114 protein-coding genes, 1 tRNA gene and 1 pseudogene (1 of these 116 running past the window's edge) are annotated in these 112834 nt (G+C 69.5%); 90 read left to right on the plus strand and 26 right to left on the minus strand.

Annotation, left to right across the window (positions count from 1 at the left end; genetic code table 11):
* Positions 1-133: 133 nt before the first annotated feature.
* Positions 134-766, minus strand: a complete 633-nt coding sequence (locus ACIF83_RS26050) for an NAD(P)-dependent oxidoreductase (RefSeq protein WP_399730414.1) — start codon at positions 764-766, stop codon at positions 134-136.
* 103 nt (positions 767-869) lie between these two features.
* Here ACIF83_RS26050 and ACIF83_RS26055 point away from each other — a divergent pair, with 103 nt between their 5' ends.
* Complete coding sequence (locus tag ACIF83_RS26055) at positions 870-1466, plus strand: TetR/AcrR family transcriptional regulator (RefSeq protein WP_393467544.1); 597 nt, start codon at positions 870-872, stop codon at positions 1464-1466.
* A gap of 57 nt (positions 1467-1523) precedes the next feature.
* Complete coding sequence (locus tag ACIF83_RS26060; RefSeq protein WP_399730417.1) at positions 1524-2234, plus strand: hypothetical protein; 711 nt, start codon at positions 1524-1526, stop codon at positions 2232-2234.
* Here the strand turns inward: ACIF83_RS26060 and ACIF83_RS26065 are convergent.
* The gene (locus ACIF83_RS26065; RefSeq protein WP_399730420.1) at positions 2179-3219 is read right to left on the minus strand and encodes an adenosine deaminase; all 1041 of its coding nucleotides are present in this window, start codon (positions 3217-3219) and stop codon (positions 2179-2181) included. The genes ACIF83_RS26060 and ACIF83_RS26065 overlap by 56 nt on opposite strands.
* Before the next feature lie 124 nt (positions 3220-3343).
* Positions 3344-4570, minus strand: coding sequence for a pyridoxal phosphate-dependent aminotransferase (locus ACIF83_RS26070; protein WP_393467550.1), 1227 nt, complete (start codon positions 4568-4570; stop codon positions 3344-3346).
* A gap of 261 nt (positions 4571-4831) precedes the next feature.
* Here ACIF83_RS26070 and ACIF83_RS26075 point away from each other — a divergent pair.
* The 11 genes from ACIF83_RS26075 to ACIF83_RS26125 all read left to right on the plus strand — a co-directional run bounded on the left by ACIF83_RS26075 (position 4832) and on the right by ACIF83_RS26125 (position 18924).
* Positions 4832-4904: transfer RNA gene (locus tag ACIF83_RS26075), tRNA-Trp, on the plus strand.
* Between the two features lie 105 nt (positions 4905-5009).
* The gene (secE, locus tag ACIF83_RS26080) at positions 5010-5297 is read left to right on the plus strand and encodes a preprotein translocase subunit SecE (RefSeq protein WP_145886700.1); all 288 of its coding nucleotides are present in this window, start codon (positions 5010-5012) and stop codon (positions 5295-5297) included.
* An 80-nt stretch (positions 5298-5377) separates the two neighbouring features.
* On the plus strand, positions 5378-6196 hold the full coding sequence (nusG, locus tag ACIF83_RS26085; RefSeq protein WP_399730423.1) for a transcription termination/antitermination protein NusG: 819 nt from the start codon (positions 5378-5380) through the stop codon (positions 6194-6196).
* A gap of 168 nt (positions 6197-6364) precedes the next feature.
* Positions 6365-6799 (plus strand): 50S ribosomal protein L11, encoded by a 435-nt coding sequence (rplK, locus tag ACIF83_RS26090; RefSeq protein WP_037858373.1) that lies wholly within the window; start codon positions 6365-6367, stop codon positions 6797-6799.
* 81 nt (positions 6800-6880) lie between these two features.
* Positions 6881-7606, plus strand: coding sequence for a 50S ribosomal protein L1 (rplA, locus tag ACIF83_RS26095; protein WP_393467556.1), 726 nt, complete (start codon positions 6881-6883; stop codon positions 7604-7606).
* 164 nt (positions 7607-7770) lie between these two features.
* On the plus strand, positions 7771-8688 hold the full coding sequence (locus ACIF83_RS26100) for a hypothetical protein (protein WP_399730427.1): 918 nt from the start codon (positions 7771-7773) through the stop codon (positions 8686-8688).
* Between the two features lie 315 nt (positions 8689-9003).
* On the plus strand, positions 9004-9534 hold the full coding sequence (gene rplJ / locus ACIF83_RS26105) for a 50S ribosomal protein L10 (protein WP_389187559.1): 531 nt from the start codon (positions 9004-9006) through the stop codon (positions 9532-9534).
* Positions 9535-9650: 116 nt separating this feature from the next.
* Positions 9651-10034, plus strand: a complete 384-nt coding sequence (rplL, locus tag ACIF83_RS26110; protein WP_094215523.1) for a 50S ribosomal protein L7/L12 — start codon at positions 9651-9653, stop codon at positions 10032-10034.
* 569 nt (positions 10035-10603) lie between these two features.
* Positions 10604-14089 (plus strand): DNA-directed RNA polymerase subunit beta, encoded by a 3486-nt coding sequence (gene rpoB, locus ACIF83_RS26115; protein ID WP_393467561.1) that lies wholly within the window; start codon positions 10604-10606, stop codon positions 14087-14089.
* Positions 14090-14186: 97 nt separating this feature from the next.
* A complete protein-coding gene (locus ACIF83_RS26120; protein WP_393467563.1) occupies positions 14187-18086 on the plus strand; it encodes a DNA-directed RNA polymerase subunit beta' in 3900 nt (1299 codons plus the stop codon).
* A 175-nt stretch (positions 18087-18261) separates the two neighbouring features.
* Positions 18262-18924, plus strand: coding sequence for a hypothetical protein (locus tag ACIF83_RS26125; protein WP_399730432.1), 663 nt, complete (start codon positions 18262-18264; stop codon positions 18922-18924).
* Here the strand turns inward: ACIF83_RS26125 and ACIF83_RS26130 are convergent.
* Positions 18869-19864, minus strand: a complete 996-nt coding sequence (locus ACIF83_RS26130; protein WP_399730435.1) for a hypothetical protein — start codon at positions 19862-19864, stop codon at positions 18869-18871. The two genes, ACIF83_RS26125 and ACIF83_RS26130, sit on opposite strands and share 56 nt — an antisense overlap.
* Before the next feature lie 397 nt (positions 19865-20261).
* Here ACIF83_RS26130 and rpsL point away from each other — a divergent pair, with 397 nt between their 5' ends.
* The 10 genes and pseudogenes from rpsL to ACIF83_RS26180 all read left to right on the plus strand — a co-directional run bounded on the left by rpsL (position 20262) and on the right by ACIF83_RS26180 (position 30487).
* Positions 20262-20633, plus strand: a complete 372-nt coding sequence (rpsL, locus tag ACIF83_RS26135) for a 30S ribosomal protein S12 (RefSeq protein WP_003948652.1) — start codon at positions 20262-20264, stop codon at positions 20631-20633.
* A 2-nt stretch (positions 20634-20635) separates the two neighbouring features.
* A complete protein-coding gene (rpsG, locus tag ACIF83_RS26140) occupies positions 20636-21106 on the plus strand; it encodes a 30S ribosomal protein S7 (RefSeq protein WP_003992340.1) in 471 nt (156 codons plus the stop codon).
* 39 nt (positions 21107-21145) lie between these two features.
* Positions 21146-23272: an elongation factor G gene (gene fusA, locus ACIF83_RS26145; RefSeq protein ID WP_145886679.1), complete on the plus strand. Its 2127-nt coding sequence runs from the start codon at positions 21146-21148 to the stop codon at positions 23270-23272.
* Between the two features lie 155 nt (positions 23273-23427).
* Entirely contained in the window at positions 23428-24621 is a 1194-nt protein-coding gene (gene tuf, locus ACIF83_RS26150) for an elongation factor Tu (RefSeq protein ID WP_020941664.1), read from the plus strand.
* A gap of 169 nt (positions 24622-24790) precedes the next feature.
* On the plus strand, positions 24791-25513 hold the full coding sequence (locus ACIF83_RS26155; protein WP_399730440.1) for a hypothetical protein: 723 nt from the start codon (positions 24791-24793) through the stop codon (positions 25511-25513).
* A gap of 416 nt (positions 25514-25929) precedes the next feature.
* Positions 25930-26088 (plus strand): annotated as a pseudogene (locus tag ACIF83_RS26160) (hypothetical protein); the annotation flags it as partial.
* A gap of 42 nt (positions 26089-26130) precedes the next feature.
* Positions 26131-26490 carry a hypothetical protein gene (locus ACIF83_RS26165; protein ID WP_393467572.1) on the plus strand — a complete coding sequence of 120 codons (360 nt, stop codon included), beginning with the start codon at positions 26131-26133 and terminating at the stop codon, positions 26488-26490.
* Between the two features lie 15 nt (positions 26491-26505).
* A complete protein-coding gene (locus ACIF83_RS26170; RefSeq protein WP_399730443.1) occupies positions 26506-28542 on the plus strand; it encodes a hypothetical protein in 2037 nt (678 codons plus the stop codon).
* A 128-nt stretch (positions 28543-28670) separates the two neighbouring features.
* A complete protein-coding gene (locus ACIF83_RS26175; RefSeq protein ID WP_399730446.1) occupies positions 28671-29063 on the plus strand; it encodes a hypothetical protein in 393 nt (130 codons plus the stop codon).
* A gap of 203 nt (positions 29064-29266) precedes the next feature.
* Positions 29267-30487 carry a hypothetical protein gene (locus tag ACIF83_RS26180; RefSeq protein WP_399730449.1) on the plus strand — a complete coding sequence of 407 codons (1221 nt, stop codon included), beginning with the start codon at positions 29267-29269 and terminating at the stop codon, positions 30485-30487.
* Here ACIF83_RS26180 and ACIF83_RS26185 read toward each other — a convergent pair.
* On the minus strand, positions 30454-30849 hold the full coding sequence (locus ACIF83_RS26185) for a hypothetical protein (RefSeq protein ID WP_398136958.1): 396 nt from the start codon (positions 30847-30849) through the stop codon (positions 30454-30456). The genes ACIF83_RS26180 and ACIF83_RS26185 overlap by 34 nt on opposite strands.
* A gap of 510 nt (positions 30850-31359) precedes the next feature.
* On the opposite strand from ACIF83_RS26185, the gene rpsJ reads away from it, so the two are divergent.
* From rpsJ to truA, 31 genes are all read left to right on the plus strand, one after another.
* The gene (gene rpsJ, locus ACIF83_RS26190) at positions 31360-31668 is read left to right on the plus strand and encodes a 30S ribosomal protein S10 (RefSeq protein ID WP_003948644.1); all 309 of its coding nucleotides are present in this window, start codon (positions 31360-31362) and stop codon (positions 31666-31668) included.
* Between the two features lie 17 nt (positions 31669-31685).
* Positions 31686-32330, plus strand: a complete 645-nt coding sequence (rplC, locus tag ACIF83_RS26195) for a 50S ribosomal protein L3 (protein ID WP_020135811.1) — start codon at positions 31686-31688, stop codon at positions 32328-32330.
* Between the two features lie 8 nt (positions 32331-32338).
* Positions 32339-32992, plus strand: a complete 654-nt coding sequence (gene rplD / locus ACIF83_RS26200; RefSeq protein ID WP_190018759.1) for a 50S ribosomal protein L4 — start codon at positions 32339-32341, stop codon at positions 32990-32992.
* On the plus strand, positions 32992-33411 hold the full coding sequence (gene rplW, locus ACIF83_RS26205; protein ID WP_145886671.1) for a 50S ribosomal protein L23: 420 nt from the start codon (positions 32992-32994) through the stop codon (positions 33409-33411). Before rplD ends, rplW begins: the two co-directional genes overlap by 1 nt.
* Positions 33412-33451: 40 nt before the next feature.
* Positions 33452-34288, plus strand: a complete 837-nt coding sequence (gene rplB, locus ACIF83_RS26210; RefSeq protein ID WP_353600330.1) for a 50S ribosomal protein L2 — start codon at positions 33452-33454, stop codon at positions 34286-34288.
* 12 nt (positions 34289-34300) lie between these two features.
* The gene (rpsS, locus tag ACIF83_RS26215) at positions 34301-34582 is read left to right on the plus strand and encodes a 30S ribosomal protein S19 (protein WP_023547380.1); all 282 of its coding nucleotides are present in this window, start codon (positions 34301-34303) and stop codon (positions 34580-34582) included.
* Between the two features lie 43 nt (positions 34583-34625).
* On the plus strand, positions 34626-34973 hold the full coding sequence (gene rplV, locus ACIF83_RS26220; protein ID WP_019329637.1) for a 50S ribosomal protein L22: 348 nt from the start codon (positions 34626-34628) through the stop codon (positions 34971-34973).
* Positions 34973-35794 (plus strand): 30S ribosomal protein S3, encoded by an 822-nt coding sequence (gene rpsC / locus ACIF83_RS26225; protein WP_003998826.1) that lies wholly within the window; start codon positions 34973-34975, stop codon positions 35792-35794. The genes rplV and rpsC overlap by 1 nt, the downstream gene beginning before the upstream one ends.
* Before the next feature lie 5 nt (positions 35795-35799).
* Positions 35800-36219 (plus strand): 50S ribosomal protein L16, encoded by a 420-nt coding sequence (rplP, locus tag ACIF83_RS26230; protein ID WP_009190136.1) that lies wholly within the window; start codon positions 35800-35802, stop codon positions 36217-36219.
* Positions 36219-36443 carry a 50S ribosomal protein L29 gene (rpmC, locus tag ACIF83_RS26235; protein ID WP_003974259.1) on the plus strand — a complete coding sequence of 75 codons (225 nt, stop codon included), beginning with the start codon at positions 36219-36221 and terminating at the stop codon, positions 36441-36443. The genes rplP and rpmC overlap by 1 nt, the downstream gene beginning before the upstream one ends.
* Positions 36443-36727, plus strand: coding sequence for a 30S ribosomal protein S17 (gene rpsQ, locus ACIF83_RS26240; RefSeq protein ID WP_014674375.1), 285 nt, complete (start codon positions 36443-36445; stop codon positions 36725-36727). Before rpmC ends, rpsQ begins: the two co-directional genes overlap by 1 nt.
* A 99-nt stretch (positions 36728-36826) precedes the next feature.
* Positions 36827-37195 carry a 50S ribosomal protein L14 gene (rplN, locus tag ACIF83_RS26245; RefSeq protein ID WP_003998823.1) on the plus strand — a complete coding sequence of 123 codons (369 nt, stop codon included), beginning with the start codon at positions 36827-36829 and terminating at the stop codon, positions 37193-37195.
* A 2-nt stretch (positions 37196-37197) separates the two neighbouring features.
* Entirely contained in the window at positions 37198-37521 is a 324-nt protein-coding gene (gene rplX, locus ACIF83_RS26250; RefSeq protein ID WP_003998822.1) for a 50S ribosomal protein L24, read from the plus strand.
* Positions 37521-38078 carry a 50S ribosomal protein L5 gene (gene rplE / locus ACIF83_RS26255; RefSeq protein ID WP_067119440.1) on the plus strand — a complete coding sequence of 186 codons (558 nt, stop codon included), beginning with the start codon at positions 37521-37523 and terminating at the stop codon, positions 38076-38078. Before rplX ends, rplE begins: the two co-directional genes overlap by 1 nt.
* A 5-nt stretch (positions 38079-38083) precedes the next feature.
* A complete protein-coding gene (locus ACIF83_RS26260) occupies positions 38084-38269 on the plus strand; it encodes a type Z 30S ribosomal protein S14 (RefSeq protein ID WP_003948630.1) in 186 nt (61 codons plus the stop codon).
* 213 nt (positions 38270-38482) lie between these two features.
* Complete coding sequence (gene rpsH, locus ACIF83_RS26265) at positions 38483-38881, plus strand: 30S ribosomal protein S8 (protein WP_030046382.1); 399 nt, start codon at positions 38483-38485, stop codon at positions 38879-38881.
* A gap of 24 nt (positions 38882-38905) precedes the next feature.
* On the plus strand, positions 38906-39445 hold the full coding sequence (gene rplF, locus ACIF83_RS26270) for a 50S ribosomal protein L6 (protein ID WP_020941678.1): 540 nt from the start codon (positions 38906-38908) through the stop codon (positions 39443-39445).
* Between the two features lie 3 nt (positions 39446-39448).
* Positions 39449-39832, plus strand: coding sequence for a 50S ribosomal protein L18 (gene rplR, locus ACIF83_RS26275; protein WP_145886665.1), 384 nt, complete (start codon positions 39449-39451; stop codon positions 39830-39832).
* Positions 39833-39871: 39 nt separating this feature from the next.
* Positions 39872-40477: a 30S ribosomal protein S5 gene (rpsE, locus tag ACIF83_RS26280; RefSeq protein WP_015658456.1), complete on the plus strand. Its 606-nt coding sequence runs from the start codon at positions 39872-39874 to the stop codon at positions 40475-40477.
* A complete protein-coding gene (rpmD, locus tag ACIF83_RS26285) occupies positions 40477-40659 on the plus strand; it encodes a 50S ribosomal protein L30 (protein WP_003974250.1) in 183 nt (60 codons plus the stop codon). The genes rpsE and rpmD overlap by 1 nt, the downstream gene beginning before the upstream one ends.
* Before the next feature lie 2 nt (positions 40660-40661).
* On the plus strand, positions 40662-41117 hold the full coding sequence (rplO, locus tag ACIF83_RS26290; protein ID WP_023547373.1) for a 50S ribosomal protein L15: 456 nt from the start codon (positions 40662-40664) through the stop codon (positions 41115-41117).
* A 202-nt stretch (positions 41118-41319) separates the two neighbouring features.
* Entirely contained in the window at positions 41320-42633 is a 1314-nt protein-coding gene (gene secY, locus ACIF83_RS26295; RefSeq protein ID WP_393467594.1) for a preprotein translocase subunit SecY, read from the plus strand.
* Positions 42633-43298, plus strand: a complete 666-nt coding sequence (locus ACIF83_RS26300) for an adenylate kinase (RefSeq protein WP_393467597.1) — start codon at positions 42633-42635, stop codon at positions 43296-43298. The genes secY and ACIF83_RS26300 overlap by 1 nt, the downstream gene beginning before the upstream one ends.
* A 99-nt stretch (positions 43299-43397) precedes the next feature.
* The gene (gene map, locus ACIF83_RS26305) at positions 43398-44234 is read left to right on the plus strand and encodes a type I methionyl aminopeptidase (protein ID WP_393469745.1); all 837 of its coding nucleotides are present in this window, start codon (positions 43398-43400) and stop codon (positions 44232-44234) included.
* A 151-nt stretch (positions 44235-44385) separates the two neighbouring features.
* Positions 44386-44607 (plus strand): translation initiation factor IF-1, encoded by a 222-nt coding sequence (gene infA / locus ACIF83_RS26310; protein WP_003948620.1) that lies wholly within the window; start codon positions 44386-44388, stop codon positions 44605-44607.
* Between the two features lie 59 nt (positions 44608-44666).
* Positions 44667-44780 carry a 50S ribosomal protein L36 gene (gene rpmJ, locus ACIF83_RS26315; protein ID WP_003998809.1) on the plus strand — a complete coding sequence of 38 codons (114 nt, stop codon included), beginning with the start codon at positions 44667-44669 and terminating at the stop codon, positions 44778-44780.
* A 190-nt stretch (positions 44781-44970) separates the two neighbouring features.
* Positions 44971-45351, plus strand: a complete 381-nt coding sequence (gene rpsM, locus ACIF83_RS26320; protein ID WP_031167100.1) for a 30S ribosomal protein S13 — start codon at positions 44971-44973, stop codon at positions 45349-45351.
* Positions 45352-45416: 65 nt separating this feature from the next.
* Complete coding sequence (gene rpsK / locus ACIF83_RS26325; protein WP_003956432.1) at positions 45417-45821, plus strand: 30S ribosomal protein S11; 405 nt, start codon at positions 45417-45419, stop codon at positions 45819-45821.
* A gap of 153 nt (positions 45822-45974) precedes the next feature.
* Positions 45975-46997: a DNA-directed RNA polymerase subunit alpha gene (locus ACIF83_RS26330; protein ID WP_003966937.1), complete on the plus strand. Its 1023-nt coding sequence runs from the start codon at positions 45975-45977 to the stop codon at positions 46995-46997.
* A gap of 115 nt (positions 46998-47112) precedes the next feature.
* On the plus strand, positions 47113-47610 hold the full coding sequence (rplQ, locus tag ACIF83_RS26335) for a 50S ribosomal protein L17 (protein ID WP_393467599.1): 498 nt from the start codon (positions 47113-47115) through the stop codon (positions 47608-47610).
* A gap of 111 nt (positions 47611-47721) precedes the next feature.
* The gene (truA, locus tag ACIF83_RS26340) at positions 47722-48576 is read left to right on the plus strand and encodes a tRNA pseudouridine(38-40) synthase TruA (RefSeq protein WP_393467600.1); all 855 of its coding nucleotides are present in this window, start codon (positions 47722-47724) and stop codon (positions 48574-48576) included.
* A 3-nt stretch (positions 48577-48579) separates the two neighbouring features.
* Here truA and ACIF83_RS26345 read toward each other — a convergent pair whose 3' ends face one another.
* Positions 48580-49458: a hypothetical protein gene (locus ACIF83_RS26345; RefSeq protein ID WP_393467602.1), complete on the minus strand. Its 879-nt coding sequence runs from the start codon at positions 49456-49458 to the stop codon at positions 48580-48582.
* 298 nt (positions 49459-49756) lie between these two features.
* On the opposite strand from ACIF83_RS26345, the gene rplM reads away from it, so the two are divergent.
* The 3 genes from rplM (at position 49757) to glmM (ending at position 52293) form a co-directional block, all read left to right on the plus strand.
* The gene (gene rplM, locus ACIF83_RS26350) at positions 49757-50200 is read left to right on the plus strand and encodes a 50S ribosomal protein L13 (protein WP_030345455.1); all 444 of its coding nucleotides are present in this window, start codon (positions 49757-49759) and stop codon (positions 50198-50200) included.
* A 42-nt stretch (positions 50201-50242) separates the two neighbouring features.
* A complete protein-coding gene (rpsI, locus tag ACIF83_RS26355) occupies positions 50243-50755 on the plus strand; it encodes a 30S ribosomal protein S9 (protein ID WP_003998795.1) in 513 nt (170 codons plus the stop codon).
* Positions 50756-50934: 179 nt separating this feature from the next.
* Positions 50935-52293, plus strand: coding sequence for a phosphoglucosamine mutase (gene glmM / locus ACIF83_RS26360; protein ID WP_393467605.1), 1359 nt, complete (start codon positions 50935-50937; stop codon positions 52291-52293).
* Here the strand turns inward: glmM and ACIF83_RS26365 are convergent.
* From ACIF83_RS26365 to ACIF83_RS26385, 5 genes are all read right to left on the minus strand, one after another.
* Positions 52290-53228: a DUF389 domain-containing protein gene (locus ACIF83_RS26365; RefSeq protein WP_399730468.1), complete on the minus strand. Its 939-nt coding sequence runs from the start codon at positions 53226-53228 to the stop codon at positions 52290-52292. The genes glmM and ACIF83_RS26365 overlap by 4 nt on opposite strands.
* A gap of 31 nt (positions 53229-53259) precedes the next feature.
* The gene (coaA, locus tag ACIF83_RS26370; protein WP_399730728.1) at positions 53260-54228 is read right to left on the minus strand and encodes a type I pantothenate kinase; all 969 of its coding nucleotides are present in this window, start codon (positions 54226-54228) and stop codon (positions 53260-53262) included.
* A gap of 281 nt (positions 54229-54509) precedes the next feature.
* Positions 54510-54749: a hypothetical protein gene (locus tag ACIF83_RS26375; RefSeq protein WP_393467609.1), complete on the minus strand. Its 240-nt coding sequence runs from the start codon at positions 54747-54749 to the stop codon at positions 54510-54512.
* Positions 54750-54793: 44 nt separating this feature from the next.
* Positions 54794-59242, minus strand: coding sequence for a ricin-type beta-trefoil lectin domain protein (locus ACIF83_RS26380; protein WP_399730471.1), 4449 nt, complete (start codon positions 59240-59242; stop codon positions 54794-54796).
* Positions 59243-59643: 401 nt separating this feature from the next.
* Positions 59644-60024 (minus strand): DoxX family protein, encoded by a 381-nt coding sequence (locus tag ACIF83_RS26385; protein WP_399730474.1) that lies wholly within the window; start codon positions 60022-60024, stop codon positions 59644-59646.
* Between the two features lie 149 nt (positions 60025-60173).
* Here ACIF83_RS26385 and sigJ point away from each other — a divergent pair, with 149 nt between their 5' ends.
* Positions 60174-61136 (plus strand): RNA polymerase sigma factor SigJ, encoded by a 963-nt coding sequence (gene sigJ / locus ACIF83_RS26390; protein WP_399730477.1) that lies wholly within the window; start codon positions 60174-60176, stop codon positions 61134-61136.
* Here sigJ and ACIF83_RS26395 read toward each other — a convergent pair.
* Both ACIF83_RS26395 and ACIF83_RS26400 read right to left on the minus strand, forming a co-directional pair.
* Entirely contained in the window at positions 61126-61992 is an 867-nt protein-coding gene (locus ACIF83_RS26395; protein ID WP_398136962.1) for an RNA polymerase sigma-70 factor, read from the minus strand. The genes sigJ and ACIF83_RS26395 overlap by 11 nt on opposite strands.
* Positions 61989-62567 carry a carboxymuconolactone decarboxylase family protein gene (locus ACIF83_RS26400; RefSeq protein ID WP_393467621.1) on the minus strand — a complete coding sequence of 193 codons (579 nt, stop codon included), beginning with the start codon at positions 62565-62567 and terminating at the stop codon, positions 61989-61991. The genes ACIF83_RS26395 and ACIF83_RS26400 overlap by 4 nt, the downstream gene beginning before the upstream one ends.
* Before the next feature lie 200 nt (positions 62568-62767).
* On the opposite strand from ACIF83_RS26400, the gene glmS reads away from it, so the two are divergent.
* From glmS to ACIF83_RS26415, 3 genes are read left to right on the plus strand one after another with little or no spacing between them, the layout of a single operon-like run.
* The gene (gene glmS / locus ACIF83_RS26405; RefSeq protein WP_399730481.1) at positions 62768-64615 is read left to right on the plus strand and encodes a glutamine--fructose-6-phosphate transaminase (isomerizing); all 1848 of its coding nucleotides are present in this window, start codon (positions 62768-62770) and stop codon (positions 64613-64615) included.
* Between the two features lie 39 nt (positions 64616-64654).
* Positions 64655-65026, plus strand: coding sequence for a holo-ACP synthase (locus tag ACIF83_RS26410; protein WP_393467625.1), 372 nt, complete (start codon positions 64655-64657; stop codon positions 65024-65026).
* A 46-nt stretch (positions 65027-65072) separates the two neighbouring features.
* Positions 65073-66506: an NAD(P)H-hydrate dehydratase gene (locus ACIF83_RS26415; RefSeq protein ID WP_393467628.1), complete on the plus strand. Its 1434-nt coding sequence runs from the start codon at positions 65073-65075 to the stop codon at positions 66504-66506.
* A gap of 171 nt (positions 66507-66677) precedes the next feature.
* Here ACIF83_RS26415 and ACIF83_RS26420 read toward each other — a convergent pair whose 3' ends face one another.
* The 3 genes from ACIF83_RS26420 to ACIF83_RS26430 are packed head-to-tail and all read right to left on the minus strand — an operon-like array spanning position 66678 to position 69330.
* On the minus strand, positions 66678-67322 hold the full coding sequence (locus ACIF83_RS26420; RefSeq protein ID WP_393467631.1) for a response regulator: 645 nt from the start codon (positions 67320-67322) through the stop codon (positions 66678-66680).
* Positions 67274-68545, minus strand: a complete 1272-nt coding sequence (locus tag ACIF83_RS26425) for a sensor histidine kinase (protein ID WP_399730485.1) — start codon at positions 68543-68545, stop codon at positions 67274-67276. Before ACIF83_RS26425 ends, ACIF83_RS26420 begins: the two co-directional genes overlap by 49 nt.
* An 11-nt stretch (positions 68546-68556) precedes the next feature.
* Positions 68557-69330, minus strand: coding sequence for a lysostaphin resistance A-like protein (locus tag ACIF83_RS26430; protein WP_399730488.1), 774 nt, complete (start codon positions 69328-69330; stop codon positions 68557-68559).
* Positions 69331-69652: 322 nt separating this feature from the next.
* On the opposite strand from ACIF83_RS26430, the gene ACIF83_RS26435 reads away from it, so the two are divergent.
* The 5 genes from ACIF83_RS26435 (at position 69653) to ACIF83_RS26455 (ending at position 73346) form a co-directional block, all read left to right on the plus strand.
* Complete coding sequence (locus tag ACIF83_RS26435) at positions 69653-69928, plus strand: L,D-transpeptidase (RefSeq protein ID WP_399730491.1); 276 nt, start codon at positions 69653-69655, stop codon at positions 69926-69928.
* A 46-nt stretch (positions 69929-69974) separates the two neighbouring features.
* Positions 69975-71141: an alanine racemase gene (gene alr, locus ACIF83_RS26440; protein ID WP_399730494.1), complete on the plus strand. Its 1167-nt coding sequence runs from the start codon at positions 69975-69977 to the stop codon at positions 71139-71141.
* Between the two features lie 141 nt (positions 71142-71282).
* A complete protein-coding gene (locus ACIF83_RS26445; protein WP_399730497.1) occupies positions 71283-72542 on the plus strand; it encodes an alpha/beta fold hydrolase in 1260 nt (419 codons plus the stop codon).
* Positions 72508-73047 carry a tRNA (adenosine(37)-N6)-threonylcarbamoyltransferase complex ATPase subunit type 1 TsaE gene (gene tsaE / locus ACIF83_RS26450; protein ID WP_398136968.1) on the plus strand — a complete coding sequence of 180 codons (540 nt, stop codon included), beginning with the start codon at positions 72508-72510 and terminating at the stop codon, positions 73045-73047. The genes ACIF83_RS26445 and tsaE overlap by 35 nt, the downstream gene beginning before the upstream one ends.
* A gap of 128 nt (positions 73048-73175) precedes the next feature.
* Positions 73176-73346 (plus strand): hypothetical protein, encoded by a 171-nt coding sequence (locus tag ACIF83_RS26455; protein ID WP_393467648.1) that lies wholly within the window; start codon positions 73176-73178, stop codon positions 73344-73346.
* A 6-nt stretch (positions 73347-73352) separates the two neighbouring features.
* Here ACIF83_RS26455 and ACIF83_RS26460 read toward each other — a convergent pair whose 3' ends face one another.
* The gene (locus ACIF83_RS26460; protein WP_393467650.1) at positions 73353-73910 is read right to left on the minus strand and encodes a hypothetical protein; all 558 of its coding nucleotides are present in this window, start codon (positions 73908-73910) and stop codon (positions 73353-73355) included.
* 112 nt (positions 73911-74022) lie between these two features.
* Between ACIF83_RS26460 and tsaB the strand changes: the two genes are divergently transcribed.
* From tsaB to ACIF83_RS26480, 4 genes are read left to right on the plus strand one after another with little or no spacing between them, the layout of a single operon-like run.
* Positions 74023-74679, plus strand: a complete 657-nt coding sequence (gene tsaB / locus ACIF83_RS26465; protein WP_393467653.1) for a tRNA (adenosine(37)-N6)-threonylcarbamoyltransferase complex dimerization subunit type 1 TsaB — start codon at positions 74023-74025, stop codon at positions 74677-74679.
* A 17-nt stretch (positions 74680-74696) separates the two neighbouring features.
* Positions 74697-75194 (plus strand): ribosomal protein S18-alanine N-acetyltransferase, encoded by a 498-nt coding sequence (gene rimI / locus ACIF83_RS26470; RefSeq protein WP_393469751.1) that lies wholly within the window; start codon positions 74697-74699, stop codon positions 75192-75194.
* Positions 75187-76284 carry a tRNA (adenosine(37)-N6)-threonylcarbamoyltransferase complex transferase subunit TsaD gene (gene tsaD / locus ACIF83_RS26475; protein ID WP_393467656.1) on the plus strand — a complete coding sequence of 366 codons (1098 nt, stop codon included), beginning with the start codon at positions 75187-75189 and terminating at the stop codon, positions 76282-76284. The genes rimI and tsaD overlap by 8 nt, the downstream gene beginning before the upstream one ends.
* A complete protein-coding gene (locus tag ACIF83_RS26480; protein ID WP_399730503.1) occupies positions 76281-76535 on the plus strand; it encodes a hypothetical protein in 255 nt (84 codons plus the stop codon). The genes tsaD and ACIF83_RS26480 overlap by 4 nt, the downstream gene beginning before the upstream one ends.
* Before the next feature lie 199 nt (positions 76536-76734).
* Here the strand turns inward: ACIF83_RS26480 and ACIF83_RS26485 are convergent, their stop codons facing one another.
* Positions 76735-77604, minus strand: a complete 870-nt coding sequence (locus ACIF83_RS26485) for a hypothetical protein (RefSeq protein ID WP_399730506.1) — start codon at positions 77602-77604, stop codon at positions 76735-76737.
* Between the two features lie 153 nt (positions 77605-77757).
* The gene (locus ACIF83_RS26490) at positions 77758-80079 is read right to left on the minus strand and encodes a glycoside hydrolase family 3 N-terminal domain-containing protein (RefSeq protein WP_399730509.1); all 2322 of its coding nucleotides are present in this window, start codon (positions 80077-80079) and stop codon (positions 77758-77760) included.
* A gap of 123 nt (positions 80080-80202) precedes the next feature.
* On the opposite strand from ACIF83_RS26490, the gene ACIF83_RS26495 reads away from it, so the two are divergent.
* The 7 genes from ACIF83_RS26495 to ACIF83_RS26525 all read left to right on the plus strand — a co-directional run bounded on the left by ACIF83_RS26495 (position 80203) and on the right by ACIF83_RS26525 (position 89179).
* Positions 80203-81234, plus strand: a complete 1032-nt coding sequence (locus tag ACIF83_RS26495) for a LacI family DNA-binding transcriptional regulator (protein ID WP_399730512.1) — start codon at positions 80203-80205, stop codon at positions 81232-81234.
* Between the two features lie 102 nt (positions 81235-81336).
* Positions 81337-82692, plus strand: coding sequence for an endo-1,4-beta-xylanase (locus ACIF83_RS26500; RefSeq protein ID WP_399730514.1), 1356 nt, complete (start codon positions 81337-81339; stop codon positions 82690-82692).
* 74 nt (positions 82693-82766) lie between these two features.
* Complete coding sequence (locus tag ACIF83_RS26505) at positions 82767-83822, plus strand: LCP family protein (protein WP_393467672.1); 1056 nt, start codon at positions 82767-82769, stop codon at positions 83820-83822.
* Between the two features lie 97 nt (positions 83823-83919).
* On the plus strand, positions 83920-85281 hold the full coding sequence (locus ACIF83_RS26510) for an FG-GAP-like repeat-containing protein (protein ID WP_399730518.1): 1362 nt from the start codon (positions 83920-83922) through the stop codon (positions 85279-85281).
* 128 nt (positions 85282-85409) lie between these two features.
* Entirely contained in the window at positions 85410-85766 is a 357-nt protein-coding gene (locus ACIF83_RS26515; protein WP_393467677.1) for a YciI family protein, read from the plus strand.
* A gap of 45 nt (positions 85767-85811) precedes the next feature.
* On the plus strand, positions 85812-87062 hold the full coding sequence (locus tag ACIF83_RS26520) for an RNA polymerase sigma factor (protein ID WP_399730521.1): 1251 nt from the start codon (positions 85812-85814) through the stop codon (positions 87060-87062).
* A 92-nt stretch (positions 87063-87154) separates the two neighbouring features.
* Positions 87155-89179: a cell wall-binding repeat-containing protein gene (locus ACIF83_RS26525; RefSeq protein ID WP_399730524.1), complete on the plus strand. Its 2025-nt coding sequence runs from the start codon at positions 87155-87157 to the stop codon at positions 89177-89179.
* Here ACIF83_RS26525 and ACIF83_RS26530 read toward each other — a convergent pair.
* Positions 89157-90350, minus strand: a complete 1194-nt coding sequence (locus ACIF83_RS26530; protein ID WP_393467687.1) for a methyltransferase domain-containing protein — start codon at positions 90348-90350, stop codon at positions 89157-89159. The genes ACIF83_RS26525 and ACIF83_RS26530 overlap by 23 nt on opposite strands.
* Before the next feature lie 90 nt (positions 90351-90440).
* Between ACIF83_RS26530 and ACIF83_RS26535 the strand changes: the two genes are divergently transcribed.
* From ACIF83_RS26535 to groL, 4 genes are all read left to right on the plus strand, one after another.
* Complete coding sequence (locus ACIF83_RS26535) at positions 90441-91376, plus strand: polysaccharide deacetylase family protein (protein WP_399730528.1); 936 nt, start codon at positions 90441-90443, stop codon at positions 91374-91376.
* A complete protein-coding gene (locus ACIF83_RS26540) occupies positions 91373-92218 on the plus strand; it encodes a polysaccharide deacetylase family protein (RefSeq protein WP_393467692.1) in 846 nt (281 codons plus the stop codon). Before ACIF83_RS26535 ends, ACIF83_RS26540 begins: the two co-directional genes overlap by 4 nt.
* A 284-nt stretch (positions 92219-92502) precedes the next feature.
* Positions 92503-92811, plus strand: coding sequence for a co-chaperone GroES (gene groES, locus ACIF83_RS26545; protein ID WP_039652762.1), 309 nt, complete (start codon positions 92503-92505; stop codon positions 92809-92811).
* A 120-nt stretch (positions 92812-92931) separates the two neighbouring features.
* Positions 92932-94560: a chaperonin GroEL gene (groL, locus tag ACIF83_RS26550; protein ID WP_393467696.1), complete on the plus strand. Its 1629-nt coding sequence runs from the start codon at positions 92932-92934 to the stop codon at positions 94558-94560.
* Between the two features lie 73 nt (positions 94561-94633).
* Here groL and ACIF83_RS26555 read toward each other — a convergent pair whose 3' ends face one another.
* The 3 genes from ACIF83_RS26555 to ACIF83_RS26565 form a co-directional block, all read right to left on the minus strand.
* On the minus strand, positions 94634-95341 hold the full coding sequence (locus ACIF83_RS26555) for an ester cyclase (RefSeq protein WP_393467699.1): 708 nt from the start codon (positions 95339-95341) through the stop codon (positions 94634-94636).
* A 74-nt stretch (positions 95342-95415) separates the two neighbouring features.
* Positions 95416-96189, minus strand: a complete 774-nt coding sequence (locus ACIF83_RS26560; protein WP_393467702.1) for an SDR family NAD(P)-dependent oxidoreductase — start codon at positions 96187-96189, stop codon at positions 95416-95418.
* Between the two features lie 52 nt (positions 96190-96241).
* Positions 96242-96910, minus strand: a complete 669-nt coding sequence (locus ACIF83_RS26565) for an MOSC domain-containing protein (RefSeq protein ID WP_399730534.1) — start codon at positions 96908-96910, stop codon at positions 96242-96244.
* Positions 96911-96991: 81 nt separating this feature from the next.
* Between ACIF83_RS26565 and ACIF83_RS26570 the strand changes: the two genes are divergently transcribed.
* Positions 96992-97891: a LysR family transcriptional regulator gene (locus ACIF83_RS26570; RefSeq protein WP_399730537.1), complete on the plus strand. Its 900-nt coding sequence runs from the start codon at positions 96992-96994 to the stop codon at positions 97889-97891.
* Between the two features lie 79 nt (positions 97892-97970).
* Here ACIF83_RS26570 and ACIF83_RS26575 read toward each other — a convergent pair whose 3' ends face one another.
* Positions 97971-98300: a WhiB family transcriptional regulator gene (locus tag ACIF83_RS26575; RefSeq protein ID WP_145879553.1), complete on the minus strand. Its 330-nt coding sequence runs from the start codon at positions 98298-98300 to the stop codon at positions 97971-97973.
* A gap of 381 nt (positions 98301-98681) precedes the next feature.
* On the opposite strand from ACIF83_RS26575, the gene ACIF83_RS26580 reads away from it, so the two are divergent.
* From ACIF83_RS26580 to ACIF83_RS26600, 5 genes are all read left to right on the plus strand, one after another.
* Positions 98682-99293 carry a response regulator transcription factor gene (locus ACIF83_RS26580; protein WP_003948568.1) on the plus strand — a complete coding sequence of 204 codons (612 nt, stop codon included), beginning with the start codon at positions 98682-98684 and terminating at the stop codon, positions 99291-99293.
* Between the two features lie 373 nt (positions 99294-99666).
* The gene (locus tag ACIF83_RS26585; RefSeq protein WP_393467710.1) at positions 99667-100254 is read left to right on the plus strand and encodes a sigma-70 family RNA polymerase sigma factor; all 588 of its coding nucleotides are present in this window, start codon (positions 99667-99669) and stop codon (positions 100252-100254) included.
* 164 nt (positions 100255-100418) lie between these two features.
* Positions 100419-101924, plus strand: coding sequence for an IMP dehydrogenase (gene guaB / locus ACIF83_RS26590; RefSeq protein ID WP_393467712.1), 1506 nt, complete (start codon positions 100419-100421; stop codon positions 101922-101924).
* A gap of 125 nt (positions 101925-102049) precedes the next feature.
* On the plus strand, positions 102050-103174 hold the full coding sequence (locus ACIF83_RS26595) for a GuaB3 family IMP dehydrogenase-related protein (protein WP_386578361.1): 1125 nt from the start codon (positions 102050-102052) through the stop codon (positions 103172-103174).
* A 180-nt stretch (positions 103175-103354) separates the two neighbouring features.
* Positions 103355-103876, plus strand: a complete 522-nt coding sequence (locus tag ACIF83_RS26600) for a hypothetical protein (protein ID WP_393467714.1) — start codon at positions 103355-103357, stop codon at positions 103874-103876.
* Between the two features lie 88 nt (positions 103877-103964).
* Here the strand turns inward: ACIF83_RS26600 and ACIF83_RS26605 are convergent, their stop codons facing one another.
* Positions 103965-105173: a nucleotide sugar dehydrogenase gene (locus tag ACIF83_RS26605; RefSeq protein WP_399730544.1), complete on the minus strand. Its 1209-nt coding sequence runs from the start codon at positions 105171-105173 to the stop codon at positions 103965-103967.
* A 283-nt stretch (positions 105174-105456) separates the two neighbouring features.
* Between ACIF83_RS26605 and ACIF83_RS26610 the strand changes: the two genes are divergently transcribed.
* Complete coding sequence (locus ACIF83_RS26610; RefSeq protein ID WP_399730547.1) at positions 105457-107166, plus strand: glycerol-3-phosphate dehydrogenase/oxidase; 1710 nt, start codon at positions 105457-105459, stop codon at positions 107164-107166.
* Between the two features lie 104 nt (positions 107167-107270).
* Here the strand turns inward: ACIF83_RS26610 and ACIF83_RS26615 are convergent, their stop codons facing one another.
* A complete protein-coding gene (locus ACIF83_RS26615; RefSeq protein ID WP_399730550.1) occupies positions 107271-108311 on the minus strand; it encodes a serine hydrolase domain-containing protein in 1041 nt (346 codons plus the stop codon).
* 170 nt (positions 108312-108481) lie between these two features.
* On the opposite strand from ACIF83_RS26615, the gene ACIF83_RS26620 reads away from it, so the two are divergent.
* Positions 108482-110482 (plus strand): protein kinase, encoded by a 2001-nt coding sequence (locus ACIF83_RS26620; protein ID WP_399730553.1) that lies wholly within the window; start codon positions 108482-108484, stop codon positions 110480-110482.
* A gap of 165 nt (positions 110483-110647) precedes the next feature.
* Positions 110648-112834: the 5' portion of a protein kinase gene (locus ACIF83_RS26625; protein WP_399730556.1), read on the plus strand. 600 nt of this gene lie beyond the right edge of the window; the window shows 2187 of its 2787 coding nt (coding positions 1-2187); its start codon is at positions 110648-110650; its stop codon lies off the right edge, out of view.

Below are 112834 nucleotides of genomic sequence, written 5' to 3' on the forward strand. Positions count from 1 at the left end.
ACAGGCCCGACAGGCCCGACAGGCCCGACAGGCCCGACAGGCCCGACAGGCCCGACAGGCCCGACAGGCCCGACAGGCCCGACAGGCCCGACAGGCCCGACAGGCTCCCCGGGGCCGCACGCACCGTCCAGGTTCAGTACGCGACCCCCACCCCCTGCTTCACCGTCCCCATGTCGTCGATCATCGACAGCATCGCGTGGGCGACGTCCGCGCGCGCGATGAAGCGGCCCTTGGGCGGGAAGCCGCCGACGACCGTGCGGTAGCGGCCGGTGAGCGGCTTGTCCTGCAGGCGCGGCGGCCGTACGGACGTCCAGTCCGTGCCGCTGCGCGCCAGCTCGGCCTCCATCTCGCGCAGATCGGCGTAGACGTCCTTCAGGATCGTCGAGACCAGCCCCCGCATCCCGCGGTCGAGGAAGCCGTCGCTCTCCGGCTCCGGTCCCACCGGGCCGGCGCTGACCACCAGCAGCCGCCGTACCCCCTCGGCCTCCATGGCCCCGAGCACCGTACGGGTGAGCCGGGCGGCCACCCCCGCGTCCTTGCGGCTGCGTGCGCCGAGGCCCGACAGGACCACGTCCCGGCCGGCGACGGCGGCGCGCAGCTCCTGCGGGTCGGCGAGGTCCGCGCGGAACACCTCCAGGGTGTTCCCCGTGACGTCCAGCCGGGCCGGATCGCGGACGACGGCGGTCACCCGGTGACCTGCGCCGAGCGCCTGACGGACGATCTCCCGGCCGATGCCGCCGGTGGCGCCGAAAACGGTGAGTTTCATGGGGACTTCCGCCCTCCCGTGAGGTGGGTGAGTATTCACTCACCCTGGCTTCTTCTAGAGTGGGTAAGCACTCACTCACTCGTCAAGCCCGATTGGACGTCCCATGGAGACGAAGCCGACGCGTGTCCGCATCCTCGACGCCGCTCACGAGCTGATGCTCACCGTCGGACTCGCCCGCGCCACCACCAAGGAGATCGCCAGGGCGGCCGGCTGCTCCGAGGCGGCGCTCTACAAGTACTTCGACAGCAAGGAGGAGCTGTTCGTCCGGGTGCTCGCCGAGCGCCTGCCCCGCCTCACCCCGCTGCTGAGCAGTCTCGCGGCCGAGCCGGGCCGGGGCACCCTGGAGGAGAACCTCACCGAGATCGCCCGCCAGGCGGCCCTCTTCTACGAGCAGAGCTTCCCGATCGCCGCTTCCCTGTACGCCGAGACACAGCTCAAGCGGCGGCACTACGAGGCGCTGCGGAAGATCGGCTCCGGGCCGCACACGCCGATCGAGAGCCTGGACGCCTATCTGCGCGCCGAGCAGGCCGCCGGCCGCGTCCGCGCCGACGCCGACACCTTCGCGGCCGCTTCGCTCCTCCTCGGCGCCTGCGCCCAGCGCGCGTTCGCCTACGACGCCACGGAGAGCGGCGAAGGACCGCCCGTGGACGCGTTCGCCAGCGGGCTCGCCCGGACCCTGCTGGGCGGCGTGGCCGCGTGAAACCCCGTTGCGCGGGACGGCGGCGGGTCGCGACGCTGATGTCATGAGGCATCCCGCATGCGGCTGAGGCTGCGAGAGTTCCGGTTCAGGACAGGGCCGCACGAGCACCGGGTGGTCCAGCCCTGGCAGCCCCTGCGGCACACGTCACTGCGCGACCCGGCGCCGTACGGCGTCCTGACCGGCGACCACGACGGGCTCAACCGGCTGGCAGGCCTGCTCTCCTTCGCCGCCTACTCGCGGCACACCGTCGTCCACGTCCCGCTGCGCGACACCGTCACCGCGCACCACGGAGGCTGCGGCGAGCCCGTCGACCTGGTCCTGGCCCACCACACCTACGGGCTGCGGCCCAGTAAATGGCCCGAGCTGCGCCGCAGGCTGGCCGGGGGCACCCGGCTGACCGTCCGCACCGACGAGGCACGCACCGCGCGCGACGCGGCCGCTTGGGAGCGGCGCAGCCACGACAGCGGCTTCCGGGACGAGCTGCGCCACACCACCCACGCGCGGACGTTCTTCCTCATCGGCAGCCGTGACGTCTTCGCCGGCACGGCCATGGAGTGCGCCTCGGCGGCGGGCTGGGGACCGCGCCACAAGCGGGTCGTGAAAGGCGGCTCAGCCCTCATGGGCTGCATCCGCGGTCTTGAGTCCGCGGCGGACCCGTGGCGCAGCCCCGAGGTGCTGATCTGCTTCCAGTCGTATCCGCCCTACGCCCACTTCAGACGGCCGGGCGAGTCAGCCACTCGTCCACGCCGGCCAGCAGCCGCGCCCTGACGTCCTCAGGCGCCGCCGAACCCCGCACCGACTGCCGGGCCAGCTCCGCCAGCTCGGCGTCCGTGAAGCCGTGGTGCTGCCGGGCGATCTCGTACTGGGCGGCCAGCCGGGAGCCGAAGAGCAGCGGGTCGTCGGCGCCGAGGGCCATCGGGACGCCCGCCTCGAAGAGCGTGCGCAGCGGCACGTCCTCCGGCTTCTCGTAGACACCGAGCGCCACGTTCGACGCCGGGCAGACCTCGCAGGTCACCCCCCGGTCGGCGAGCCGCTTCAGCAGCCGCGGGTCCTCCGCCGCGCGCACGCCGTGCCCGATCCGCGAGGCGTGCAGGTCGTCCAGGCAGTCGCGCACCGACGTCGGGCCGGTCAGCTCGCCGCCGTGCGGGGCCGACAGCAGGCCGCCGTCGCGTGCGATGGCGAAGGCGCGGTCGAAGTCCCGCGCCATGCCCCGCCGTTCGTCGTTCGACAGCCCGAAGCCGACCACGCCCCGGTCGGCGTACCGCACCGCGAGCCGGGCCAGCGTGCGCGCGTCCAGCGGGTGCTTCATGCGGTTCGCCGCCACCAGGACCCGCATCCCGAGCCCGGTCTCCCGCACCGTGGTGTCCACCGCGTCCAGGATGATCTCCAGGGCCGGGATCAGACCGCCCAGCCGGGGTGCGTACGACGTCGGGTCCACCTGGATCTCCAGCCAGCCCGAGCCGTCCCTCAGGTCCTCCTCGGCGGCCTCCCGGACCAGCCGCTGGATGTCCTCCGGCTCCCGGAGGCAGGAGCGCGCCGCGTCGTACAACCGCTGGAAGCGGAACCAGCCGCGCTCGTCCGTCGCGCGCAGCTTAGGGGGCTCGCCGCTGGTCAGTGCCTCGGTCAGTGCCTCGGGCAGGTGCACGCCGTACTTGTCGGCCAGCTCCAGGACGGTCCCCGGCCGCATCGAGCCGGTGAAGTGCAGGTGCAGATGGGCTTTCGGCAGCTCAGAGAGATCACGTAGACGCTCCATCCCAGGATCCTGCCGTACGTCCCGGTCACGCCGGTAGCTCTTTCTCCGAACGTGGTCTTGCTCGCACATGCGAACGGGGGCTGCTCCCGAAAGTCGGGAGCAGCCCCCGTGTGCGGAGCGGACCTCAGTCCCGCGCCTCCGCGAGCAGCTTCTGCATCCGGCTCACGCCCTCGACGAGGTCCTCGTCGCCGAGCGCGTACGACAGCCGCAGGTAGCCCGGCGTGCCGAAGGCCTCACCCGGGACGACCGCGACCTCGGCCTCCTCCAGGATCAGCGCGGCCAGCTCGACGGTGTCCTGCGGGCGCTTGCCGCGGATCTCCTTGCCGAGCAGGCCCTTGACCGACGGGTAGGCGTAGAACGCGCCCTCGGGCTCGGGGCACAGCACGCCGTCGATCTCGTTGAGCATCCGCACGATGGTCTTGCGGCGCCGGTCGAAGGCCTCGCGCATCTTCGCCACGGCCTCCAGGTCGCCGGAGACGGCGGCCAGGGCGGCCACCTGGGCCACGTTGGAGACGTTCGAGGTGGCGTGCGACTGCAGGTTCGTCGCGGCCTTGACGACGTCCTTCGGGCCGATGACCCAGCCCACGCGCCAGCCGGTCATGGCGTACGTCTTGGCCACACCGTTGACCACGATGCACTTGTCGCGCAGCTCGGGCAGGAGCGCCGGCAGCGAGGTGAACTTCGCGTCGCCGTAGACGAGGTGCTCGTAGATCTCGTCCGTGAGGACCCACAGGCCGTGCTCGACGGCCCAGCGGCCGATCGCCTCGGCCTCCTCCTGGCTGTAGACCGCGCCGGTGGGGTTCGACGGGGAGACGAAGAGCACGACCTTCGTCTTCTCCGTGCGGGCGGCCTCCAACTGCTCCACGCTCACCCGGTAGCCGGTGGTCTCGTCGGCGACGACCTCCACCGGGACACCGCCCGCGAGCCGGATCGACTCGGGGTAGGTCGTCCAGTACGGCGCCGGGACGATGACCTCGTCACCCGGGTCGAGGATCGCGGCGAACGCCTCGTAGATGGCCTGCTTGCCGCCGTTGGTCACCAGGATCTGGGACGCGTCGACCTCGTAGTTCGAGTCGCGCAGCGTCTTCGCGGCGATCGCGGCCTTCAGCTCGGGCAGGCCGCCGGCCGGCGTGTAGCGGTGGTACTTCGGGTTCTTGCAGGCCTCGACGGCCGCCTCGACGATGTAGTCCGGCGTCGGGAAGTCGGGCTCACCGGCGCCGAAGCCGATCACCGGACGCCCGGCGGCCTTCAGGGCCTTGGCCTTGGCGTCCACGGCGAGGGTGGCGGACTCGGAGATCGCGCCGACTCGGGCGGAGACCCGGCGCTCGGTGGGAGGGATTGCAGCGCTCATGGGGTCCATCGTTTCAGACCGGAAACGCCCCCGGCACGCGGGTTTCACGGACTGAACAGCAACGGGTCGAGACGTGAACAGGGATCCGAATCCTGCCCCCGGCCAGGACGATCTTCGGTCCGACGACTCCGTACAGGCACTTTCTGTTCGACGCCGGGCCGCGGACCACGTACACTCTCACCTCGTTGGCCTTCAGCAGCCGCTCCACAACCGGTGCACAACGAGCACTCGTCCGGATGCGGTACGTTGGGGGACACGCAAAGGGTCGTAGCTCAATTGGTAGAGCACCGGTCTCCAAAACCGGCGGTTGGGGGTTCAAGTCCCTCCGGCCCTGCTACACACACCGCCAGGATGTGTGCACATGTACGTACAGCGATGCACCGCCGTGCGGCTCAGACCGGGCGCGGCACGGCCACGACCCGGAATCAGGTGAGGACGAATGACGGACGCCGTGGGCTCCATCGACACGCCTGATGCCCAGGACGAGGCGCTGGAGACCAAGAAGAAGGCCCGCAAGGGTGGCAAGCGCGCCAAGAAGGGCCCGCTGAAGCGCCTCGGCATCTTCTACCGACAGGTCATCGCGGAACTCCGCAAGGTCGTCTGGCCGACGCGCAATCAGCTGACGTCGTACACCACCGTGGTGATCTTCTTCGTCGCAATCATGATCGCCCTGGTGACCGTGATTGACTATGGGCTCAACCACGCGGCCAAGTACGTCTTCGGCTGAGCCAAGAGCGAAGGGCGCCGTGGTACCGGCGCCCGTTTTCGCATGTTCTACCCCTATGTATCCAGGAAGAAGCAGCCATCGTGTCTGACCCGAACCTGAACGACGCCATCGAGCCGGACGAGACGGTGGACGACGAGCTCGACATCGTCGAGGGCGCGGACGAGCAGGACGAGTTCGAGGCTGCCGAGGCCGAGGCGGGCGAGCCGGCCGAGGAGGCCGCGCTGCACGTCGAGGACGAGGACGAGGCCGAGGAAGAGGTCGAGGCGGAGGCCGCCGCCCCGGTCGACCCGGTCGAGGCTCTGCGTGAGGAGCTGCGCTCCCTGCCCGGCGAGTGGTACGTCATCCACACGTACGCTGGCTACGAGAACCGCGTGAAGACGAACCTGGAGCAGCGTGCCGTCTCGCTGAACGTCGAGGACTACATCTTCCAGGCCGAGGTGCCGCAGGAAGAGGTCGTCCAGATCAAGAACGGCGACCGCAAGACGATCAAGCAGAACAAGCTGCCGGGTTACGTCCTGGTCCGCATGGACCTGACCAACGAGTCCTGGGGCGTCGTCCGCAACACCCCCGGCGTCACCGGCTTCGTGGGCAACGCCTACGACCCCTACCCGCTGACCCTGGACGAGATCGTCAAGATGCTCGCCCCGGAGGCGGAGGAGAAGGCCGCCCGCGAGGCCGCCGAGGCCGAGGGCAAGCCCGCCCCGCAGCGCAAGGTCGAGGTCCAGGTGCTGGACTTCGAGGTCGGCGACTCGGTCACCGTCACCGACGGCCCGTTCGCCACGCTCCAGGCGACCATCAACGAGATCAACCCCGACTCGAAGAAGGTCAAGGGCCTGGTGGAGATCTTCGGCCGCGAGACGCCGGTCGAGCTCTCCTTCGACCAGATCCAGAAGAACTAGTTCCTTCTGGACCAATTGCTTCCGTGCAGGTCAGGCGGGCTCTCGCAGCCAGTCTGACCTGCACGGTTTTTGGCCGCGCATCCATACCCGTTATCGTTGTGCGGTATGCCTGCGTCCGGGTGGCCCCCGGGTGCCGGCAGGACCCGAATCGAAAGGACCCGGAGAGCTATGCCTCCCAAGAAGAAGAAGGTCACGGGGCTTATCAAGCTCCAGATCAACGCCGGTGCGGCGAACCCGGCCCCGCCGGTCGGCCCCGCGCTCGGCCAGCACGGCGTCAACATCATGGAGTTCTGCAAGGCCTACAACGCCGCGACCGAGTCGCAGCGTGGCTGGGTGATCCCGGTGGAGATCACGGTCTACGAAGACCGCTCCTTCACCTTCGTCACCAAGACCCCGCCGGCCGCGAAGATGATCCTCAAGGCCGCTGGTGTCGAGAAGGGCTCTGGCGAGCCGCACAAGACCAAGGTCGCCAAGATCACCGAGGCGCAGGTCCGCGAGATCGCCCAGACCAAGCTTCCCGACCTGAACGCCAACGACCTGGACGCCGCGTCGAAGATCATCGCCGGCACCGCCCGCTCCATGGGCATCACGGTCGAGGGCTGAAGCCCACCTTCGTAGAACCACCGTGGTAGGGCCTGCTCGGCCCGTACACCACGACTCCTCTCAGAACACACAGGAGCAGTTGTGAGCAAGCGCAGCAAGGCTCTCCGCGCTGCGGACGCCAAGGTCGACCGGGAGAAGCTGTACGCCCCGCTCGAGGCCGTCCGTCTCGCCAAGGAGACCTCCACGACCAAGTTCGACGGCACCGTCGAGGTCGCCTTCCGTCTGGGTGTCGACCCGCGTAAGGCCGACCAGATGGTCCGTGGCACCGTGAACCTTCCGCACGGCACCGGTAAGACCGCCCGGGTCCTGGTCTTCGCGACCGGTGACCGTGCCGAGGCCGCGCGTGCCGCGGGCGCCGACATCGTCGGTGCCGACGAGCTGATCGACGAGGTCTCGAAGGGCCGCCTGGACTTCGACTCCGTCGTCGCCACCCCGGACCTCATGGGCAAGGTCGGCCGCCTCGGCCGCGTGCTCGGTCCGCGTGGTCTGATGCCGAACCCGAAGACCGGCACCGTCACCCCCGACGTGGCCAAGGCCGTCACCGAGATCAAGGGCGGCAAGATCGAGTTCCGCGTCGACAAGCACTCGAACCTGCACTTCATCATCGGCAAGACGTCCTTCGAGGACGCCCAGCTGGTGGAGAACTACGCTGCGGCGCTCGAGGAGATCACGCGTCTCAAGCCGTCCGCCGCCAAGGGTCGCTACATCAAGAAGGCCGCCATCAGCACCACGATGGGCCCCGGCATTCCGGTCGACTCGAACCGCACCCGCAACCTCCTCGTCGAGGAGGACCCGGCCGCCGTCTGAGCCTCGCGCTCACCCCGGTAGCCGCGTCAGGTACGCGTAAGTAGAGGGCGGGCCCTGGAACCTGAATGGTTCCGGGCCCGTCCTTTCTTTGTGCGACTTTTCGTACGACTGTCAGTGGCCTGGGTTACGTTGCAGGCACAGGACTCGCATAGGGGTGGGACTACATGAAGAGCACGACCGTACGCCGGGTGACCCTTTCCGTCGCGGTGGTGACCGCGCTGACCGGTGTGGCCGCCTGCGGCTCGCAATCCGGGAAGGGCGACAAGACGGTCGGCAAGAGCGTCACGCATGTCAGCCCCCTCGCGGCCCTGCTCTCCGCCGAGAAGTCCACGGACAAGGCCGAGTCGGCCAAGGTGCGCTCCAGCACGACGCTCGGCGACACCATGTCGATGACGGCCAACGGCGCCCTCGCCTGGGGCGACGGCCTCAAGGGCAACCTCACCATCACGTACACCGGCGGCAAGATGGCCGAAGCGATGCGCAAGGCCGGCACCACGTCGATGGAGGCCCGCTATCTGCCGGACGCCTACTACGCCAAGATGAGCGAGAAGTTCGCCGCGCAGTTCGGCGGCAAGCACTGGATCAAGTACGCGTACGACGACCTCGCCAAGCTCGGCGGCGGCTCCGGCGCGTACCTCAAGGACCAGATGCAGAACACCACGCCGAACCAGTCGGTGAAGCTGCTGCTGGCCTCCGGCGACGTCAAGAAGGTCGGCCAGGAGAAGGTCTCCGGCGTCGACGCCACGCACTACTCGGGCACGGTCGACGTCGCCGACCTCGCCGGCAAGAACAGCAACCTCACCGCCGACCAGTTGGCCGGCCTGAAGAAGCAGCTCAGCCAGGCGGGCGTCACCACCGAGACCATCGACATCTGGGTCGACGGCCAGGACCTCCTGGTCAAGAAGGTCGAGAAGGCGGACATGGCGACCGGCACCATGACCAGCACGGCCTACTACAGCGACTACGGCGTGAAGGTCGCCGCCGAGGCGCCCCCGGCCGCCGACACCAAGGACTTCACGGAGCTGATGAAGGCCGGCGGGCCCGGGACCGTGTCGGGCAGCAGCACCACCACCGCCTCCTGAGGCCTGCACGCAGACGGACCGGGGCGGCCCCGTAGGGCCCGATTTGCTCGACACCGCCCCGGTCCCGTACTCTCCTAACGAAGCCAAAGACCGCTGGTCGTTGCCGCACGCTTGAACGAGGGTGCGGTGGCCGAAGGATCCGCTGCAAAGTGGGCGACCCGCGCAGGTGACTGTGGAAGAACTCCCGGAACATACGCGCTCACGCGTGTGCGGCCGGTCGAGTCCGCCCCGTGCGCCTGCGCCGGGGCGTTTGTTTTACCCAGTCCTCCTTCGGGTCCGCGCGGTCCGAATCACCCGGAAGGAGGCCGAGGCTCTATGGCGAGGCCCGACAAGGCTGCTGCGGTTGCCGAGCTGACGGACAAGTTCCGCAGCTCCAACGCCGCCGTGCTGACCGAGTACCGCGGTCTCACCGTGGCGCAGCTCAAGACGCTGCGCCGGTCGCTCGGTGAGAACGCCCAGTACGCCGTGGTGAAGAACACGCTGACCAAGATTGCGGCCAACGAGGCCGGGATCACGCTGGACGACCAGCTCTTCGCTGGTCCGACGGCCGTCGCCTTCGTCACCGGTGACCCGGTGGAGTCGGCGAAGGGTCTCCGTGACTTCGCCAAGGACAACCCGAATCTCATCATCAAGGGCGGTGTCCTTGAGGGTAAGGCGCTGTCCGCCGATGAGATCAAGAAGCTTGCGGACCTCGAGTCCCGCGAGGTTCTGCTCTCCAAGCTGGCGGGTGCCTTCAAGGGCAAGCAGTCGCAGGCTGCTCAGCTCTTCCAGGCGCTTCCCTCGAAGCTCGTCCGCACCGTGGACGCTCTTCGTGCCAAGCAGGACGAGCAGGGCGGTGCCGAGTAACTCGGCTCGCTTTCTGACCCTGGCCGTTTAGGCGGCACGGGTCGCAGCGGGCCGACGTACGCCCGCCTCACCCAGTACATCCGGCACCTGCCGAATCAGTGGAAGGATCGCCCATCATGGCGAAGCTCAGCCAGGAAGACCTGCTCGCCCAGTTCGAGGAGATGACCCTCATCGAGCTCTCCGAGTTCGTGAAGGCCTTCGAGGAGAAGTTCGACGTCACCGCCGCCGCCGCGGTCGCCGTCGCGGGCCCGGCCGGTCCGGCCGCCGCCGCCCCGGTCGAGGAGGAGAAGGACGAGTTCGACGTCATCCTCACCGGCGCCGGCGACAAGAAGATCCAGGTCATCAAGGTCGTGCGTGAGCTGACCTCGCTGGGTCTGAAGGAGGCCAAGGACCTCGTCGACGGTGCCCCGAAGCCCGTCCTCGAGAAGGTCGCCAAGGACGCCGCCGAGAAGGCTGCCGAGTCCCTCAAGGGCGCCGGCGCCTCCGTCGAGGTCAAGTAAGACCTCTCGGAGTCTCTGCGACTCTCTCCGCGCGCTGAGTACGGCCTCCTAGGGCTGTAACGCGAACGCACCGAAGAGCGATCATCCATCCGGGTGGTCGCTCTTCGGCGTATCCGGAGGTCCGGCCTCGGTTGCCTTGTACCCCTGGTGGCGAGGGGTATGGTGATCTTCGTCGTGTCTCCGGACGGTCCCGTTTGGGCTGAGGGGCCTTGACGAACCGCACGCAGCGCGCAATTCTCAGGACGCGTCGTCACAAGGATCCGAATCCGAGGCATGGATCGACGACGAAGAGGGCAGTATCAACCTGCGTTGAGGGCAGCAGGCCAAGGGCGTTGACAAGGGTGTTGAGAACAACGAGGGTCTCGAAAAACCCGCACTGGACATCAGTGTGCCAAGTGGCTACACTGACCCTTTGCGCTGCCTGTTAGCTGTCCCCTGCCCGTCACCAGGGGTCTGCCCTCACTCCAGCATCGATGACCGAAGCTCCCTTGACCTGGGATTTCTGTCTCTGTGTACGGAGAGGGACCGGCACGCGCGTAGTGAGTCCGAGCCCTCGGAAGGACCCCCTCTTGGCCGCCTCGCGCAACGCCTCGACCGCGAATACGAACAACGGCGCCAGCACCGCCCCGCTGCGCATCTCCTTTGCAAAGATCAAGGAGCCTCTCGAGGTTCCGAACCTGCTCGCGCTGCAGACCGAGAGCTTCGACTGGCTGCTCGGCAACACCGCTTGGCAGAGTCGGGTCGAGGAGGCTCTTGAGAACGGTCAGGACGTCCCCACCAAGTCCGGTCTGGAGGAGATCTTCGAGGAGATCTCCCCGATCGAGGACTTCTCCGGGTCGATGTCCCTGACGTTCCGGGACCACCGCTTCGAGCCGCCGAAGAACTCCATCGACGAGTGCAAGGAGCGCGACTTCACGTACGCGGCTCCGCTCTTCGTCACCGCCGAGTTCACCAACAACGAGACCGGCGAGATCAAGTCCCAGACCGTCTTCATGGGTGACTTCCCGCTCATGACGAACAAGGGCACCTTCGTCATCAACGGCACCGAGCGTGTCGTGGTGTCTCAGCTGGTCCGTTCCCCCGGTGTCTACTTCGACTCCAGCATCGACAAGACGTCCGACAAGGACATCTTCTCCGCCAAGATCATCCCGTCCCGGGGTGCCTGGCTGGAGATGGAGATCGACAAGCGCGACATGGTCGGTGTCCGTATCGACCGCAAGCGCAAGCAGTCGGTCACCGTGCTGCTCAAGGCGCTCGGCTGGACGACCGAGCAGATCCTCGAGGAGTTCGGCGACTACGAGTCGATGCGCGCCACCCTGGAGAAGGACCACACCCAGGGCCAGGACGACGCGCTGCTCGACATCTACCGCAAGCTGCGTCCGGGTGAGCCCCCCACGCGTGAGGCCGCGCAGACGCTGCTCGAGAACCTCTACTTCAACCCGAAGCGCTACGACCTCGCCAAGGTCGGCCGCTACAAGGTCAACAAGAAGCTGGGTGCGGACGCTCCGCTCGACGCGGGCATCCTGACCGTCGAGGACATCATCTCGACGATCAAGTACCTGGTGCAGCTGCACGCCGGCGAGACCGAGACCACCGGTGACAACGGCGACATGATCGTTGTCGAGACGGACGACATCGACCACTTCGGCAACCGTCGTCTGCGCAGCGTCGGTGAGCTGATCCAGAACCAGGTCCGTACGGGTCTCGCCCGTATGGAGCGTGTCGTGCGCGAGCGCATGACCACCCAGGACGTCGAGGCGATCACGCCGCAGACCCTGATCAACATCCGGCCGGTCGTCGCCTCCATCAAGGAGTTCTTCGGCACCAGCCAGCTGTCCCAGTTCATGGACCAGAACAACCCGCTGTCGGGTCTCACCCACAAGCGCCGTCTGTCGGCTCTTGGTCCGGGTGGTCTCTCCCGTGAGCGGGCCGGCTTCGAGGTCCGTGACGTGCACCCGTCGCACTACGGCCGCATGTGCCCGATCGAGACCCCTGAAGGCCCGAACATCGGTCTGATCGGCTCGCTCGCCTCCTACGGCCGGGTCAACGCGTTCGGTTTCGTCGAGACCCCGTACCGCAAGGTGAACGACGGCCAGGTCACCGACGAGGTCGACTACCTGACCGCCGACGAGGAGGACCGCTTCGTCATCGCGCAGGCCAACGCCACGCTGAACGACGAACTCCGGTTCGCCGAGGCGCGTGTCCTGGTCCGCCGCCGTGGCGGTGAGGTCGACTACGTCAGCCCCGAGGACGTCGACTACATGGACGTCTCGCCGCGCCAGATGGTGTCGGTCGCGACCGCCATGATCCCGTTCCTCGAGCACGACGACGCCAACCGTGCCCTCATGGGCGCGAACATGATGCGTCAGGCCGTGCCGCTGATTAAGTCCGAGTCCCCGCTCGTCGGCACCGGCATGGAGTACCGCTCCGCCGTCGACGCCGGCGACGTGGTCAAGGCCGAGAAGGCGGGTGTGGTCCAGGAGGTCTCCGCGGACTACATCACCACGGCCAACGACGACGGCACGTACATCACGTACCGCCTGCACAAGTTCGCCCGGTCCAACCAGGGCACCTCGGTCAACCAGAAGGTCGTCGTCAACGAGGGCGACCGGATCATCGAGGGCCAGGTCCTCGCCGACGGTCCGGCCACCGAGAACGGTGAGATGGCCCTGGGCAAGAACCTGCTCGTGGCGTTCATGCCGTGGGAGGGTCACAACTACGAGGACGCGATCATCCTGTCGCAGCGCCTCGTGCAGGACGACGTCCTCTCCTCGATCCACATCGAGGAGCACGAGGTCGACGCCCGTGACACCAAGCTCGGCCCCGAGGAGATCACCCGGGACATCCCGAACGTCTCCGAGGAGGTCCTCGCCGACCTCGACGAGCGCGGCATCATCCGCATCGGCGCCGAGGTCATCGCCGGCGACATCCTCGTCGGCAAGGTCACCCCGAAGGGTGAGACCGAGCTGACCCCCGAGGAGCGCCTGCTGCGCGCGATCTTCGGTGAGAAGGCCCGTGAGGTCCGTGACACCTCGCTGAAGGTGCCGCACGGTGAGACCGGCAAGGTCATCGGCGTGCGCGTCTTCGACCGCGAGGAGGGCGACGAGCTGCCGCCGGGCGTGAACCAGCTGGTCCGCGTCTACGTCGCGCAGAAGCGCAAGATCACCGACGGTGACAAGCTCGCCGGCCGTCACGGCAACAAGGGTGTCATCTCGAAGATCCTGCCCATCGAGGACATGCCGTTCCTCGAGGACGGAACTCCGGTCGACATCATCCTCAACCCGCTGGGTGTCCCGTCCCGAATGAACCCGGGACAGGTCCTGGAGATCCACCTCGGCTGGCTCGCCAGCCGCGGCTGGGACGTCTCCGGCCTCGCGGACGAGTGGGCGCAGCGCCTGCAGGCCATCGGCGCCGACCAGGTCGCCCCCGGCACCAACGTCGCCACCCCGGTGTTCGACGGTGCCCGCGAGGACGAGCTGGCGGGTCTGCTGCAGCACACCATCCCGAACCGCGACGGCGAGCGCATGGTGCTCCCGACCGGTAAGGCGCGGCTGTTCGACGGCCGTAGCGGTGAGCCGTTCCCGGACCCGATCTCGGTCGGCTACATGTACATCCTGAAGCTGCACCACCTGGTCGACGACAAGCTGCACGCCCGCTCGACCGGTCCGTACTCGATGATCACCCAGCAGCCGCTGGGTGGTAAGGCGCAGTTCGGTGGCCAGCGCTTCGGTGAGATGGAGGTGTGGGCCCTCGAGGCATACGGCGCCGCGTACGCCCTCCAGGAGCTGCTGACCATCAAGTCCGACGACGTCACCGGCCGCGTGAAGGTCTACGAGGCCATCGTCAAGGGCGAGAACATCCCCGAGCCCGGCATCCCCGAGTCCTTCAAGGTGCTCATCAAGGAGATGCAGTCGCTCTGCCTGAACGTGGAGGTGCTGTCCAGCGACGGTATGTCCATCGAGATGCGCGACACCGACGAGGACGTCTTCCGCGCTGCGGAGGAGCTCGGTATCGACCTGTCCCGGCGCGAGCCGAGCAGCGTCGAAGAGGTCTGACGGGAGTCCGGCGGGGCCCTCACCCACAGGGCCCCGCCGACCCCCAGGCCCCCGTTTCAGACCAAAGACTCACGACCCTGAGAGGGATTGACGCATAGTGCTCGACGTCAACTTCTTCGACGAGCTCCGGATCGGCCTGGCCACCGCGGACGACATCCGTCAGTGGAGCCACGGCGAGGTCAAGAAGCCCGAGACCATCAACTACCGCACCCTCAAGCCCGAGAAGGACGGACTCTTCTGCGAGAAGATCTTCGGTCCGACCCGGGACTGGGAGTGCTACTGCGGCAAGTACAAGCGCGTCCGCTTCAAGGGCATCATCTGCGAGCGCTGTGGCGTCGAGGTCACGCGCGCCAAGGTGCGCCGTGAGCGGATGGGCCACATCGAGCTGGCCGCGCCCGTCACGCACATCTGGTACTTCAAGGGTGTTCCTTCGCGCCTCGGCTACCTGCTGGACCTGGCGCCCAAGGACCTCGAGAAGGTCATCTACTTCGCGGCGTACATGATCACGTACGTCGACGAGGAGCGCCGTACCCGCGACCTGCCCTCCCTGGAGGCGCACGTCTCGGTCGAGCGCCAGCAGATCGAGAACCGCCGGGACGCCGACCTGGAGGCCCGCGCCAAGAAGCTCGAGACCGACCTGGGCGAGCTCGAGGCCGAGGGTGCCAAGGCCGACGTGCGCCGCAAGGTGCGCGAGGGTGCCGAGCGCGAGATGAAGCAGCTGCGCGACCGTGCGCAGCGCGAGATCGACCGCCTCGACGAGGTGTGGAACCGGTTCAAGAACCTCAAGGTCCAGGACCTCGAGGGCGACGAGCTGCTCTACCGCGAGCTGCGTGACCGCTTCGGCACGTACTTCGACGGCTCGATGGGTGCCGCGGCGCTGCAGAAGCGCCTGGAGTCCTTCGACCTCGAGGAGGAGGCCGAGCGTCTCCGCGAGATCATCCGTACCGGCAAGGGCCAGAAGAAGACCCGTGCGCTCAAGCGCCTCAAGGTCGTCTCCGCGTTCCTGCAGACCAGCAACAGCCCCAAGGGCATGGTGCTCGACTGCGTGCCGGTCATCCCGCCGGACCTGCGTCCGATGGTGCAGCTGGACGGTGGCCGCTTCGCGACCTCCGACCTGAACGACCTGTACCGCCGTGTGATCAACCGCAACAACCGCCTGAAGCGCCTTCTCGACCTCGGTGCGCCCGAGATCATCGTGAACAACGAGAAGCGCATGCTCCAGGAGGCCGTCGACGCGCTCTTCGACAACGGCCGTCGTGGTCGCCCGGTCACGGGCCCCGGCAACCGTCCGCTGAAGTCCCTCAGCGACATGCTGAAGGGTAAGCAGGGTCGATTCCGTCAGAACCTGCTCGGCAAGCGAGTCGACTACTCGGCGCGTTCCGTCATCGTCGTCGGCCCGCAGCTGAAGCTGCACCAGTGCGGTCTGCCCAAGGCCATGGCGCTGGAGCTCTTCAAGCCGTTCGTGATGAAGCGCCTGGTCGACCTGAACCACGCGCAGAACATCAAGAGCGCCAAGCGCATGGTGGAGCGCGGCCGCACCGTCGTGTACGACGTCCTCGAAGAGGTCATCGCCGAGCACCCGGTGCTGCTGAACCGTGCTCCCACCCTGCACCGCCTCGGCATCCAGGCCTTCGAGCCGCAGCTGGTCGAGGGCAAGGCCATCCAGATCCACCCGCTCGTCTGCACCGCGTTCAACGCGGACTTCGACGGTGACCAGATGGCCGTGCACCTGCCGCTGTCCGCGGAGGCGCAGGCCGAGGCCCGCATCCTGATGCTGTCCTCGAACAACATCCTCAAGCCGGCCGACGGCCGTCCGGTGACGATGCCGACCCAGGACATGGTCCTCGGTCTGTTCTTCCTCACCACCGACGGCGAGCTGCGTGACACCAAGGGCGAGGGCCGGTCGTTCGGCTCCACGGCCGAGGCGATCATGGCGTTCGACGCCGGCGAGCTCGCGCTGCAGTCGGCCGTGGACATCCGCTTCCCGGTGGGCACCATCCCGCCGCGCGGCTGGACCCCGCCGGCCCGCGAGGAGGGCGAGCCCGAGTGGCAGCAGGGTGACACCTTCCGCCTGCGGACGACCCTGGGCCGTGCGCTCTTCAACGAGCTGCTGCCCGAGGACTACCCGTTCGTCGACTACTCGGTCGGCAAGAAGCAGCTCTCCGAGATCGTCAACGACCTCGCCGAGCGCTACCCCAAGGTCATCGTGGCGGCGACGCTCGACAACCTGAAGGCGGCCGGCTTCTACTGGGCGACCCGTTCCGGTGTCACCGTGGCCATCTCCGACGTCGTCGTTCCCGAGGCGAAGAAGGAGATCGTCCGCGGCTACGAGGCGCAGGACGAGAAGGTCCAGAAGCAGTACGAGCGCGGTCTGATCACCAAGGAAGAGCGCACTCAGGAGCTCATCGCGATCTGGACCAAGGCGACCAACGAGGTCGCCGAGGCGATGAACGAGAACTTCCCCAAGACGAACCCCATCTTCATGATGGTTGACTCGGGTGCCCGAGGAAACATGATGCAGATGCGGCAGATCGCCGGTATGCGTGGTCTGGTGTCGAACGCGAAGAACGAGACCATCCCGCGTCCGATCAAGGCCTCGTTCCGTGAGGGTCTGTCCGTGCTGGAGTACTTCATCTCCACGCACGGTGCCCGTAAGGGTCTGGCGGACACCGCCCTGCGTACCGCCGACTCGGGTTACCTGACCCGTCGTCTGGTGGACGTCTCGCAGGACGTCATCATCCGCGAGGAGGACTGCGGCACCGAGCGCGGTCTGAAGCTGCGGATCGCCAACCGCGGCGCCGACGGTGTGCTGCGCAAGGCGGACGACGTCGAGACCAGCGTCTACGCCCGCATGCTCGCCGAGGACGTCGTCATCGACGGCAAGGTGATCGCGCCGGCCAACGTGGACCTCGGTGACGTGCTCATCGACCAGCTGGTGCACCACGGCATCGAGGAGGTCAAGACCCGCTCGATCCTGACCTGCGAGTCGCACGTCGGCACCTGCGCGATGTGCTACGGCCGTTCGCTGGCCACCGGCAAGCTGGTCGACATCGGTGAGGCTGTCGGCATCATCGCCGCCCAGTCCATCGGTGAGCCCGGTACCCAGCTGACGATGCGTACCTTCCACACCGGTGGTGTGGCCGGTGACGACATCACCCAGGGTCTGCCCCGTGTCGTCGAGCTCTTCGAGGCCCGTACCCCGAAGGGTGTCGCCCCGATCTCCGAGGCCAACGGCCGCGTGCGGATCGAGGAGACCGAGAAGACCAAGAAGATCGTCGTCACCCCGGACGACGGCAGCGACGAGACGGCGTTCCCGATCTCGAAGCGTGCCAAGGTCCTGGTCCGCGAGGGCGACCACGTCGAGGTGGGCCAGCAGCTCACCGTGGGTGCCACCAACCCGCACGACGTGCTGCGCATCCTGGGTCAGCGTGCCGTCCAGGTCCACCTGGTCGGCGAGGTCCAGAAGGTGTACAACTCGCAGGGTGTGTCGATCCACGACAAGCACATCGAGATCATCATCCGGCAGATGCTCCGCCGCGTGACGATCATCGAGTCCGGCGACGCCGAGCTGCTGCCCGGCGAGCTGGTCGAGCGCTCGAAGTTCGAGACCGAGAACCGTCGTGTGGTCCAGGAGGGCGGTCACCCGGCCTCCGGTCGTCCGCAGCTGATGGGTATCACCAAGGCCTCGCTGGCGACGGAGTCCTGGCTGTCGGCCGCCTCCTTCCAGGAGACGACCCGAGTTCTGACGGACGCGGCGATCAACGCCAAGTCCGACAGCCTCATCGGCCTCAAGGAGAACGTCATCATCGGTAAGCTCATCCCGGCCGGTACGGGTCTGTCCCGCTACCGCAACATCCGGGTCGAGCCGACCGAGGAGGCCAAGGCCGCGATGTACTCGGCCGTCGGCTACGACGACATCGACTACTCGCCGTTCGGCACCGGCTCCGGCCAGGCCGTTCCGCTGGAGGACTACGACTACGGTCCGTACAACCAGTAAGCGAGCAGCTTGAACTGAAGGGCGGTCACCCTGTGGGGTGACCGCCCTTCGGTGTTGTTCGGGTCTGTCGTTCGAGTGATCGCCCCGTGTCAGCCACGTCCGTCCACGCTTCCCGGGCAGCCGGTGTGCGAGGTTGTGCCGAACCCGGCCGAGCGGAGGCGGAGGTGTCGACGTCGTGACTTCAGCGACTGCCCGGCGTCTTGTCGTGGCGGCGGTGCTGGCCGTGCTGGCGGCGACGGCGGCCTGCGGGGGCGGGCCGACGCCTCCAGGGCCCACCGAGACCGAGTCCACCGAGACGGAGTCCACCGAGACGGAGTCCTCCGAGACGGAGGAGAACGGAACCGGGACGCCGGCCCCGGACGAGACCGGGACGACCTCGAACCCGGGCGAGTCGGACGCGGACGTCTTCCTGGACGGTGACAACGAGGAGTCCTCCGCGTCGGACATCGAGCTGTCGAGGACTCAGGTGGGTGAGCCGGTCCAAGGGGACGTGGAGATCAAGGCGTCGCAGGAGCGGCCGCCCCCGCCCCTGCAGAACGTCAGGGGCGAGATCGACGGTGAAGAGGTCGAGATCGTCGAGGGGTGTCTGGGCGAGGTGCCGTCGGACGGCTGCACGGTGACCTTCCGGTACACGCCGACGGAACCGGGGCCGTACGACGGGGAGTTGACCCTCACCATGGCCGACGGCTCCACCGTCACCGCACCCATCCACGGCGAGGCGGACGAGACCCCGACCTCGGACACGGGCCCGACCACCCCGGGGACCACGACCCCCGAGCCCGTCACCACCGATCCGGAGACCCCGTCCGAGGACGAGACGCCGGAGCTGCAGACGTAGCGCCGGGCGTTCTCCCGGGCGCGCGGATCTCCAGCCAGGCGGTCCCGTCGTCGGGCAGCACCACCACGCCGTCCCTGTAGTGCGCGGTGCGAGAGATCAGATAGAAGCGGGTCGGCGCCTTCGCGAGGAGGCGGAAGCCCCGGTACTCGTACCGGTACGGCCCGTTCGCGCTGCCGTGGTCCTTGAACTCGATGTCCCTCGCGTTGTGGGTGAGGGGCACCCGGGAATGGATCACCACGGCCGGCAGCCGCTTGTACCCCCGCTCCGCGTCCAGCCTGGCGTTGCTGTGACCGACGACCGCCGCGTACTGCGCCATGTCGAAGAACAGGCTCACCGTCAGCAGCCCGATGAGCAGCGCACCGATGGCCAGCCACACACGGTCGCCGTCAGGGGTCCGCAGCCGGGCCCGGAGGCCGGTCCCCTGGTTGAGACGCAGATGGACCGCGCAGATGGCCAGCGTGGAGCCCACGGCCACCATCACGGCCGGCATGAACACGCGTGGCCAGCCCGCCGGGAAGGGGACCACCGGGTCCGCCACGAGAGCCGGAAGGCCCAGGAACACCATGGCGATGCCGACGGCGAGCAGCAGGATGATCGCCGCACGGCGACGCACGGCATGCTCCGGTCCGGCGAGCGCCTGTTCCAGCCAGCCGAACACCAGGAAGACGATCAGCCCGCCGGCCAGCAGGACGCACAGGGGAAGGAAGATCGCGCTCGTGCTGTTGGCCATGACGTTCTGGATGGACATCCCGAGGTCCTCGGGCACCACGCCTAGGGTGGAGTAGTACTCCCTGATGTAGAGGCTGCCGAAGTAGTACAGCAGGGCGAGTGCGATGGTCCCCGGTGCCGCGACGAGCGCCGCCTTCTCCACGAACGTCGACACGGGGGAGCGCCCGGGCGGGGGCTGGGGGCCGGCCGGCGGCTCCTGCGGCGCGGTCATGGGTCCCAGTCTGTTCGCGCGCTGCCGGGCCCGCACGCGGAGACCCTCCGCCCGGCTGGCCCGCTCCCCGGCGCACCGGTCGTCCTGACATGCGTCGATCGCCGATTCGAAGATCACGTAGGGTACAGCGGCTTGACATCGCCCGCAGCTCGGGGCCGCCGGACTCCATTTGTTTTGACCACAGCGAATGAGGTAGGTACGCTCAGACCTTGTGCCTGGGGTGTGCCCTGGCTCTCGTGCGTGCCTTCAACCGCGTGGCGAGCCGACACCGGCCACCGTAATCTGCGCCCTTTTTCGCCTTGCGGCAAAGGTCCGCGAGATTCGACACACCCGACCGCGTGGGTCGGCGATGTTCCAGGTTAGCTGTACCTATCGGCACACAGAAACCGGAGAAGTAGTGCCTACGATCCAGCAGCTGGTCCGCAAGGGCCGGCAGGACAAGGTCGAGAAGAACAAGACGCCCGCACTTGAGGGTTCTCCTCAGCGTCGTGGCGTCTGCACGCGTGTGTTCACGACCACCCCGAAGAAGCCGAACTCGGCCCTGCGTAAGGTCGCGCGTGTGCGTCTGACCAGCGGGATCGAGGTCACCGCTTACATTCCGGGTGAGGGACACAACCTGCAGGAGCACTCCATCGTGCTCGTGCGCGGCGGCCGTGTGAAGGACCTGCCGGGTGTTCGCTACAAGATCATCCGCGGTTCCCTCGACACCCAGGGTGTCAAGAACCGCAAGCAGGCCCGCAGCCGCTACGGCGCCAAGAAGGAGAAGTAAGAATGCCTCGTAAGGGCCCCGCCCCGAAGCGCCCGGTCATCATCGACCCGGTCTACGGCTCTCCTCTGGTGACCTCCCTCATCAACAAGGTGCTGCTGAACGGCAAGCGCTCCACCGCCGAGCGCATCGTCTACGGCGCCATGGAGGGTCTGCGTGAGAAGACGGGCAACGACCCGATCATCACGCTGAAGCGCGCGCTGGAGAACATCAAGCCGACCCTCGAGGTCAAGTCCCGCCGTGTCGGTGGTGCGACGTACCAGGTTCCGATCGAGGTCAAGCCCGGTCGTGCCAACACGCTCGCGCTGCGCTGGCTCGTCGGTTACTCCCGCGCCCGTCGCGAGAAGACCATGACCGAGCGTCTGCTCAACGAGCTCCTCGACGCCTCCAACGGCCTTGGTGCCGCTGTGAAGAAGCGCGAGGACACGCACAAGATGGCCGAGTCCAACAAGGCCTTCGCGCACTACCGCTGGTAGTCGCTACCCACATCGAGACCGAGAGAAGACTGAAGCCTTATGGCTACCACTTCACTTGACCTGGCCAAGGTCCGCAACATCGGGATCATGGCCCACATCGACGCGGGCAAGACGACCACCACCGAGCGGATCCTGTTCTACACCGGTGTGTCTTACAAGATCGGTGAGGTCCACGACGGCGCTGCCACCATGGACTGGATGGAGCAGGAGCAGGAGCGTGGCATCACGATCACCTCTGCTGCCACCACCTGCCACTGGCCGCTGGAAGACGTCGACCACACCATCAACATCATCGACACGCCGGGCCACGTCGACTTCACCGTCGAGGTGGAGCGTTCCCTGCGCGTGCTCGACGGTGCCGTGACGGTGTTCGACGGCGTCGCCGGTGTTGAGCCGCAGTCCGAGACCGTGTGGCGTCAGGCGGACCGTTACGGCGTTCCGCGTATCTGCTTCGTCAACAAGCTCGACCGGACCGGTGCCGAGTTCCACCGCTGCGTCGACATGATCTCTGACCGCCTGGGCGCTCAGCCGATCGTGATGCAGCTCCCGATCGGTGCCGAGGCCGACTTCAAGGGCGTCGTCGACCTGGTGACGATGAAGGCCCTGGTCTGGTCCGCCGAGGCCACCAAGGGCGAGATGTACGACGTCGTCGACATCCCGGACACGCACACCGAGGCTGCCGAGGAGTACCGCGGCAAGCTGCTCGAGGCCGTGGCCGAGAACGACGAAGAGATCATGGAGCTGTACCTGGAGGGCGCCGAGCCTTCCGTGGAGCAGCTGTACGCCGCGATCCGTCGTATCACCATCGCGTCCGGCAAGTCCAAGGACACCACGGTCACCCCGGTGTTCTGCGGTACCGCGTTCAAGAACAAGGGTGTTCAGCCCCTGCTCGACGCGGTCGTGCGCTACCTCCCCTCCCCCCTGGACGTCGAGGCCATCGAGGGCCACGACGTGAAGGACCCGGAGACGGTCGTCAAGCGCAAGCCGTCCGACGACGAGCCGCTGTCCGCGCTGGCGTTCAAGATCATGAGCGACCCGCACCTCGGCAAGCTCACCTTCGTCCGGGTCTACTCGGGCCGCCTGGAGTCCGGCACCGCCGTGCTGAACTCCGTCAAGGGCAAGAAGGAGCGCATCGGCAAGATCTACCGCATGCACGCGAACAAGCGTGAGGAGATCGAGTCGGTGGGCGCCGGCGACATCATCGCCGTCATGGGTCTGAAGCAGACCACGACCGGTGAGACGCTGTGCGACGACAAGGCCCCGGTCATCCTGGAGTCCATGGACTTCCCGGCGCCGGTCATCCAGGTCGCCATCGAGCCCAAGTCGAAGGGCGACCAGGAGAAGCTCGGCGTCGCGATCCAGCGCCTGGCCGAGGAGGACCCGTCCTTCCAGGTCCACTCGGACGAGGAGACCGGCCAGACCATCATCGGTGGTATGGGCGAGCTGCACCTCGAGGTGCTGGTCGACCGTATGCGCCGTGAGTTCAAGGTCGAGGCCAACGTCGGCAAGCCGCAGGTGGCGTACCGCGAGACGATCCGCAAGGCCGTCGAGCGCGTCGACTACACGCACAAGAAGCAGACTGGTGGTACCGGCCAGTTCGCCAAGGTGCAGATCGCGATCGAGCCGATCGAGGGCGGCGACGCCTCGTACGAGTTCGTGAACAAGGTGACCGGTGGCCGTATCCCGAAGGAGTACATCCCTTCGGTGGACGCCGGTGCTCAGGAGGCCATGCAGTTCGGCATCCTCGCGGGCTACGAGATGACCGGCGTGCGCGTCACGCTGATCGACGGTGGCTACCACGAGGTCGACTCCTCCGAGCTCGCGTTCAAGATCGCCGGTTCGCAGGCCTTCAAGGAGGCCGCGCGCAAGGCCAGCCCCGTGCTGCTCGAGCCGATGATGGCCGTCGAGGTCACCACGCCCGAGGACTACATGGGTGAGGTCATCGGCGACATCAACTCCCGCCGTGGCCAGATCCAGGCCATGGAGGAGCGGGCCGGTGCCCGCGTCGTGAAGGGCCTCGTGCCCCTCTCGGAGATGTTCGGTTACGTCGGCGACCTGCGCAGCAAGACGTCCGGCCGTGCGAGCTACTCCATGCAGTTCGACTCCTACGCCGAGGTTCCGCGGAACGTCGCCGAGGAGATCATCGCGAAGGCCAAGGGCGAGTAACGCACCGCGTTCACACGCTTTAGGCTTGACTCCGGAGCCTCAAGGGGCAAACACCCGCATTCCAGGATGTTTGCCCCGGGTTCCGGGCTTTCCAGCAAAGATCACCTGGCGCCGATGAAGCAAGGCGTTCAGAACCACTCCACAGGAGGACCCCAGTGGCGAAGGCGAAGTTCGAGCGGACTAAGCCGCACGTCAACATCGGCACCATCGGTCACATCGACCACGGTAAGACGACCCTCACGGCCGCCATTACCAAGGTGCTGCACGACGCGTTCCCGGACCTGAACGAGGCCTCGGCGTTCGACCAGATCGACAAGGCTCCTGAGGAGCGCCAGCGCGGTATCACCATCTCCATCGCGCACGTCGAGTACCAGACGGAGACCCGTCACTACGCCCACGTCGACTGCCCCGGTCACGCGGACTACATCAAGAACATGATCACCGGTGCTGCCCAGATGGACGGCGCCATCCTCGTGGTCGCCGCCACCGACGGCCCGATGCCGCAGACCAAGGAGCACGTGCTCCTGGCCCGCCAGGTCGGCGTTCCGTACATCGTCGTCGCCCTGAACAAGGCCGACATGGTGGACGACGAGGAGATCCTGGAGCTCGTCGAGCTCGAGGTCCGTGAGCTCCTCTCCGAGTACGAGTTCCCGGGCGACGACCTGCCGGTCGTCCGCGTCTCGGCGCTCAAGGCCCTCGAGGGCGACAAGGAGTGGGGCCAGTCCGTCCTCAACCTGATGCAGGCTGTGGACGAGAACATCCCCGAGCCCGAGCGTGACGTCGACAAGCCGTTCCTGATGCCGATCGAGGACGTCTTCACGATCACCGGTCGTGGCACCGTCGTCACCGGTCGTATCGAGCGTGGTGTCCTCAAGGTCAACGAGACTGTCGACATCATCGGCATCAAGACCGAGAAGACCACCACCACGGTCACCGGCATCGAGATGTTCCGCAAGCTGCTCGACGAGGGCCAGGCCGGTGAGAACGTCGGTCTGCTGCTCCGTGGCATCAAGCGCGAGGACGTCGAGCGCGGCCAGGTCATCATCAAGCCGGGCTCGGTCACCCCGCACACCGAGTTCGAGGCGCAGGCCTACATCCTCTCCAAGGACGAGGGTGGCCGCCACACGCCGTTCTTCAACAACTACCGTCCGCAGTTCTACTTCCGTACGACGGACGTGACCGGCGTCGTGACCCTCCCCGAGGGCACCGAGATGGTCATGCCGGGTGACAACACCGAGATGAAGGTGGAGCTCATCCAGCCCGTCGCCATGGAGGAGGGCCTGAAGTTCGCCATCCGTGAGGGTGGCCGGACCGTGGGCGCCGGCCAGGTCACCAAGATCAACAAGTGATCTTGAGCTGATCCGGCCCGGGTCTTCGACCTGGTAGCTGTCGGAGGGGCCCGTACGACTTCGGTCGTACGGGCCTCTTCGCTGTTCAAGTCGTTATGCAGGGGAGACTCACGGACGGGCCGGCGGGTGACACACTCCCGTACGACGCAGAAGCGACCCTGGACCACCCATGAAGAAGCGCCACAGACCCCTGCTGTCGGTTGCTGCGATCCTTTCCGTGGCGGCCCTCGCCGCATGCGGCCCCACCGAGCACAGCGGTGCCGCGGCAGACCCCACCCCGGCCAAGGCGTCCCCGACACCCCGCCGGTCGACTCCGCCGTCCCCGGCGTCTTCTCCCAGCGCATCGGTGTCCTCCTCGCCGAAGCCCGCCCGCACCACCCCGTCCGCGGCTGCGACATCCACCCGCCCCGTGTGGCCGCGCGTGACCTTCGCCCGACTGTCGTTCGAAAGACCTCCGGGCTGGACCCTGGTCAGGTACGGCACGGACGCCTGTCTCGAACCCGTGCAGCGGGCCGGACTTCCCGAGATGTTCGGTTGCGCCGGCCTCGACATCAAATCCGGCTACCTCCCCGGCAACGAGAATCGCCCCTACGCGGCCGGCCAGCCCGGCGGCTGGTACTCCGCCACCGACGTGCAGCCCTGTCCCGTCCAGCCGCGTCTGGCGGACGGCTCCCTCAACGGTGTCAGCGGTACGTCGACGCCGCCCGTGGCGTCCGGCCTGCGCGCCGTGGGCACCCACCAGGCCTGGTACGACCGCTGGAACGCCTCCTGTGGGAACGGCTACCGCTTCTCACCGCAGGCCTGGTACCTGCCGGTGTCCAAGCTGCTCTTCCTGGACTACACCGGGCACGCGGAGACGGCGCGGGTACTGCGGTCGGTGCGGTTCCCCTGACGGACATGGCCGTGTCCGTGAGTGGCTGAGATCGAGTTCACCTGCGTGAGCTCATCCCCCGCACCGGCTCCGTCACGCGTTCCGCAGGATCCCCACAGCGCCCTGTGCACGGCCTGTGCATCGGCGGCATCGCCGCGGGGTCGGCTGCTTCCTCGCTGCCTTTGTCGTAGACGCGACCGTCGTCGTCACCGCCGTCCGCCGCAGCCGTCACCGTCGACGGCTCGCAGCCGTGTGGGCCCCTCCGCCGCAGTGAGGTCCTCCGCCTGGCTCGCTGTCCTAGTGCGTTGTGGCAAACAGGGAACCCCCTGCTCGATGAGCGGGGGGTCTGCGCGGGCGAAGTGTGATCGCCGACGCGGGGGGTCTGCGCGGGCGAAGCGTGATCGCCGACTGGTAGGAGCAGGCAGCGGACGCTTGTCGTCAACGCGACGGCCACGAATCACACCGTGACGAAGATCGGCGTGCACCGGTTGAAGTTCTGGACAGTGGATCCCACGGTGGTGCTGCAGCGGCTCGTGATCGACACGGGCGGGCTGCCGGCGCTGTACCCGGGTCCGCTGGAGAGTCGACGGCTGTGACACGGCGATATGGCGCTACGGCGCCGTGGCGAGGGGTGGACGGTGGGCGGGCTGGTCGTTGGTCACGGGGCGAAGGGGCTGGCGTCCTCGCCCGCCGAGAAGCGGGCGGCGGCCAGGGCGATCCAGGACCACATCGAGCCGCAGACGCGTAGGGCCGGGAACCGGGCGGACGAGGAGACCGCCGCGGCGATCAAGGCGTTCGGCGCGCGGGACGGGGACGGCTGGCTGACCTCGGCGGCGTTGCGGAAGGCCCACGAGACGTGGGGCGGTCAGGTGCGGAACCTGATGGACCGGCTGGGCTCGGAGCGGGACTCCCTGGGCAGTGCGAACACGGTGCTGACGGCCGCGGACCTGGCGGCCGGGTCGCGGGTCCGGCGGCTGTCCCCGCTGGACCGGTACTGACGGGCACGGCCGGGGATGCCGACGTACCACGAGATCACGAGCGCCGACCTCTCCGCGCTCACCTCCGCCGCCGAGCGTTGGGAGGTCATGGCAGGGGAGTTCGCGCAGCAGGAGCGGGTGTACCGCCGGGATGTGTACGGCATCACGACGGGACCCGCCTGGACGGGGATGAGCGCGGAGGCGGCGCACGGGCGCTTCGACGTCACCCTCAAGGAGTTCCGGTACGCGCAGACGGAGGCGAAGGCGATCGCCTCCCTGCTGCGCGACGCGCATGCGCAGTTCGCGGAGCTGCAGGGGCGGCTGGTGGCGGTGCGCGCGGAGGCGGTGGCGGCGGGGATGCGGGTGTCGGAGCGAGGCCTGGTCAGTGCCGGCTCCGACCGTGAGGAGGGGGAGGGGGACGAGTCGGCCGTACGGTCCTGGCAGGACCGGCTCGACAAGGTGGTGCGGGACGTGACGGACGCGGACACCGGCGTCCAGCTCGCGCTGACGGCGGCGGTCGTCGACCCGGACCCGCTGGTCGGGGGCCGGGGCTTCAACGGCAGGGCGATCGGGGACGTCGAGAGGTACGAGGCGCTGGAGGCGGAGGGGGCGCTGGCGAAGCTGAGCGCCGGCCGGCCTCTCTCGGGGCGCGAACTGACGGAACTCCAACGGCTGTTCCGCGACAACTCCGCCGACGAGGCGTTCTCCCGCACGCTGCTGGACGACCTGGGTGCGGCGGGCACGATCAGGCTGACCAACGAGCTGAACGACCTGATCCATGTGCGGGGCGGGCGGGCCGTGGGCGCGTACACCTCGATCGAAACGGGCCTGGCGGACACGCTGGCGACGGCTGCGCGGGACACGGACTCGGCCTGGTACAAGCGCTGGCGCGCGGCGATGCGGCACGCCGGCGTCGAGCGCTACACCACGGACGCACAGGGGGAGCGGCTGGACAAGGCGGTGGGGTATCAGTCCCTGGTGACGCTCATGGAGCGGGGGCACGGATATGCGCCGGAGATGCTCGAGGACCTGACCGACGACATGATCGCGGCGGAGAAGAAGGATCCCGGGATCTGGCGGATGAAGGGCGGGTACTCCGGCGCGCGGGGCGGCTGGTTCGCCAATGATCCGGTGGACGGGGTGCTCGGCATCATGAGCCACGATCCGAAGACGGCGGCGCACTATCTGGGCTCGGACGCGCACATGAAGTACCTGCTGCAGGAGCGCGACTGGAAGGTCACCCTGCATGATCCGAAGAACTCGGACGTGGGCACGTACGAGGCCCGCGTCGACGGAGACGACCGAGCGGGTTTCGGGGCGGCGCTCCAGGCGGCGGCGACGGGGATCGATCCCACCGACAAGCACGCGCATTATGTGGCGCACAGCGGTGCGAACGATGCGGTCTTTGCATCGGCTCTGGGCTGCTTGGCGGACCGGGGTGACGACTTCCCGTCCTCGCTGCGCCGTCCGATGGCCAACATCCTGGTCAACCATGGCGCCACGGTTCACGCGTCCATGAGCGAGATCGACATCCAGCACTCGCCTCTTCCCCAGGACCAGCTGTTCGAGGTGGCTAAACAGGTGTCGAAGGACAAGGGTGCCTACGGCGTTTTGAACGGGGGGCTGAACCAGGCGATGGTTGCGAACATTCACGGCGACCACACCGAGTCAGCGGAATCACTCCGTCGGGCCGGTCGGACTGTCGGCTTTCTGGAAGAGGCTCGGATCCAGGCTCAGGGGGACCCCAAGACCGCGGAATTCGAAACAAAGCCAATCTTCGACAAGGCGATCAGTTATATCCCTGTGGCAAGCGGTGATGTGCAGGCCGGCTTTGACTATGTGACGGATAAGTGGCTGGAGGATGAGCAGAAGAGGCTGGATGCGAAGCAGACGGCTGCCAATGTCCAGATGTATTCCGACAGGAACCAGCAATTGATGGCTCTCTCCCGGGAATGGTCCAGGACGCATCGAACAGGTGATGACCCTCGATTTGATCCGCAGACTGAGATCAACAGGTCCACCGGGGATGGCATCGACCATGCCACTGGTGTGTCCGGAGTGGCGGCCAAATGAGTGCATGCCTGCGTGCCATTTGTCTGAGCTTCGCTGTGATCTTGGTGTCGTGCGCCCGTCCAGCGCACAACGAGGTTCCGGACGTAATCTGCGGAACGCGAATTGACCCCGCGCTCACTCATCGACTCGTGACAAGGGTCGTGGGTTGGCACGAGTACAGCCGAGTCGATCGGGCGCAGGCAGTCACGGCGCCCTGCCTGGCCTTCGCGGGAAGCGATGTGATGCTCAGTTTCCGCTTCTCCTGGCGGCCCGTAGCGACAGACTTGATGTATCTGGCCGAGGACACCGGTGTAGTCTCCGGCATCACTGATCCGCGCAGTATCAGTTTTGGTTACAAGACAATCGTCGGCACCGACGGGGCAATCTCCCAAGCCCCTTGCAAAACCAAAGGTGGCAACTACTTCACTCTCACCCTTCAACTCCCCCAAATCAAACTAACAGACCAAACCCATCGCAAGGACATCGAAAAGTTCATGCGTGCCTACTTTCCTGCCACCGTCAAGACCCTCGGCTGCAAATAAGAAGGCGTTGGAAACGCGTAGGCAGGCCCTCAATCGTCTTGGTGATCTTGGTGGATGGTGTTGATGACGAGGGTGATCGCAGGCGCGTATTCAGCCTGCGACGTGGCGCGCGACGACAACCGCGCACGGGGGAAAGGGAATACATGGCGTGGGACGAATGGGAGCAGTTAAAGGCTGCGGCGCTGGCACGGCGGCAAGGGGGGATGCGGCTGGACAGTGCCGCCGCTGACGGCGGAGGCGGTGGTGGCGCTGCCGACCTCAAGACCAGTACGTCCGGCAACAGAGCCGCGGTCAAGGCGCTGCGGGTGGACATCCGGCCGGGGACGGACAAGGCCGGCAGCCACGCCGACGAGGGCTCGGCCGCTGTCGTACGGGAGTTCAGCGGCTGGGACACCGGCGCCGGCTTCAAGGACGCGCACGCCGAGTGGGAGCTGCAGGTGCTCACAGCTGCCGCCGCCGGAGCCCTCTACGCCACCGGCACCTGGGACTCCTGGCAGGACCAGAGGTCACTGTCGTCCGCCTGCCAGGGGATGCTGGAGCACGCCGAGGCGGGGCCGATGCTGGGTGCCGACCGGCTGCGTGCCGTCGAGGAGGGGGACGGCACCGACTGCCGTGTCACGGACCCGGGGGTGGGCAAGGCGTCGCTCGACGTCCTCATCCGGCGCAGCACGGACGACGCGCGCCTGCTGGCCCGGCTGGACCGGGCCGACTCGCACAAGGCCAGGGCACTCGTCGCACCCATGGGCGGCGACTGGGCCGGCGTTCTCAACAGCGGGGAGGAGAGCGCGTACGCGGCGGCCTGGCTGCCGTGTGGGAAACAGCGGGACGGCGTCGTGGTGGTGAGCGTCGCCGCCCATCGCGACGCGGACGCGGAACGACTCACGGCCGCGGACCAGGAGGCCCGGCTCGCGCGCATCACCACCGGGACGCTGGCGAACGCCGCGGAGAAGTGGGGGTGCGGGGCGAAGCCCGGGAGCCGGATCGAGCGGGTTCCCGCCAGCTCCGTCCGCACGCTGAAGGCGGCGGGGAAGGCCACCGGCACCTGCGCGGGAATCGACTCGCCCGCATTCGAGGCCGCGGCGGACAGTGCGGCACCGGTCGAGGACTGTGTCCTGGTGACGGTGGTGCGGGGGGAGTCCGAGCGCAGGTTCCGTGTCTCCTCCTACTACGGCCCCTTCACGCGCAGCGCCCGCCTGGAGACGCCGCGCGGCAGGGAACTGCTCGGCGCGTCAGGTGGTTCGGACGGGCTGTACTGGACGACGGCGTCCTGTGGTGCGGGCAGCGCGTTGTACACGGTGGAGCCGCTCGACGGGGGTGACGGACTCGTGCCGCCCGATCCCCGACTGGAGACACGGTCACTGAGGGCGTTCGCCGTGCGCTCGGCCGAGCGTCACGGTTGCTCGGAACCCGCCGCCCTGAACTGAGCCAGGCGCGAGAGGACCTTGGCGTACACCGTGGTCGCCGCCGCGGCGACCGTCGGTACGACCGCCAGGGCGAGGATGCCCAGGAGTGCCGGCCACTGGCGCAGCTCGTCGTGGCCGCACCCGTTGTTCGTGGGGGAGGGCTCGATCAGCGGGCCCCGGCACAGGGACTCGGTGCCGTCGTAGGAGTGGATCTGGGGGCCGTAGTCCGCGAGGAGCAGGAAGAGGAACACGCCCCACATGACCATGGCCATGAGCATCCACGCGATCGACCACTTCTCGACGCGGTCGGCCTTGCGGCGGCAGGCCTCGGTGGGTGCGTCCGGGGCGCCGGACGGTGTCGCGGTCGGCTCGGCGGCTGTCATTTCTCCCCCTGGGTGGTCGTGATCGTTCATGATCAGTGACCAGCCCATCACGCGCGGCACGGACCTCTCAAGATCGACGGCTCATGGCCATCGGGCCTGTGTTTGACCTACGTCACCCTGGGGGTATTCTCTCCGGCCCGATTGGCCAGGCCCCCGCCCCATATGGCAGACTGTCGGAGTTGCTCGGTCGAGTGTTGATGCTGCGCGCCTCCCGCCGGGAGGACCGGAAGCGAGTCCCACAGTACTCGTCGCCCTAACTGCCTGCGGGCAGCACTGGGGCGGACGTACGGGAATCTTCCGGGAAGTGTGGTGCGGCACCGGCCAGGCGCCCGGTGGGCCTTCCGCCCCCGGCTTGCGGTTCCGGAAGGGCCGTGTGCATTCCCCGCAGGGATGTTCGAACAAGGGACATCTGTGTCAGCGGGAGCGCGACACGCCCGACCGCGTGGGTCGGAGGAGGAGACAGGAATGCCGGGTTCCAGAGCGTTGAAGAGACAGGACTACTGAGTAGCCATGGCGGGACAGAAGATCCGCATCCGGCTCAAGGCCTACGACCACGAGGTCATCGACTCCTCGGCGAAGAAGATCGTCGAGACGGTGACCCGCACTGGTGCGTCGGTCGCGGGCCCGGTGCCGCTGCCCACTGAGAAGAACGTGTACTGCGTCATCAAGTCGCCGCACAAGTACAAGGACTCGCGCGAGCACTTCGAGATGCGCACGCACAAGCGCCTGATCGACATTCTCGACCCCACCCCCAAGACCGTTGACTCTCTGATGCGACTCGACCTCCCGGCCGGTGTCGACATCGAGATCAAGCTCTGAGGGTCGGTGAGCTGAGAATGGCTAAGCAGATCAAGGGCATCCTGGGCGAGAAGCTCGGCATGACGCAGGTGTGGGACGAGAACAACCGCGTTGTTCCGGTCACCGTCGTCAAGGCCGGCCCCAACGTCGTCACCCAGGTCCGTACGAACGATGTCGACGGCTACGAGTCCGTCCAGATCGCTTTCGGCGAGATCGACCCGCGCAAGGTGAACAAGCCCCTCAAGGGCCACTTCGCCAAGGCCGACGTCACTCCCCGCCGCCACCTCGTCGAGATCCGTACCGCTGACGCCAGCGAGTACACCCTCGGCCAGGAGATCACCGCCGAGGTGTTCGAGGCCGGCATCAAGGTCGACGTGACCGGCAAGAGCAAGGGCAAGGGCTTCGCCGGTGTCATGAAGCGTCACAACTTCAAGGGCCTCGGCGCCGGACACGGCACCCAGCGCAAGCACCGCTCGCCCGGTTCCATCGGTGGCTGCGCCACCCCGGGCCGCGTGTTCAAGGGCCTCCGCATGGCGGGTCGCATGGGCAACGAGCGGGTCACCACCCAGAACCTGACCGTCCACGCCGTTGACGCGGAGAAGGGTCTGCTGCTCATCAAGGGCGCGGTTCCCGGTCCGAACGGCGGCCTCGTCCTGGTCCGCACCGCGGCCAAGGGGGCCTGAGGTAACCGATGAGCACTGTTGACATCCTTTCGCCGGCGGGCGACAAGGCCGGTTCCGTCGAGCTCCCCGCGGAGATCTTCGACGCCAAGGTCAGCGTTCCGCTGATCCACCAGGTCGTCGTCGCGCAGCTGGCCGCTGCCCGTCAGGGCACGCACAAGACGAAGACCCGTGGCGAGGTCCGTGGTGGTGGCAAGAAGCCTTACCGCCAGAAGGGCACCGGTCGCGCCCGTCAGGGTTCGACCCGCGCGCCGCAGTTCGCCGGTGGTGGCGTCGTGCACGGTCCCGTGCCGCGTGACTACTCGCAGCGCACCCCGAAGAAGATGAAGGCCGCCGCCCTGCGCGGTGCCCTCACCGACCGGGCGCGTCACAACCGCATCCACGTCGTCTCCGGCGTGGTCGAGGGTGCGAACCCGTCCACCAAGGCCGCGAAGAGCCTGTTCGGCAAGATCTCGGAGCGCAAGAACCTGCTCCTGGTCGTCGAGCGCGCCGACGAGGCCGCGTGGCTGTCCGCCCGCAACCTGCCCCAGGTCCACATCCTGGAGCCGGGCCAGCTGAACACGTACGACGTTCTCGTCTCGGACGACGTGGTCTTCACCCAGGCCGCTTTCGAGTCCTTCGTGTCTGGCCCCAAGGCCGCTGACACCGAAGGGAGCGAGGCCTGATGGCTACGCGTCACCCGAGCATTGCCTCGAAGGCCGCCAAGGCAGCCAAGGCCGCGCGCGTCGCCAAGGCGCGTCGCCACGCCACCGAGGGCAAGAACACCGTCGAGACCCCGCTGAGCAAGTCGTACACGGACCCCCGTGACGTGCTGCTCAAGCCGGTCGTCTCCGAGAAGAGCTACGCGCTCCTCGACGAGAACAAGTACACGTTCATCGTCGACCCGAACGCCAACAAGACCCAGATCAAGCAGGCCGTCCAGGCGGTCTTCTCGGTCAAGGTCACCGGGGTCAACACGATCAACCGCCAGGGCAAGCGCAAGCGCACGAAGACCGGTTTCGGTCAGCGTGCCGGCAGCAAGCGCGCGATCGTGACCCTCGCCGAGGGCGACCGTATCGACATCTTCGGCGGTCCGACCGCCTAAGGGCGGTCCGGATCGTCCGATATCGGACGAGGACTGAGAAATGGGAATCCGCAAGTACAAGCCGACTACGCCGGGCCGTCGTGGCGCCAGCGTCGCCGACTTCGTCGAGGTCACGCGGTCCACGCCGGAGAAGTCGCTGGTCCGCCCCCTGCACAGCAAGGGCGGCCGTAACAACGCCGGTCGTGTGACCGTTCGCCACCAGGGTGGCGGACACAAGCGCGCCTACCGTGTGATCGACTTCCGTCGTCACGACAAGGACGGCGTGCCGGCGAAGGTCGCGCACATCGAGTACGACCCCAACCGCACCGCGCGCATCGCGCTGCTGCACTACGCCGACGGCGAGAAGCGCTACATCCTCGCCCCGCGCAACCTGCAGCAGGGTGACCGCGTCGAGAACGGTCCCGGGGCCGACATCAAGCCGGGCAACAACCTGGCCATCCGCAACATCCCGGTCGGTACCACGATCCACGCGATCGAGCTCCGTCCCGGTGGCGGTGCCAAGTTCGCCCGCTCCGCCGGTGCCTCCGTGCAGCTGCTCGCGAAGGAGGGCTCGATGGCCCACCTGCGCATGCCGTCCGGTGAGATCCGCCTGGTCGACGTCCGCTGCCGCGCCACCATCGGTGAGGTCGGCAACGCCGAGCAGAGCAACATCAACTGGGGTAAGGCCGGCCGTAAGCGGTGGCTGGGCGTTCGCCCGACCGTCCGTGGTGTCGTCATGAACCCGGTTGACCACCCGCACGGTGGTGGTGAGGGCCGGACCTCCGGTGGTCGCCACCCTGTGTCCCCGTGGGGCAAGAAGGAAGGCCGTACTCGTTCGCCCAAGAAGGCGTCGAACAAGTACATCGTCCGCCGCCGCAAGACGAACAAGAAGCGCTAAGGACGGGTTGAGATGCCTCGTAGCCTGAAGAAGGGGCCCTTCGTCGACGACCACCTGATCAAGAAGGTGGACGCCCAGAACGAAGCCGGCACCAAGAACGTCATCAAGACCTGGTCCCGCCGCTCGATGATCGTCCCGGCCATGCTGGGCCACACGCTCGCGGTGCACAACGGCAAGACCCACATCCCGGTGTTCGTCACCGAGTCGATGGTCGGCCACAAGCTCGGCGAGTTCTCGCCGACCCGCACCTTCCGGGGCCACGTCAAGGAAGACCGGAAGTCGAAGCGCCGCTAGTAGCGGATCGCATTCAGACACGTAAGTAACTGAAGGGACAACCATGGAAGCCAGGGCCCAGGCGCGGTACATCCGCGTCACGCCCATGAAGGCCCGCCGCGTGGTGGACCTCATCCGTGGCATGGACGCCACGGAGGCCCAGGCTGTTCTGCGATTCGCTCCGCAGGCAGCCTCCGTGCCGGTCGGCAAGGTGCTCGACAGCGCCATCGCCAACGCCGCGCACAACTACGACCACACCGACGCCGACAGCCTCTACATCTCCGAGGCGTACGTCGACGAGGGTCCGACCCTGAAGCGGTTCCGTCCGCGTGCCCAGGGCCGTGCCTACCGGATCCGCAAGCGGACCAGCCACATCACCGTGGTCGTCAGCAGCAAGGAAGGAACCCGGTAATGGGCCAGAAGGTTAACCCGCATGGGTTCCGGCTCGGTGTCACCACGGACTTCAAGTCCCGGTGGTACGCCGACAAGCTGTACAAGGACTACGTCAAGGAAGACGTCGCCATCCGTCGGATGATGACGTCCGGCATGGAGCGCGCCGGTATCTCGAAGGTTGAGATCGAGCGCACCCGTGACCGCGTGCGGGTGGACATCCACACCGCTCGTCCGGGCATCGTCATCGGCCGCCGTGGCGCCGAGGCCGACCGCATCCGCGGCGACCTCGAGAAGCTCACGGGCAAGCAGGTCCAGCTGAACATCCTCGAGGTCAAGAACCCCGAGACCGACGCTCAGCTCGTGGCCCAGGCCGTTGCCGAGCAGCTCTCCTCCCGCGTCTCCTTCCGCCGCGCCATGCGTAAGAGCATGCAGTCGGCGATGAAGGCCGGCGCCAAGGGCATCAAGATCCAGTGCGGCGGCCGCCTCGGTGGCGCCGAGATGTCCCGCTCGGAGTTCTACCGCGAGGGCCGCGTGCCCCTGCACACGCTCCGTGCGAACGTGGACTACGGCTTCTTCGAGGCCAAGACGACCTTCGGCCGCATCGGCGTGAAGGTCTGGATCTACAAGGGCGACGTCAAGAACATCGCCGAGGTCCGCGCCGAGAACGCTGCGGCCCGTGCGGGTAACCGCCCGGCCCGTGGCGGTGCCGACCGCCCGGCCCGTGGTGGCCGTGGTGGCGAGCGGCGCGGTCGCAAGCCGCAGCAGGCTGCCGGCGCCGAGGCCCCCAAGGCCGAGGCTCCCGCGTCCGCTCCGGCTGAGAGCACCGGAACGGAGGCCTGACCGAAATGCTGATCCCCCGTAGGGTCAAGCACCGCAAGCAGCACCACCCGAAGCGCAACGGTATGTCCAAGGGTGGAACGCAGGTTGCGTTCGGCGAGTACGGCATCCAGGCGCTCACCCCGGCGTATGTGACGAACCGCCAGATCGAGGCCGCTCGTATCGCCATGACGCGTCACATCAAGCGTGGTGGCAAGGTCTGGATCAACATCTACCCGGACCGTCCGCTCACCAAGAAGCCCGCCGAGACCCGCATGGGTTCCGGTAAGGGTTCTCCGGAGTGGTGGATCGCCAACGTCAAGCCCGGACGCGTGATGTTCGAGCTGTCGTACCCCAACGAGAAGATCGCCCGTGAGGCGCTGACCCGTGCGGCCCACAAGCTGCCGATGAAGTGCCGGATCGTCAAGCGCGAGGCAGGTGAAGCGTGATGTCGGCCGGTACCAAGGCGTCCGAGCTGCGCGAGCTGGGCAACGAGGAGCTTCTGGCGAAGCTCCGCGAGGCCAAGGAAGAGCTGTTCAACCTCCGCTTCCAGGCGGCGACGGGTCAGCTCGAGAACCACGGTCGGCTCAAGGCCGTCCGTAAGGACATCGCGCGGATCTACACCCTGATGCGTGAGCGCGAGCTGGGCATCGAGACGGTGGAGAGCGCCTGATGAGCGAGAGCAACGTGACTGAGAACACCGAGGCGCGCGGTTTCCGCAAGACCCGTGAGGGTCTCGTCGTCAGCGACAAGATGGACAAGACCGTCGTCGTCGCCGTCGAGGACCGCGTCAAGCACGCGCTGTACGGCAAGGTCATCCGCCGTACGAACAAGCTCAAGGCGCACGACGAGCAGAACGCCGCGGGTGTCGGCGACCGCGTCCTCCTCATGGAGACCCGGCCGCTGTCCGCGACGAAGCGCTGGCGCGTCGTCGAGATCCTCGAGAAGGCCAAGTAATTCTCCTGCGGGGCACCCCTCGCAGGACAGTTCCGCCAGGCTCCGGAGGCCGCTCGCTGAGCGGCCCCCGGGGAACCGGCAGACACACAGGAGATAGACGTGATCCAGCAGGAGTCGCGACTGCGCGTCGCCGACAACACTGGTGCGAAGGAAATCCTTTGCATCCGTGTGCTCGGTGGCTCCGGTCGCCGCTACGCGGGCATCGGTGACGTCATCGTCGCCACCGTCAAGGACGCGATCCCCGGTGGCAACGTGAAGAAGGGTGACGTCGTCAAGGCGGTCATCGTTCGCACCGTCAAGGAGCGCCGCCGTCCGGACGGCTCGTACATCCGCTTCGACGAGAACGCCGCCGTCATTCTGAAGAACGACGGCGACCCTCGCGGCACCCGCATCTTCGGCCCGGTCGGCCGTGAGCTGCGCGAGAAGAAGTTCATGAAGATCATCTCGCTCGCGCCGGAGGTGCTGTAAGCATGAAGATCAAGAAGGGCGACCTGGTCCAGGTCATCACCGGCAAGGACAAGGGCAAGCAGGGCAAGGTCATTGCCGCTTACCCGCGCGAGGAGCGCGTCCTGGTCGAGGGTGTCAACCGGGTCAAGAAGCACACCAAGGCCGGTCCGACCGCTCGCGGTTCCCAGGCCGGCGGCATCGTGACCACCGAGGCCCCCATCCACGTGTCCAACGTTCAGCTGGTCGTGGAGAAGGACGGCAACAAGGTCGTCACGCGTGTCGGTTACCGCTTCGACGAAGAGGGCAACAAGATCCGCGTTGCCAAGCGGACGGGTGAGGACATCTGATGGCTACCACCACCACTCCGCGTCTGAAGCAGAAGTACCGCGAGGAGATCGCGGGCAAGCTGCGTGACGAGTTCAAGTACGAGAACGTCATGCAGATCCCCGGCCTCGTCAAGATCGTGGTCAACATGGGTGTGGGCGACGCCGCCCGCGACTCCAAGCTGATCGAGGGCGCCATCCGCGACCTCACCACGATCACCGGCCAGAAGCCGCAGGTCACCAAGGCCCGCAAGTCCATCGCGCAGTTCAAGCTGCGTGAGGGCCAGCCGATCGGTGCCCACGTCACGCTCCGTGGCGACCGCATGTGGGAGTTCCTGGACCGCACCCTGTCGCTCGCGCTGCCGCGCATCCGCGACTTCCGCGGCCTGTCCCCCAAGCAGTTCGACGGCCGTGGCAACTACACCTTCGGTCTCACGGAGCAGGTCATGTTCCACGAGATCGACCAGGACAAGATCGACCGCACCCGGGGTATGGACATCACCGTGGTGACCACGGCGACCAACGACGCTGAGGGCCGCGCGCTCCTTCGTCACCTCGGCTTCCCGTTCAAGGAGGCGTGAGCGAGATGGCGAAGAAGGCTCTGATCGCTAAGGCTGCTCGCAAGCCCAAGTTCGGTGTGCGTGGCTACACCCGCTGCCAGCGCTGCGGCCGCCCGCACTCCGTGTACCGCAAGTTCGGCCTCTGCCGCGTGTGCCTTCGTGAGATGGCTCACCGTGGCGAGCTGCCGGGCGTGACCAAGAGCTCCTGGTAATCCCCGCTTTTTAGGGATTCCTGAAGCTCTCGGTAAGCATCTGGGTCGGCAGGGGCCCTTCTCCACATGCCGTAGGCTTGTGGGGTTGGGCGTCTGCCGCGCCCGTACGACTTACTACGCCGTAGGTCCACCGCGCCGCACCCGTCCCGTCTCGGATCGGGGAGAGGGATGGCGCACCAGGAAACCCCGGCGAGAGAGGCCGAAGGCCAATTCATGACCATGACTGATCCGATCGCAGACATGCTTACGCGTCTGCGGAACGCGAACTCGGCATACCACGACTCCGTGACGATGCCGGCGTCCAAGATCAAGTCTCACATCGCGGAGATCCTCCAGCAGGAGGGCTTCATCACGGGCTGGCGCGTCGAGGATGCCGAGGTGGGCAAGAACCTCGTCCTCGAGCTGAAGTTCGGCCCGAACCGTGAGCGCTCCATCGCGGGCATCAAGCGGATCTCCAAGCCCGGTCTCCGGGTGTACGCGAAGTCCACCAACCTGCCCAAGGTGCTGGGCGGCCTCGGCGTGGCGATCATCTCCACGTCGCACGGGCTCCTCACCGACAAGCAGGCCGGCAAGAAGGGCGTGGGTGGGGAAGTCCTCGCCTACGTCTGGTAGCGGAAGGGAACGGAGGAAACAGCTATGTCGCGTATTGGCAAGCTCCCCATCACGGTTCCCGCCGGCGTGGACGTCACCATCGACGGCCGTACGGTCTCGGTCAAGGGCCCCAAGGGCACGCTGACCCACACCGTCGTTGCGCCGATCGACATCGTCAAGGGTGAGGACGGCGTGCTGAACGTCACCCGTCCGAACGACGAGCGTCAGAACAAGGCCCTGCACGGCCTGTCCCGCACGCTGGTGGCGAACATGATCACCGGCGTGACCCAGGGTTACGTGAAGAAGCTCGAGATCAGCGGTGTCGGTTACCGCGTCACGGCCAAGGGCTCGAACCTCGAGTTCGCGCTCGGCTACAGCCACCCGATCACCGTCGAGGCGCCCGAGGGCATCACCTTCAAGGTGGAGACCCCGACCCGCTTCCAGGTCGAGGGCATCGACAAGCAGAAGGTCGGCGAGGTTGCGGCCAACATCCGCAAGCTGCGCAAGCCTGACCCGTACAAGGCCAAGGGCGTCAAGTACGAGGGCGAAGTCATCCGCCGCAAGGTCGGAAAGGCGGGTAAGTAAGCCATGGCATACGGGCAGAAGATCCTCAAGGGCGACGCCTACAAGCGCGCCGCGATCAAGCGCCGTCACATCCGGATCCGCAAGCGGATCTCCGGTACGGCGGAGCGTCCCCGTCTGGTCGTGACCCGCTCCAACCGCCACATCGTGGCGCAGGTGATCGACGACCTCAAGGGCCACACCCTGGCGTCCGCGTCCACCCTGGACGCGTCCGTCCGCGGTGGCGAGGGCGACAAGTCCTCGCAGGCCAAGCAGGTCGGCGCCCTGGTCGCCGAGCGTGCCAAGGCCGCCGGTGTCGAGGCTGTCGTGTTCGACCGTGGTGGCAACCAGTACGCCGGGCGCATCGCCGCCCTGGCGGACGCCGCCCGCGAAGCCGGGCTCAAGTTCTGAGCCTGCCGTAGCTAGCGGAAACAGAGAGAGGTAATTCCAATGGCTGGACCCCAGCGCCGCGGTGGCGGTGCCGGTGGCGGCGAGCGGCGGGACCGGAAGGGCCGTGACGGCGGCGCTGCTGCCGCCGAGAAGACCGCGTACGTTGAGCGCGTTGTCGCGATCAACCGCGTCGCCAAGGTTGTGAAGGGTGGTCGTCGCTTCAGCTTCACCGCGCTGGTCGTGGTGGGCGACGGTGACGGCACCGTGGGTGTCGGTTACGGCAAGGCCAAGGAGGTGCCGGCCGCCATCGCCAAGGGCGTTGAGGAGGCCAAGAAGCACTTCTTCAAGGTCCCCCGTATCCAGGGCACCATCCCGCACCCGATCCAGGGTGAGAAGGCTGCCGGCGTCGTGCTGCTCAAGCCCGCGTCCCCCGGTACCGGTGTTATCGCCGGTGGTCCGGTGCGTGCCGTGCTCGAGTGCGCCGGTATCCACGACATCCTGTCGAAGTCGCTCGGCTCCGACAACGCGATCAACATCGTGCACGCGACCGTGGAGGCCCTGAAGGGCCTGCAGCGTCCCGAGGAGGTCGCGGCCCGCCGTGGTCTGCCTCTCGAGGACGTCGCTCCCGCGGCTCTGCTGCGTGCGCGTGCCGGGGCGGGTGCGTGATGGCTCAGCTGAAGATCACGCAGGTCAAGTCCTACATCGGTAGCAAGCAGAACCACCGCGACACCCTGCGCTCCCTTGGTCTCAAGGGCATCAACACGCAGGTCGTCAAGGAGGACCGCCCCGAGTTCCGCGGCATGGTGCACACCGTCCGCCACCTCGTGACGGTCGAGGAGGTCGACTGATCATGGCGGAGCAGAACCCGCTCAAGATCCACAACCTCCGTCCCGCCCCGGGCGCCAAGACCGCCAAGACCCGTGTCGGTCGTGGTGAGGCGTCGAAGGGTAAGACGGCCGGTCGTGGTACCAAGGGTACGAAGGCCCGTTACCAGGTTCCGGAGCGCTTCGAGGGTGGCCAGATGCCGCTCCACATGCGCCTCCCGAAGCTGAAGGGCTTCAAGAACCCGTTCAAGACCGAGTTCCAGGTCGTGAACCTCGACAAGCTGGCCGCGCTCTACCCCGAGGGTGGCGAGGTCACGGTCGAGGGTCTGGTGGCCAAGGGTGCCGTTCGCAAGAACAGCCTCGTCAAGGTCCTCGGCCAGGGCGAGATCTCCGTGGCGCTGCAGGTGACGGTCGACGCCGTCTCCGGCTCCGCCAAGGAGAAGATCACCGCCGCCGGCGGTACGGTCACCGAGCTCGTCTGATTCTTTCAGGCGCCTCGATGACGTAGACGATCCCGACCGGGGATACCTCACAATGGGGTATCCCCGGTTGGTCGTTCCGGGGGAGGCAGTGTCGCCGGTAAGGTGGCCTGCACTGTTCTTTTTCTGTATCCGTCGTTCTGTATCCGTCGAACCTCAAGACCGTCACCCTTGACGCAGTTGCGCGGGGGTCGCAGGAGGCACCGTGCTCACCGCGTTCGCCCGGGCGTTCAGGACGCCCGACCTGCGCAAGAAGCTGCTGTTCACGCTGGGCATCATCGTGATCTACCGGGTCGGCACCCACGTACCGATTCCGGGCGTCAACTACAAGGCCGTCCAGCAGTGCATGGACGAGGCGTCCGCCAACCAGGGCCTCTTCGGACTGGTCAACATGTTCAGCGGTGGCGCGCTGCTGCAGATCACGATCTTCGCGCTCGGGATCATGCCGTACATCACGGCGAGCATCATCCTGCAGCTGCTGACCGTGGTCATCCCGCGCCTGGAAGCCCTGAAGAAGGAGGGCCAGGCGGGTACGGCGAAGATCACGCAGTACACCCGTTACCTGACGGTGGCGCTGGCCATCCTGCAGGGCACCGGCCTGGTGGCCACCGCCCGCAGCGGCGCACTGTTCAACGGCTGCCCGGTCGCCAACTCGATCGTCCCGGACCAGGCGATCTTCACCACGATCACCATGGTGGTCACGATGACCGCCGGTACGGGCGTCGTGATGTGGCTCGGTGAGCTGATCACCGACCGCGGTATCGGCAACGGCATGTCGATCCTGATGTTCATCTCGATCGCCGCGACCTTCCCGTCCGCGCTGTGGGCCATCAAGAAGCAGGGCTCCCTGGCCGGCGGCTGGATCGAGTTCGGCACGGTCATCCTGGTCGGCCTGGTCATGGTCGCGCTCGTCGTCTTCGTGGAGCAGGCCCAGCGCCGTATCCCGGTGCAGTACGCGAAGCGCATGATCGGTCGTCGTTCCTACGGTGGTACGTCCACGTACATCCCGCTCAAGGTGAACCAGGCGGGTGTGATTCCCGTCATCTTCGCCTCGTCGCTGCTCTACATTCCGGCGCTGGTGGCCCAGTTCTCCGGGGGCAACTCGGGCTGGAAGCAGTGGGTCCAGAACAACCTGACCAAGGGCGACCACCCGATTTACATCACTCTGTACTTCTTGCTCATCGTTTTCTTCGCGTTCTTCTACGTGGCGATCTCCTTCAACCCCGAGGAAGTCGCCGACAACATGAAGAAGTATGGTGGCTTCATCCCGGGCATCCGGGCTGGCCGACCGACCGCTGAGTACCTGAGCTACGTGCTCAACCGGATCACCTGGCCGGGTTCGCTGTATCTGGGAGTGATCGCTCTCGTACCGACAATGGCGTTGGTTGGCTTCAACGCAAGCGGGAACTTCCCGTTTGGCGGCACCAGCATCCTGATCATCGTGGGTGTCGGTCTCGAGACGGTGAAGCAGATCGAGAGCCAGCTCCAGCAGCGCAATTACGAAGGGTTCCTCCGCTGATGCGTATCGTCCTCGTCGGGCCGCCCGGTGCCGGTAAGGGAACGCAAGCCGTCCGGCTCGCAGAGAAGCTGGCCATCCCGCACATCTCCACCGGTGACCTGTTCCGGGCCAACATCAGCCGACAGACCGAGCTGGGCAAGCTCGCGAAGTCCTACATGGACGCCGGCAACCTCGTACCCGACGAGGTCACCATCGCGATGGCCAAGGACCGCATGGAGCAGGCGGACGCGGAGAACGGCTTCCTGCTGGACGGCTTCCCGCGCAACGTCTCGCAGGCCGAGGCGCTGGACCGGCTGCTGGACGAAGAGGGCATCAAGCTGGACGCCGTCCTGGACCTGGAGGTCCCGGAGGAGGAGGTCGTCAAGCGGATCGCCGGCCGGCGCATCTGCCGCAACGACTCGTCCCACGTCTTCCACGTGACGTACAGCCCGCCGAAGCAGGAGGGCGTGTGCGACGTCTGCGGCGGTGAGCTCTACCAGCGCGACGACGACTCCGAGGAGACCGTCCGTACGCGGCTGGAGGTCTACCACACCCAGACCGAGCCGATCATCGACTACTACAAGGCGCAGGGCCTGGTCGTGACGATCTCCTCCCTGGGTCCGGTGGACGAGATCACGCAGCGGGCGCTGGAAGCGCTCAAGCGCGAGAAGGCCGAGAACAAGTAGATCGCGGTCCTTCCGGCCGCGGTGCCCGCCCGGGCGCCGCGGCCGTAGTGTTGTGTAGGTAACCCAGTCGACGTGAGTGACGGAGAGCGCAGGCCCCCCATGGTGCAGATCAAGACCCCCGAGCAGATCGCCAAGATGCGTGCGGCGGGCCTGGTCGTAGCCGCCATCCACGCGGCCACTCGCGAAGTCGCCGTCCCCGGCGCCAGCACCAAGGACCTGGACGAGGTCGCCCGCAAGGTGCTCGCCGAGCACGGCGCAAAGTCGAACTTCCTCGGCTACGGCGGTTTCCCGGCGACGATCTGCACCTCGGTCAACGACGTCGTGGTCCACGGCATCCCCTCCGACGACGTCGTCCTGAAGGACGGCGACGTCATCTCCATCGACTGCGGCGCGATCGTCGACGGCTGGCACGGCGACGCCGCGTACACCGCCTTCGTGGGCTCGGGTCACGCTCCGGAGCTGATCGAACTCTCCCGGGTGACCGAGGAGTCGATGTGGGCCGGTATCGCGGCCATGAAGCAGGGCAGCCGTCTCGTCGACGTCTCCCGGGCCATCGAGACGTACATCCGCCGCCAGCCCAAGCCGGGCGGCGGCCGCTACGGCATCATCGAGGACTACGGCGGCCACGGCATCGGCACCGAGATGCACATGGACCCGCACCTGCTGAACTACGTCGACCGCCGCCGCGGCAAGGGCCCCAAGCTGGTCCCCGGCTTCTGCCTCGCGATCGAGCCGATGGTCTCCCTCGGCACCCCGCGGACCGAGGTCCTCGAGGACGACTGGACGGTCATCACGACCGACGGCAGCTGGTCCTCCCACTGGGAACACTCGGTCGCGCTGACCGAGGAGGGCCCGCTGGTGCTGACGGCCCTCGACGGCGGCAAGGCCAAGCTGGCCGAGCACGGGATCGTGGCCGCTCCCGACCCCCTTGCATGACGATCTTCTGCATGGGGCAGATTCCCTCGATTCGTGTTTCCGGGTGCGCTGACGTAGACTGACTCGTCGGCTCTCGTGCACCCGCATGTCCGCATGCGCCCTTTAGGGAAGCGAGAGAGTCGATCAAGGTAGTCGATTCGAAGGGCGAAGCGTGGCCAAGAAGCAAGGTGCCATCGAGATCGAGGGCACTGTCGTCGAGTCTCTGCCGAACGCCATGTTCAAGGTCGAGCTCCAGAACGGCCACCAGGTCCTGGCACACATCAGCGGCAAGATGCGTATGCACTACATCCGCATCCTCCCTGACGACCGGGTCGTGGTGGAGCTGTCTCCGTACGACCTGACGCGTGGCCGGATCGTCTACCGCTACAAGTAGATCTTGCCCGCATCCCGCTCCGGCGGGGTGGTGGCACTGACCCGGAGAACCTCAATCCCATGAAGGTCAAGCCGAGCGTCAAGAAGATCTGCGACAAGTGCAGGGTGATCCGCCGTCACGGTCGGGTCATGGTCATCTGCGAGAACCCGCGCCACAAGCAGCGCCAGGGCTGACGCACGACCGATCCCTCTGCATCCATCGCAGAGATTCGCGCGACGCAAGCTGAATTTGTTCATACGCAGGGCCCGAGTCCACTGTGGCTCGACACCCCCGGTTCGGAGGCCGGGGACCCAGTTCGTACCTCGTACGGCGGCTGGGAGTCGGTTCTGCGGAAGACCTCCGAAGATCAACTGGAGCCATTGAATGGCACGCGTTTCCGGTGTTGACATCCCGCGCGAAAAGCGCGTGGAGGTCGCCCTCACCTACGTGTTCGGCATCGGCCGGACTCTGTCCCAGCAGACGCTGGCCGAGACCGGCATCGACCCGAACACCCGCGTTCGCGACCTGACCGAAGAGCAGCTGGTCGCCATTCGCGAGTACGTCGACAACAACATCAAGACCGAGGGTGACCTCCGTCGCGAGATCCAGGCCGACATCCGCCGCAAGGTCGAGATCGGCTGCTACCAGGGTCTGCGGCACCGCCGCGGTCTGCCCGTCCGCGGTCAGCGCACCAGCACCAACGCCCGCACCCGCAAGGGCCCGCGTCGCGCCATCGCCGGCAAGAAGAAGCCGGGCAAGAAGTAGTCCGCAGCGGACCTCAGTCCACGGTCTTCGCTGTAGGACCGACCACCTCCCGTAGGAGTTAGTAGATGCCCCCCAAGGGACGTCAGGGCGCTGCCAAGAAGGTGCGCCGCAAGGAAAAGAAGAACGTCGCTCACGGCCACGCGCACATCAAGAGCACGTTCAACAACACGATCGTGTCGATCACGGACCCGTCCGGCAACGTGATCTCCTGGGCCTCCGCCGGCCACGTCGGCTTCAAGGGCTCCCGGAAGTCCACGCCGTTCGCCGCGCAGATGGCCGCCGAGTCGGCTGCCCGCCGCGCCCAGGAGCACGGCATGCGCAAGGTCGACGTGTTCGTCAAGGGCCCGGGCTCCGGTCGTGAGACCGCGATCCGCTCCCTGCAGGCCACGGGCCTCGAGGTCGGCTCCATCCAGGACGTCACCCCGACCCCGCACAACGGCTGCCGTCCGCCGAAGCGTCGTCGCGTCTGACGCACGGCTGCTTCGAGCAGACAGCGGTTTCGGGCGGTACGGCTCCTTCGGGTCGTGCCGCCCGTACCCTTGCAGTACCCGCGCTTTTCATGGGCGCGGTTTCCGTCGGGCGTCAAATAGCGGGCGTCCACGAAAGAAGGATCTGATCCACACATGCTGATCGCTCAGCGTCCCTCGTTGACCGAAGAGGTCGTCGACGAGTTCCGCTCCCGGTTCGTGATCGAGCCGCTGGAGCCGGGCTTCGGCTACACCCTCGGCAACTCCCTCCGCCGCACCCTCCTGTCGTCGATCCCCGGCGCTGCTGTCACCAGCATCCGCATCGACGGCGTCCTGCACGAGTTCACCACCGTGCCGGGCGTCAAGGAGGACGTCACCGACCTGATCCTCAACATCAAGCAGCTGGTCGTCTCCTCGGAGCACGACGAGCCGGTCGTGATGTACCTGCGCAAGCAGGGCCCGGGTCTGGTCACCGCCGCCGACATCGCGCCCCCGGCCGGTGTCGAGGTGCACAACCCCGACCTCGTCCTCGCCACGCTCAACGGCAAGGGCAAGCTGGAGATGGAGCTGACCGTCGAGCGCGGTCGCGGCTACGTCTCCGCCGTGCAGAACAAGCAGGTGGGCCAGGAGATCGGCCGTATCCCGGTCGACTCCATCTACTCGCCGGTTCTGAAGGTCACGTACAAGGTCGAGGCCACGCGTGTCGAGCAGCGCACCGACTTCGACAAGCTGATCGTCGACGTCGAGACCAAGCAGGCGATGCGTCCCCGTGACGCCATGGCCTCCGCCGGTAAGACCCTGGTCGAGCTGTTCGGTCTCGCCCGCGAGCTGAACATCGACGCCGAGGGCATCGACATGGGTCCGTCCCCGACGGACGCCGCGCTGGCGGCCGACCTCGCGCTCCCGATCGAGGAGCTCGAGCTGACCGTCCGCTCGTACAACTGCCTCAAGCGTGAGGGCATCCACTCCGTGGGTGAGCTGGTCGCGCGCTCCGAGGCCGACCTCCTGGACATCCGCAACTTCGGTGCGAAGTCCATCGACGAGGTCAAGGCGAAGCTGGCCGGCATGGGCCTGGCCCTCAAGGACAGCCCGCCCGGATTCGACCCCACGGCCGCTGCCGACGCCTTCGGCGCCGACGACGACGCGGACGCGGGTTTCGTGGAGACCGAGCAGTACTGATCGGTCCACCTCCGGGGGTCTCGCCGAGACCCCCGGATCTCTGACAGACAACCGTCTGCTCAGATACTGACCCCGGTACCTGACACGGCCGGGGCAGACACACAGGAGAAGAACAATGCCGAAGCCCACCAAGGGTGCCCGTCTGGGCGGCAGCGCCGCGCACGAGAAGCTGCTCCTCGCGAACCTGGCGAAGAGCCTCTTCGAGCACGGCCGCATCACCACCACCGAGGCGAAGGCCCGCCGCCTGCGCCCGTACGCCGAGCGTCTGGTCACCAAGGCGAAGAAGGGCGACCTTCACAACCGCCGTCAGGTGCTCCAGGTCATCACGGACAAGAGCGTCGTCCACACGCTCTTCACCGAGATCGGCCCGCGGTACGAGAACCGTCCCGGTGGCTACACCCGCATCACCAAGATCGGTAACCGCCGTGGCGACAACGCGCCCATGGCTGTCATCGAGCTGGTCGAGGCGCTGACGGTTGCCCAGCAGGCGACCGGTGAGGCCGAGGCCGCCACCAAGCGTGCGGTCAAGGAGGCCGAGGAGGCCAAGGCCGAGGAGACCCAGGTCGAGGAGACCGAGGCTCCGGCCGAGCCCTCCGCGGAAGCGGCTGAGTAGTCCCGTCAAGGACGCCTGAGGCTCTGCCTGACGCTGGAAGCGGGTTCGCCCTTCGGGGCGGGCCCGCTTCCGCGTTTTTTTCGAAGGGATCTGTCCTGAGAGGATTCCCGCGTGAGTGACGAAGTACAGCCCGGGTACGTCCGTGTCCGCCTCGACCTGTCCTACGACGGCACCGATTTCTCCGGGTGGGCCAAGCAGGCCGGTGGCCGGCGGACCGTGCAGGGCGAGATCGAGGACGCACTGCGCACGGTGACGCGGTCGCGGGAGACGTACGAGCTGACCGTCGCGGGACGCACCGACGCCGGGGTGCACGCGCGCGGCCAGGTGGCGCACGTGGACCTGCCCGAGGGGGTGTGGCGCGAGCACCACGAGAAGCTGCTCAAGCGGCTCGCCGGGCGTCTGTCCAAGGACGTGCGGGTGTGGGCCCTCAGGGAGGCGCCCAGCGGCTTCAACGCCCGTTTCTCGGCCGTCTGGCGGCGCTATGCGTACCGGGTGACGGACAACCCCGGGGGTGTCGACCCGCTCCTGCGCAACCACGTCCTGTGGCACGACTGGCCGCTCGACGTCGACGCCATGAACCAGGCCGCGCGGGCGCTGCTCGGCGAGCACGACTTCGCCGCGTACTGCAAGAAGCGGGAGGGTGCGACGACGATCCGTACCCTCCAGGAGCTGAGTCTGGAGCGGGGTGCGGACGGGATCATCACCGCGACCGTGCGGGCCGACGCGTTCTGTCACAACATGGTGCGCTCGCTGATCGGCGCGCTGCTGTTCGTCGGCGACGGCCACCGGGGCCCCGAGTGGCCCGGGAAGGTGCTGGCCGCGGGGGTGCGCGACTCAGCCGTGCACGTCGTACGACCGCACGGGCTGACCCTGGAGGAGGTCGGTTACCCCGCCGACGAGCTGCTGGCCGCCCGGAACAAGGAGGCCCGGAACAAGCGCTCGCTTCCGACGGCGGGGTGCTGCTGAGACCTACTGGTTCGCTGCGGCCGAGGCCTGGGCCTCGCCGCGGCGCCAGATCTGGCGGAAGGTGAACTCCTGCAGGTCGTCGCTGACCGCGAAGGCCTTGGTGTCCTTCTTGGTGACGTTCTTGCCGTTCGTGAAGCCGGTGATCGTGAAGTAGCCGTAGCGGCCGACGGCGTTGCGGGTCGAGAAGCAGATCGCGCCGTCGCAGAAGGACTTGACGCCCTTGCCGGGCAGCGAGCGCACGATGCTCTTGTCGTCGGTCTGGGACTTGGCCTTCGCCGTCTGGGCCGCGGTGTCGAAGACGGCGACGCCGACGGTGACCGCGATGCCGTCCTTGGTGTAGGTGGCGCGGATCACGCGGGTGCAGCCGTTCGCGGTGAGGATCTTGGGCAGGGTCGCGTCGGCGGCGGAGGCGCAGTTCTTCGTGTCCGCGGTGGCGCCCTTCTTGTACACCGTGCTGCCCATGGTCAGCTGGGTGCCCGGGAACAGCGTCTCGGCGCTCAGCGGCGCGGTGTCCTTCTTCGCGCTGGATATGAAGTCCTTCGGGTCCAACGGCGGCGGGGCGCTGGTCGGGGCGAAGGACGGCGCCGTCGCCGTGCCGCTCGGCAGGGAGGCGCTGGCGGGCAGGTTGGTGGGGTTGCCCGAGGCCTTGTTGCTGCCGTTCGCGGACACGACGGCCATCGCGACGGCGGTGCCGATCGCGATCGTGGCCAGCGCGCCGCCGCCGATGAACAACAGCCTGCGACGCTTGTTCCGGGTCTCCGAGGCCTCCGCCAGCGCGGCCCAGTCCGGAGTACCGTCGTCGCCCCCGCTGCTCCACGGCTGCTGGGAATTAGGTTTCCAGGGATCCCACTGAGACTGGGGTCCCCCCTGCCCGTAACTCATGGGGCGCATCTTAGACGGGGGGCCGGGGGTGCTGGAGTGCCTCGGTCGGCATGCCTCGTTTGTCCGTCGACATGAGGGGGAAGGGCCTCGTTTTGACCCTGCCGGGGGCGCCCAGGTAATCTGCTTCTTCGTTGTGTATTGGCTTGCTCATTCTCACGGGACGGGCCCTTACACCGGTCCACCGGGCCGATGACCAGCGATCAGCACGCGGTTTGCGTCACCGCGGTGCGGTCGAGGCTGTCGTGATCGTTTCGGTGACCTGTTCAGGACCATTCACTCGAAGCGAAGGCTACGAACCGTGCGTACGTACAGCCCCAAGCCCGGCGATGTGACGCGCCAGTGGCACGTCATCGACGCTCAGGACGTTGTCCTGGGTCGTCTCGCCACCACCGCCGCCACCCTTCTCCGGGGCAAGCACAAGCCGATCTACGCGCCGCACGTCGACGCTGGTGACTTCGTCATCATCATCAACGCCGACAAGGTGCACCTGTCCGGCAACAAGCGGACCCAGAAGATGGCGTACCGCCACTCCGGCTACCCGGGTGGTCTGCGCTCCGTCCGTTACGACGAGCTGCTCGACAAGAACCCCGAGAAGGCCATCGAGAAGGCCGTCAAGGGCATGCTCCCGAAGAACACCCTCGGCCGTCAGATGCTGTCGAAGCTGAAGGTCTACAAGGGTGACCAGCACCCGCACGCTGCCCAGCAGCCGGTGCCGTTCGAGATCACCCAGGTCGCGCAGTAAGTCCGGCCACCCCCTAAGACTGAACAGAATCTGAGGAGAATCGTGGCCGAGACCACTGCCGAGCAGCCGCTCGAAGAGCTTGACATCGACAGCTACACCACCGAGTCCGAGGTTCCGGTGGAGGGTGAGTACACCTCCGAGTCCCTCGCCTCGCGCTTCGGTGAGCCCCAGCCGGCTGCCGGCCTGGGCCGTCGCAAGAACGCCATCGCCCGCGTCCGGATCGTTCCGGGCACCGGCAAGTGGAAGATCAACGGTCGCACCCTCGAGGACTACTTCCCGAACAAGGTGCACCAGCAGGAAGTCAACGAGCCCTTCAAGGTGCTCGAGCTCGAGGGCCGCTACGACGTCATCGCCCGCATCGCGGGTGGCGGTGTCTCCGGTCAGGCCGGTGCGCTCCGTCTCGGTGTCGCCCGTGCGCTGAACGAGGCCGACGTCGACAACAACCGCGGCCCGCTCAAGAAGGCCGGCTTCCTCCGCCGCGACGACCGTGCGGTCGAGCGCAAGAAGGCCGGTCTGAAGAAGGCCCGCAAGGCTCCGCAGTACAGCAAGCGCTAATCAGCAGCTGCCTGCTCGTACTCCGAACGCCCCGGCGGCACGCCACATGTGCCGTCGGGGCGTTCGTTTATCCCGGCCAAGGGCGTATAACGACACAAGACGCTCAAAGGCTGGTGTGATCGGATGTTCAGCCGTCTGCCATCATTCCCGGCAGCAATGACGCTTCCCCTGGAGGACACGTGGGACGACTCTTCGGTACGGACGGCGTGCGCGGTGTCGCCAACGCGGACCTGACCGCCGAGATGGCGCTCGGCCTGTCCGTGGCGGCGGCGCATGTGCTGGCCGAGGCGGGCACCTTCGAGGGCCACAGGCCGACGGCGGTGGTCGGACGGGACCCGCGTGCGTCCGGAGAGTTCCTGCAGGCCGCCGTGGTCGCGGGCCTGGCCAGCGCCGGGGTGGACGTGCTGACCGTGGGCGTCCTGCCGACGCCGGCGGTGGCGTACCTGACCGGCGCGCTCGGCGCGGACCTGGGCGTGATGCTCTCGGCCAGCCACAACGCCATGCCGGACAACGGCATCAAGTTCTTCGCCCGCGGCGGCCACAAACTCGCCGACGAGCTCGAGGACAAGATCGAGGCCGTGTACGAGTCCCACCGCCACGGCGAGCCCTGGGAGCGTCCCACCGGTGCCGGGGTCGGCCGCGTGCGGTCCTACGAAGAGGGCTTCGAGCAGTACGTCGGCCATCTGCTGGCGGCGCTGCCGAACCGTCTCGACGGCCTGAAGATCGTCCTGGACGAGGCACACGGTGCGGCCGCGGGGGTCTCGCCGGAGGTGTTCTCGCGGGCCGGCGCCCAGGTCGTCACGATCGGTGCCGAGCCGGACGGGCTCAACATCAACGACGGCTGCGGCTCCACCCACCTGGACCAGCTGAAGGCCGCGGTGCGCGAGCACGGCGCGGACTTCGGCATCGCGCACGACGGTGACGCCGACCGCTGCCTGGCCGTGGATCACACCGGCGACGAGGTGGACGGCGACCAGATCCTGGCCGTGCTCGCGCTGGCGCTGCAGGAGCGCTCCGAGCTGCGCTCCGACACCGTGGTCGCGACCGTGATGTCCAACCTGGGCTTCAAGCTGGCGATGGAGCGGGCGGGGATCCACCTGGTGCAGACCGCCGTGGGCGACCGGTACGTGCTGGAGGAGATGAAGGAGCACGGGTACGCCCTGGGCGGTGAGCAGTCCGGGCACGTGATCATCCTCGACCACGCGACCACCGGTGACGGCACGCTGACCGGGCTGCTGCTGGCGGCGCGGGTGGCGCAGACGGGTCGTACGCTGCGGGAGCTGGCCGCCGTCATGGAGCGCCTGCCGCAGGTCCTCATCAACGTGCCGGACGTGGACAAGTCCCGTGTGAAGACGTCCGCCGACCTGGCCACCGCCGTCGCCGAGGCGGAGCGGGAGCTGGGCTCCACCGGGCGGGTGCTGCTGCGTCCCTCGGGCACGGAGCCCCTGGTCCGCGTGATGGTCGAGGCGGCGGACATCGAACAGGCCCGGTCGGTCGCCGGGCGGCTGGCCGACGCGGTGAAGTCGGCCCTCGGCTAGAGCACTTCCCTCTGCGCCCTCTGCCTGGCCCAGAACCACTTCTGGGCCAGGAGCGTGAGGGCGCCTGCCAGCACGATGCCCAGCAGGTTCAGCAGGAGCTGGTACGTCGAGCCGGCCGTCTGCTCCGTGTCACCGTAGGCGAGGGCCACGGCCGCGTTGGCGGCGGCCGGGACCGTCGTCACCGAGATGGCCACGCCCACCAGGGCGCCCGACTTGGCGGAGGTCAGGGACAGGGTGCCGGCGATGCCGGCCAGGACCGCGACGATGAACGAGAAGGCGTCGGGGGCGTAGACGAACGCCGTGTTGGGGCGATCGCCCTCCAGGTCGGACCGGTGGAAGAGGTCGATGGCGTCCATGAAGTGGGTGAAGCCGACCGTCACCGCCATCGCCACGGCGAAGCCCACGAGCAGCGCGATCAGTGAGCGCAGCGCGAGGTGCGGGCGCCGCCGCACGAGGGCGGTGCAGAGGCCGGCCAGCGGACCGAACTCCGGGCCCACCGCCATCGCGCCCACGATCAGGATCGCGTTGTCCAGTACGACGCCGCAGGCCGCGATCATCGTGGCCAGGGTGATGAAGGCGATGTAGGTGACCGACAGCGTCGACTCTTCGTGGGTGGCCTCGGTCAGGCCCTCCCACAGCACCGCGTCCGCGCCCTCGCCCGGTGCCTCCTCCTCGGCCTTGTCGGCGCGGCGGGACAGCGTGAGGTCGATGTCCTCCACGGCGATCGAGCCGGTCTCGTCCAGCCCCAACCGGCGCAGCCCGCCGATGAGTTCGTCCCCCGCCTCGCGTGCCACATCGCACATGACGACGTCCCCGACGGGGTTGCGGGCGGCCGTCGGCAGCACGACGAGGTGGGCGGTTCCGACCGTCTTCTCGATCAGTCGCACCACCTCGTCCGTCGTCTCGGCGGGAGTGATCAGGCGCAGATGCAGCATGGCGCCTTTTTAACAGGCGCCCATGAACATGTCACAGCTTGCGCAGGCGCAGCCGCTGGACCTTGTGGTCCGGGCCCTTGCGGACGACGAGGGTGGCGCGGCCGCGGGTGGGGGCGATGTTCTCGACCAGGTTGGGCTTGTTGATCGTGCGCCACTGGGTGCGCGCGTAGTCGAGGGCCTCCTCCTCGGAGACCTGGGTCCACTTGCGGAAGTACGAGGACGGGTCCTGGAAGGCCGTCTGGCGCAGCTTCTTGAAGCGGTTGAGGTACCAGCTCTCGACGTCGTCGGCGTTCGCGTCGACGTACACGCTGAAGTCGAAGTAGTCGGCGAGGCCGACGCGGGTGCGGCCGTCCTTGCCGGGGAGGGCGGGCTGCAGGACGTTGAGGCCCTCGACGATCAGGATGTCGGGCCGGCGTACGACGAGCTTCTCGCCCGGGACGATGTCGTAGATGAGGTGGGAGTAGACGGGGGCGGTGACCTCGTCCTTGCCCGCCTTGATGTCGGCGACGAACCGGGTCAGCGCCCGGCGGTCGTACGACTCGGGGAATCCCTTGCGCGACATCAGTCCGCGGGCCTGGAGCTCCTTGGTCGGCAGCAGGAAGCCGTCGGTCGTGACCCGCTCCACGCGCGGGTGCTCGGGCCAGCGGGACAGGAGGGCCTGGAGCAGACGGGCGACGGTCGACTTGCCGCACGCGACGGATCCGGCGATCCCTATCACGAAGGGCGTGCCGGACTGGGAGCCCCCCTCGCCCAGGAAGGTGTTCAGGGCGCTTCTGAGCCCGTCCGTGGCGCCGACGTAGAGGTTGAGGAGGCGGGAGAGCGGGAGGTAGATGTCCCGCACCTCGTCGAGGTCGATGACGTCGCCGAGGCCGCGGACCTTCTCGACCTCTTCAGCGGTGAGCGGCAGCGGAGTCTTGTCGCGCAGCGCGCTCCACTCGGTACGGGTGAGGTCGACGTAGGGAGTCGCCTCCGGCTTGGGCCGGTGGGCGCTCCGGGGCATCGAGGAGACCGGTGAGATCACAGTCCATTGTTAACGGAGTTTGAACGGGGGTGCGGGGTGGGGTGCGTCACGTGTGGGCGGGAGCGGGCATCCGGTCGGTGACCACCCGCTCCAGCGGGGGGGGGAGCCCGGTCACCGGAGTGACGTACGGAGGGTACTCCCCAACTACGCTGACCGGCTTGTACGCGACCTCGGGGGCGAGAATCGCGCTCAAGCCGGTCAGTTGCCTGCTGACGGCGCCGTCATGCCGGAGACCCGGGCTTGGCGGCACATGTGTCACATCACTGTTCGCCGAATTCCCCAAGCTCGCTGATCAGCCGCTGGCGAGCGGCTGCCAACTGGTCAGAGTAGGAGGAATCGAAGATCGATGACAATTGTGTTTCCAGCGTCCCATTGATCTTCAACAGAGCAGACCAGACGGCGCGGTCATCGACAATCGCCGAGAATTCCGCCCGATGCATGACGCGACTCATCCAGTCGGACAGGACGAGCGCCTGGTCATCTGTCAACTCAATCTTCACGGAGATCTCTCTTCGGATCGTGCTTTCGTCCCGACGCTCTATCTCTAGAGCTTCCCATCCCGCAGCAGGTAGGTGAGCTGATCCCCTGTGGATCGCCACCCTCCGAGATACTCCCCAACGTTCGGGCCGTCTGTGGCGAATGAGGCGTGCAGCCCTGTGTCGTCCACGAAGTGAATGGCTTCCTGGCCCCTGAACGTGCCCTTGATCTGCCGTGTTCCCGGGTTCTTCACGAACTGCTCGATCGTGACGATGAATGCCTGTGCATTCACCTTGTTGTAAGGGCCCTTGATGCCGAAGTCGACAGCATGCATGACTCCCTCGTTGTTCAGCGACATGTAGTGATGCGGAAGCCTATCGCCCGAAATCCACAAGCTTCCGCACCCGGGCCCGCTTCTGGCAGCCGAGCTGGTGATGCCGAGCTTCGGACCATTGGTCGTTCCACCGGCCAGCAGTGCGCCTGCTCCGGCGGGGAGGCCGCCCTTCAGGCAGAGTCCGCGCAGCTTCTGAAACGCCTTACTGATGATGCCGGCGACGGCCTCTTCCGACAGCCCGGCGGCACGCAAGCCCTTGTAGGCGTCGGCGAAGCCGATGTCCAGTCTCATGGAGGCGTCCACCGCCTGGACAGCCTTGCTGATCTCGCTGAGTACGCCTTCCACCGGGACGTAGGTCGCGTAGGCCCAGGCGCAGCCGCTGGCGCTGCCGTGGAGGCAGTCCATCATGTCTTCGGCGAAGAAGGAGAACAGGATCGATCCGGCCACGTCACCGAAGAGGCTCTGCCACCCGGCGCGGACGATGTCCTTGCCGGAGAAGTGGTGCTGCCAGTTGTCGATCTTGACGTTCTTCAGCGTTGTCCGCTGAAGGAACTGCCACGCCGACTTCGGGCAGCCGTCCGCGGTGGCCTGCGCATTCTGATCCGTGCACAGGTAGAAGTCGGCCTCGTAGGTGACGACCAGGTCGTACGCCGCGTCGCAGCCCTTGATGGCCGCTTCCGGCATCCCGGGGCACGTGCCGATCTGCTTGGAGCTGACGATCTGGACGGTGGACTCGTCCGGGACGGCGAACACACCGGGAATGCCCGTACCGGACCCCTTGGACGCCTCCTTGTTGGCCTCCGCCCTTTCCGCCCTGTCGGCCGCGTCCTGTGCCTCCTTGGCGTACTTGTCGGCGTCCTTGGCGGCCTGTTCGGCTTCGGTGGCGGCGGCGTCGGCGCGGTCGGCTGCCGCTCGGGCGTCCTTGGCGTCCTGTTCGGCCTGGGTGGCGGCGGCGCGGGCGGCGGAGGCGTCGAGTTCGGCGGCGTCGGCGCTGTCGCGGGCGTCCTTGGCGTAGCCCTCGGCGTTGCCGGCGGCCTTGTCGGCGGCTGCGGCGTCGGCGGTGGCCTGGTTGTCGTAGTCGATGGTGCGGGCCAGTGACGCTGCGGCCGCGGATGCGGCCTTGGCGGCGTCGGCGGCGTAGCCGAGGGCGTCCTTGGAGTAGGCGCGGGCGTCGGCCGCGTACTGGGCGGCGTTGGCCGCGTGCTGGTAGGCCTCCTTGGCGTCGCCCTTGGCCTGGTCGGCGAGGTTCTTCGCCGCGTCGGCCTCGGCGGCGGCGTTCTTGGCGTGCGCGTCGGCGACCGCCTGCTGCTGCTCGGCGATCGTCTTGGAGTTCTGCCCGGTCAGGACGACGAGGCCGGCGGCCGAGTCGGTGTCGACGTACGGGGAGCCGAGCTGGATCGCGTCGTTGGCAGGGTTGGCGACCTGCTTGGCCGCTTCACCGGCGTCCACGGCCGCCTGGGCGGTGACGTGGGCGTAGCCGGCGGCCTTTGCGGCGGCTGCGAGTGCGTTGCCGGCTTCCTTGTTGGCGGCGTCGGCCTGGGTCTTGGCGTCCTTGGCGTGAGCTTCGGCCTCGTCGGCGAGCTTGACCGCCGTCTTGGCCTCGGCGGAGGCGTCCTGGGAGGCCTTGATGGCGTCGGCGACGGCGCTGGTCGCGGTCTTCACCGCGGCGTCGGCCTTGAGCTTGTCGGCCTGGGCGGCGTCGGCGTCGGAGCGGGCGCGTTTGGCGGCTGCCTCGGCGCGGGTGGCGGCGGCGTCGGCGTCGGCGGCCGCCTGGGTGGCGGCGTCGGCCTCGGAGCGGGCCTTGGTCGCGGCGGCTTCGGCGTCGTCGGCGTGCTTGTCCGCGTCGTTGGCGGCGGCGCGGGCGGCGTCGGCGGCGTCCCCGGAGTCCAGGGAGTCGGCGTAGGCGTCCTTGGCGTCGGCCTTGGCGCGCGCGGCGTCGGCCTTCTGCTCGGCGTCCCACGCGTCGTCGCGCATGTCCTTGGCGTGGTCCTTGGCCGCGACGGCGTCGTCGCGCCGGTCCTCGGCGGTCTTCTCGGCGGCCTCGGCCTTGTCCTTGGCGTCCTTCGCCTTCGTCGCCTCGGACTCGGCGTTCTTGCGGTGCTCGGCGGCCTCGGCCCGGCTGGCGGCGGCGTTCTCCTTCTCCGCCTTGGCCGTCTTCTCCTCGGCCTCCGCCGCGAGCCGCTTGGCGTGCGCGTCGGCGGCGGCCGCCTTCGCGTCGCCCTCGGCCTTCAGCGCGTCGGAGAGCTTGGCCTCCGCGGTCTCCTTGTCCTTCTTGGCGTTGTCCCGGTGCACCTTGGCCGCGTCCGCCGCGGCCTTGGCCTGCAACTCCGCTGCCTCGGCAGCCTTCTTGCGGAACTCGGCCTTCGACTGGGCGGCCTGGGCGAGGGCGCGCTGCGCGATCGTCGCGCTGTCCCCGGCCGCGGCACGGGTCGCGGCCTCGGCGGTCTCACCGGCCTTCTCCAGGGCCTGAAGTGCGGCAGCCGCACCCTTGGTGACCTGGTCCTTCTGCAGACCGACCAGCAGACCACGACCCCGCGGCGCACCGGCCGCGTCGGCGATGCCATAGGCGGCCTGGAGCGCGGTGTCCGACGTGGTCGCGGCCTTCTGCGCGGCCGCCAGCTGCGCCTTGAGTACGGTCAGCTGGCTCTTCGCGGCGCTCTGGGCGGCCGTGAGACCGGACTTGGCCTTGGTGAACTGGGCCTTGTCCGGGTAGTTCGGGCTGTCGTCGCCGGTGTGCCCCTCGGGGACGAGGCGGAACTTCTGCGCGGTGGAGCCGTTGCAGGTCGACAGCACGGCGTCTTTGCTGTTGTCGAACGTCGGCAGGTGCAGGCACTTGCCGGTGGCCGCGTTGCGCAGCTCGCCCGCCGAACGGACGTCGAACTTCCACTGCTGGGCCTTGGCGTTGCCACAGTCCCGGATCTGGATCTTCGTGCCATCGGCGTTGTTGCCGTTCAGCACCTCCAGACACTTGCCCGAGTTGATGTTGCGCAGGGTGTAGCCGCCGTCGTAGGAGCCCCACAGCTGCCACTTCTGGCCATTGCCGCCGTTGCAGGTATAGACCTGGACCGGGGTGCCATTGGTCTTGCCGGCGCCCTGGACGTCGAGGCACTTGCCGGCAGCGCCCGGCACCTGGATGACCAGCGGAGCGTCACCGATGTAACCGATGCCGCCGGCGGACCAGTAGTCCTGCCAGCGGGTGATGTGGTCGGCGACCCAGGACTGCCCCAGCATGTCGGAGAGGGCCTTCGCACCCTTGGCCAGGGCGTCGGTGGCGTCCTTGTTCGCGTTGACGATTTGGTTGCGCTGCGTGGCCTGCGAGGAGATCTCCTGCTGCCACTCGCCGGCCGCGGTCGCCGTGACGTCGTCGAGAACCCGGTCCGGGTCGAGCGGGTCACGCCACGCACACGAGGCGAAGCGGGTCTTCAGGTCCTCGACCGCGATGCGGTACTCCGGCGTGCCCGGCTGCGGGGCGGTGCGCGGGAAGCCACCCGAGGACAGGAAGATACGGGCGTCGTCGGCGCCCATGTTGGCGTTGCTGAAGCCGTGCATCCACTCGAAGGCGTTGTGCTCGTCGAGCGCCCGGTTCCAGTCGGGCTGTTGCGGGTCCGGGTGCTGTGCGTACAGCGGGTTGCCGAGATCGTCGACGGCCTTGACGGTATTGGCGTCGGCCTTGGGGGTGGAGTCCTTGTAGAAGTCGTCGTCGTTCTTCCAGAACCGGTCGGCGACCCAGGTGGACAGACCCGTCTGCTCGTAGAAGGTCTGTTTGCCGTCGCCCGGAGACCCGGGCGGCCAGTGGAAGTCCGTGTCCGTGAAGCCGACCGGGGTGTTCAGGCCCGACAGGGGCTTCTGCCAGCCGTCCCGGGCGGCGGCGAGGTCGTCCAACTGCTTGCCTGCGGCGTCGCGGTCGCTCTTGTAGGCGTCGGCCAGCGGCGTCTGTTCCCAGTGGTTGCGGTTGGCGAGGACGTGGAGTTTGTCCGCCGGCTGGTTCAGTCCGTCCTGCGCGGTTGCGGCCATCGACGGGCCGCCCAGTCGCAGGACGTCGCTCATCAGGCACTGGTCCTGCCGCAGTTGCTCGGCGGCCGTGTCCTCGTACCACGGGTCCGAGTCGCTCACGGGCTCGGCGTTCAGCCGGATCGAGCCGGGCTGGACGGCCAGACCGGCCAGCACGGAGAGCGCGGCCACCGAGGTGACGGCGGATGCCAGTTTTCTTGGCTTTCGGGTTCCGCGCAGGCGGAACCAGGGTCTGGGGTGCAAGGAGGCATCCCTTTCTGCGTTCGGTCGGGGGTGCGGGCCGGAAGGCCGGCCGAGGAGCAAGCAGCAGGGATTTGGTCCTGAGGTGCGCTCAGGAATTCACGATCCCAAGGGACTTGCGGGTGCGTACGGCCGGTATGGCGGCATGGCGATGCGACCCCTCCCCGTGAGCGACGGCGTTCCCCCGGTCGCTGGTTGGTGTGCGTGAAGGCGGAATGGTCAGGTTCCGTCTCTGCGCGGCGACAGCATAGACATGTCCACGTCGAGTCGCACAAGGTTTCGCTTCGGTCGGATCGGTGTAGACCTTTTCCTTCTGCTCGTGTCGAACCGGGTCAGCCGGTGAAGGAATGGGGGCCGAAGCGGCCCCACGCCACGAAGGCGGCCAGGGCGAGCAGGACCAGGTTCACCACGACGGCCTGGGCCTCCTGGCGGCGGAGGTGCGTGATCACCGCGCCGATCATCAGCAGCACCCAGCCGACGGCGGCCAGCGGCACCAGGACCGGCGCGATGTGGAGCGCGGCGGGCAGGATCAGGCCCGCCGCGGCCAGGACCTTGAGGGTGCCGATGGCCTTGACGGTGCCGTCGCCGAAGTCCTCGACCCAGGCCCAGCCGGAGGCGGCCAGCTTCTCCCTGGGCTGGATCAGCAGCAAGGCGCCGCCGGCCAGGGAGCCCACGGCCAGCAGCCCCGCAGTGATCCACAGAGCGATGTTCATGAGGGTTCTCCTCGCGGAGTAGATGTGTTCGTCTCAGCGGTACGACGACACGGCCCCGCAGGATGTGAGGTGCCGCGCCGACCTCACAGTCCGGTGCGCTGTTCCGTCGTACTGGTGAGTGCGGATACGACCAAGGGAGTCGGCGACACATGAGCACGCAGCCCGGGCCTGCAGACGGCCCGCTCGATCCGGGCCTGAGCGCGATCACCAGCGAGCGGCGTCAGCTGATCAATCTCGGGTACCGGCTCCTCGGCTCCCTGGCCGACGCCGAGGACGTCGTGCAGGAGACGTACGCCCGCTGGTACGCCATGTCCCCGGAGCAACGGGACGCCGTCGACTCCGCGGGCGCCTGGCTGACGAAGGTCGCCGGTCGTATCTGCCTGGACCTGCTGCGCTCGGCACGGGTCCGGCGGGAGCGCTACGTGGGCGCGTGGATTCCGGAGCCGCTGCCCGATCGGACGGAGTGGATCAGCGGGCGGTCGGGCGGCACCGCCGTCGACCCGGCCGACCGCGTCACCCTCGACGAGTCGGTCAGCATGGCCTTCCTCGTCGTGCTCGAAGCGATGACCCCGGCCGAGCGCGTCGCGTTCATCCTGCACGACGTCTTCCGCTACCCCTTCGCCGAAGTGGCCGAGATCGTCGGCCGTACCCCGGCGGCATGCCGCCAGCTGGCCTCCTCGGCCCGCCGGCGCATGCGTGCCTCGCACGCTCCCGCGGCTCCCAAGACTCCCGCGGCCCGGCGCGCCGACGTCGTCAGGGACTTCAAGCGGGCCTGGGAAGCCCAGGACATCGAGGCGCTCATCGGCCTCCTCGACCCCGACGCCACGGCGATCGCGGACGGCGGCGGCCTCGCCCAGGCCGCGCTGCGCCCCGTCGAAGGCGGCGAGCAGGTCGCGCGCTACCTCGTCGATCTCTCCGCCCGGGCGGTCGGCATGACCGTCCTGGAGCGCACGGTCAACGGCCAGCCCGGAGTGGTCGTCCAGCAGGACGGTGTCACCGCGGCGGTGCTGGCCTTCGACGTCGTGGGCGACCGGATCCACCGCATCTGGGCCGTACGGAACCCCGAGAAGCTCCGGCCCTGGACGGCCCAGGGCGGCGGGCCTACCTGGTGAGTTCGGACGGTTCGTCCAGTCGCGTCAGCTTCCGCGGGTTGCGCACCACGTAGATCCGGGTGATCCGCCCGTTCTCGACCGAGAGGCTCACCGTGGACGGCTCGCCGTCGAACGCGAGCCGGCCCGCGGGGGCGCCGTTGAGCCACACGTCCGTCGCCTCGAACCCGGCCACCACCTGGCTCGCGCGCGCGAGCAACGGCGCCACGAACTCGCGGCCGTGGACCGGAGTCAGCGCGGCGGCCACGAACCCGCCACCATCGGCGATCATGACCACGTCCGGCGCCATGATCTCCATCAGCTCCCGCAGGTGTCCGGTGCGCAGCGCGGCCAGGAACCGCTCCACCACCGCCTGCTGCTCCGACCGGCTCACCTGCACCCGCGGCCGCCGGGCCGCCACGTGCTCGCGGGCCCGGCGCGCGATCTGCCGCACCGCGGCCGCCGACTTCCCGACGGCCTCGGCGATCTCGCCGTACGGCAGCTCGAAGACCTCGCGGAGCACGAAGACCGCCCGCTCGGTCGGGGCCAGCGTTTCGAGCACGGTCAGCACCGCGATCGAGACGCTCTCCGCGAGTTCGACGTCCTCGGCGACATCGGGGCTGGTCAGCAGGGGTTCGGGCAGCCACTGGCCCACGTAGTCCTCGCGGCTGCGCGACAGGGTCCGCAGCCGGTTGAGGGCCTGCCGGGTGACCGTCCGGACGAGATAGCCCCGCGGGTCACGCACCTGCGCGTGGTCGACGCCGGCCCACCGCAGCCAGGACTCCTGCAGCACGTCCTCCGCGTCGGCCGCCGACCCGAGCATCTCGTAGGCGACCGTGAACAGCAGGCTGCGGTGGGCGACGAACGGGTCCTCGGTCATGCGCCGGACGCCGCGCCGGGGTCGGCGGGCCGCGCGGCCAGGGGAATCTCGCACGCGTCGGAGTAGCCCTGCGACGTGATCCCGTGCGCCGTGTTGCTCCTGGCCGCGAAGTTGGCGAAGGCGATGAACACGGTGAGCTCGACCAGCGCCGCCGGGCCGAGCCGGTCGAGCAGGCTCGCGGACAGCTCGTCGGTGACGGTCGTCGGCGTGTTCGTCATGGCCTCGGCGTACTCCATCACGTCACGCTCCAGCGGCGTGAACACGTCCGACTCCCGCCAGCGCGGCACCTGGCTCGCCTTGGCCGGGTCCAGGTCCTGGTTCTGCGCCTGGAAGTAGCCGATGTCGAGGCACCAGCTGCAGCCGACCTGTGCCGCGACGGCCATGTGCGCGAACGACTTGAGGCTCGCGTCGGCCGCGTTCCAGGCGGCCACCCTGGCCGAGAGATCCATGTTGGCCCGGGCGACGTCGGGGTTGTTGAACACCACCTCGAGGGGCTCGGGCACGGCACCGAGCTGCTTGATCAGGTTCTCCTTCAGCTCGGGGTCGAGCTCCGCCTTCGGAATGCGTGGCGCCATGGTGTCCTCCTCGGACGTCTGTCTGTCGAGCCGTTCGGCTCTCGGGCCGTTCGGCATGAAGACACCGCCGGGCCCGCGCATGTGACACCCGCCGAGTTGATGATTCGGATCGCCGTAGACCTTCGTACCCCGGCGGGAATTTCCGAATTCGGGCAAGCGGAGGGCGGTTTCGGGGGGCGCTGGATCGTAGGCTGCCGCTCATGTGTGGAATCGTGGGTTATGTAGGGTCGCAGTCGGCGCTCGAGGTCGTGATGGCCGGGCTGAAGCGGCTGGAGTACCGGGGTTACGACTCGGCGGGCGTCGCCGTGCTGGCGGACGGCGGGCTGGCCGCGGCGAAGAAGGCCGGGAAACTGGTCAACCTGGAGAAGGAACTGGTCGAACGGCCGCTGCCGGCGGGCTCGACCGGTATCGGCCACACACGCTGGGCCACCCACGGCGGTCCGACGGACGCGAACGCGCATCCGCACCTCGACAACGCCGGCCGGGTGGCGGTCGTCCACAACGGCATCATCGAGAACTTCGCGGTGCTGCGGGCGGAACTGGCCGAGCGTGGTCACGAGTTGTCGTCCGAGACGGACACCGAGGTGGTCGCGCACCTGCTGGCGGAGGAGTTCTCGTCCTGCGCCGATCTCGCCGAGTCCATGCGGCTGGTCTGCCGCCGTCTGGAGGGCGCGTTCACGCTGGTCGCGGTGCACGCGGACGAGCCCGACGTGGTCGTGGGCGCGCGCCGGAACTCCCCGCTCGTGGTGGGCGTGGGGGAGGGCGAGGCCTTCCTCGCCTCCGACGTCGCCGCGTTCATCGCCCACACCCGCTCGGCGATCGAGCTGGGCCAGGACCAGGTGGTGGAGCTGCGCCGGGACGGCGTGAAGGTGACGGGCTTCGACGGCCGCGAGGCGGACGTGCGCTCCTACCACGTCGACTGGGACGCCTCGGCCGCCGAGAAGGGCGGCTACGACTACTTCATGCTCAAGGAGATCGCCGAGCAGCCGAAGGCGGTCGCCGACACGCTCCTGGGCCGTATCGACGCAGCCGGTTCACTGACCCTGGACGAGGTGCGGATCTCGCCGTCCGAGCTGCGTGAGTTGGACAAGGTCGTCATCGTCGCGTGCGGTACGGCCTTCCACGCCGGCCTGATCGCCAAGTACGCCATCGAGCACTGGACGCGGATCCCGTGCGAGGTGGAACTGGCCAGCGAGTTCCGCTACCGGGACCCGATCCTGGACGGCCGCTCCCTGGTGATCGCCATCTCCCAGTCCGGCGAGACCATGGACACCCTGATGGCGCTCCGGCACGCGCGGGAGCAGGGCTCGAAGGTCCTGGCCATCTGCAACACCAACGGCTCGACGATTCCTCGCGAGTCGGACGCGGTGCTGTACACGCACGCCGGGCCCGAGGTGGCCGTCGCCTCCACCAAGGCGTTCCTGACGCAGCTGGTGGCGTGCTACCTGGTGGCCCTGTACCTGGGCCAGGTGCGGGGCACCAAGTGGGGCGACGAGATCCGTGCCGTGATCCGGGACCTTTCGCAGATCTCGGGTGAGGTCGAGCGGGTCCTGGACACCATGGAGCCGGTACGGGCGCTCGCCCGGTCCCTGGCCGACAAGAACACGGTGCTGTTCCTGGGGCGGCACGTGGGCTATCCGGTCGCCCTCGAAGGAGCCCTCAAGCTCAAGGAACTCGCCTACATGCACGCCGAGGGCTTCGCGGCGGGCGAGTTGAAGCACGGTCCGATCGCGCTGATCGAGGAGGACGTGCCGGTGGTGGTCGTCGTTCCGTCGCCGCGCGGCCGGTCCGTCCTGCACGACAAGATCGTCTCCAACATCCAGGAGATCCGGGCGCGGGGGGCGCGCACGATCGTGATCGCGGAGGAGGGGGACGAGACGGTGGTTCCGTACGCCGACCACCTGATCCGGATCCCGGCCACGCCGACGCTGCTGCAGCCGATGGTGGCGACGGTGCCGCTGCAGGTGTTCGCGTGCGAGCTGGCCACTGCTCGGGGGAACGAAGTGGATCAGCCGCGGAACCTGGCGAAGTCGGTGACGGTGGAGTGAGGCACTGAGGGGCCGGGTCCTCACCGTAGGGTGCTCACCATGAGCATCATCGGGGTCGGAATCGACGTCGCCGAGATCGACCGGTTCCGGGCGTCGCTGGATCGGACGCCTGGGCTGGCCGATCGGCTGTTCGTCGAGAGTGAGTTGTTGCTGCCCAGCGGGGAGCGCCGGGGCATCGCCTCGCTCGCGGCGCGGTTCGCGGCGAAGGAGGCGCTCGCCAAGGCCCTCGGGGCGCCGCCCGGGCTGCACTGGACCGACGCCGAGGTGGTCGTCGAGGACAGCGGGCAGCCCCGGCTGCGGGTGAAGGGCACCGTGGCCGCGCGGGCCGCGGAACTCGGGGTGCGGTCCTGGCATGTGTCGCTCAGCCATGACGCGGGGATCGCGTCGGCCGTGGTGGTCGCCGAGGGGTGACGCCCCCGGGTGTGGCGGCAGGGGTTTCCGGGGCAGACTCGATGCCATGCGTACTGCGTACAGCGTGGAGACGGTGAGGGCGGCCGAACGGGAGCTGATGGCGCGGCTCCCGGAGGGTGCACTGATGCAGCGGGCCGCCGCGGGGCTGGCCGCTGCCTGTGCGGACCTGCTCGGGCGGGTCTACGGCAGCCGGGTGGTGCTGCTCGTCGGGAGCGGTGACAACGGCGGCGACGCGCTGTACGCGGGGGCGCGGCTGGCCCGGCGGGGGGCCGGGGTCACGGCCGTACTGCTGGCGCGGCCCGAACGGACCCACTCCGAGGGGCTCGCGGCGTTGCTCCGGGCGGGTGGGCGCGTCGCGGCCGACGGTGCCGCCGAGGAGGCCGTCGAGCGGGCCGACCTCGTCGTGGACGGCATCGTCGGGATCGGGGGCAAGGGCGGACTGCGGCCGGACGCGGAGGCGCTGGCGGGTGCCGTCGAGCGGTCGCGGGCCGTCGTCGTCGCCGTGGACCTGCCGAGCGGGGTCGAGGCGGACACGGGAGAGGTGCGGGGTACGGCGCTGCGGGCCGACCTCACCGTCACCTTCGGGACGCACAAGCCGGGGCTGCTGGTCGACCCCGCGCGGGAGTACGCCGGGTCGGTGCGGCTCGTCGACATCGGGCTCGAACTGCCGCCGGACGCCGAGCTGGAGGCGTTGCAGCACGCGGATGTGGCGCGGCTGTTGCCGCTGCCCGTGGTGGAGAGCGACAAGTACCGGCGGGGTGTGGTCGGGATCGCGGCAGGTTCCGCGCGCTATCCGGGAGCCGCCGTGCTGGCCGTCTCCGGGGCGCTGCGGGGCGGGGCGGGGGCCGTGCGGTACGTCGGGCCCGCGGCACAGGCGGTGATCGCCCGCTTCCCGGAGACCCTCGTCTCCGACCAGGGGCCCGCCAAGGCGGGGCGGGTGCAGGCCTGGGTGGTCGGGCCGGGTGCCGGGGACGACGCGGCGACCGTGGCGGAGGTGCTGTCCGCCGAGGTGCCGGTGCTGCTCGACGCCGACGGGCTGCGGCTGGCCGAGCGGAACGCCGTGCGTGGGCGTACGGCGCCGACGCTGATGACTCCGCATGCCGGGGAGGCGGCGGCGTTGCTCGGGGTGCCGCGGGAGGAGGTCGAGGGGGCTCGGCTGGCTTCGGCGCGGGAGTTGGCGGCGGTGTACCGGGCGACCGTGCTGCTGAAGGGGTCCACCACGTTGGTGGCGGACTCCGGGGGCGGTGCGGTGCGGGTGAACGCCACGGGGACGGGGTGGCTGGCCACGGCCGGGAGCGGTGACGTGCTGTCGGGTCTGGCCGGGTCACTGCTGGCGGCGGGGCTGTCCGCGTTGGACGCGGGGAGTGTGGCGGCGTATCTCCACGGCCTGGCGGGCCGTTTCGCCGCTGACGGGGCGCCGGCCGGGGCACACGATGTCGCGGAGAGGATCCCGGAGGCGTGGAGGGATGTGCGGGGGTGAGCTGTGGCCGGCCGGGGTCGGCTTCGCTCACCTGCGCCGGCGGGGTGCCGGACGGTGGCTGCGCGGCCGACGGGACTGCACATGCCCAGGGGCGCGGGGCAGTGTGCGATGTACGGCTCCGCCGCGCGGGCGCGACCGGCCCCCACCGTCCCGCGGCCGAAGGACCGTCGCTCAGCCCCTCAGGTAGGCCAACACCGCCAGCACCCGTCGGTTGTCCTCCGGTGACTGCTCCATCCCCAGCTTCGCGAAGATCGACGCGATGTGTTTGGCCACCGCGCTCTCGCTGATGTGGAGGGTGCCGGCGACGGCCGTGTTGGAGCGGCCCTCGGCCATGAGGGTGAGGACCTCGTGCTCGCGAGGGGTCAGCGAGTCCGTGCGACCCCGCTTCTCGCTGCGCGTCAGGAGCTTGGCGATGACCTGAGGGTCCATCACCGTGCCGCCGGCGGCGACCGTGTGCAGGGCGTCGACGAACTGCGCCGTGTGGGTGACGCGGTCCTTGAGCAGGTAGCCGACGGCACCCTCGCCGGAGGCGAGGAGTTCATGGGCGTAGAGCTGGTCGACGTACTGGGAGAGGATCAGGACCGGCAGCCGCGGGCGGGTGCGACGGGCCTCCAGGGCCGCCTTCAGGCCCTCGTCCGTGTGCGTCGGCGGCAGGCGGATGTCGATCACCGCGACGTCCAGGTCCGTCTCGCGCAGCGCCCGTACCAGCGCCGGGCCGTTGTCCACCGAGGCCACGACCTCGCAGCCGTGCTCCCGCAGGGTGCGGGTCAGGCCGTCGCGGAGGAGGAAGAGGTCTTCGGCGAGGACGACGCGCACGGGATCTCCAGGGTCGCGGTGGTCGGTCCGCCCGGCGGGCTGTGCAGGGCGAGCGTGCCGTCGAAGGTATCCAACCGGCGCCGTACGCCGAGCAGTCCGGTCCCGGCCGACGGGTCGGCACCGCCGTGGCCGTCGTCGGTCACCGTCACCCGCAGGTGCGTGCCGTCGTGGGCGAGGACGATGTCGACCCGGGTCGCCTCCGCGTGCTTGGCCGCGTTCGTGAGGAGTTCGGACACCGCGAAGTAGGCCGCCGACTCGACGGGCGCGGGAACGCGTTCCGGGGGCAGGTGCACGGCCACGTCGACGTCCAGGTGGCTGTCCAGGGCCAGGGAGCGGACCGCGTCGCCGAGGCCCCGGTCCGCCAGGATCGGCGGGTGGATGCCGTGGACCAGGTCGCGCAGGTCCTGCAACGCCCGTGCGGAGAGGGCGCGGACGTCCAGGAGGAGGGTGCGCGCGGTCCCGGGGTCGGTGTCCAGCAGGCGGGTCGCCTCGTCCAGGGTGAGGCCCAGGGCCACCAGACGGGCCTGGGCGCCGTCGTGCAGGTCTCGTTCGATACGGGTGAGTTCGGCCGCGTGCACGTCCAGGGCGGCGGCCCGGGTGTCCGTCAGCCGGGTCACGCGGCGGGCCAGTTCGGTGGTGCGCGGGGCGGAGAGGAGGCGGTGGGTGAGACGGGCGTGCAGGGTCGCCATGACCGGCGCCAGGCGCAGGCCGGCCACGATGAAGACCAGGCCGAGGAGGAGGGCCATGAGCATGGTGGCCGTGGAGGTGACCGGTACGAAGGCGTACCAGTTGCCGTCGCCCAGCAGGCGCCAGACGAAGGGCTGGACCAGCGCGCCGAACGTCCCGTACTCGACCAGCGCGAGCGGAACCGCCGCCAGCACCCCGCCCGTCCACGGCTCCAGCCAGGCCCAGCGCAGGTCGTACCAGAAGCCGTCGTCCCCGAGGATCGCGGCGCTGCTGCGGCGGCCCGAGGTGCTGCGGGGGAGGGGGTCGGGAGCGCTGAGGGCACGGCCGGTCCAGCGGGCCGCGCGGGCCCGGTACGTGTCGGAGACGCGGCGCAGCAGCCCGGCGGTCGCGGGCAGCACCTGGAAGCCGATCCCGAGCGGCAGCAGCGTCAACGCTCCGCCGGCCAGCAGCCCGGCCCCGACCACGAGAAACCCGGCCAGCCCGACCGACTGGCACCGCCACAGCGCGACCCAGTCCGCGCGCCGCGAACCCCACACCCCACGCCCCCTCACCCCACGGCCGCCGGGATCGTAACCTCCCGCCTCCGCCACACCCACGGCACCGCCGTCACCGCGCAGGCCAGCCCGAACAGGACCATCGGCAGCGCCCTGCCCGTCTCCTCGTCCATGAACAGCAGCATGCCGAGGTTCACCAGGGCGTGGAAGCCGCCCGCGAGGAGCAGGCGCCGCAGTCCCCCGACCTCCTCCAGGGCCAGGCCCAGGACGACGGACATCGCGATCGTGGCGAGCAGGAAGCCCGCAGCGTAGGCCGGGCCCTGGGCCAGCGCCTGGACGTGCCACAGGCCCCACACCGCCCCGACCGCCACCGACGCGGTGAGCGGGCCGAAGCGGGTGCGCAGCAGGGGCTGCAGGAAGCAGCGCCAGCCGATCTCCTCGCCGCAGGCGCCGACCAGTTGGGCGAGGGCGATGAGGAGGAAGGGGTGGTGCAGGCCGCGTGGGTCGGTGGCGTGGGCGGTGCCGGTGAGGAGGGCGTACGGGCCTGCCGAGAGGAGGGTGATCAGGAGGGGCGTGACGAGCAACTGCCGCCAGGGGGAGGCCGGGTGCCCCGGGGGACCGGCGAGCAGTCCGCGCGTCCGGGACGGCCACGGCAGAGCTGCCAGGGTCACGCCCAGCGCCGGGCCGAACTGGGTCAGTTGGACGACCTCCGTGGGAATCCCGGTGGCCGGCTGCACGGCTCCCAGCGCCCCGGCCGCCAGGAAGGCGACCACCAGATAGACCCCCGACCGGACCTTCCACCGCTGTCTCGTCTGTGTCGTCTGCATGATCTCGACGATGCCGGGGCGGCGACGCGGGCGGACTGCACCTGCTTGCCGAACCGGGGTGTACCCAGGTGCACCCCTCGGGTGACCCGTCCGCGCGGCATCCGGGATCCGCCGGGGCCGCGCGTTTGGGTGATCACATGATCAGCAGACGAATCGCGCACAGACGTGTCGCGGTGCTGCTCGCCACCGCGACCGCGCTCCCGCTCACCGGAACCGCCGCGGCGAAGCCTCGGCCCGCGGCCGGCCCGGCACCCCCAACCCCCGCCCCCGAACTCTCGAGTACGTCCCGCTCTCCGACGCGGTCGCCGAGGAGCCGGTGCCGATGCGCAGCGGGCGCAAGGGGTACGTCACCCGTAAGCGCCGGCACACCGTCTGGTGGCGGCGCAGGAACCATGTGCCGACCCTGCACGGCCGACCCAGGCCGTACGCCCGGTTCTTCGACGGCGGCCGGGCCTTCCACGCCGTCCACGGCAGCATCCGCACCACCGTCGGATCGATGGGGTGGGTGAATCTGGAGCTCGGCGACGCACGCGCGTTGTGGGACGTGCTGAAGAAGGGCGACCACGTCCATGGGTGGGGGCGGCGGCCCGGTACCTGATGCTGCCCCCGGGGCCCGCACGGGCCTCTGAGACACTGGGGGCGCCATGAGTGAGACTGCAGCTGTGCCGACCGCGCCCCTGCGCGCCCGGGCCGAGATCGATCTGGCCGCCCTGCGCGCCAATGTGCGGGCCCTGCGTGCCCGGGCGAAGGGCGCTGCCCTGATGGCCGTCGTCAAGTCCGACGCCTACGGCCACGGGGCCGTGCCGTGCGCCCGCGCGGCCGTCGAGGCGGGGGCCACCTGGCTCGGCACGGCCACGCCCGAGGAGGCACTCGCCCTGCGCGCCGCCGGCCTGGACACGCGTGTCCTGTGCTGGCTGTGGGTGCCGGGCGGGCCCTGGCGGCAGGCCATCGAGGCCGACATCGACGTCTCGCTCAGCGGGATGTGGGCGCTGCGGGAGGTGACGGAGGCCGCGCGGCAGGCGGGACGGCCCGCGCGGGTGCAGCTGAAGGCCGACACCGGGCTCGGCCGCAACGGCTGCCAGCCCGCCGACTGGCCCGAGCTGGTCCGCGAGGCCCTGCGCGCCGAGCACGAGGGGCTGGTCCGGGTGACCGGTCTGTGGTCCCACTTCGCGTGCGCCGACGAACCCGGACACCCCTCCATCGCCGCCCAGCTCGCCCTGTTCCGGGAGATGGTGGCGTACGCCGAGGAGCAGGGCGTGCGCCCCGAGGTGCGGCACCTCGCCAACTCCCCGGCCACACTGACCCTCCCGGAGACCCACTTCGACCTGGTCCGTCCGGGTATCGCCATGTACGGCGTCTCGCCCAGCCCGGAGATCGGCACCCCGGCCGACTTCGGCCTGCGGCCGGTGATGACGCTGCGCGCGTCACTGGCGCTGGTCAAGCACGTGCCCGGCGGGCACGGCGTCAGTTACGGCCACCACTACGCCACCGCCGGCGAGACCACCCTCGGCCTGGTGCCCGTCGGTTACGCGGACGGCGTTCCCCGGCACGCCTCCGGCACCGGTCCGGTGCTGGTCGACGGCAAGTGGCGGACCGTCGCCGGGCGGGTCGCGATGGACCAGTTCGTGGTCGACCTCGGCGGGGACGAGCCCCCGGTGGGCGCGGAGGCGGTGCTGTTCGGGCCCGGCGACCGGGGCGAGCCGACCGCCGAGGACTGGGCGCAGGCCTGCGGCACGATCGCGTACGAAATCGTCACGCGGATCGGAACGCGCGTTCCTCGCGTCTATGTGAACGGGGAAGAAGAGGGGTAGCCCCTTCTGAGACGGGCGCCGCGCGCCCGGTCGCTCCTGTCACGACCGGCACCACGCACCACACCTGCACCACAGGGGCCATACCGGCACCACCTGTTTCATTCACCCAGCGAACTGCAGTACGGCGAAGAGGAGCGGTACGTGAGCGAGAGCAGTGCGGAGGCCGTGGCGCGCGTCGCCGCCTCGGCGGCCGCCGCCTCCGCCGCGGAGGCGGCCGGCAGCTGGCGCAGGGCGACCGGCATCGCCGGTGCCGCGATAGGCGTGCTCGCCGCGGGCGCGGCCGCCGGTGTCGCCATCGAGCGGATGACCGTCGGCCGCGGTATGCGCCGCAAGGCCCGGCTGGCGCTGGACTCGGCGGGCCCCTACGGCACCCTGCGCGGCACCCCGGGCAAGGCGTACGCCGACGACGGCACCGAGCTGCACTACGAGGTCGACGACGTCGAACCCGACCCCGGCCCGAACGTCTCCCCGCGCCGCCGCCGGCTCTTCGGCCGCAAGGCACCCGCCCCGGTCACCGTCGTCTTCAGCCACGGCTACTGCCTCAACCAGGACTCCTGGCACTTCCAGCGCGCGGCCCTGCGCGGGGTCGTGCGCACCGTGCACTGGGACCAGCGCAGCCACGGGCGGTCCGGGCGCGGCGTCGTCCAGACCCAGGACGGCGTGCCCGTCGCCATCGAGCAGCTCGGCCGCGATCTGAAGGCGGTCCTGGACGCGGCCGTGCCGGACGGGCCGATCGTGCTGGTCGGGCACTCCATGGGCGGGATGACGATGATGGCGCTGGCCGACCAGTTCCCGGAGCTGATCCGGGACCGGGTGGTCGCCACCGCCTTCGTCGGCACGTCGTCCGGGCGGCTCGGCGAGGTCAACTTCGGGCTGCCCCTGGCCGGCGTCAACGCGGTGCGCCGGATCCTCCCCGGAGTGCTGAAGGCGCTCGGCCAGCAGGCGGAGCTGGTGGAGAAGGGCCGCCGGGCCACCGCCGACCTGTTCGCCGGGATCATCAAGCGGTACTCGTTCGCGACCCGGGACGTCGACCCCGCCGTCGAGCGGTTCGCCGAGCGGATGATCGAGTCCACGCCGATCGACGTGGTCGCCGAGTTCTACCCGGCCTTCACCGACCACGACAAGACCGAGGCGCTCGCCTGCTTCCGGGACTTCCCGGTGCTGGTGCTGGCCGGGGTGCAGGACCTGGTCACGCCCAGCGAGCACAGTGAGGTCATCGCCGACCTGCTGCCGGAGGCCGAGCTGGTGCTCGTGCCGGACGCCGGGCACCTGGTCATGCTGGAACACCCGGAAGCGGTCACCGACCGGCTCGCCGACCTGCTCACCCGCGCGGGTGCCGTGCCCGCAGGAGCTACCGTAAGTGGCTATGGAAGCACCAGCAGCACCGCACAACCCCGCTGAGACCCGGCTGACCATCACCTCCCCCGAGCAGATGCGGGAGCTGGGCCGTCGGCTGGCCAAGCTGCTGCGCGCGGGCGACCTGGTGATGCTCACCGGGGAGCTGGGCGCGGGCAAGACGACGCTGACCCGTGGGCTCGGCGAGGGGCTGGGGGTCCGTGGTGCGGTCACCTCGCCGACCTTCGTGATCGCCCGGGTGCACCCCTCCCTCGGCGACGGCCCACCGCTCGTCCACGTCGACGCCTACCGGCTCGGCGGCGGCCTCGACGAGATGGAGGACCTCGACCTCGACGTCTCGCTGACCGACTCGGTGATCGTCGTGGAGTGGGGCGAGGGCAAGGTCGAGGACCTGGCCGAGGACCGGTTGCAGGTGGTCATCCACCGAACCGTCGGCACTGCGCCATCGGGGGACACCCCCGAACCGGGCACGGACGAGGTACGGCACGTGACGCTGACCGGGCTCGGTCGGCGGTGGGCCGAGGCCGGTCTGGACGCGCTCGACGCCTGATCCGCCGTACTTTCCGACAAGCCGTCGGCAACCTGTTGCGCCGGACGTCCCGGGCGTGGTCACATGGTAGCCAGCCCGTGGTTAGGTGTGCCTAACTACGCCCCGCCCCCGCACGTCAGGAGGCGTCCATGCCCGCTTCTCGACCCACGGCGCAGCCGACCGAGCCGGTCGCGGTCTCCGGGGTTTCCATGCGCGACCTGCTGGCGTCGTGCGCGGCCGCGGACGCGATCTCCAGACCGCCGCGCCGGCCGGAGCCCGAGAAGACCGACCGGGACCGGGGGCACCGCCGGGCCGCGTAGCCGTGGCTAGCGGATGACGACGACCGGTACACCGATCGTCGCGAACTTCCACATCGCGTCGCCGTCCTCGCGCCGCTCCCGGATGCCGCCCGTCTTCACGCCGTCGGCGGTCATGCCGACACTGCTGCCCACCGCCGCGCTGAAGCCGATCACCACCCCGTCCACGCTGGTGAAGCGCACCACGTGCTCGATGGGCACGCCGTCCGTGCCGGTGACCGCGTTGGAGCGGGACGTGACCCAGTACCTGCCCACCGGCGGGTCGACGGCGCCCGGGCGCACCCCGAAGCCGCGCTGCACCACGTTCCTCTCGTCGACCAGCCAGACGCGGTCGTCGTCCACCGAGTACACGACCCGTTCACCCGTACCGGAGCCGCCCGGCAGGGCGCCCGGGTTGCGCAGGTCGCGCGGCGCCTTGCTGGCGCTCGCCGAGGGCGACGCGCCCGCGCCGGCCACGCCGCCGAGGCCCGCCGGTACGGTCGCCTGTGCCTGGTAGGCGAGGAAGCCGACGGTGCCCACGGCGGCCGCGGTGAGGCCGGCCACGATCCCCGAGCTGGTCCCTGCCACGTCCGCCACCTCTGCCTCGCGCCATATGTCGTACTTCGTACAGACCGTAGCAGTCAGTCACCGTCTGCCCCGGACGGCCATGCACGAGCCGCAGGCGCCGTAGGCTGTTCGCGTGCTCTTGCTCGCTCTGGATACCGCCACGCCCGCCGTCACCGTCGCACTGCACGACGGGACGGACGTCATCGCCTCGTCGAGCCAGGTGGACGCGCGCCGGCACGGGGAGCTGCTGCTGCCGGCCGTCGACCGTGTGCTCGACGAGGCGGGGCTCAAACTGGAGGCCGTCACCGGGGTCGTCGTCGGTACCGGTCCCGGCCCCTACACCGGCCTGCGCGTCGGCCTGATGACGGCCGACACCTTCGGCCTCGCGCTCGGCGTCCCCGTGTACGGCCTGTGCACGCTGGACGCGCTCGCCTACGCCGCCGACATCGAGAAGGCCCCCTTCGTCGTGGCGACCGACGCCCGACGCAAGGAGGTCTACTGGGCGAAGTACGCCGACTCCCGCACCCGCCTGACCGGCCCGGCCGTCGACCGCCCCGCCGACATCGCCGAGCAGGTCGCCGGACTCCCCGCGGTCGGCGCGGGCGCGCTGCTCTACCCGGACACGTTCCCGAGTGCCCACGAGCCCGAGCACGTGTCCGCCGCCGCGCTCGCCTCGCTGGCCGCCGAGAAACTCGCCGCGGGCGAGGAACTCCCGGTACCGCGCCCGCTGTACCTGCGCCGTCCCGACGCCCAGGTCCCCAAGAACTACAAGGTGGTCACACCCAAGTGATCGCACAGTTGCGCGAGATGCGCTGGTGGGACATCGACCCGGTCCTCGAGCTGGAGAAGGACCTCTTCCCCGAGGACGCCTGGTCCCGCGGCATGTTCTGGTCCGAGCTGGCCCACTCCCGGGGTGACGAGGCGACCCGGCGCTACCTCGTGGCCGAGGACGCCGGCCGCATCGTCGGCTACGCGGGCCTGGCCTCCTCCGGCGAGCTGGCCGACGTCCAGACCATCGCGGTGGCCCGCGACCAGCAGGGCACCGGGCTCGGCGCGCGCCTGCTCACCGAGCTGCTGAAGGCCGCCACCACTTTCGAGTGCTCCGAGGTCATGCTCGAGTGCCGGGTCGACAACGTCCGCGCCCAGAAGCTGTACGAGCGCTTCGGCTTCGAGCCCATCGGCTTCAGACGCGGCTACTACCAGCCGGGGAACGTCGACGCCCTGGTGATGCGCCTGACCACGGAATCCGGCGGCGGCTCCGCCACGGGTTCCTCCTCCGTACGAGAAACCGAGACCAATGACTGACGAACCTCTCGTCCTCGGCATCGAGACCTCCTGCGACGAGACCGGCGTCGGCATCGTCCGCGGCACCACCCTGCTGGCCGACGCCGTCGCCTCCAGCGTCGACGAGCACGCCCGCTTCGGCGGTGTCGTCCCCGAGGTGGCGTCCCGGGCCCACCTGGAGGCGATGGTCCCGACCATCGACCGCGCCCTGAAGGAGGCCGGCGTCTGCGCGAAGGACCTCGACGGCATCGCGGTCACCGCCGGGCCCGGTCTCGCCGGCGCCCTGCTGGTCGGCGTCTCGGCCGCCAAGGCGTACGCCTACGCGCTCGGTAAGCCCCTCTACGGCGTCAACCACCTCGCCTCCCACATCTGCGTGGACCAGCTGGAGCACGGCCCGCTGCCCGAGCCGACCATGGCCCTGCTGGTGTCCGGCGGCCACTCCTCCCTGCTGCTGTCCGAGGACATCACCTCCGACGTCCGCCCGATGGGCTCGACCATCGACGATGCGGCCGGCGAGGCCTTCGACAAGATCGCCCGCGTGCTCAACCTGGGCTTCCCCGGCGGCCCGGTCATCGACCGCTACGCCCGCGAGGGCGACCCGGAGGCGATCGCCTTCCCGCGCGGTCTGACCGGCCCGCGCGACCCGGCCTACGACTTCTCCTTCTCCGGCCTGAAGACGGCCGTGGCCCGCTGGATCGAGGCCAAGCGCGCCGCCGGCGAGGAGGTCCCGGTCCGTGACGTGGCCGCCTCCTTCCAGGAGGCCGTGGTGGACGTCCTCACCCGCAAGGCCGTCCGCGCCTGCAAGGACGAGGGCGTCGACCACCTGATGATCGGCGGCGGCGTCGCGGCCAACTCCCGGCTGCGTGCCCTCGCCCAGGAGCGCTGCGAGGCCGCCGGCATCCGGCTGCGCGTCCCGCGCCCCAAGCTGTGCACGGACAACGGCGCGATGGTCGCGGCCCTCGGCGCCGAGATGGTCGCCCGCAACCGGGCCGCCTCCGACTGGGACCTGTCCGCCGACTCCTCCCTGCCGGTGACGGACCCGCACGTCCCGGGCCACGGGCACGACCACGACCACGTGCACGAGGTCAGCAAGGAGAACCTGTACTCATGACGGTCGCCCTGATGTGGGAGGCCCGGGCCGCCGAGGGCCGGGGCGAGGAGCTGCTCGCCTGGACACGGGAACAGCGGCTCGCCCCCGAGCCGGTACGGTGCGAGACCTTCCGCGCTCCGCAGGACCGGGTGCTGGTCATCACGTGGTGGGAGGCGCCGTACGACGCCTCGCTGCCCGAACTCCCGGAGCCGGAAGCGGAGTTGGTGACCCGGGCCGTGCACCGGTGGCGGTTCGAGTCGGTGGACGGGTAGCGGCCGGACCGCTGATTGGCGCGGGCCCGTTCACGCGCTATGATCATCACACGCGAACGGCCGGAACCCCGGTCCGGACGCAGTGCGTTGGTGGTCCAAGGAAAGACGCCCCGCTTCCTGCGGGGAAATGCAGGTGCAAGGCCTGCCCGGCGCTCGACGAAAACCCCGCCCCCGGTTCTCCGGGGGCGGGGTTTTTCCGTTATCGGCGGCCGGCCTTCGCGGGGCTGGCCGCCTCCGCCTCCGGGCCTTCGAGCCCGTCGGCGCCGGTCCGCCGCTCCTGCAGATGCGCGTACGCCATCAGGCCGAACAGGACCGCGAGCAGCACCGCCGACGAACCCGCCGTACCCAGGTCCAGGCCGCCCTTGGCGGTCGGCTTGGTGAGGAAGTCGCCGGCCGTGGCGCCCAGCGGGCGGGTCAGCACGAAGGCGATCCAGAAGAGCAGGACGTTCGGGACGGCCGGCACCTTCATCAGCGCGAGCAGCGCGAGCAGCAGGCCGGTCACCAGGGCGGCGCCGCCCAGGTAGCCGAGGCCCGAGCTGTCGGAGAGGAAGTCGCCCATCGAGGTGCCGAGCGTGTTGGAGACCAGGATGGCCGACCAGAACAGGGCCTCGCCCCTGAAGGAGACGATCTCGGTGATCTGGAAGGTCATCCCGCTCAGCTTCCAGCCGAGGAAGATCAGCAGCAGGATCGAGACCAGGATCGCCGCACCCTCCGGGTAGCCGAGGCCGAGGCCTTGCGGGCCCCAGCCCAGCTTCGTGGCGCCGCCCGAGAGGTACTTGGAGCTGGCGTCCCGGTTCATGAAGTCGGACATCGTGGTGCCGGCCATGGAGGTCGAAAGGATCACGGTCCAGTAGAAGAACGGGTTGTAGCGGGACGAGCGCAGCTGGATCACCAGCGTCACCACGAAGACCAGGAACAGGGCGATGGTGGTGAGGAAGTAACCGAGCTTCAGCGTCTGCGCGAACAGGTCCCCTGCTGTCTCGCCCAGGGTCGTCGCGGCGATCTTCATGATCCAGAACGCCAGCGTGACCTCGGGCAGTTTCTTCATCACGGACTTCGTCGTCGTCAAGGGTGCTCCTGTCGGGGTGGGGGGTGATCAACTTCGGCCCGACCCTGCCAGGCGCAACCTGAACCCATCCTGAACGCCCGTGTCAGAGGTCTTGCGGAACCGGCTGCTCCGTGGTTCCGCTGTGGCTCAATACGTCCCCTCGACCCCTTCCGCTCAATCGGTTCCCTCGGACACCTCCACCTCGCAGCGCAGTCGGCGATCCGCCCCGACCATCCGTACCGGCCCGGTCAGCCGCAGCCGTGCCGTGCGCCGCACCTCCGCGCTCGAGGGCCCCAGCCGCAGCTCCAGCGCCCCCGGCTCCACCACCCGCGCGCCCGTGCGGTCGGTGAAGGAAGACAGGTCCGCGTGGAAGCGGAAGGTCACCCGGCGGGCCTCGCCCGGGGCCAGTTCCACCCGCTGGTAGCCGATGAGCCGGACGTCCGGACGGGTCACCGACGCCACCGGATCGTGCAGGTACAGCTGGACGACCTCCGCGCCCGCGCTCCCGCCCGTGTTGCGGACGGTCAGCGAGAGGTCGTACGAGCCGTCCGTGCCGATCTCGGTGACATCGTCGTCCGTGCCGTCGTCCCAGGCGAACGACGTGTACGAGCGGCCGTGGCCGAACGGGTACAGCGGGGTCGGGTCCAGGCTGCTGACCTCTCCGGCCAGGCCCAGCGGGGGCTGGAGATAGGTCCAGGGCTGCCCGCCGGGCACGCGCGGGACGCTCACCGGGAGACGGCCGGAGGGGTTCACGCGGCCGGAGAGGACCCCGGCGAGCGCCGGGCCGCCCTCCTCGCCGGGGAAGAAGGCCTGCACGACCGCGCCGAGCCGGCCGTGCCAGCGGCCCAGGGCGTAGGGGCGGCCGGTCAGCAGCACGAGGACGACCGGGACACCCGTGGCGAGCAGTGCGTCCAGCAACTCGCCCTGTACGCCCGGCAGTCGCAGGTCCGCCACATCGCAGCCCTCGCCCGAGGTGCCCCGGCCGAACAGGCCCGCCCGGTCGCCGAGGACCGCCACGCACACGTCCGCCTCGGCCGCCCGGGCGACCGCCTCCGCGAAGCCGGCGGTGTCCGGGTCCGAGACCCCGCAGCCCTCGGCGAACGTGACCTTGGCGTCCGGGAGTTCGGCGCGCAGGGCGTCCAGGACGGTCGGGACGGAGATGCCGAGGGGGACCTCGGGGTGGTGGGTGAGCACGTGGGACGGGAAGGAGTAGCAGCCGAGCATCGCGAGCGCGTCCGCCGCCCGGGGGCCCACGACCGCGACCCGGGTGTCGGGGGCCAGCGGGAGCAGACCGTCGGGGTTGTCCAGCAGGACCACCGACTCCTGGGCCAGTTGCCGGGCCAGCGCCCGGTTGTCCGCCGAGTCGAGGTCGACCGGGCCGTCCGGTTCCGGCTGCCAGTCCTCGTCCAGCAGGCCCAGTTCGCACTTCTGGAGCAGGACGCGGCGGGCCGCCCGGTCCACCAGGGACTCCGGGACGCGGCCCTCGCGTACGGCGGTCACGAGCGGGGCGCCGTAGCACTTCAGGGTCGGCAGTTCGACGTCGATGCCCGCCGCGAGGGCCAGGTGCGCCGCGCCCGCCTCGTCCTCGGCGACCCGGTGCTGGGTCTGCAGGAAGCCGATGCCGAAGTAGTCGGCGACCACCGTGCCGGTGAAGCCCCAGCCGTCGCGGAGGAGGCCGGTGAGCAGGTGGGGGTCGGCGGAGACCGGCACGCCGTCCGTCTCGGTGTACGAGGCCATCACCGAGCGCGCCCCGCCCTCGCGCAGTGCCATCTCGAACGGCGGCAGGGTCACGTCCGCGAACTCGCGCACCCCCGCCCGGACGGGCGCGAGGTTGCGGGCGCCGGCCGAGGACGCGTACCCGGCGAAGTGCTTGAGCGTGGCGACGATCCCGGCCGACTCCAGGCCCCGCACATAGGCCGCGCCGATGGTGCCGACCAGGTACGGGTCCTCGCCGATCGTCTCCTCCACCCGGCCCCAGCGCGGATCGCGGACCACGTCCAGGACGGGGGCGAGACCCTGGTGGACACCGACCGAGCGCAGATCGCGGCCGATGTGCCGGCCCAGCTCCTCGACCAGTGCCGGGTCGAAGGCCGCGCCCCAGGCCAGCGGCACCGGGTACGCCGTCGCACCCCAGGTCGTGAAGCCCGCCAGACACTCCTCGTGTGCGACGGCCGGAATTCCGAAGCGGCCCGCCGCCGCGATCCGCCGCTGGGCGCGGGCCAGGGCCTGGGTGCCGAGCGCCGGGTCCACGGGTGCGGTGCCGAAGGAGCGGGTCAGCTGGCCGAGGCCGCGGGTGATCAGCTCGTCCCACTCATCGGCGGAGGGGCCGGCGGCCATCTCGCGCTGCAGCGGGGCGACGCCGTCCCCGTCCGTGGCGGCGCCCACCCACACGCCGTACAGCTGGGCGGTCTTCTCCTCCAGGGTCATCCGGGAGAGCAGGTCGTCGACGCGGTCGGCGGCGGGCAGGGCGGGGTCGCGCCAAGGAGCGTTGGTCATGGAACTCCCGTCGGATGGGGTCGGGATGCTCGCGAATGTTTCGGACAATACCTCGAATGTTCCGGGAACCTATGGCGCACGTAGGCCTTCGTCAAGAGGGCCTGCAGGGATACGATCCCGGGCATGAAGCCTTCGAAGCCCGCAGAAACGCAGACGGCGACCCTCGCCGAAATCGCCCGGGAAGCCGGGGTGTCCGCTCCGACTGTTTCGAAGGTCCTCAACGGTCGCGCCGACGTCGCCCCGGCGACCCGCACCCGGGTCGAGGAGCTGCTGCGCGCCCACGGCTACCGGCGTCGCCGCGCCGAGGCCTCCCGTTCGCCGCTGATCGACCTGGTCTTCCACGAGCTGGAGAGCGCCTGGGCGATGGAGGTCATCCGGGGCGTGGAGAACGTGGCCCGGGACGCGGGCCTGAGCGTCGTGCTGTCCGAGTCCGCCGGGCGGCTCACCCCGGGCCGGACCTGGGCCGACCAGGTCGCCGCCCGCCGCCCGCACGGGGTGGTGCTCGTGCTGTCCGGCCTGGACGAGTCCCAGCGGGCGCTGCTGACCAGCCGCTCCATCCCGTTCGTGGTGATGGACCCGGCCGGCGACCCCGGCCCGGACGTCCCCTCCATCGGCGCCACCAACTGGCAGGGCGGCCTCGCCGCCACCCGTCATCTGGTGGAGCTGGGCCACACCCGGATCGGCGCGATCAGCGGGCCCTCCCGGATGATGTGCAGCCGCGCCCGCCTCGACGGCTACCGCGCCGCCCTGGAGACCGCCGGACTCCCCGTCGACCCGGGCCTGGTCAGGACCGGGGACTTCCACCACGACTCCGGCTACCGGCTGGGCCTGGAGCTGCTGCGCGGCCCCGACCGGCCCACCGCGGTCTTCGCGGGCAACGACCTGCAGGCGCTCGGCCTGTACGAGGCCGCGCGCGAGCTGGGGCTGCGCATCCCGGAGGACCTGAGCGTGGTCGGCTTCGACGATCTGCCCGTGGCCCGCTGGGTGGGCCCGCCGTTGACGACCGTACGGCAGCCGCTGACCGAGATGGCCGAGGCCGCGGCCCGGCTGGTGCTGGAGCTGGGCCGTGCCGAGGACGAGCGGGCGGCGACCCGGGTGGAGCTGGCGACCAGCCTGGTGGTGCGTTCCAGCACGGCGGCGCCGGGCGCGCAGTGACACCGGTGGCCGGAAGTTGACGTATTGACGGGTGGGGTGTGCGCCCCCACACTCCTCCGAAGTCAATCGGTTGAACGACCGAAACTTTCGGAGGCGCCCGCAATGAGATCCTCCAGAACTTTCTCGAGGGCCTGTCTGGCCGCTCTGGTCGCCACCGTCGGCCTGTTCGCCGGCGGCACCGGCACCGCCCACGCCGCCGACACCCCGCTGCGCGACCTCGCCGCGGCGAAGAACAAGGTCATCGGCACCGCCGTCACCGGCTCCAAGCTCACCGGCACCTATGGCGACCTGGCCGGGGCGCAGTTCAGCTCGCTGACCCCGGGCAACGCCATGAAGTGGGGCACGGTCGAGCCCACCCGGGGCAGCTTCAACTGGAGCGAGGCCGACCAGATCGTGGCGTTCGCCCAGGCCCACCACCAGCAGGTGCGCGGCCACACCCTGGTCTGGCACAGTCAGAACCCCAGCTGGCTGACCAACGGCAGCTGGACCTCCGCCCAGCTGAGCAGCCTGCTGCAGAACCACATCAGCACCGAGGTCGGCCGCTACAAGGGAAAGATCGCCGCCTGGGACGTGGTCAACGAGCCGTTCAACGAGGACGGCAGCTACCGCTCGACGCTCTGGTACGACGGCCTCGGCTCCGGCTACATCGCGAACGCCCTGACCTGGGCGCACGCGGCCGACCCGGATGCCAAGCTGTACATCAACGACTACAACGTCGAGGGTGTCGACGCGAAGTCCACCGCCCTGTACAACCTGGTCAAGTCCCTCAAGCAGCAGGGCGTCCCGATCGACGGCGTAGGCCTGCAGGCGCACCTGATCCTCGGCCAGGTGCCGGCCACGCTCCAGCAGAACATCCAGCGCTTCGCCGACCTCGGTGTGGACGTGGCGATCACCGAGCTGGACGTACGGATGGCGCTGCCCGCCGACAGCACCGAACTCGCCCGGCAGGCGGCCGACTTCAAGTCCGTGGTGGCCGCCTGTGCGGCCGTGACCCGCTGCGTCGACGTCACCGTGTGGGGCTTCACCGACTCCGACTCCTGGGTGCCGAGCACGTTCCCCGGGTACGGGGCGGCGACGCCGTACGACGAGAACTACGCGCCGAAACCGGCGTACTACGGCATCGCCGAGGCCCTCGGCGGTTCCACCACCACCCCGCCCCCGACCGGTGCCTGCACCGCGGCCTACAGCGTGGCCGGCCAGTGGAACACCGGCTTCACGGGCCAGGTGACGATCTCCTGCTCCGGGGCCTCGCTGTCCTCGTGGAAGGCGAACTGGACGTTCGGCGCGGGCCAGCAGATCACGCAGGCCTGGAACGCCGGCTGCACCCAGTCGGGCGCGGCGGTGTCCTGCTCGAACGCCTCGTACAACGGGTCGGTGCCGGACGGCGGTTCGGTGACGTTCGGTTTCAACGCGTCGTGGAGCGGGAGCAATCCGCTGCCGACCGTGACGCTGGGATGAGAATTTCCCAAGAAAACCGTCTCTCACGGCTTCCGCTAACAGTCTGCTAATAATTCGGACTTACGTTCCTGCCCGTGACGCGACATGAGGAGCAGGGCGACGCGGGCAGACGGGTGGGCCGGCGGTCGAGAGCGCTGAAGGCCGTCGGCCTCACTCTGGCGGGATTCCTGGTGCTGGGCGTGGCCACGGCCGGCTACGCGTACTGGCACCTCAACAACAACATCAAGAGCGTCGACATCAACAGCGCGCTCGGCGACAACCGGCCGGCGAAGGCGGTGGTCACCCCGGCCGTGAGCGCCTCGGCCGCCGCCTCCCCGCTGCCCACCGAGGCCCTGAACATCCTGGTCCTCGGCTCCGACTCGCGCAGCGGCAAGGCCAACCAGGAACTGGGCGGCGGCGACAGCTCCGGCGCCCGCTCCGACACGGCGATGGTGGTGCACATCGACGCCGGCCGCACGAAGGCGACCGTCGTCAGCATCCCGCGCGACACCCTCGTCACCCGCCCGTCCTGCCCGCTGTCCTCCGGTGGCTCCACGGCGGTGGCGTACCACGCGATGTTCAACAGCGCCTACTCGGTGGGCGGTCCGGTCTGCGCGGTCAAGACCGTCGAGTCGATCACCGGCGTCCGCATGGACCACTACATCGAGATCGACTTCTCCGGCTTCGCCAAGCTGGTGGACGCGCTCGGCGGGGTCACGGTCACCACCGACCAGGACATCGACGACGACAGGAGCCATCTGCACCTCGCCTCCGGCACCCACCACCTGAACGGCACCCGGGCCCTGGCCCTCGCCCGCACCCGGCACGGCATAGGCGACGGCAGCGACCTCGGCCGCATAGGCCTGCAGCAGAAACTGGTGAAGGCCCTGCTGGAGCAGATGGCCACCACCGACCTCCTCACCGACCCGACCAAGCTCTACAAGGTCGCCGACGCGGTGACCGCCAGCCTCACCACGGACACCGGCCTCGACTCCCTGGGCGAGCTGACGAAGCTCGGCCAGAGCCTGAAGGGCCTCACCGCCGACCGGGTGAAGACGGTGATGATGCCGGTCGTCACGGCACCCTCCGACGCCAACCGGGTGGTGGCGAAGGAACCCGCGGCGAGCCGACTGTGGGCGTCGCTGCGCTGAGCGGCACCACCGGTCGCCTTGCCGAGCAGCACAACCATCGGTGTGACAGGCGAGTCTCCTGCGGTGACCAAGTCGCCGTACATCTGGGGGTTTTCCGGTGTTCCCGTTGCGTTCGCACGCCCGTTGGGCAGTCCCGCTGGCTCTGGGCCTCACCGCCCTGGGGGTCGCCGTCCCGTCCGCGTCCGCGACGAAGACCGCCGCTCCCGTCCGCGACGACTTCAACGGCGACGGCTACCCCGACCTCGCCGTCGGCGCTCCGCAGGCCACGATCGGGGGCAAGGCCAGGGCGGGCTACGTGACCGTGATGTACGGCGGCCCGCACGGCCTGTCCACCAGCAACCGCACGATCATCAGCCGGGCCACGTCCGGCATCCCCGGCAGCCCGGCCAAGGGCGGGGTCTTCGGCTTCCAGCTGTCCAAGGGGGACCTGGACGGCGACGGGTACGCCGACCTGGTCGTCGGCTCCACGTCCGGTGACGCGGTCGTGGTGTGGGGCGGGCCGCGCGGACTGTCCGGCGGTACGTCGATCCCCGCCGCCGACACCCAGACCGGCGACTTCGACGGCGACGGGCGGCTGGACCTGGCCCTGTTCCGCACGACCTTCTCCGGCGGCGACGACCCGGCCGGCACCACCGCCACCCTCTGGAAGGGGCCGCTCAAGCGCACCGGCACCCCGGTCGCCAAGACCCCCCTGGACCCCGACCACCTCCAGTACATCGACATCCAGGACGGCGCCACCGGGGACCTCAACGGCGACGGCCGCGACGACCTCGCGCTCACCGCGTACTGCGGCGACGGAAGCCACTGCACCAACGTGTACCTCAGCACCCCCTCGGGCTTCGCCCCGTCCGTCGCCTTCCCCGGAGACCGTGCGGCGGCCATCGGGGACGTCAACGGCGACGGCCGCGACGACCTCGTCACCGGCCGCGCCGAGGACGAGGAGATCTGGGTGGCGTACGGCTCGGCCGCGGGCCTGGGTGCCCCGGACACCTGGAAGTCGTACACGCAGAACACCCCCGGCGTCCCGGGCGCCCTGGAGGAGAACGACATGTTCGGCCGCTCGGTCGCCGTCGGCGACATCACCGGCGACGGCATCGACGACGTGGCGGTCGGCGTGCCCGGCGAGAACCAGTACGAGGGCGTCGTCGACGTGCTGCGCGGCAGCCGCTCCGGCCTGACCGGCGCCGGCGCGCAGGTCTTCAGTCAGAACACCAAGGGCCTCCCCGGCACCGCCGAGGTCAACGACGCCTTCGGCTACACGGTCGGCCTGGTCGACATCAACGGCAACGGACACGCCGACCTGGCCGCCTCCGCGCCGAGCGAGGACGCGGGCAACGGCGCGGTCTGGGTCCTGCGCGGCCGCCCCACGGGCGTGGTCACGGACGCGGCCCTCGCCTTCGGCGGCAAGGCGGTCGGAGCGCCGTACACGAAGGCGGGGTTCGGGGCCGAGCTGAAGTAGCGGCGTCGCGCGGTCCCGGAAAAAATTCTTCGGGGAATTTCCGGGACCGTGTCGATCCGGGTGTCTCCCGATCGACGCATGGGTGAGCGGCGGGGACGGACCCCGCCGCACCGACCGAAGGAGTCACCATGCCCCGCTATCTGTCGCTCGTGCGCATCGACGAGGCCTCCGTCCCCGCCGAGGGCCCCAGCGAGGAGCTGATGCAGCGGATGGGCCGGCTGATCGAGGAGGTCACCAAGGCCGGGGTCATGCTCGACACCGCCGGCCTGACCCCTTCCGCCCAGGGCGCCACCGCGCGCTGGGAGGGCGGGAAGATCTCCGTCACCGACGGGCCCTTCACCGAGTCCAAGGAGGTCGTCGGCGGCTACGCGATCATGCAGTGCAAGGACATGGCCGAGGCCCTGGAGTGGACCAAGCGGTTCCTGCAGGTCCACGAGGAGTTCTGGACCGTCACCTGCGAGGTGCGGGAGATCGCCGAGGGCTGAGCGGTCCTTGGCCTCGGGCCGCCCGGGGGTGTTGCATGGTGGGCTGTGGAAGCACAGCCCACCGCGGCGCACGCGATCGAGACCGTCTTCAGGCTGGAGTCCCCGCGGGTCGTCGCCGGCGTGGCGCGCATCGTGCGGGACGTCGGCATCGCCGAGGAACTGGCGCAGGACGCGCTGGTCGCGGCGCTGGAGCGGTGGCCCCGGGACGGCGTGCCCGACAACCCCGGCGCCTGGCTCATGGCCACCGCCCGGCACCGCGCCGTCGACCTGGTCCGGCGCCGTGAGACCTACGCCCGCAAGCTCGCCGAGATGGGCCGCGACCTGGAGACCACGGCCCCGCCGGAGGAGCCCGCCGACCCGGAGGACATCGACGACGACCTCCTGCGGCTCGTCTTCACCACCTGTCACCCGGTGCTGTCCGCGGAGGCCCGCACGGCGCTGACCCTGCGGCTGCTCGGCGGCCTGACCACCGCCGAGATCGCCCGGGCCTACCTCGTACCGGAGCCGACGATCGCCCAGCGCATCGTCCGCGCCAAGCGCACCCTGGCCACGAAGAACGTCGCCTTCGAGGTGCCGTACGGTCCCGACCGCGAGGCCCGCCTCGGCTCCGTCCTGGACGTCATCTACCTGATCTTCAACGAGGGATACGCGGCCACCGCCGGGGACGACCTGCTGCGTCCCGGACTGTGCGAGGACGCCCTCCGGCTGGCCCGCGTGCTCTGCGTCCTGATGCCCAAGGAGCCCGAGGTGCACGCCCTGACCTCGCTCCTGGAGTTCCAGGCCTCCCGCACCGCCGCCCGCACCGGCCCCGACGGCACCCCGGTGCTGCTGAAGGACCAGAACCGCCGCCGCTGGAACCGCATGCTCATCGCCCGCGGCATCCGGGCCCTCGGCCGCGCCGACGCCACGGCCCCCGGCCCCTACGCCCTCCAGGCCGCCATCGCCGCCTGCCACGCGCACGCGTACACCTACGAGGAGACCGACTGGCGGACCATCGCCACCCTGTACGGTCTGCTCGCGACCCGCGCCCCGTCCCCGGTCGTCGAGCTGAACCGCGCCGTCGCCGTGTCGATGGCCGAGGGCCCGGCCGAGGGACTGAAGCTGGTCGACGCCCTGACCGCCGAACCCGCCCTGCGCGACTATCACCTGCTGCCCAGCGTGCGCGGCGACCTGCTGGCGCGGCTCGGGCGCACCGCGGAGGCCCGCGAGGAATTCGTCCGCGCGGCCGGACTGACACGCAACGAGCGCGAGCGCCAGCTGTTGAACGCGAAACTGCATTCCCTTCCTGATCACTGAGGGTTTACAGTTGCGCGGCTGCCACGCAACCGGCGTGACACCTTCCGCGGGCGGGGCAGTACCACCGATACCTGTGGGGGGTACAACGCATCGTGCGCTCTTCCAGATCTTCCGCACGCCGCCGGCTCGTCGCGCTCGGCGCCACCGTGGCCCTGACCGCCGGCACCGTGGCCGCTCTGGCCCCGGGCGCCTCGGCCGGCACCGACTGGACCGCGACCAACGGCATCCTCACCGCGGACATGGACGGCAGCGTCTCGCAGCTGTACGAGGACGGCACCGCGCCCGTGGCCCGGCTCGGCAACGCCATGAAGCCCGCCTGGTCGCCCGACGGCAGCCGTATGGCCTACGTCAACCAGTCGACCGGACGCGTCAACGTCGTCGGCCACGACTTCAAGGGCCCCGTCGAACTCCCGGTCGACACGACCGACTCGATCCTCGCCGACGACCCGACCTTCTGGTGGGGCGGCAGCGACGTCGTCTTCACGCTCAGCGGGCGGCTGCGCGTCGCCCCGTCCGACGGCAGCCGCGTCCAGCAGCACCTGTTCGCCACCGCGCAGGAGGGCTGCGACAGCCAGCCCAGCGGCGCCGTGAACGGCAAGCTCGCGTTCATCCGCTCGGGTACCACCTGCAGCGGCGACCGGCGCTTCGGCGCCGTGTGGCTGTACGACGGCGCGAAGGGCACCTTCAAGCAGCTGGTGGCGGGCAAGGCCAACGCGCCGGCCATCTCCCCGGACGGCACCAAGGTCGCGTACACCGTCGGCGGCAAGCTGTACACGGTCGACGTGGCCACCGGCGCGGTGACTCCGTGGCTGCCCGACGAGACCGGCTTCATCAGCAGGCCCGCATGGTCGCCCGACGGCACCAAGCTGGCGTACGAGCTGTCGACGACCTCGAACGAGCTGCAGAACCAGGTCCTGGACCTGGCCGGCGGCATGACCGAGGTGCTCTACGACACGCCCACCACCGCCAAGTGGGACCTCGCCTGGCAGCCGCTGCGCAAGAACCTCACCGGCCGGGTCTGGGGCGCCGACACCTACGCCACCAACATCGCCTCCTCGCGCTGGACCTGGAACAAGGTCGGCGGCAGCGTGCCGGGCCTGATGAACGCCAAGTCCGCGGTGCTGATCAACCGGGACAGCACGGCGTACTCGCTCACCGCGCCCGCCCTGGCCGGCAAGAAGCACGGCCCGGTGCTCGGTACCCCGAAGAGCGGGCTGTCCTCGGCGGTGAAGTCGGAGCTGAAGCGGATTCTCAAGCCCGGCTCCACCGTCTACCTCGTCGGCGGCACGTCCGTCCTCAGCAGCACCGTCTCCTCCCAGGTGACGTCGCTCGGCTTCACCCCGAAGCGGCTGTCGGGCACGGACCGCTACGCGACCTCGGTCGCCGTGGCCAAGTCGGTCACCGGCACGCCCAAGTACGTGTTCCTGGCCGACGGCACCACATACGCCTCGGCCCTCCCGGCGGCGGCCGCCGCCGGTGCGAACGGCACGAGCAGCGCGGGCGGCGTCGTCCTCACCAACGGCAGCACGCTGACCTCGTCGGTGAAGTCGTACCTGAACAGCCTGAACCCCAAGAGCACCATGGTCATCGCGGTGGGTTCGAGTGCCAAGTACGCGCTCACGCACACGTACTTCTCACACTGGCCGTCGACGTTCACGTACTACCCGATCACGGCGATGAAGGCCGGGCGCGAGCCGGCCGGGGCACTGTCCGTGGCCCTCGCGAAGTTCTGGTGGAGCGCGCCCTACCAGGTGGCCCTCGCGCCCGACACCTCCTGGCGGGGCGGTGTCTCCGCGGCCTCGGCGATGAACGTCTTCGGTCCCGTCCTGTGGACCGACCCCGCGGCCCTGCCGAGCGAGGTCAAGAGCTACCTCGTGCGCGAGGCCGCGGGAACCCAGGCCGTGATCGCCTTCGGCGGCAACTCGTCGGTCTCGCCCGCCGGACTGGACACGGCGGGCACCGCGATCAGCGCGGGCGCCGGCCAGTTCGTGTACCACCCGTACTACAACGGCGACCTGCCGGTGAGCCCCCTCGCCGCGAGCACCGCCGCGGGCACGTCCGGGCCGGTCGGTGCCGACCCGCACCTGGAGCCGCTCAGGACGCTCCACCGGCAGTAGCCGGCGACTGCGCGGGGGCACCGATCAGCATGGTCGGAGCCCCCGCGACCCGGGTGAGGAACACCGTTGCCGAGCCCGGCCCCTGCGGCTTGACCTTCCTGCGCAGCTCCTCCGGCTCCACCGCCGACCCCCGCTTCTTCACGGTCAGCGTGCCGACCTCCCGCTCCCGCAGCAGGGCCTTCAACTTCTTGACGTTGAAGGGGAGCAGGTCGGTGATCTCGTAGGCCGAGGCGTACGGCGTCGGGTGCAGTTCGTCGGCCGTGACGTACGCGATGGTCTCGTCGATCAGGCCGCCGCCGACCTCCTCGGCCATCTCCGCGACCAGATGGGCGCGGATGACGGCGCCGTCGGGTTCGTACAGGTACCGCCCGACGGGGCGCACCCGCGGATCGGGCAGACCCTGGCCGAGCAGTGCGCGCGGGCCCGGCAGCAGCGTGGCGCGTACGGCCCCCTGCGCCCCGGTGCCGAACCACAGCACCGCCTCCTTCACGTCCCCGCCGTCCGAGATCCACTCGGCCTCGGCCTCGGCGGGAATCGCCTCGTGCGGGATGCCGGGGGCGATCTTCAGAGCGGCGCGCGGCGCCCCGAGGGCCGTGGCGACCGCCCAGGACAGGGGCGGGGAGTACGCCTCCGGGTCGAAGATCCTGCCCCGCCCGCCCCGGCGCGCCGGATCCACGAACACGGCGTCGTAGCCCGCCGTGTCCACCTCCGTGACGTCCGCCTCCCGCACCTCGATCAGCCCGGCGAGCCCCAGGGCCTCGGCGTTCGCCCGTGCCGTGGCCGCCGTCCGCGGATCCCGGTCCACGGCCAGCACCCGGATCCCGGCCCGGGCCAGCGCGATCGCGTCGCCGCCGATCCCGCAGCACAGGTCGGCGACCGAGGTCACACCCAGCTCCCTCATGCGGCCCGCCCGGTACGCCGCCACGCTCGCCCGGGTCGACTGCTCGACCCCGTTCGGCGTGAAGAACATCCGCCGCGCGTCCTCGGCCCCGAACTTCGCCACCGCCCGCTGCCGCAGCCGTGCCTGACCCAGCGCCGCCGACACCAGTTCGGCGGGGTGCTCGCGGCGCAGCCGGGTGGCCACGGCCAGCTCCTGTGCGGGGTCGGTGTCGCGCACCTCGTCGAGGAGGGCGCGGCCTTCGGGGGTGAGGAGAAGGGCGAGGTCGTTCACCGGGTCATTGTGGGCCAGTCGGAGGATGGTGCGCCTCCGGCGGCGGTGTCGGACCGGGTTCGAGGCCCGGGGCTGGAAGGATCCGACACCATGCGAGTTGTAGTACAAAATGACAAAAGTCGGGCGCGGATCCCGAAGGTCGCCCGCCGCTGCGCGGCAGCCGCACTGGCCGCCACCGCCCTCGTCTCCGGCTGTTCCGCCCTGGGCTCGGACTCCGGTGCCCGGGGCGCCCCGGGTCAGGGCGCCCCGGGTCAGGGCGGCCACGGCGGCCCGGCGGACCCGCAGGCCCGCCTCGCCGCCGAACACGCCCGCATGGTCGCCGCGGCCCGGCACTGGAACCTCGACGAGGTCCCGCTGAGCCCCCCGGCGCCGCCGGCCAGAAAACCGAAGATCACCGCGCGCGCGGGCTTCGAGGTGGACGGGCAGGAGGAGGAGAACCTCCCTCCGGTCTTCACCACCGTCCCCACCAGGCGGAAGGTCGTCTTCCTCACCATCGACGACGGCGCCGAGAAGGACCCGGCGTTCCTGCGCATGATGAGCGACCTGAAGATCCCCTACACGGCCTTCCTCAGCAACTACCTCGTCAAGGACGACTACGGCTACTTCCGCCGGATGCAGTCCGAGGGCCACACCCTCAACAACCACACCCTCACCCACCCCTACCTGCCCGGACTGTCCTACGAGGAGCAGAAGGACGAGATCTGCGGCATGCAGGCCGTCATGAAGCGGAAGTTCGGAAAGGCGCCGACCGTCTTCCGCCCGCCCTACGGCAACTACAACGGCGACACCCTGCGCGCCGCCAAGTCCTGCGGGATCAAGTACGCGCCCATCTGGGACGAGGAGGTCTTCGTCGACCACTGGGAGTACCGCGAGGACGACAGGAACCTGCACCCCGGCGACATCGTGCTCACCCACTTCCGCGGCCGCAACGACTGGGACGGCACGATGGTCGACGACATGCGACGGTTCCTGAACAAGGTCACGCGCGAGGGGTACGCCGTGGCGCGCCTGGAGGACTACCTGTGAGGCGCCGGGGGCGATCCGGGCGTGGTCCGGGAGGAGCACGGTCCGGGCCGGCCGTCGTACTCGCGTCGGCCCTCCTGCTCACGGGCTGCGCCCAGTCGGTCGACCCCATCGAACGCCTCGGCAAACGGGCGGCCCAGGGCATACGACAGCCCAGCCCGGCCGTCAGCCAGGCGTACCGCCGCTGGGGCCTGTCCGCCCCGCTGGCCGTCCCGCCCCGCCACCGTGTCCACCCCCTGACGGCCCACGGGGCGGATGCCTCCCCGCCCCGCGTCGTGGACCACGTCGCCACCACCGACAAGGTCGTCTTCCTCACCTACGACGACGGCGCCGAGCGCGACCCGCGCTTCGTCGACATGGTGCGCGACCTCGCACTGCCGGTCAGCTTCTTCCTCACCGACAGCGTCGTCGGCCCCGGCTACGGCCACTTCGCCCGCCTGCGCGCGGTCGGTGCCGACATCGAGAACCACACCCTCGACCACCCGGCGATGCCCGGACTGCCGTACGCCGGCCAGCGCGCCGAGATCTGCGGCCAGCAGGACAAACTCAAGTCCCGCTTCGGCATCCGCCCCCACCTCTTCCGCCCGCCCTACGGCACGTACGACACCACGACGCTGCGCGCCGCCGCCGACTGCGGCATCTCCACGCTCGTCCTGTGGCGCGCCGCCATGACCCCCGACGGCATCGCCTACACGCACGGAGAGCGCCACCTGCGCCCGGGCGACATCGTCCTGGTCGGCCCCGACGAGGCCACGGGTCCCACCCTCAGGGAACGCACGGCACGCCTGCTGCGGCGGGTGCAGGCAAGTGGGCTGACGGTGGCCCGTCTTGAGGACTACCTGTAACGGTTCTTCAGCAACGGTTCCGGTCGGGCGCCGGCCGCACCGGTCCGGCCCGTCCGGCGTTCGAGGACGAGGCCGTTCAGGCCGATCTTCCCCGCGACGCGCCGCTTGCATTGGCACTCCGCTTGACCGAGTGCTAATCCCGGTCATAGTCTCGGCTCTGGCACTCGGCAGATGAGAGTGCCAACAAACGCGACGGGCAGGTCCGGCACCCGCGACGACGGATCGACCTGGTCGCCACCTCAGACAGTTAACCCCGTGAGATCTCCGAAGGGGGAGGTCGGATCGTGACGACCGCCAGCTCCAAGGTTGCCATCAAGCCGCTCGAGGACCGCATCGTGGTCCAGCCGCTGGACGCCGAGCAGACCACGGCCTCTGGCCTGGTCATCCCGGACACCGCGAAGGAGAAGCCCCAGGAGGGCGCCGTCCTCGCCGTGGGCCCGGGTCGCTTCGAGAACGGCGAGCGCCTTCCGCTCGACGTCAAGGTCGGCGACGTCGTCCTGTACAGCAAGTACGGCGGCACCGAGGTGAAGTACAACGGCGAGGAGTACCTCGTCCTCTCGGCTCGCGACGTTCTCGCGATCATCGAGAAGTAATCACCTCCAGCACTCAGTTGCTTCCAGCTGCGCCCCTGGCACCCGCGACCACATAAGAAGCCGGGCGCCGGGGCGCAGTTCTTTTTTCACCCACAGATTTCCGAGAGGGCTCCCGCTGTCATGGCGAAGATCCTGAAGTTCGACGAGGACGCCCGTCGCGCCCTCGAGCGCGGCGTCAACAAGCTGGCCGACACGGTGAAGGTGACGATCGGCCCCAAGGGCCGCAACGTCGTCATCGACAAGAAGTTCGGCGCCCCGACCATCACCAACGACGGTGTCACCATCGCCCGCGAGGTCGAGGTCGAGGACCCGTACGAGAACCTCGGCGCCCAGCTGGTGAAGGAGGTGGCGACCAAGACCAACGACATCGCTGGTGACGGCACCACCACCGCCACCGTGCTCGCCCAGGCGCTGGTGCGCGAGGGCCTGAAGAACGTCGCCGCCGGCGCTTCCCCGGCCGCCCTGAAGAAGGGCATCGACGCCGCCGTCGCCGCCGTCTCCGAGGACCTCCTCGCCTCGGCCCGCCCGATCGAGGAGAAGTCCGACATCGCGGCCGTCGCCGCGCTGTCCGCCCAGGACCAGCAGGTCGGCGAGCTCATCGCCGAGGCGATGGACAAGGTCGGCAAGGACGGTGTCATCACCGTCGAGGAGTCCAACACCTTCGGTCTGGAGCTGGACTTCACCGAGGGCATGGCCTTCGACAAGGGCTACCTGTCGCCGTACTTCGTGACGGACCAGGAGCGCATGGAGGCCGTCCTCGAGGACCCGTACATCCTCATCAACCAGGGCAAGATCGGCTCGATCCAGGACCTGCTGCCGCTGCTGGAGAAGGTCATCCAGGCGGGTGCCTCCAAGCCGCTGCTGATCATCGCCGAGGACGTCGAGGGCGAGGCCCTGTCGACCCTGGTCGTCAACAAGATCCGTGGCACCTTCAACGCCGTCGCGGTGAAGGCCCCCGGCTTCGGCGACCGCCGCAAGGCGATGCTGCAGGACATGGCCGTCCTCACCGGCGCCACCGTCATCTCCGAGGAGGTCGGCCTCAAGCTCGACCAGGCCGGTCTGGACGTGCTGGGCTCCGCCCGCCGCGTGACGGTCACCAAGGACGACACGACCATCGTCGACGGCGCCGGCAACTCCGAGGACGTCGTGGGCCGCGTCAACCAGATCAAGGCCGAGATCGAGAACACCGACTCGGACTGGGACCGCGAGAAGCTCCAGGAGCGCCTCGCGAAGCTGGCCGGCGGCGTGTGCGTCATCAAGGTCGGCGCCGCCACCGAGGTGGAGCTGAAGGAGAAGAAGCACCGTCTGGAGGACGCCATCTCCGCGACCCGCGCCGCGGTCGAGGAGGGCATCGTCTCCGGTGGTGGCTCCGCGCTGGTCCACGCCGTCAAGGTGCTCGAGGGCAACCTCGGCAAGTCCGGCGACGAGGCCACGGGTGTCTCGGTCGTCCGCCGCGCCGCCGTCGAGCCGCTGCGCTGGATCGCCGAGAACGCCGGCCTCGAGGGCTACGTCATCGTCTCCAAGGTGGCGGAGCTGGAGAAGGGCAACGGCTACAACGCCGCCACCGGCGAGTACGGCGACCTGGTCAAGGCCGGCGTCATCGACCCGGTCAAGGTCACCCGCTCCGCCCTGGAGAACGCCGCCTCCATCGCCTCCCTGCTGCTCACGACCGAGACCCTGGTCGTCGAGAAGAAGGAAGAGGAGCCCGCCGAGGCGGGCCACGGCCACGGTCACGGCCACGCCCACTGAGGCACCTCAGCACTGAGGCCCGGCACCCCGAGGGGGTGCCGGGCCTTCGCTGTGTGTCCCGCTGCTGTGCGCCCTACTTCTCCAGTTCGTCCAGCGCGCCCAACTGCCCCAGCAGCCCGAGCCGGTCGTACTGCCACCAGGCCTCGCAGATCTTGCCGTCGTGGTCGAACCGGAAGACGGTCGTACCGGTCATCGACACCTGCCGACCGGTGTTGGGCAGGCCCATGAACTCGCCGGTCTGGATGCCGTTCCAGCTCCAGCGGGTGCAGACCCGGTCCGCCTGGGTGATCTGGTCCTCGATCGTGAACGTGAAGTCGAAGGCGTTCCGCCACATCTCGATCTCACGCCGCATGTTGTCCAGCCCGAGCTGGTCCTGCTCGTTGGCCGGATCGTGGTCGTGGTAGTGCTCCGCGATCAGGTCGTTCAGCGCAGGCAACGGCCCCTGTATCGCGACGGTGTCGAAGAACCGGCGCGCCTGGGCCGCGTACAACGGCTCGTCGCGCACCACGTCCAGGTCCGTGAACGTGGGCATCTCGTCGCACAGGGCGACCAGATCCCGGAAGATCCGATCGGTCTCCGGCAGGTTCGAGTTCCGCATCGCCTCCTCGTACGACGGGAACTCCACGATCTCGATGACGTGTGACGCGTCCGAGCGGTCCTTGCCGACCACCGCGTGCGTCGCGGTCCGCTTCCCCTTGGTCTGTTCGACCCACTGGTCCATCAGCCGGTTCATCTCGTCGATCCGACTGGTCCTGCAGTCGATGAGCTGTACGAACGTCATGGCGTCGCCTCCCGGCCCCCTGGGTCCGGATCCGTCAGGCCCATTTTCCCACCGGAACGCGGACGCCACCCGTCCTACTGGGGGCCGTACTTGCGCCCCGTCTTCGAGCTGATGCCGCCCATCAGTCCGCGCGGGGCGACCTTCACCAGTCCCATCAGCGCCTTGTACCGGGGGTCCGGGATGGACAGCGTCTTCCCGCGCGCGAGGTCGGCCAGGGCCGCCGCGACCAGCTTGTCCGCGTCCAGCCACATCCAGCCCGGGATGTTGTCCGTGCCCATCCCGGCCCGCTGGTGGAACTCCGTGCGCACGAAGCCGGGGCACAGCGCCATCAGCCGCACGCCGCTGCCCGCCAGGTCCTTCGCCGCGCCCTGGGTGAACTGCACGACCCAGGCCTTCGAGGCGCCGTAGGTGCCCCGGGGCACGAAGGCGGCCACCGAGGCCACGTTCACCACGCCGCCGCGGCCGCGCTCGCGCATCGCCTCGGAGGCCGCCGACGTCAGCCGCAGTACCGCCTCGCAGTGCACCTTGAGCATCTTCAGCTCGTCGGCCATGGACACTTCGAGATAGCGACCCTTGTTGCCGAAGCCGGCGTTGTTGACCAGCAGGTCGACCGGGTTCTTCCGGTCGCTCAGGCGCTCGGCCACCGCCTCGATGCCCTTGTCCTCGGCGAGGTCGGCGCTCAGCACCTCCGCCTCGATGCCGTGCCGGTCGTGCAGCTCGGTCGCCTGCTCGCGCAGCCGTTTGGCGTCCCGGGCCACCAGGACGAGGTCATGCCCGTCAGCCGCCAGCCGCCGCGCGAACGCGGCACCGATTCCCGCGGTCGATCCCGTAATCAGAGCCGTTGTCATGGCCCAAGGGTAGTGACCCGGACCGACGGCGTCCGCTGACGGTGACGGCCTCTCAGCGGCCCTGTCCGGCGACGTACTTGCGGGCCGCGGCCAGCGTCTCGGAGTGCAGCGCCTCGCCCGCGACGAGCAGCTGCGGCAGCAGCTCCCGCTCGGTGGTGACCGCGCGGAACTGCATCGCCGCCGTCACTCCGTGCTCCGGCCGGTGCACGATCTCGATCGGATCGCCCGCCCGGACATCACCCGGTTCGATCACCCTCAGGTAGGCACCCGTCGCGCCCTTCCGGGTGAACCTCTTCACCCAGCCCCGTTCGCCCAAATGGCCCTGGAACGTACGGCACGGAATCCGTCCCGACGTCACTTCCAGCACCACCGCGGACCCGATCCGCCAGCGCTCGCCGATCAGCGCCCCGGACACGTCCAGGCCCTCCGTCGTGAGGTTCTCGCCGAAGCAGCCATTGGCCAACGATCTGTCCAGCTCTCGCTCCCAGTCGTCGAGGTCCTCGCGCGCGAAGGCGTACACCGCCTGGTCGTAGCCGCCGTGGTGGCGCAACTCGCACACCGCGTCCCCGGCCAGCCCGCTCCCGCCGACGCCCTTGGGCCCCGGAGCCGTCACCCGCACCGGCCCGTCCGTCGGCCGCTTGTCGATGCCGGTCACACCCTCTGCCTGGTCCGTGTACGGCACCGGCGTCGGGCGCCCCAGATTGACCGAGAGAAGCTTCATGCTTCGCACGGTACGGGACCGCACCCCAAAGCGTCGACGCAATATGAGGCGCCATGTCCAAGTCAGGCTTATGCTCGGGGGGTGATCGAGGCTCGTCATCTTCGCGTCCTGCGCGCAGTCGCCACCACCGGTTCCTTCTCGGCGGCAGGGCGCGAGCTGGGCTGCACCCAGCCCGCCGTCAGTCAGCAGATGAAGGCCCTGGAGTCCTCGGTCGGCACCCCGCTGCTGGTCCGCAGCGGCCGCGAGATGCGTCTGACCCAGGCCGGCGAGGCCCTGGTCCGGCACGCCTCCGGGATCCTCGCCGGGCTCACCGCGGCCGAGGAGGAGGTCGCCGCGATCGCGGGCCTGAGGGCCGGCCGGGTCCGGCTGGTCTCCTTCCCGAGCGGCAGCTCCACCCTGGTCCCCACCGCCCTGGCCGCCCTGCGCGCCGCCCACCCCGGCACCCGCGTCTCGCTGGAGGAGGCCGAGCCCCCGAAGTCCGTCGAGCTGCTGCGCGAGGGCGACTGCGACCTGGCGCTCGCCTTCCGCTACGAGGGCGCGGCGGTCGCCGAGGAGTGGGACGACCTCGTCGTACGGCCCCTGCTGACCGACCGTCTGGTCGCCCTGGTGCCCGAACGGCACCGGTTCGCGCGCGCGGAGTCCGTCGCCATCGGGGAGCTGGCCCGGGACCCCTGGATCGCGGGCTGCCCGCGCTGTCGCGGCCAGCTGGTGGAGGTGTGCGAGAGCGCGGGCTTCACGCCCCGCATCGACTTCGCCACCGACGACTATCCGGCGGTGGTCGGCCTGGTCGGCGCGGGTCTCGGCGTCGCCGTACTACCGCAGCTCGCGGTGGAGTCGGTGCGGCCCCGGGGAGTGCGTACGGTGGCGCTGGAACCCGTGGTGCAACGGCAGATCGTCGCTCTCACCCTGCCCGACCTGGCACAGGTGCCGGCCGTGGCGGCGACGCTGGAGCAGCTCGCCCGGGCGGCCGGGCGGAAGTGACGCCGGTGAGGGGGGCCACTCAAGGATCACGGGCACGCGTGCGCGTGCCCGGGTGCTGACTTATCGCAGAAACGTTCCTTCAGGCGTGTGGTGCGGAGCCCCCGCTGGTCGTCGACGCCGACACCAGGCGGTTGCGCGCCCGCCCCATCAACTCTTCGCGCTCGTCCTCGGTCAGGCCGCCCCAGACGCCGTACGGCTCGCGCACCGCCAGCGCGTGCGCCGCGCACTCCGCGCGGACCGGGCACCTCATGCAGACCTCCTTGGCCGAGTTCTCGCGAGCGCTCCGAGCCGCCCCGCGCTCGCCCTCCGGGTGAAAGAAGAGCGAGCTGTCCACCCCGCGGCAGGCAGCGAGCAACTGCCAGTCCCACAGGTCCGCGTTCGGTCCGGGAAGGCGGGAGAAATCTGCCATTACGTGACCCCTTGTGGCGGTTCTGGGCGGATACGGTGCCATCGACCGTACATCTCCGGTCTAAGGAGATGAAAATATGACTCATTGCGAATCTAGCTCCAGACACTGAGAAACGGGAGCAAAAACGGCTAAATGGGGCATAGGTTGTGATGAAAACTTGAGGGTCCGTTGGGCATGTCTGCACCGTGTCGACGCCCTCACGTAGAGTGCCGAAGATGGCACGCGGCCCCGTAACTCTTTCGAGTGACCGTCGTTGAGAGTGTGGAGGCGGTTGAAAACACAAGCGCTCGGGCAGGCGTCCGAGACGGTCGACCGCACAGGTGACGATTCCGTACCAGCCTGGAGGCTCAAGGTGACGCGCATCAGCTGCGGAGGGCGGTCATGACATCCGTCCTCGTCTGCGACGACTCCCCGCTTGCCCGAGAGGCGCTCCGCCGCGCGGTAGCGACCGTGCCCGGCGTCGAGCGCGTGACGACGGCGGCCAACGGCGAGGAAGTCCTCCGCCGCTGGGGCGCCGACCGCTCCGACCTCATCCTGATGGACGTACGCATGCCCGGCCTGGGCGGCGTCGAGACCGTGCGCCGGCTGCTGTCCGCCGACCCGGGCGCGCGCATCATCATGCTCACCGTCGCCGAGGACCTGGACGGAGTGGCCCTCGCGGTCGCCGCCGGTGCCCGTGGCTACCTGCACAAGGACGCCTCGCGTGCGGAGCTGCGGGCCACGGTCACCCAGGCCCTCGCCGACCCGACCTGGCGTCTCGCCCCGCGGCGCCTCCGTTCGGCCGAGATGGGCGCCGCGCCCACCCTCACCGCGCGTGAGATCCAGGTGCTGGAGGGCATGAGCCACGGCCGCTCGAACGCCGAGATCGGCCGCGAGCTGTTCCTCTCCGAGGACACGGTCAAGACCCACGCCCGCCGGCTCTTCAAGAAGCTCGGCGCCTCGGACCGCGCCCACGCGGTGGCCCTGGGCTTCCGCTGGGGTCTGGTCCGCTAAACCCCGGTCGGATGAGCCGGCCGTGGGCGCTCGCCTCCGGCCCGGCTCACCCGCGGGTGTGGGTGCGGGCGGCGGCGAGTGGTGGATCCGTCCCGCCCGGATTCCGTGGGCACCTTTCTGACCTGCTGCTTTGCTCTGTGCCCGTGGAGACTGATCCACCACTCGCGCCCCTGCGGGGGTCAGTGGAGAGCGTGCGGTGCTCGTTTCGGCGCGGATGCCGCATCCTTGAGATGTGGAGTCTCTCGGGGACGAGTCGGTCGAGCGGAAGGGGAGGGCGCAGGGGATGAGTGCCGGCGCACCTGCTCATAACGCTTCGGTGCACAACCACGAACACGATGCGACGGACCGGACGGCCGCAGGGCACCATGGACCGATGCGCGACGACGAGGCGGGCACGGCCCCAGGGGCGATCGGTGCGCTTGTGCATCGTGCCGTCGACGGGGACGAGCAGGCCACGCACGATCTGCTCGCCCATGTGCACCCCCTGGCCCTGCGCTACTGCCGCACCCGGCTGTCCCGGCTGCCCGGCGACGCACGCCACTTCGTGGAGGACCTCGCTCAGGAGGTCTGTGTCGCCGTCCTCCTCGCCCTGCCGCGCTACCGTGACACCGGCCGCCCCTTCGAGGCCTTCGTCTTCGCCATCGCCTCGCACAAGGTCGCCGACCTCCAGCGCGCCGCGATGCGCCACCCGGGCTCCACGGTCGTCCCCTCGGACGAGATGCCGGAACGCCCCGACGACTCCCTCGGCCCCGAGGAGCGCGCCCTGCTCAGCAGTGACGCCGAGTGGGCCAAGAAGCTGCTGGCCAACCTCCCGGAGAACCAGCGCGAGCTGCTCCTGCTGCGCATCGCCGTGGGCTTGACCGCGGAGGAGACGGGGCAGATGTTGGGAATGTCACCCGGCGCCGTGCGGGTGGCCCAGCATCGGGCGCTGAGCCGGCTGCGCGCGCTCGCCGAGCAGTAACTGCCCTGGACGGAGCCTTCGTAGCTCCCTTTCTTGAACAGGCGCGTGTTCGTCTCCGTACGAACATACGAAGCCTGAAGTCATCCCGGACCGTGGAATTTGCTAGCCGTGCTTCCCGTTAGCATGGACATCCGCACCGATCAAGGCCATTTGGGGAAGGTGTCATGACTGCCAACGTCGACGGAGTGCCCGGAAAATTCGCGACACTCGGGCTGACCTACGACGACGTGCTGCTGCTGCCGGGTGCATCCGAAGTGCTCCCCAACGCGGTCGACACCTCGTCCCGTATCTCCCGTAACGTCCGGGTCAACATCCCGCTGCTGTCGGCGGCGATGGACAAGGTGACCGAGTCCCGCATGGCGATCGCGATGGCCCGGCTGGGCGGCGTCGGCGTGCTGCACCGCAACCTCTCCGTCGAGGACCAGGTCAACCAGGTCGACCTGGTGAAGCGGTCCGAGTCCGGCATGGTCACCGACCCGATCACGGTGCACCCGGAGGCCACGCTCGCCGAGGCCGACGCCCTGTGCGCCAAGTTCCGCATCAGCGGTGTCCCGGTCACCGACCCGGCCGGCAGGCTGCTGGGCATCGTCACCAACCGCGACATGGCCTTCGAGAGCGACCGCACGCGCCAGGTGCGCGAGGTCATGACCCCGATGCCGCTGGTCACCGGCAAGGTCGGCATCTCCGGGCCCGAGGCCATGGAGCTGCTGCGCAAGCACAAGATCGAGAAGCTGCCCCTGGTCGACGGTGAGGGCCTCCTCAAGGGCCTGATCACGGTCAAGGACTTCGTCAAGGCCGAGAAGTACCCCAACGCCGCCAAGGACGCCGAGGGCCGCCTGCTGGTCGGTGCCGCCGTCGGTGCCAGCCCCGAGGCGCTGGAGCGCGCCCAGGCGCTCGCCGAGGCCGGTGTGGACTTCCTGGTCGTGGACACCTCGCACGGCCACAACAGCAACGCCCTCAGCTGGATGGCGAAGATCAAGTCCAGCGTGAACGTCGACGTGATCGGCGGCAACGTCGCCACGCGCGACGGCGCCCAGGCGCTCATCGACGCCGGTGTCGACGGCATCAAGGTGGGTGTCGGCCCGGGCTCGATCTGCACCACCCGAGTGGTCGCCGGCATCGGCGTCCCGCAGGTCACCGCCATCTACGAGGCCTCCCTCGCCGCCCGACCGGCGGGCATCCCGCTGATCGGCGACGGCGGCCTGCAGTACTCCGGCGACATCGGCAAGGCGCTCGCCGCCGGTGCGGACACGGTCATGCTGGGCAGCCTCCTCGCCGGCTGCGAGGAGTCGCCGGGTGAGCTGATGTTCATCAACGGCAAGCAGTTCAAGTCGTACCGCGGCATGGGCTCGCTGGGTGCCATGCAGTCCCGCGGTCAGGGCAAGTCGTACTCGAAGGACCGCTACTTCCAGGCCGAAGTGACCTCCGACGAGAAGCTCGTGCCCGAGGGCGTCGAGGGCCAGGTGCCCTACCGCGGCCCGCTGTCCAACGTGCTGCACCAGCTCGTCGGCGGTCTGCGTCAGACCATGGGCTACGTGGGCGCCGCCACCATCGAGGAGATGGAGTCCAAGGGCCGCTTCGTGCGCATCACCTCGGCGGGGCTCAAGGAGAGCCACCCGCACGACATCCAGATGACGGTCGAGGCGCCGAACTACAGCAACAAGAAGTGACGCACGCGCGCGCGTGAGGGCCGTAAAGGCCCCCCAAGGGCGGTCCCGGAGTAGCCGGGGCCGCCCTTGTCGTACCTGTCGGCGATACTGGAAGACGCTGCAATGCATCAGGGAAAGGCCAAGACGTGACTGAGATCGAGATCGGGCGCGGCAAGCGCGGCCGCCGGGCGTACGCCTTCGACGACATCGCCGTCGTCCCCAGCCGCCGTACGCGGGACCCGAAGGAGGTCTCGATCGCCTGGCAGATCGACGCCTACCGCTTCGAGCTGCCCTTCCTGGCCGCCCCCATGGACTCGGTCGTCTCCCCGGCCACCGCGATCCGGATCGGCGAGCTGGGCGGCCTCGGCGTGCTGAACCTCGAGGGCCTGTGGACGCGGTACGAGGACCCGCAGCCGCTGCTCGACGAGATCGCCGAGCTGCCCGCCGAGCAGGCGACCCGCCGCCTCCAGGAGATCTACGCGGCTCCCATCAAGGAGGAGCTGATCGGCGCCCGCATCAAGGAGGTGCGCGACTCCGGCGTGGTCACGGCGGCCGCGCTCTCTCCGCAGCGCACCGCCCAGTTCTCCAAGGCGGTCGTCGACGCGGGCGTGGACATCTTCGTCATCCGCGGTACGACGGTCTCGGCGGAGCACGTCTCCGGCGCGCACGAGCCGCTGAACCTGAAGCAGTTCATCTACGAGCTGGACGTCCCGGTGATCGTCGGCGGCTGCGCCACCTACACCGCCGCCCTGCACCTGATGCGCACCGGCGCGGCCGGTGTCCTGGTCGGCTTCGGCGGCGGCGCCGCGCACACCACGCGCAACGTGCTCGGCATTCAGGTCCCGATGGCCACCGCGGTCGCCGATGTGGCCGCGGCCCGCCGCGACTACATGGACGAGTCCGGCGGCCGGTACGTGCACGTGATCGCGGACGGCGGCGTCGGCTGGTCCGGCGACCTCCCGAAGGCGATCGCCTGCGGCGCCGACTCCGTGATGATGGGCTCCCCGCTCGCCCGGGCCACGGACGCGCCCGGCAAGGGCCACCACTGGGGCATGGAGGCGGTCAACGAGGAGCTGCCCCGCGGCAAGAAGGTCGACCTGGGCACGGTCGGCACGATCGAGGAGATCCTCACCGGCCCGTCCCACACCCCGGACGGCTCGATGAACTTCTTCGGCGCCCTGCGCCGCGCCATGGCCACGACCGGCTACAGCGAGCTCAAGGAGTTCCAGCGGGTCGAGGTGACGGTGGCGGATTCGCAGCACCGGCGGTAGCCCACCGGCTTGAGCCGAGGGCTCGGACCGTGTCCCGTCCGGTCCGAGCCCCCTGTTCCGCGTCTGCGCAGGGACAAGGCTCAAATGTTGATCAGATATCCGGTTCCGGTTATCTGATGTGTTCCTGACATCGCTAGTCTCGTTCCGCTGCTTGACCAGCAGCGGAACGAGGGGAACTCCATGCGATCGACCAGCTCTGCCGTATCCCGTGGCGCGCGCGCCGCAACCGTCGCCCTTGCCGTCCTCACGGGCACCCTGGGCATGACCGGCGAGGCCGGCGCCGCCTCGAGGACGCCGTGCCGGAGCATGCGGCTCGACTACAACCCGGCCCTCTGCGGCATCAAGAGCGTCAAGTACCACGGGTTGGTGCAGGGCAAGAACTCCATCGCCGTCGTTCAGGGGCGAGGTCCCATGACGCTCACGCTGACCGCCATCGAAACGGTGAGCAACACGAGGAGCACAAACATCACGGTGACCGCGGAAGCGGTGTCGGGGGCCGTCGGCTTCGACGTCACGAAGTCGCGCACGAAGAGCATGGCGGGCAGCTGGGACGTCCCCAGGGGGAAGTTCGGCACCCTGAACGCGTACCCGTTGTACAAGGAGTACTCGTTCAACGTGTACAGCAAGATCACCGGCAAGTCCGTGGGCAAGGGGATCGCCCGCAAGGCGGTCGGCTACCGCTACGAGCACTCGGCCAGGTGATCTGTCTGCTCGAACGAACGGCCCACCGGTCCGACCGGTGGGCCGTTTCGTTTAGGCGGGCTTCCCGGGCGGGCCGCGCGGGGCAGGCTCACAACCGGTGCGCCGCCCCCGTGGGCGTGGCCCCTCGGGTGTCCAGCAGCAGTTGAGCCTTCACCGAGAGCCCCTGCAGGTCGTACGTCCGGTGCTGCTGGAGGAGGATCGTCAGGTCGGCGTCGGCGGCCGCCTCGTACAGGGAGTCCGCGCGGGGGACCGGGCGGTCCAGGACGCTCCAGGACGGTACGTACGGGTCGTGGTAGCTGACCGAGGCGCCGAGTTCCATCAGGCGGACGGCGATCTCCCGGGCGGGGGTGCCCTGCAGGTCGGCGAGGTCGGCTTTGTAGGTGACGCCGAGGAGCAGGACGCGGGCGCCGCGCGCGGACTTGCCGTGCTCGTTCAGGAGCGTGGCGGCGCGCTGGACGACGTACCGTGGCATGCGGTGGTTGACCTGCTGGGCCAGCTCCACCATGCGCAGCGTGCGGCTCGCGTGGCCGGCGAGGTCCTGCGGCACGCCGTGCCCGCCGACGCCCGGGCCCGGCCGGAACGCCTGGAAGCCGAACGGTTTGGTCTCCGCGCAGCGGATGACGTCCCACAGGTCGACGCCCAGCTCGTTGCAGAGGACGGCCATCTCGTTGACCAGCGCGATGTTGACGTGCCGGTAGTTGGTCTCCAGCAGCTGCACGGCCTCCGCCTCGCGCAGCCCCCGCGCGCGTACCACCTTGTCCGTGAGCCGTCCGTAGAAGGCCGCGGCCGACTCGGTGCACGCGGGGGTGAGGCCCCCGATGACCCTGGGCGTGCCGGCGGGGGTGTGGTCGCGGTTGCCGGGGTCTGCGCGGCTGGGCGAGTAGGCGAGGTGGAAGTCGCGGCCGGCCCGCAGTCCGGAGCCCTCCTCCAGCAGGGGGCGCAGGAACTTCTCGGTGGTCCCGGGGAGCACGGGCGACTCCAGGATGACCGTGGTGTGCGGGCGCAGCCGCTCGGCCAGGGTGCGGGCGGCCGCCTCCACCTGGCCGAGGTCGACCCCGCCGTCGGCGCCGCGCGGGGTGGGCGCGCAGATCACGGCGGTGCGCACCCGGCCGAGCTGGGCCGGGTCGGTGGCGGGCCGGAAGCCCGCCGCGTGCATCCGCCGCAGCTCGGCGGGGCTGAGCGAACCCGCCTCGGGGCCGGTGGCGTACCCGATGGTCGGGATGCCTGCGGCGACGGCGGCCTGGGCGAGCGGCAGGCCGTAGGGACCGAGTCCGATGACGGCGAGATCTGCGGGCATGGCGTGGGCCCGTCCTTCCCAGTAACCGAAGCGGGACAGATGCGCAACCGCTGTGGAAAGCCAGAACGAGCGCACTGTCACACTAGGAGTAAATATGACCGTTATGTGGGATTGTGTTCGTGTGTCTTCCGGGGGTTGCGTTCGTGTTGTCCACAGGTTGGGAGCCTGTGGTGGCTGAAGTCGGGCAAGCCGGTCAGAATTTGGGCATGAGGAGGGGGTGAACCGGGCTTCGCCCTCCGGGTGCGGCCGACGCGAGCGAGTACTTCGACAGCGGGAGGCAGCGGTGAGGACAGCGACTCTGGGTCCGGCGCAGCGCGCCGAGGCACTGGCGGCGATGGCGGAGCGCGAGCTGGACGTGCTGGTGGTCGGCGGCGGGGTGGTCGGCGCCGGAACCGCACTGGATGCAGGGACCCGCGGCCTGTCCACCGGCCTGGTCGAAGCCCGTGACTGGGCGTCCGGCACCTCCAGCAGGTCCAGCAAGCTCGTCCACGGCGGTCTGCGCTATCTGGAGATGCTCGACTTCGCCCTGGTCCGCGAGGCCTTGAAGGAGCGCGGCCTGCTCCTGGAGCGGCTCGCCCCGCACCTGGTCAAGCCGGTGCCCTTCCTCTACCCGCTGCAGCACCAGGGCTGGGAGCGCCTGTACGCGGGCTCGGGCGTTGCCCTGTACGACGCGATGTCCATGGCCCGCGGGCACGGCCGGGGCCTGCCCCTGCACCGCCACCTGACCCGCCGTCACGCCCTGCGCGTCGCCCCCTGCCTGAAGAAGGACGCCCTGGTCGGCGCCCTCCAGTACTACGACGCGCAGATGGACGACGCCCGGTATGTGGCGACCCTGGTGCGCACGGCGGCGTCGTACGGCGCGAGGGTGGCCAACCGTGCCCGCGTGACCGGGTTCCTGCGCGAGGGCGAGCGGGTCGTCGGCGCCCGGGTGCAGGACGTGGAGGGTGGCGGGGAGTACGAGATCCGCGCCCAGCAGATCGTCAACGCCACCGGTGTGTGGACCGACGACACGCAGGCCATGGTGGGGGAGCGGGGCCAGTTCCACGTCCGCGCCTCCAAGGGCATCCACCTGGTCGTGCCCAAGGACCGCATCCACTCCACCACCGGTCTGATCCTGCGCACGGAGAAGTCGGTCCTGTTCGTCATCCCCTGGGGCCGGCACTGGATCGTCGGCACCACCGACACCGGCTGGGACCTCGACAAGGCCCACCCTGCGGCCTCCAGCGCCGACATCGACTACCTGCTGGAACACGTCAACTCGGTGCTCGCCGTCCCGCTCAGCCGCGACGACGTGCAGGGTGTGTACGCGGGCCTGCGCCCGCTGCTGGCCGGCGAGTCCGACGCCACCAGCAAGCTGTCCCGCGAGCACACCGTGGCACATCCGGCGCCGGGTCTCGTGGTCGTGGCGGGCGGTAAGTACACGACGTACCGGGTGATGGCGAAGGACGCCGTCGACGAGGCGGTGCACGGCCTCGACATGCGAGTCGCCGACTGTGTCACCGAGGAGATCCCGCTGCTGGGTGCAGAGGGCTACCGGGCGATGTGGAACGCGCGGGCGCGGATCGCGGCCCGCACCGGACTGCACGTGGTCCGGGTGGAGCACCTGCTGAATCGGTACGGCTCGATGGCCGAGGAGATTCTGGACCTCATCACCGCCGACCCCGCCCTCGGTGAGCCGCTGCAGGCCGCCGACGACTATCTGCGCGCCGAGGTCGTGTACGCGGCCTCGCACGAGGGCGCCCGGCACCTGGACGACGTGCTCACCCGCCGCACCCGTATCTCCATCGAGACCTTCGACCGGGGAACCCGCAGTGCCCGCGAGGCCGCCGAGTTGATGGCGCCCGTGCTCGGCTGGGACAAGGACCAGATCGAGCGCGAGGTGGAGCACTACGAGAAGCGGGTCGAGGCCGAGCGGGAGTCCCAGCTCCAGCCGGACGACCTCACGGCGGACGCGGCGAGGCTCGGTGCGCCGGACATCGTGCCGCTGAGCTGAGCTGAGCTGAGCTGAGGTGGGCTGCGCCGGGGCGGGCCTGCCTTCGGCTTTCACTCGAACGAGTGTCGTAAACCGGGATCTTCGTTCGGAACCAGTGCGTTCTATCAGGTGCGAGGGCAGAACTCGGCTGCGAGCAAGGCCGGTTCGAGCCGGGAATCTGCGATCGCGTCCGTGTTCGCACGGAAGGTGAGGACATGCCGGCCGTCGGCGGTTGCCGCGGTGCGCACGTAGCTCCCGGATATCCGGCCGTTGTGTCCCCATACCGTGATGCCGCACGGGAGCTTTGCCGGAAAGATCCCCATGCCGTACGAGCCATGCGCGGTACGGGTGTTGAGCATCTCGCGCAGCCAGTGCGAGGGCAACAGCCGGCCGCCGAGCAGGGCCGAGTAGAAGCGGTCCAGGTCGGCCAGTGTGGTCACCAGCTCACCTGCCGCGCCGGCCACGCGCGGGTCGAGCCGGGTGACGTCGGAGCCGTCGGCGGCGTAGGCGCGGCCGTGCGGCAGCGGGAGTGAGGTGCGGGATCCGGGAAGGGAGGTGCCCGTAAGACCGAGCGGAGCGATGATCCGGAGCCGGGCCTCGGTGGCGTACGAGTGGCCGGTGATCTGCCGGACGACCATGCCGAGCAGGACGTAGTTGGTGCTGGAGTAGGCGTAGCGGCCCGGGCGGGCCGGAGGGAGGGTGAGGGTGATGCGCACGGCCTGAAGCGGGGTCAGGGGGACGGTCCCCCGGGTGACCTGCGTGAAGTCGGCGAGCCCGCTGGTGTGGGTGAGCAGGGCGCGCAGGGTGATGTGCCGTCCGTCGGTGCCGCGTCCGCGGAGCAGTCCCGGCAGGTGCAGCTCCACGGTGTCGGACAGGGACAGTCGGTGTTCCGCGGCCAGTTGCAGCACGACCGTGGCGACGAAGGTCTTGGTGACACTGCCGGCGCGGAAGTGGTCGGCGCGCGCCATGCCCGGACCGGCGGCGGTGTAGCGCAAGCGGTTCCCGTCCAGGGCCAGCAGGGCCGCGGCGGGTGCCCCGCCCCGGGTGACCAGCAGCGGGAGGACCGTGTCCGTGGCGGTGGCCGCCGAGACCGCAGAGGAGGCGGTGAGGGCGAGCAGCAGGATCAGCAACACCGGTATGGACAGGACTGTCCGAAGCGTCGGCATCCGGGCTCCTTTCTGCTCGGGTCCATGATCCCGGTAAAACGGAACCGTGACTTCAGTTGATGTTCCGGTGTGCGGAGCCCGGGACGGGGTCAGAGGCACCCTGGGCGTCGGCCGCTTGCCGGGTGAGAGACAATGGAGGCTCTGTCAGGGCGGGTTGCTTGAGGGGACGCATGTCGGAGGCGGAGCGGGCGGGGGCATCTCGTCAGGAGACTCGTCAGGACAAGAGTGAGCGTCGTCTCCTCGCCGGGCGGTACCGGCTGGGAGACGTGCTGGGCCGCGGCGGCATGGGCACGGTGTGGCGCGCCGAGGACGAGACCCTCGGCCGGACGGTCGCCGTCAAGGAGTTGCGGTTCCCGTCGAACATCGACGAGGAGGAGAAGCGGCGCCTGATCACGCGCACCCTGCGCGAGGCCAAGGCGATCGCCCGGATCCGCAACAACAGCGCGGTGACGGTCTTCGACGTGGTCGACGAGGACGACCGGCCCTGGATCGTCATGGAGTTGGTCGAGGGCAAGTCCCTCGCCGAGGCCATCCGCGAGGACGGCCTGCTGGAGCCCAGGCGCGCCGCCGAGGTCGGGCTGGCCATCCTCGACGTGCTGCGCTCCGCGCACCGCGAGGGCATCCTGCACCGTGACGTGAAGCCGTCCAACGTGCTCATCGCCGACGACGGCCGGGTCGTGCTCACCGACTTCGGTATCGCACAGGTCGAGGGTGACCCGTCCATCACCTCCACCGGCATGCTCGTCGGCGCCCCCTCCTACATCTCCCCGGAGCGCGCCCGCGGGCACAAGCCGGGCCCCGCGGCCGACCTGTGGTCGCTGGGCGGCCTGCTGTACGCGGCGGTCGAGGGGCTGCCGCCGTACGACAAGGGTTCCGCGATCGCCACGCTGACCGCGGTGATGACCGAGCCCCTGGAGGAGCCCAAGAACGCCGGTCCGCTCCGGGACGTCATCTACGGCCTGCTCACCAAGGACCCGGCCCAGCGGCTCGACGACGCGGGCGCCCGGGCGATGCTCAACAAGGTGATCCACGCGCCGGAGCCGGAGGCGATGGACGCCACTCGGGTGGTTCCGCTGCCGGCGCAGCCCGACGGGCCCCAGGGCAAGCGGGGCGAGGAGGCCGGGGAGAAGCTGCGCGGGGCGCTGCGTTCGGTCCGCAAGGCGGCCGGGGCGGCGGGCTCGTCGCCGTCCGCGCGCGCGAAGAGCGGCGGCGGTACGGCGGCTCCGGGTACCGGTGGCAAGCCGACTACGGAGAGCGGTTCGGGCGCGGGTGCCGGGACGCCCGGGCGGCCGGCCGGTCCGGCCCAGGGTTCCGCCGCGCCGAACTCCAGCGCGAACAAGCCGAGTTCGGGGTGGCCCGTGGTGCCGCCGCCGGACCTGGACCTGTCGCCGCGGCCGGTGCCGAGAGCACCGCTCACCGACGTGGTGCCCAAGCGGACGCTGGTGATCATCGCGGTGGTGGTCGCGCTCGCGGTGATCGGCACCGTGCTGGCCATCGTGTTCAACGGGGGCGACGACAAGGGCAGCAAGAACGGCAGCGGAGCCAAGGCCGCGGCCGGCGCCAGCGCCTCCACCAAGCAGGACAAGGGCACGGGCGGCAAGGGCGACACCGACAGCGACGCCAAGACGGACGGGAGCACCTCGGCGTCCGCCTCGACCGGTTCGGCGACGGAGACGAGCGCGAGCCCGGCCGGCAACGACAACTCCGACTCGTCCGGCTCGAAGAGCGACGGCAGAGCACCGGTGGAGTCGACCCGCAAGGGCGCCCAGGGGTACTCGATCGGGCTGCCCAAGGGGTGGAAGTACAAGTCCACCGGGCAGGCCGGAGACCGCTACACCGGGCCGAACGGACAGATGCTGCTCGTCGGCTGGACCACCACGCCCAAGGACGACCCGGTGGCCGACTGGAAGAACCAGGAGCGCTACATGTACCGGGCCCAGTACCGGAAGATCCACATAGAACAGGTGGACTACCGAAGCTGGAACACGGCCGACTGGGAGTTCACCTACGTGGAGGGCGGCACCAAGTACCGTTCGATCGACCGGGGGTTCGTGGTGAACGGCCATCTCGGTTACGGGCTGATGTACACGGCCAAGGCCGCGGAGTGGAACAGCGCGCTGCGCAAGGACACCTGGAAGACGCTGACGACGTCCTTCGAGCCCAAGTCGTGATGTGAACGAGCCCCGTTCGGGGCCGTGAGAATCCGTCATCCCCTCAATGCGACTTGCCTCCGGCACGTATCGTGAATGGTTGCGGACCGTACGGAGCCGGATTGTGGATGCGCAACGGGCCGTATGGGAACGGATGTGAACGACCAGGCGGCCGGGGGAGGCAACGTGGACGACTATGCAGGCCGGGTGCTCGCCGACCGCTACCGCCTGCCGCTGCCGCCCTCCGACGAGTACGAACTGACCGAGACCCGGGCCTTCGACACCTACAGCGGCCAGGAAGTTCTGGTCCGTCAGGTGCCGTTGCCGGAGGTCGTCGAGGCCGAGGTGCTCGACGCGGAGGGGCTGCCCGAGGGGTTCACCGCCCGTGAGCGCGGGACGCGTCGTACCCCGGCGGCCCGGGACGCCACCCGCCGCCCCTCGGACCCGGCGGTGCGGCGCGCCGTCGAGGCGGCGCAGGCGGCGGCGAGCATCCCCGACCATCCGCGGCTGGACCAGGTGTTCGACGTGTTCGCCGAGGGCGGCTCCCTGTGGATAGTGAGCGAGTGGGTGGCCGCACGTCCGCTGTCCGCGCTGCTGGCCGAGCAGCCGCTGACGCCGTACCGGGCGGCCGAGGTCGCCTCCGACGTCCTCATGGCGCTGCGTGTCCTGCACGGCCACGGCTGGGTGCACCGCAACATCACCGCCCGCACGGTCCTCGTCTGCGACGACGGCCGCGTGATGCTGACCGGTCTCGCGGTCGGCGCGGCGGAGGAGGCGCTGTGCGGGTACGACCCGGTGCCGGTTCCGGACGGGCAGCAGGGGCAGGAAGGGCCAGCGGGGGCCGTCGGGCCGGGCGGCGGTGCCGGTGACGGCGTCGGCACGGCGGGACATGGCCTGCGCGGGCAGGGCCCGGGCGGCTCCGGTGGCCAGCGATTCGGTGGCTCCGGTGGGCAGGGTCTCGGCGGCGACGGCGGGCGGGGTGCCGCAGGTGGCGGTGTTCCGGCCGGTGCGGTGAGTGGTCCGGCGGACGGTTCGGGACCCGTGCCGTCCCCCGACGCGGATCCCGAGGCCGCGCGGCGGGCCGCGATCCAGGCGCGGGCCGCAGGCGGGCTGCCGGCGCCGGGCGCGAACGGGGCTTCCGGTGGGGCCACTGCCCCCGGGCCGGAGGGCCGACGGGCCCTGGAGAGCGGCGACGACATCCGTGCCGCGCGGGCCGGGGCCATCGCCGCCTACCGTGCGGGAACCCGGGCCGCGGCCCGGGTGCAGGGAGCCCAGCAGAACGGCCGAGGCGCCCTGCCCGGAGCCCGCCCGCCCGCCGAGGGCGAGGCCGGGGCCAACGGTGCGGCGCAGTCGCCGTACTCCTCCGGCCAGGCCGCCTCACCGCCCGGCCGTATCGCCGACCCCTACGGGGTGCACGGCTCCCCCTGGCACGGCGCCTCACCGCGCACGGGCCCCGCAGGCACGCCGACCGCGCCGATCTCGCCGACCGAGGCGGGCCGCGACGGACAGCGCCCCGGGCTGCCTCCCGGGGAGTGGCGCCCCGGTGCGGCGCCCGGCTCGGGCCGGCTGCCCGTGCCCGGTCAGGCGCCCGCGGGTCAGCCGCGCGGCTCAGCCCACGGTGCCGCCGTTCCCGGACAGCCCGCCGCCCTCCCCGCAGGCGCGGCCCTCACCCCGGCCACCAGTGCCGCCCGGTGGGACGAGCCCGGCGGTGGTGCGGTACGCCGTGGCCCCGCCACCGCGCTCGCCGCGGAGCGGGCGCGGCAGGTGCGGATGACCGTCGTGGGGCCGGTGACCGAGCGGTGGGCGCCCGAGCAGGCCGGGCCCGTGCACGAGAACTGGCAGCTGGCGGCGCCGATCGGGCCCGCCACCGACCTGTGGGCCCTCGGGGCGTTGCTGTTCCGGGCCGTGCAGGGGCACGCGCCCTACCCCGAGGAATCCACGGCCGAGCTGGTGCAGCTGGTGTGCGCGGAGCCGCCCGCGTTCGCCGAGGAGTGCGGGCCGCTGCGCCCGGTCGTGGAGTCGCTGCTGCGCCAGGACCCCACCGACCGGCTGGACTTCGAGGAGCTGAGCGGCTGGCTGCGCTCGCTGGTGCGCTCCGCGCCCGAGCCGGACGCCGGCACCCATGTCGTCCCCGTCCCGCCCGTCGACCCGAGCCGGCTGCCGATCGTCCGGCGCCGCGGTGAGCTGGTGCGGCGGCGGCGCGCCGGGATGCCCGCGCCCCATCCGCACGGCCGGCACAAGCGGGCCCGGGAGGAGGCCACCCGTTCCCCGCGCAGCCTCGGCCGGACGCTGCTCCTGCTGATACTGCTCCTGCTGGCCGGGGCGGTGGCGTACGCGATGCTCTTCATGCCGAAGCAGGGGGAGAGCGGCGCG

It is taken from the genome of Streptomyces sp. NPDC085866 (genome assembly GCF_044541035.1).
Classification (GTDB): Bacteria; Actinomycetota; Actinomycetes; order Streptomycetales; family Streptomycetaceae; genus Streptomyces.

Coding starts and splice junctions, on each gene's coding strand:
- ACIF83_RS26050 (WP_399730414.1), bottom strand. CDS start 766: ATGAAACTCACCGTTTTCGGCGCCACCGGCGGCATCGGCCGGGAGATC.
- ACIF83_RS26055 (WP_393467544.1), top strand. CDS start 870: ATGGAGACGAAGCCGACGCGTGTCCGCATCCTCGACGCCGCTCACGAG.
- ACIF83_RS26060 (WP_399730417.1), top strand. CDS start 1,524: ATGCGGCTGAGGCTGCGAGAGTTCCGGTTCAGGACAGGGCCGCACGAG.
- ACIF83_RS26065 (WP_399730420.1), bottom strand. CDS start 3,219: ATGGAGCGTCTACGTGATCTCTCTGAGCTGCCGAAAGCCCATCTGCAC.
- ACIF83_RS26070 (WP_393467550.1), bottom strand. CDS start 4,570: ATGAGCGCTGCAATCCCTCCCACCGAGCGCCGGGTCTCCGCCCGAGTC.
- secE (WP_145886700.1), top strand. CDS start 5,010: ATGACGGACGCCGTGGGCTCCATCGACACGCCTGATGCCCAGGACGAG.
- rplK (WP_037858373.1), top strand. CDS start 6,365: ATGCCTCCCAAGAAGAAGAAGGTCACGGGGCTTATCAAGCTCCAGATC.
- ACIF83_RS26100 (WP_399730427.1), top strand. CDS start 7,771: ATGAAGAGCACGACCGTACGCCGGGTGACCCTTTCCGTCGCGGTGGTG.
- rplJ (WP_389187559.1), top strand. CDS start 9,004: ATGGCGAGGCCCGACAAGGCTGCTGCGGTTGCCGAGCTGACGGACAAG.
- rplL (WP_094215523.1), top strand. CDS start 9,651: ATGGCGAAGCTCAGCCAGGAAGACCTGCTCGCCCAGTTCGAGGAGATG.
- ACIF83_RS26130 (WP_399730435.1), bottom strand. CDS start 19,864: ATGACCGCGCCGCAGGAGCCGCCGGCCGGCCCCCAGCCCCCGCCCGGG.
- rpsG (WP_003992340.1), top strand. CDS start 20,636: ATGCCTCGTAAGGGCCCCGCCCCGAAGCGCCCGGTCATCATCGACCCG.
- fusA (WP_145886679.1), top strand. CDS start 21,146: ATGGCTACCACTTCACTTGACCTGGCCAAGGTCCGCAACATCGGGATC.
- ACIF83_RS26155 (WP_399730440.1), top strand. CDS start 24,791: ATGAAGAAGCGCCACAGACCCCTGCTGTCGGTTGCTGCGATCCTTTCC.
- ACIF83_RS26170 (WP_399730443.1), top strand. CDS start 26,506: ATGCCGACGTACCACGAGATCACGAGCGCCGACCTCTCCGCGCTCACC.
- ACIF83_RS26180 (WP_399730449.1), top strand. CDS start 29,267: ATGCGGCTGGACAGTGCCGCCGCTGACGGCGGAGGCGGTGGTGGCGCT.
- ACIF83_RS26185 (WP_398136958.1), bottom strand. CDS start 30,849: ATGACAGCCGCCGAGCCGACCGCGACACCGTCCGGCGCCCCGGACGCA.
- rpsJ (WP_003948644.1), top strand. CDS start 31,360: ATGGCGGGACAGAAGATCCGCATCCGGCTCAAGGCCTACGACCACGAG.
- rplC (WP_020135811.1), top strand. CDS start 31,686: ATGGCTAAGCAGATCAAGGGCATCCTGGGCGAGAAGCTCGGCATGACG.
- rplD (WP_190018759.1), top strand. CDS start 32,339: ATGAGCACTGTTGACATCCTTTCGCCGGCGGGCGACAAGGCCGGTTCC.
- rplW (WP_145886671.1), top strand. CDS start 32,992: ATGGCTACGCGTCACCCGAGCATTGCCTCGAAGGCCGCCAAGGCAGCC.
- rplB (WP_353600330.1), top strand. CDS start 33,452: ATGGGAATCCGCAAGTACAAGCCGACTACGCCGGGCCGTCGTGGCGCC.
- rpsS (WP_023547380.1), top strand. CDS start 34,301: ATGCCTCGTAGCCTGAAGAAGGGGCCCTTCGTCGACGACCACCTGATC.
- rplV (WP_019329637.1), top strand. CDS start 34,626: ATGGAAGCCAGGGCCCAGGCGCGGTACATCCGCGTCACGCCCATGAAG.
- rpsC (WP_003998826.1), top strand. CDS start 34,973: ATGGGCCAGAAGGTTAACCCGCATGGGTTCCGGCTCGGTGTCACCACG.
- rplP (WP_009190136.1), top strand. CDS start 35,800: ATGCTGATCCCCCGTAGGGTCAAGCACCGCAAGCAGCACCACCCGAAG.
- rpmC (WP_003974259.1), top strand. CDS start 36,219: ATGTCGGCCGGTACCAAGGCGTCCGAGCTGCGCGAGCTGGGCAACGAG.
- rpsQ (WP_014674375.1), top strand. CDS start 36,443: ATGAGCGAGAGCAACGTGACTGAGAACACCGAGGCGCGCGGTTTCCGC.
- rplX (WP_003998822.1), top strand. CDS start 37,198: ATGAAGATCAAGAAGGGCGACCTGGTCCAGGTCATCACCGGCAAGGAC.
- rplE (WP_067119440.1), top strand. CDS start 37,521: ATGGCTACCACCACCACTCCGCGTCTGAAGCAGAAGTACCGCGAGGAG.
- ACIF83_RS26260 (WP_003948630.1), top strand. CDS start 38,084: ATGGCGAAGAAGGCTCTGATCGCTAAGGCTGCTCGCAAGCCCAAGTTC.
- rpsH (WP_030046382.1), top strand. CDS start 38,483: ATGACCATGACTGATCCGATCGCAGACATGCTTACGCGTCTGCGGAAC.
- rplF (WP_020941678.1), top strand. CDS start 38,906: ATGTCGCGTATTGGCAAGCTCCCCATCACGGTTCCCGCCGGCGTGGAC.
- rplR (WP_145886665.1), top strand. CDS start 39,449: ATGGCATACGGGCAGAAGATCCTCAAGGGCGACGCCTACAAGCGCGCC.
- rpsE (WP_015658456.1), top strand. CDS start 39,872: ATGGCTGGACCCCAGCGCCGCGGTGGCGGTGCCGGTGGCGGCGAGCGG.
- rpmD (WP_003974250.1), top strand. CDS start 40,477: ATGGCTCAGCTGAAGATCACGCAGGTCAAGTCCTACATCGGTAGCAAG.
- rplO (WP_023547373.1), top strand. CDS start 40,662: ATGGCGGAGCAGAACCCGCTCAAGATCCACAACCTCCGTCCCGCCCCG.
- ACIF83_RS26300 (WP_393467597.1), top strand. CDS start 42,633: ATGCGTATCGTCCTCGTCGGGCCGCCCGGTGCCGGTAAGGGAACGCAA.
- map (WP_393469745.1), top strand. CDS start 43,398: ATGGTGCAGATCAAGACCCCCGAGCAGATCGCCAAGATGCGTGCGGCG.
- rpmJ (WP_003998809.1), top strand. CDS start 44,667: ATGAAGGTCAAGCCGAGCGTCAAGAAGATCTGCGACAAGTGCAGGGTG.
- rpsM (WP_031167100.1), top strand. CDS start 44,971: ATGGCACGCGTTTCCGGTGTTGACATCCCGCGCGAAAAGCGCGTGGAG.
- rpsK (WP_003956432.1), top strand. CDS start 45,417: ATGCCCCCCAAGGGACGTCAGGGCGCTGCCAAGAAGGTGCGCCGCAAG.
- ACIF83_RS26330 (WP_003966937.1), top strand. CDS start 45,975: ATGCTGATCGCTCAGCGTCCCTCGTTGACCGAAGAGGTCGTCGACGAG.
- rplQ (WP_393467599.1), top strand. CDS start 47,113: ATGCCGAAGCCCACCAAGGGTGCCCGTCTGGGCGGCAGCGCCGCGCAC.
- ACIF83_RS26345 (WP_393467602.1), bottom strand. CDS start 49,458: ATGAGTTACGGGCAGGGGGGACCCCAGTCTCAGTGGGATCCCTGGAAA.
- ACIF83_RS26365 (WP_399730468.1), bottom strand. CDS start 53,228: ATGCTGCATCTGCGCCTGATCACTCCCGCCGAGACGACGGACGAGGTG.
- coaA (WP_399730728.1), bottom strand. CDS start 54,228: ATGCCCCGGAGCGCCCACCGGCCCAAGCCGGAGGCGACTCCCTACGTC.
- ACIF83_RS26385 (WP_399730474.1), bottom strand. CDS start 60,024: ATGAACATCGCTCTGTGGATCACTGCGGGGCTGCTGGCCGTGGGCTCC.
- sigJ (WP_399730477.1), top strand. CDS start 60,174: ATGAGCACGCAGCCCGGGCCTGCAGACGGCCCGCTCGATCCGGGCCTG.
- ACIF83_RS26395 (WP_398136962.1), bottom strand. CDS start 61,992: ATGACCGAGGACCCGTTCGTCGCCCACCGCAGCCTGCTGTTCACGGTC.
- ACIF83_RS26400 (WP_393467621.1), bottom strand. CDS start 62,567: ATGGCGCCACGCATTCCGAAGGCGGAGCTCGACCCCGAGCTGAAGGAG.
- glmS (WP_399730481.1), top strand. CDS start 62,768: ATGTGTGGAATCGTGGGTTATGTAGGGTCGCAGTCGGCGCTCGAGGTC.
- ACIF83_RS26410 (WP_393467625.1), top strand. CDS start 64,655: ATGAGCATCATCGGGGTCGGAATCGACGTCGCCGAGATCGACCGGTTC.
- ACIF83_RS26415 (WP_393467628.1), top strand. CDS start 65,073: ATGCGTACTGCGTACAGCGTGGAGACGGTGAGGGCGGCCGAACGGGAG.
- ACIF83_RS26430 (WP_399730488.1), bottom strand. CDS start 69,330: ATGCAGACGACACAGACGAGACAGCGGTGGAAGGTCCGGTCGGGGGTC.
- ACIF83_RS26435 (WP_399730491.1), top strand. CDS start 69,653: ATGCGCAGCGGGCGCAAGGGGTACGTCACCCGTAAGCGCCGGCACACC.
- alr (WP_399730494.1), top strand. CDS start 69,975: ATGAGTGAGACTGCAGCTGTGCCGACCGCGCCCCTGCGCGCCCGGGCC.
- tsaE (WP_398136968.1), top strand. CDS start 72,508: ATGGAAGCACCAGCAGCACCGCACAACCCCGCTGAGACCCGGCTGACC.
- ACIF83_RS26455 (WP_393467648.1), top strand. CDS start 73,176: ATGCCCGCTTCTCGACCCACGGCGCAGCCGACCGAGCCGGTCGCGGTC.
- rimI (WP_393469751.1), top strand. CDS start 74,697: ATGCGCTGGTGGGACATCGACCCGGTCCTCGAGCTGGAGAAGGACCTC.
- tsaD (WP_393467656.1), top strand. CDS start 75,187: ATGACTGACGAACCTCTCGTCCTCGGCATCGAGACCTCCTGCGACGAG.
- ACIF83_RS26480 (WP_399730503.1), top strand. CDS start 76,281: ATGACGGTCGCCCTGATGTGGGAGGCCCGGGCCGCCGAGGGCCGGGGC.
- ACIF83_RS26490 (WP_399730509.1), bottom strand. CDS start 80,079: ATGACCAACGCTCCTTGGCGCGACCCCGCCCTGCCCGCCGCCGACCGC.
- ACIF83_RS26495 (WP_399730512.1), top strand. CDS start 80,203: ATGAAGCCTTCGAAGCCCGCAGAAACGCAGACGGCGACCCTCGCCGAA.
- ACIF83_RS26500 (WP_399730514.1), top strand. CDS start 81,337: ATGAGATCCTCCAGAACTTTCTCGAGGGCCTGTCTGGCCGCTCTGGTC.
- ACIF83_RS26515 (WP_393467677.1), top strand. CDS start 85,410: ATGCCCCGCTATCTGTCGCTCGTGCGCATCGACGAGGCCTCCGTCCCC.
- ACIF83_RS26535 (WP_399730528.1), top strand. CDS start 90,441: ATGCGAGTTGTAGTACAAAATGACAAAAGTCGGGCGCGGATCCCGAAG.
- groL (WP_393467696.1), top strand. CDS start 92,932: ATGGCGAAGATCCTGAAGTTCGACGAGGACGCCCGTCGCGCCCTCGAG.
- ACIF83_RS26555 (WP_393467699.1), bottom strand. CDS start 95,341: ATGACGTTCGTACAGCTCATCGACTGCAGGACCAGTCGGATCGACGAG.
- ACIF83_RS26560 (WP_393467702.1), bottom strand. CDS start 96,189: ATGACAACGGCTCTGATTACGGGATCGACCGCGGGAATCGGTGCCGCG.
- ACIF83_RS26565 (WP_399730534.1), bottom strand. CDS start 96,910: ATGAAGCTTCTCTCGGTCAATCTGGGGCGCCCGACGCCGGTGCCGTAC.
- ACIF83_RS26575 (WP_145879553.1), bottom strand. CDS start 98,300: ATGGCAGATTTCTCCCGCCTTCCCGGACCGAACGCGGACCTGTGGGAC.
- ACIF83_RS26580 (WP_003948568.1), top strand. CDS start 98,682: ATGACATCCGTCCTCGTCTGCGACGACTCCCCGCTTGCCCGAGAGGCG.
- ACIF83_RS26585 (WP_393467710.1), top strand. CDS start 99,667: ATGCGCGACGACGAGGCGGGCACGGCCCCAGGGGCGATCGGTGCGCTT.
- guaB (WP_393467712.1), top strand. CDS start 100,419: ATGACTGCCAACGTCGACGGAGTGCCCGGAAAATTCGCGACACTCGGG.
- ACIF83_RS26600 (WP_393467714.1), top strand. CDS start 103,355: ATGCGATCGACCAGCTCTGCCGTATCCCGTGGCGCGCGCGCCGCAACC.
- ACIF83_RS26605 (WP_399730544.1), bottom strand. CDS start 105,173: ATGCCCGCAGATCTCGCCGTCATCGGACTCGGTCCCTACGGCCTGCCG.
- ACIF83_RS26615 (WP_399730550.1), bottom strand. CDS start 108,311: ATGCCGACGCTTCGGACAGTCCTGTCCATACCGGTGTTGCTGATCCTG.
- ACIF83_RS26620 (WP_399730553.1), top strand. CDS start 108,482: ATGTCGGAGGCGGAGCGGGCGGGGGCATCTCGTCAGGAGACTCGTCAG.